At 71.1% G+C, this 92505-nt stretch carries 89 protein-coding genes, 2 tRNA genes and 1 riboswitch (1 of these 92 only partly in view); of the genes, 45 read left to right on the top strand and 46 right to left on the bottom strand.

Translation table 11 applies throughout. The features are described 5' to 3' along the window. The first annotated feature begins 280 nt into the window (after window positions 1-280). The 3 genes from ACH4VX_RS04435 to ACH4VX_RS04425 all read left to right on the top strand — a co-directional run bounded on the left by ACH4VX_RS04435 (window position 281) and on the right by ACH4VX_RS04425 (window position 2547). Window positions 281-934 carry a TetR/AcrR family transcriptional regulator gene (locus ACH4VX_RS04435; protein WP_398365824.1) on the top strand — a complete coding sequence of 218 codons (654 nt, stop codon included), beginning with the start codon at window positions 281-283 and terminating at the stop codon, window positions 932-934. Window positions 935-962: 28 nt separating this feature from the next. Next, entirely contained in the window at window positions 963-1277 is a 315-nt protein-coding gene (locus tag ACH4VX_RS04430) for a hypothetical protein (protein ID WP_398365823.1), read from the top strand. Between the two features lie 103 nt (window positions 1278-1380). Then, complete coding sequence (locus tag ACH4VX_RS04425) at window positions 1381-2547, top strand: NlpC/P60 family protein (protein ID WP_398365822.1); 1167 nt, start codon at window positions 1381-1383, stop codon at window positions 2545-2547. Here ACH4VX_RS04425 and ACH4VX_RS04420 read toward each other — a convergent pair. The 5 genes from ACH4VX_RS04420 to ACH4VX_RS04400 are packed head-to-tail and all read right to left on the bottom strand — an operon-like array spanning window position 2511 to window position 8917. Then, window positions 2511-3773: a styrene monooxygenase/indole monooxygenase family protein gene (locus ACH4VX_RS04420; protein WP_398365821.1), complete on the bottom strand. Its 1263-nt coding sequence runs from the start codon at window positions 3771-3773 to the stop codon at window positions 2511-2513. The two genes, ACH4VX_RS04425 and ACH4VX_RS04420, sit on opposite strands and share 37 nt — an antisense overlap. Window positions 3774-3785: 12 nt before the next feature. After that, the gene (locus ACH4VX_RS04415) at window positions 3786-4433 is read right to left on the bottom strand and encodes a GTP-binding protein (RefSeq protein WP_398365820.1); all 648 of its coding nucleotides are present in this window, start codon (window positions 4431-4433) and stop codon (window positions 3786-3788) included. Beyond that, window positions 4414-4833 (bottom strand): DUF742 domain-containing protein, encoded by a 420-nt coding sequence (locus ACH4VX_RS04410; protein ID WP_398365819.1) that lies wholly within the window; start codon window positions 4831-4833, stop codon window positions 4414-4416. Before ACH4VX_RS04410 ends, ACH4VX_RS04415 begins: the two co-directional genes overlap by 20 nt. Then, the gene (locus tag ACH4VX_RS04405) at window positions 4830-5333 is read right to left on the bottom strand and encodes a roadblock/LC7 domain-containing protein (protein ID WP_398365818.1); all 504 of its coding nucleotides are present in this window, start codon (window positions 5331-5333) and stop codon (window positions 4830-4832) included. Before ACH4VX_RS04405 ends, ACH4VX_RS04410 begins: the two co-directional genes overlap by 4 nt. Next, the gene (locus tag ACH4VX_RS04400) at window positions 5330-8917 is read right to left on the bottom strand and encodes a nitrate- and nitrite sensing domain-containing protein (RefSeq protein WP_398365817.1); all 3588 of its coding nucleotides are present in this window, start codon (window positions 8915-8917) and stop codon (window positions 5330-5332) included. Before ACH4VX_RS04400 ends, ACH4VX_RS04405 begins: the two co-directional genes overlap by 4 nt. A gap of 407 nt (window positions 8918-9324) precedes the next feature. Here ACH4VX_RS04400 and ACH4VX_RS04395 point away from each other — a divergent pair, with 407 nt between their 5' ends. Then, window positions 9325-10119 carry a hypothetical protein gene (locus ACH4VX_RS04395; RefSeq protein ID WP_398365816.1) on the top strand — a complete coding sequence of 265 codons (795 nt, stop codon included), beginning with the start codon at window positions 9325-9327 and terminating at the stop codon, window positions 10117-10119. Window positions 10120-10136: 17 nt separating this feature from the next. Here ACH4VX_RS04395 and ACH4VX_RS04390 read toward each other — a convergent pair whose 3' ends face one another. Continuing rightward, window positions 10137-10631 carry a MarR family winged helix-turn-helix transcriptional regulator gene (locus ACH4VX_RS04390; RefSeq protein ID WP_398365815.1) on the bottom strand — a complete coding sequence of 165 codons (495 nt, stop codon included), beginning with the start codon at window positions 10629-10631 and terminating at the stop codon, window positions 10137-10139. A gap of 262 nt (window positions 10632-10893) precedes the next feature. On the opposite strand from ACH4VX_RS04390, the gene ACH4VX_RS04385 reads away from it, so the two are divergent. After that, entirely contained in the window at window positions 10894-11718 is an 825-nt protein-coding gene (locus ACH4VX_RS04385; RefSeq protein WP_398365814.1) for a lysozyme, read from the top strand. A 72-nt stretch (window positions 11719-11790) separates the two neighbouring features. On the opposite strand, the gene lon is transcribed toward ACH4VX_RS04385, so the two are convergent. Further along, a complete protein-coding gene (gene lon / locus ACH4VX_RS04380; RefSeq protein ID WP_398365813.1) occupies window positions 11791-14205 on the bottom strand; it encodes an endopeptidase La in 2415 nt (804 codons plus the stop codon). Window positions 14206-14384: 179 nt separating this feature from the next. Between lon and ACH4VX_RS04375 the strand changes: the two genes are divergently transcribed. The 7 genes from ACH4VX_RS04375 to ACH4VX_RS04345 all read left to right on the top strand — a co-directional run bounded on the left by ACH4VX_RS04375 (window position 14385) and on the right by ACH4VX_RS04345 (window position 23805). After that, window positions 14385-15074: a spermidine synthase gene (locus tag ACH4VX_RS04375; protein WP_398365812.1), complete on the top strand. Its 690-nt coding sequence runs from the start codon at window positions 14385-14387 to the stop codon at window positions 15072-15074. 125 nt (window positions 15075-15199) lie between these two features. Further along, window positions 15200-15940, top strand: coding sequence for a response regulator transcription factor (locus ACH4VX_RS04370; RefSeq protein ID WP_030223674.1), 741 nt, complete (start codon window positions 15200-15202; stop codon window positions 15938-15940). Further along, a complete protein-coding gene (locus ACH4VX_RS04365) occupies window positions 15937-17049 on the top strand; it encodes an ATP-binding protein (RefSeq protein ID WP_398365811.1) in 1113 nt (370 codons plus the stop codon). Before ACH4VX_RS04370 ends, ACH4VX_RS04365 begins: the two co-directional genes overlap by 4 nt. 291 nt (window positions 17050-17340) lie before the next feature. Beyond that, the gene (locus tag ACH4VX_RS04360; RefSeq protein WP_398365810.1) at window positions 17341-21141 is read left to right on the top strand and encodes a multifunctional oxoglutarate decarboxylase/oxoglutarate dehydrogenase thiamine pyrophosphate-binding subunit/dihydrolipoyllysine-residue succinyltransferase subunit; all 3801 of its coding nucleotides are present in this window, start codon (window positions 17341-17343) and stop codon (window positions 21139-21141) included. Between the two features lie 284 nt (window positions 21142-21425). Continuing rightward, complete coding sequence (locus tag ACH4VX_RS04355) at window positions 21426-21605, top strand: DUF6104 family protein (protein ID WP_128557595.1); 180 nt, start codon at window positions 21426-21428, stop codon at window positions 21603-21605. A gap of 294 nt (window positions 21606-21899) precedes the next feature. Further along, window positions 21900-22772 (top strand): DUF4097 family beta strand repeat-containing protein, encoded by an 873-nt coding sequence (locus ACH4VX_RS04350; RefSeq protein ID WP_398365809.1) that lies wholly within the window; start codon window positions 21900-21902, stop codon window positions 22770-22772. A gap of 1 nt (window position 22773) precedes the next feature. Then, window positions 22774-23805: a helix-turn-helix transcriptional regulator gene (locus tag ACH4VX_RS04345; RefSeq protein ID WP_398365808.1), complete on the top strand. Its 1032-nt coding sequence runs from the start codon at window positions 22774-22776 to the stop codon at window positions 23803-23805. A gap of 133 nt (window positions 23806-23938) precedes the next feature. Here ACH4VX_RS04345 and ACH4VX_RS04340 read toward each other — a convergent pair whose 3' ends face one another. From ACH4VX_RS04340 to ACH4VX_RS04325, 4 genes are all read right to left on the bottom strand, one after another. Then, entirely contained in the window at window positions 23939-24502 is a 564-nt protein-coding gene (locus tag ACH4VX_RS04340; RefSeq protein ID WP_398365807.1) for a Clp protease N-terminal domain-containing protein, read from the bottom strand. Continuing rightward, window positions 24502-24711 carry an HTH domain-containing protein gene (locus ACH4VX_RS04335; protein WP_030860301.1) on the bottom strand — a complete coding sequence of 70 codons (210 nt, stop codon included), beginning with the start codon at window positions 24709-24711 and terminating at the stop codon, window positions 24502-24504. The genes ACH4VX_RS04340 and ACH4VX_RS04335 overlap by 1 nt, the downstream gene beginning before the upstream one ends. A gap of 100 nt (window positions 24712-24811) precedes the next feature. Next, window positions 24812-25777 (bottom strand): zinc-binding dehydrogenase, encoded by a 966-nt coding sequence (locus tag ACH4VX_RS04330; RefSeq protein WP_398365806.1) that lies wholly within the window; start codon window positions 25775-25777, stop codon window positions 24812-24814. Between the two features lie 162 nt (window positions 25778-25939). Beyond that, entirely contained in the window at window positions 25940-27178 is a 1239-nt protein-coding gene (locus ACH4VX_RS04325) for an NADP-dependent malic enzyme (protein WP_398365805.1), read from the bottom strand. A 583-nt stretch (window positions 27179-27761) separates the two neighbouring features. Between ACH4VX_RS04325 and ACH4VX_RS04320 the strand changes: the two genes are divergently transcribed. From ACH4VX_RS04320 to ACH4VX_RS04310, 3 genes are read left to right on the top strand one after another with little or no spacing between them, the layout of a single operon-like run. After that, a complete protein-coding gene (locus ACH4VX_RS04320) occupies window positions 27762-28724 on the top strand; it encodes an ABC transporter substrate-binding protein (protein WP_398365804.1) in 963 nt (320 codons plus the stop codon). A 38-nt stretch (window positions 28725-28762) separates the two neighbouring features. Continuing rightward, complete coding sequence (locus ACH4VX_RS04315) at window positions 28763-29701, top strand: amino acid ABC transporter permease (protein WP_398365803.1); 939 nt, start codon at window positions 28763-28765, stop codon at window positions 29699-29701. Next, complete coding sequence (locus ACH4VX_RS04310; protein WP_398365802.1) at window positions 29698-30471, top strand: amino acid ABC transporter ATP-binding protein; 774 nt, start codon at window positions 29698-29700, stop codon at window positions 30469-30471. The genes ACH4VX_RS04315 and ACH4VX_RS04310 overlap by 4 nt, the downstream gene beginning before the upstream one ends. A gap of 58 nt (window positions 30472-30529) precedes the next feature. On the opposite strand, the gene ACH4VX_RS04305 is transcribed toward ACH4VX_RS04310, so the two are convergent. After that, entirely contained in the window at window positions 30530-31300 is a 771-nt protein-coding gene (locus tag ACH4VX_RS04305) for a class I SAM-dependent methyltransferase (protein WP_398365801.1), read from the bottom strand. Between the two features lie 100 nt (window positions 31301-31400). Here ACH4VX_RS04305 and ACH4VX_RS04300 point away from each other — a divergent pair, with 100 nt between their 5' ends. Next, window positions 31401-32051: a CGNR zinc finger domain-containing protein gene (locus ACH4VX_RS04300; protein WP_398365800.1), complete on the top strand. Its 651-nt coding sequence runs from the start codon at window positions 31401-31403 to the stop codon at window positions 32049-32051. On the opposite strand, the gene sodX is transcribed toward ACH4VX_RS04300, so the two are convergent. Further along, entirely contained in the window at window positions 31934-32368 is a 435-nt protein-coding gene (gene sodX, locus ACH4VX_RS04295) for a nickel-type superoxide dismutase maturation protease (protein WP_398365799.1), read from the bottom strand. The genes ACH4VX_RS04300 and sodX overlap by 118 nt on opposite strands. 146 nt (window positions 32369-32514) lie before the next feature. On the opposite strand from sodX, the gene sodN reads away from it, so the two are divergent. The 3 genes from sodN (at window position 32515) to ACH4VX_RS04280 (ending at window position 34193) form a co-directional block, all read left to right on the top strand. Continuing rightward, the gene (gene sodN / locus ACH4VX_RS04290) at window positions 32515-32910 is read left to right on the top strand and encodes a superoxide dismutase, Ni (protein WP_004983535.1); all 396 of its coding nucleotides are present in this window, start codon (window positions 32515-32517) and stop codon (window positions 32908-32910) included. A 422-nt stretch (window positions 32911-33332) separates the two neighbouring features. After that, on the top strand, window positions 33333-33755 hold the full coding sequence (locus ACH4VX_RS04285) for a helix-turn-helix transcriptional regulator (RefSeq protein ID WP_398365798.1): 423 nt from the start codon (window positions 33333-33335) through the stop codon (window positions 33753-33755). Between the two features lie 9 nt (window positions 33756-33764). Next, window positions 33765-34193, top strand: a complete 429-nt coding sequence (locus ACH4VX_RS04280) for a VOC family protein (protein ID WP_398365797.1) — start codon at window positions 33765-33767, stop codon at window positions 34191-34193. An 878-nt stretch (window positions 34194-35071) separates the two neighbouring features. On the opposite strand, the gene ACH4VX_RS04275 is transcribed toward ACH4VX_RS04280, so the two are convergent. From ACH4VX_RS04275 to ACH4VX_RS04240, 8 genes are all read right to left on the bottom strand, one after another. Then, a complete protein-coding gene (locus ACH4VX_RS04275) occupies window positions 35072-35305 on the bottom strand; it encodes a hypothetical protein (RefSeq protein ID WP_398365796.1) in 234 nt (77 codons plus the stop codon). A 26-nt stretch (window positions 35306-35331) separates the two neighbouring features. Further along, entirely contained in the window at window positions 35332-35916 is a 585-nt protein-coding gene (locus ACH4VX_RS04270) for a dihydrofolate reductase family protein (RefSeq protein WP_398365795.1), read from the bottom strand. 148 nt (window positions 35917-36064) lie between these two features. After that, entirely contained in the window at window positions 36065-36559 is a 495-nt protein-coding gene (locus ACH4VX_RS04265; RefSeq protein WP_398365794.1) for a hypothetical protein, read from the bottom strand. Window positions 36560-36597: 38 nt separating this feature from the next. Further along, window positions 36598-38301 (bottom strand): cytochrome c oxidase subunit I, encoded by a 1704-nt coding sequence (gene ctaD, locus ACH4VX_RS04260; RefSeq protein ID WP_398365793.1) that lies wholly within the window; start codon window positions 38299-38301, stop codon window positions 36598-36600. A gap of 124 nt (window positions 38302-38425) precedes the next feature. Next, entirely contained in the window at window positions 38426-38962 is a 537-nt protein-coding gene (locus ACH4VX_RS04255) for a hypothetical protein (RefSeq protein WP_398365792.1), read from the bottom strand. 161 nt (window positions 38963-39123) lie between these two features. Next, entirely contained in the window at window positions 39124-39738 is a 615-nt protein-coding gene (locus ACH4VX_RS04250) for a GNAT family N-acetyltransferase (protein ID WP_398365791.1), read from the bottom strand. 193 nt (window positions 39739-39931) lie between these two features. Beyond that, complete coding sequence (locus ACH4VX_RS04245; protein ID WP_398365937.1) at window positions 39932-40987, bottom strand: family 2 encapsulin nanocompartment cargo protein polyprenyl transferase; 1056 nt, start codon at window positions 40985-40987, stop codon at window positions 39932-39934. A 190-nt stretch (window positions 40988-41177) separates the two neighbouring features. After that, window positions 41178-42584 carry a family 2B encapsulin nanocompartment shell protein gene (locus ACH4VX_RS04240; protein ID WP_398365790.1) on the bottom strand — a complete coding sequence of 469 codons (1407 nt, stop codon included), beginning with the start codon at window positions 42582-42584 and terminating at the stop codon, window positions 41178-41180. Window positions 42585-42891: 307 nt separating this feature from the next. Between ACH4VX_RS04240 and ACH4VX_RS04235 the strand changes: the two genes are divergently transcribed. From ACH4VX_RS04235 to ACH4VX_RS04225, 3 genes are all read left to right on the top strand, one after another. Next, window positions 42892-43470 (top strand): N-acetylmuramoyl-L-alanine amidase, encoded by a 579-nt coding sequence (locus tag ACH4VX_RS04235; RefSeq protein WP_398365936.1) that lies wholly within the window; start codon window positions 42892-42894, stop codon window positions 43468-43470. 133 nt (window positions 43471-43603) lie between these two features. Further along, window positions 43604-44029, top strand: coding sequence for a DUF6010 family protein (locus ACH4VX_RS04230; RefSeq protein WP_398365789.1), 426 nt, complete (start codon window positions 43604-43606; stop codon window positions 44027-44029). Next, on the top strand, window positions 44026-44946 hold the full coding sequence (locus tag ACH4VX_RS04225) for a 1-aminocyclopropane-1-carboxylate deaminase/D-cysteine desulfhydrase (protein WP_398365788.1): 921 nt from the start codon (window positions 44026-44028) through the stop codon (window positions 44944-44946). Before ACH4VX_RS04230 ends, ACH4VX_RS04225 begins: the two co-directional genes overlap by 4 nt. 195 nt (window positions 44947-45141) lie before the next feature. Here ACH4VX_RS04225 and ACH4VX_RS04220 read toward each other — a convergent pair whose 3' ends face one another. Next, complete coding sequence (locus tag ACH4VX_RS04220) at window positions 45142-46734, bottom strand: Na+/H+ antiporter (protein WP_398365787.1); 1593 nt, start codon at window positions 46732-46734, stop codon at window positions 45142-45144. 60 nt (window positions 46735-46794) lie between these two features. Between ACH4VX_RS04220 and ACH4VX_RS04215 the strand changes: the two genes are divergently transcribed. The 3 genes from ACH4VX_RS04215 (at window position 46795) to ACH4VX_RS04205 (ending at window position 48884) form a co-directional block, all read left to right on the top strand. After that, complete coding sequence (locus ACH4VX_RS04215; protein WP_398365786.1) at window positions 46795-47055, top strand: UBP-type zinc finger domain-containing protein; 261 nt, start codon at window positions 46795-46797, stop codon at window positions 47053-47055. A 258-nt stretch (window positions 47056-47313) separates the two neighbouring features. Further along, window positions 47314-47727: an anti-sigma regulatory factor gene (locus tag ACH4VX_RS04210; protein WP_004925829.1), complete on the top strand. Its 414-nt coding sequence runs from the start codon at window positions 47314-47316 to the stop codon at window positions 47725-47727. 17 nt (window positions 47728-47744) lie between these two features. Further along, window positions 47745-48884: an RNA polymerase sigma factor SigF gene (locus ACH4VX_RS04205; RefSeq protein ID WP_398365785.1), complete on the top strand. Its 1140-nt coding sequence runs from the start codon at window positions 47745-47747 to the stop codon at window positions 48882-48884. Window positions 48885-48908: 24 nt separating this feature from the next. Here the strand turns inward: ACH4VX_RS04205 and ACH4VX_RS04200 are convergent, their stop codons facing one another. Continuing rightward, the gene (locus ACH4VX_RS04200; RefSeq protein ID WP_398365784.1) at window positions 48909-49349 is read right to left on the bottom strand and encodes a hypothetical protein; all 441 of its coding nucleotides are present in this window, start codon (window positions 49347-49349) and stop codon (window positions 48909-48911) included. 115 nt (window positions 49350-49464) lie between these two features. Here ACH4VX_RS04200 and ACH4VX_RS04195 point away from each other — a divergent pair, with 115 nt between their 5' ends. Then, on the top strand, window positions 49465-50433 hold the full coding sequence (locus tag ACH4VX_RS04195; RefSeq protein ID WP_398365783.1) for a diacylglycerol/lipid kinase family protein: 969 nt from the start codon (window positions 49465-49467) through the stop codon (window positions 50431-50433). A 318-nt stretch (window positions 50434-50751) separates the two neighbouring features. Beyond that, window positions 50752-51009 carry a WhiB family transcriptional regulator gene (locus tag ACH4VX_RS04190; protein WP_030219886.1) on the top strand — a complete coding sequence of 86 codons (258 nt, stop codon included), beginning with the start codon at window positions 50752-50754 and terminating at the stop codon, window positions 51007-51009. A 138-nt stretch (window positions 51010-51147) separates the two neighbouring features. Here ACH4VX_RS04190 and ACH4VX_RS04185 read toward each other — a convergent pair whose 3' ends face one another. Next, on the bottom strand, window positions 51148-52623 hold the full coding sequence (locus ACH4VX_RS04185) for a sensor histidine kinase (RefSeq protein ID WP_398365782.1): 1476 nt from the start codon (window positions 52621-52623) through the stop codon (window positions 51148-51150). A gap of 492 nt (window positions 52624-53115) precedes the next feature. On the opposite strand from ACH4VX_RS04185, the gene nagB reads away from it, so the two are divergent. From nagB to ACH4VX_RS04150, 7 genes are all read left to right on the top strand, one after another. After that, window positions 53116-53901, top strand: a complete 786-nt coding sequence (gene nagB / locus ACH4VX_RS04180; RefSeq protein ID WP_398365781.1) for a glucosamine-6-phosphate deaminase — start codon at window positions 53116-53118, stop codon at window positions 53899-53901. A 157-nt stretch (window positions 53902-54058) separates the two neighbouring features. Beyond that, window positions 54059-54823, top strand: coding sequence for a GntR family transcriptional regulator (locus tag ACH4VX_RS04175; protein ID WP_351995173.1), 765 nt, complete (start codon window positions 54059-54061; stop codon window positions 54821-54823). Window positions 54824-55063: 240 nt separating this feature from the next. Then, window positions 55064-55285 (top strand): DUF3311 domain-containing protein, encoded by a 222-nt coding sequence (locus ACH4VX_RS04170; protein ID WP_398365780.1) that lies wholly within the window; start codon window positions 55064-55066, stop codon window positions 55283-55285. After that, complete coding sequence (mctP, locus tag ACH4VX_RS04165) at window positions 55282-56910, top strand: monocarboxylate uptake permease MctP (RefSeq protein WP_398365779.1); 1629 nt, start codon at window positions 55282-55284, stop codon at window positions 56908-56910. Before ACH4VX_RS04170 ends, mctP begins: the two co-directional genes overlap by 4 nt. Window positions 56911-56986: 76 nt before the next feature. Further along, a complete protein-coding gene (locus ACH4VX_RS04160; RefSeq protein WP_398365778.1) occupies window positions 56987-57493 on the top strand; it encodes a GNAT family N-acetyltransferase in 507 nt (168 codons plus the stop codon). Window positions 57494-57570: 77 nt separating this feature from the next. Next, a riboswitch (cobalamin riboswitch) is annotated at window positions 57571-57655 on the top strand. 145 nt (window positions 57656-57800) lie between these two features. Next, the gene (locus ACH4VX_RS04155) at window positions 57801-60158 is read left to right on the top strand and encodes a ribonucleoside-diphosphate reductase subunit alpha (protein ID WP_398365777.1); all 2358 of its coding nucleotides are present in this window, start codon (window positions 57801-57803) and stop codon (window positions 60156-60158) included. Then, window positions 60158-61165, top strand: coding sequence for a ribonucleotide-diphosphate reductase subunit beta (locus ACH4VX_RS04150; RefSeq protein ID WP_398365776.1), 1008 nt, complete (start codon window positions 60158-60160; stop codon window positions 61163-61165). The genes ACH4VX_RS04155 and ACH4VX_RS04150 overlap by 1 nt, the downstream gene beginning before the upstream one ends. 30 nt (window positions 61166-61195) lie before the next feature. Here ACH4VX_RS04150 and ACH4VX_RS04145 read toward each other — a convergent pair whose 3' ends face one another. Continuing rightward, window positions 61196-61435, bottom strand: coding sequence for a hypothetical protein (locus ACH4VX_RS04145; RefSeq protein WP_398365775.1), 240 nt, complete (start codon window positions 61433-61435; stop codon window positions 61196-61198). A gap of 78 nt (window positions 61436-61513) precedes the next feature. Between ACH4VX_RS04145 and ACH4VX_RS04140 the strand changes: the two genes are divergently transcribed. Next, window positions 61514-62476 carry a helix-turn-helix domain-containing protein gene (locus ACH4VX_RS04140; RefSeq protein WP_398365774.1) on the top strand — a complete coding sequence of 321 codons (963 nt, stop codon included), beginning with the start codon at window positions 61514-61516 and terminating at the stop codon, window positions 62474-62476. A gap of 14 nt (window positions 62477-62490) precedes the next feature. Here the strand turns inward: ACH4VX_RS04140 and ACH4VX_RS04135 are convergent, their stop codons facing one another. From ACH4VX_RS04135 to ACH4VX_RS04090, 10 genes are all read right to left on the bottom strand, one after another. Next, a complete protein-coding gene (locus ACH4VX_RS04135; RefSeq protein WP_398365773.1) occupies window positions 62491-63852 on the bottom strand; it encodes a cytochrome P450 in 1362 nt (453 codons plus the stop codon). Next, the gene (gene cyc1, locus ACH4VX_RS04130; protein WP_398365772.1) at window positions 63849-64934 is read right to left on the bottom strand and encodes an epi-isozizaene synthase; all 1086 of its coding nucleotides are present in this window, start codon (window positions 64932-64934) and stop codon (window positions 63849-63851) included. Before cyc1 ends, ACH4VX_RS04135 begins: the two co-directional genes overlap by 4 nt. Window positions 64935-65155: 221 nt before the next feature. Further along, a complete protein-coding gene (gene def, locus ACH4VX_RS04125) occupies window positions 65156-65806 on the bottom strand; it encodes a peptide deformylase (RefSeq protein ID WP_398365771.1) in 651 nt (216 codons plus the stop codon). A gap of 150 nt (window positions 65807-65956) precedes the next feature. Continuing rightward, window positions 65957-66937, bottom strand: a complete 981-nt coding sequence (locus ACH4VX_RS04120) for a hypothetical protein (RefSeq protein WP_217129553.1) — start codon at window positions 66935-66937, stop codon at window positions 65957-65959. Between the two features lie 102 nt (window positions 66938-67039). Continuing rightward, window positions 67040-68341, bottom strand: a complete 1302-nt coding sequence (locus tag ACH4VX_RS04115; RefSeq protein WP_398365770.1) for an HD-GYP domain-containing protein — start codon at window positions 68339-68341, stop codon at window positions 67040-67042. Next, on the bottom strand, window positions 68338-69738 hold the full coding sequence (locus tag ACH4VX_RS04110; RefSeq protein WP_398365769.1) for an HD-GYP domain-containing protein: 1401 nt from the start codon (window positions 69736-69738) through the stop codon (window positions 68338-68340). The genes ACH4VX_RS04115 and ACH4VX_RS04110 overlap by 4 nt, the downstream gene beginning before the upstream one ends. 145 nt (window positions 69739-69883) lie before the next feature. Next, complete coding sequence (rsrA, locus tag ACH4VX_RS04105) at window positions 69884-70195, bottom strand: mycothiol system anti-sigma-R factor (RefSeq protein WP_398365768.1); 312 nt, start codon at window positions 70193-70195, stop codon at window positions 69884-69886. Then, a complete protein-coding gene (gene sigR / locus ACH4VX_RS04100; RefSeq protein ID WP_398365767.1) occupies window positions 70192-70878 on the bottom strand; it encodes an RNA polymerase sigma factor SigR in 687 nt (228 codons plus the stop codon). The genes rsrA and sigR overlap by 4 nt, the downstream gene beginning before the upstream one ends. 307 nt (window positions 70879-71185) lie before the next feature. Then, the gene (locus tag ACH4VX_RS04095) at window positions 71186-71887 is read right to left on the bottom strand and encodes an alpha/beta family hydrolase (RefSeq protein WP_398365766.1); all 702 of its coding nucleotides are present in this window, start codon (window positions 71885-71887) and stop codon (window positions 71186-71188) included. A 40-nt stretch (window positions 71888-71927) separates the two neighbouring features. Beyond that, window positions 71928-72743 (bottom strand): SOS response-associated peptidase, encoded by an 816-nt coding sequence (locus ACH4VX_RS04090; protein ID WP_398365765.1) that lies wholly within the window; start codon window positions 72741-72743, stop codon window positions 71928-71930. 60 nt (window positions 72744-72803) lie between these two features. On the opposite strand from ACH4VX_RS04090, the gene ACH4VX_RS04085 reads away from it, so the two are divergent. The 4 genes from ACH4VX_RS04085 (at window position 72804) to ACH4VX_RS04070 (ending at window position 76456) form a co-directional block, all read left to right on the top strand. Next, on the top strand, window positions 72804-73526 hold the full coding sequence (locus tag ACH4VX_RS04085) for a M50 family metallopeptidase (protein WP_398365935.1): 723 nt from the start codon (window positions 72804-72806) through the stop codon (window positions 73524-73526). A gap of 150 nt (window positions 73527-73676) precedes the next feature. Next, window positions 73677-74993 (top strand): 3-phosphoshikimate 1-carboxyvinyltransferase, encoded by a 1317-nt coding sequence (aroA, locus tag ACH4VX_RS04080; protein WP_398365764.1) that lies wholly within the window; start codon window positions 73677-73679, stop codon window positions 74991-74993. A gap of 9 nt (window positions 74994-75002) precedes the next feature. Continuing rightward, a complete protein-coding gene (rsgA, locus tag ACH4VX_RS04075) occupies window positions 75003-76013 on the top strand; it encodes a ribosome small subunit-dependent GTPase A (RefSeq protein ID WP_398365763.1) in 1011 nt (336 codons plus the stop codon). Between the two features lie 119 nt (window positions 76014-76132). Next, window positions 76133-76456, top strand: coding sequence for a DMT family transporter (locus tag ACH4VX_RS04070; RefSeq protein WP_398365762.1), 324 nt, complete (start codon window positions 76133-76135; stop codon window positions 76454-76456). Between the two features lie 7 nt (window positions 76457-76463). On the opposite strand, the gene ACH4VX_RS04065 is transcribed toward ACH4VX_RS04070, so the two are convergent. Then, complete coding sequence (locus ACH4VX_RS04065) at window positions 76464-77075, bottom strand: TetR/AcrR family transcriptional regulator (RefSeq protein ID WP_398365761.1); 612 nt, start codon at window positions 77073-77075, stop codon at window positions 76464-76466. A gap of 127 nt (window positions 77076-77202) precedes the next feature. On the opposite strand from ACH4VX_RS04065, the gene hisN reads away from it, so the two are divergent. Both hisN and ACH4VX_RS04055 read left to right on the top strand, forming a co-directional pair. After that, a complete protein-coding gene (gene hisN, locus ACH4VX_RS04060; RefSeq protein WP_398365760.1) occupies window positions 77203-78039 on the top strand; it encodes a histidinol-phosphatase in 837 nt (278 codons plus the stop codon). A 170-nt stretch (window positions 78040-78209) separates the two neighbouring features. Further along, window positions 78210-78611, top strand: a complete 402-nt coding sequence (locus ACH4VX_RS04055; protein WP_398365759.1) for a cyclic nucleotide-binding/CBS domain-containing protein — start codon at window positions 78210-78212, stop codon at window positions 78609-78611. Window positions 78612-78682: 71 nt separating this feature from the next. Here ACH4VX_RS04055 and ACH4VX_RS04050 read toward each other — a convergent pair whose 3' ends face one another. Beyond that, entirely contained in the window at window positions 78683-80134 is a 1452-nt protein-coding gene (locus tag ACH4VX_RS04050) for a catalase (protein ID WP_398365758.1), read from the bottom strand. Between the two features lie 144 nt (window positions 80135-80278). Between ACH4VX_RS04050 and ACH4VX_RS04045 the strand changes: the two genes are divergently transcribed. Next, a complete protein-coding gene (locus tag ACH4VX_RS04045) occupies window positions 80279-80695 on the top strand; it encodes a Fur family transcriptional regulator (RefSeq protein WP_398365757.1) in 417 nt (138 codons plus the stop codon). Window positions 80696-80796: 101 nt separating this feature from the next. Here ACH4VX_RS04045 and ACH4VX_RS04040 read toward each other — a convergent pair. The 4 genes from ACH4VX_RS04040 to ACH4VX_RS04025 all read right to left on the bottom strand — a co-directional run bounded on the left by ACH4VX_RS04040 (window position 80797) and on the right by ACH4VX_RS04025 (window position 86118). Beyond that, window positions 80797-80870: transfer RNA gene (locus tag ACH4VX_RS04040), tRNA-Met, on the bottom strand. Window positions 80871-81008: 138 nt separating this feature from the next. Next, window positions 81009-82826 (bottom strand): tetratricopeptide repeat protein, encoded by a 1818-nt coding sequence (locus ACH4VX_RS04035; RefSeq protein ID WP_398365756.1) that lies wholly within the window; start codon window positions 82824-82826, stop codon window positions 81009-81011. Window positions 82827-83049: 223 nt separating this feature from the next. Further along, window positions 83050-83123 (bottom strand) — tRNA-Met (locus tag ACH4VX_RS04030). 55 nt (window positions 83124-83178) lie between these two features. Further along, window positions 83179-86118: a UPF0182 family protein gene (locus ACH4VX_RS04025; protein WP_398365934.1), complete on the bottom strand. Its 2940-nt coding sequence runs from the start codon at window positions 86116-86118 to the stop codon at window positions 83179-83181. 164 nt (window positions 86119-86282) lie between these two features. On the opposite strand from ACH4VX_RS04025, the gene ACH4VX_RS04020 reads away from it, so the two are divergent. Continuing rightward, the gene (locus ACH4VX_RS04020; protein WP_398365755.1) at window positions 86283-86825 is read left to right on the top strand and encodes a PPA1309 family protein; all 543 of its coding nucleotides are present in this window, start codon (window positions 86283-86285) and stop codon (window positions 86823-86825) included. Window positions 86826-86834: 9 nt separating this feature from the next. On the opposite strand, the gene ACH4VX_RS04015 is transcribed toward ACH4VX_RS04020, so the two are convergent. From ACH4VX_RS04015 to ACH4VX_RS04000, 4 genes are all read right to left on the bottom strand, one after another. Next, the gene (locus tag ACH4VX_RS04015) at window positions 86835-87929 is read right to left on the bottom strand and encodes a PDZ domain-containing protein (protein WP_398365754.1); all 1095 of its coding nucleotides are present in this window, start codon (window positions 87927-87929) and stop codon (window positions 86835-86837) included. Window positions 87930-88028: 99 nt separating this feature from the next. Beyond that, on the bottom strand, window positions 88029-88193 hold the full coding sequence (locus tag ACH4VX_RS04010) for a hypothetical protein (RefSeq protein WP_398365753.1): 165 nt from the start codon (window positions 88191-88193) through the stop codon (window positions 88029-88031). Window positions 88194-88416: 223 nt separating this feature from the next. Then, window positions 88417-88875 carry a molybdenum cofactor biosynthesis protein MoaE gene (locus ACH4VX_RS04005; RefSeq protein ID WP_398365752.1) on the bottom strand — a complete coding sequence of 153 codons (459 nt, stop codon included), beginning with the start codon at window positions 88873-88875 and terminating at the stop codon, window positions 88417-88419. A 93-nt stretch (window positions 88876-88968) separates the two neighbouring features. Further along, window positions 88969-90081: an SDR family oxidoreductase gene (locus ACH4VX_RS04000; RefSeq protein ID WP_398365751.1), complete on the bottom strand. Its 1113-nt coding sequence runs from the start codon at window positions 90079-90081 to the stop codon at window positions 88969-88971. 192 nt (window positions 90082-90273) lie between these two features. Between ACH4VX_RS04000 and ACH4VX_RS03995 the strand changes: the two genes are divergently transcribed. Together ACH4VX_RS03995 and ACH4VX_RS03990 are read left to right on the top strand one after the other, a co-directional pair. Further along, on the top strand, window positions 90274-91722 hold the full coding sequence (locus ACH4VX_RS03995) for a zinc-dependent metalloprotease (RefSeq protein WP_398365750.1): 1449 nt from the start codon (window positions 90274-90276) through the stop codon (window positions 91720-91722). Then, window positions 91719-92240, top strand: a complete 522-nt coding sequence (locus tag ACH4VX_RS03990) for an NUDIX hydrolase (RefSeq protein WP_398365749.1) — start codon at window positions 91719-91721, stop codon at window positions 92238-92240. Before ACH4VX_RS03995 ends, ACH4VX_RS03990 begins: the two co-directional genes overlap by 4 nt. Window positions 92241-92504: 264 nt before the next feature. Here the strand turns inward: ACH4VX_RS03990 and ACH4VX_RS03985 are convergent, their stop codons facing one another. Further along, window position 92505, bottom strand: partial view of an AIM24 family protein gene (locus ACH4VX_RS03985; protein ID WP_398365748.1) — a 1-nt sliver only. The gene runs 755 nt beyond the window's last position; just 1 of its 756 coding nucleotides falls inside the window; the start codon falls outside the window, past its right edge; only part of the stop codon is in view: it crosses the right edge, with 1 base visible at window position 92505.

The following is a 92505-nucleotide window of genomic DNA, read 5'->3' as shown; positions in this document are numbered from 1 at the left end:
AGACAACTCACCGCCACGCGGCGGAGCCGCCGATCGGACACAGCCTCGACGACATCGGCGTGCTGCGCGGCGTCGGAAGGAAGTTGTGGCAGTCGTCCGGGCTACTGGCCTAGGCAGGCACGCCAACGAAACCGATCACACCAGACAACTCACCGCCACGCGGCGGAGCCGCCGATCGGACACAGCCTCGACGACATCGGCGTGCTGCGCGGCGTCGGAAGGAAGTTGTGGCAGTCGTCGGGACTGCTCGCGTAGACGGCCGGACGGTTACCCTGCGGGCATGACCCCGCAGGCCCCCACCCCCGCCTACCGGCGGCTCGGCGTCGAGGAACGCCGCAGCCAGCTGCTCGAGGCCGCACTGTCCCTCTTCGCCCACCGCGCCCCGGAGGACGTCTCCCTGGACGACGTGGCGGAGGCGGCCGGCGTGTCACGTCCCCTGGTGTACCGGTACTTCCCGGGCGGCAAGCAGCAGCTGTACGAGGCGGCCCTGATGTCCGCCGCCGACGAGCTGCGGCACTGCTTCGACGAACCGCACGAGGGCCCGCTGCTGCCCCGGCTGTCCCGGGCCGTCGACCGCTATCTCGCCTTCGTCGACCAGCACGGCACCGGGTTCAGCGCGCTGCTCCAGGGCGGGAGCGTCGTGGAGACCTCCCGTACGACCGCCCTCGTGGACGGCGTGCGGCGGGCCGCCGCCGAGCACATCCTCAGCCATCTCGGGGTCGCCGGGCCCGGCCCCCGGCTGCGGATGACGATCCGGATGTGGATCACCGCCGTGGAGGCGGCCTCGCTGATCTGGCTCGACGAGGACAAGCAGCCGCCCCTCGACGAACTGCGGGACTGGCTCGTGGAGCAGTTCGTGGCGGTGCTGACGGTGACCGCGCGGCGCGACGCGCAGACCGATGCCCTGGTGCAGGCGCTGGCCGCGGACCTCTGACGGCCCGCGCATCACCGACACTGGGGGCGTGAAGAGCGAAGACACCCCGTTCGAGGGCGGGCCCATGGACGGGCGCGTCCTGCCCGTGCTGCTGGGCATCACCGGGCATCCGCCGAAGACGTACCGCATTCCCGTCCCGGCCCCGGACGGCGGCCCGCCCACCGTGCTGGTCTACCGGCGGGTGCCCCGGGCACAGAGCGCGCGGACCGGGCTGACCCGGGGCTGGAAGTACCTGTACGACCCCACGGGGCGGGCCGGCGACGGCCGGAAGTGGCCGTGGTCGAGGCCCGCGCCCGATCCAGACGCCACGCCGAAGGGCAAGCCGGACGACGCCGACGGGTGACCGGGTTGCGCCGAACCGCGCACACTCGGCGAGCGGACCGCGCACACCCGCCTGATGCTCGCGATGCGGAGCGGACGAGCCGCCCCGCGTCGGAGGTGATGGAGTGTCAGGAAAGCTTCTGCGTCTGGTGTGTACGGCGGCGCTGGCGGCCGGTGCCGCCCTCGCGCCCGCGCCCGCGGCGGCCGCCCCGGAACCGGGCGGCGGCACCGGCGAGCGCTCCGTCGCCGAGCTGCTGACGGAGCTTCAGACCCTGTACCGGGAGGCCGAGAAGGCCACCGAGACCCACAACGCCACCGAGGGACGGTTGAAGAGGCAGCGCGCCGAGACCGAGCGCCTGGACCGGGCCCTCGCCCGCACCCGGCTCTCCCTGCACGACAGCCGGGGCGCCGCCGGACGGCTGGCCCGGCAGCAGTACCAGAGCGTCACCGGCATCTCCCCGTACGTACGGCTGCTGCTGCTCGCGCGCGATCCGCAGCGCGCGCTCGACCAGGGGCATGTGATCGGCCGGCTGGCGCGGGAGCGGGCTCAGACGGTGGGCCGGCTGACCGGCGACGAGAAGGAGGCGGACGCGCTGGCCCGCCGGGCGCGCAAGGCCCTCGACGCCCGGCTCGCCCTCACCGAGCGGCGCAGGAAGGAGCGGGACGAGGTCCGCGAACGGCTCCACGCGGTCGAGGAACTGCTCGCCTCGCTCACCGCCGAGCAGCTCACCGCGCTGGCCGAGCTGGAGCGGAACACGGTGGCCGAGGCGCAGGAGGAGCTGGTGGCCTCCGGCGCGCTGGGCCGTGGCGGCACCCCTCCCTCGGCGGCGGGCGAACGGGCCGTGCGCTACGCCGTGGAGCAGCTCGGGAAGCCGTACGAGTGGGGCGCGGAGGGGCCCGCCGCGTACGACTGCTCGGGGCTGACGTCGAAGGCGTGGGGCGCCGCCGGGACGCCGGTCCCCCGGACCAGCCAGGAGCAGTGGGCACGGCTGGAGCGGGTACCGCTGGCGGAGCTGCGGCCGGGGGACCTCGTCGTGTACTTCCCGGAGGCCACGCATGTCGCCCTGTACCTCGGCGACGGCATGGTGGTGCAGGCGCCCCGCCCCGGCGCGCGGATCAAGGTCTCCCCGATCGCGGCCAACCCGGTGCTGGGCGCCGTACGCCCCGACCCGGCCGGGGAGCCCGTACGGCGGTACGTGCCGCCGGAGCTCCCCGAAGGGGCGGCGGAGGGGTCCGACGAGGGGTACGCCCCCGCTCACGCGCCGGACGCGCCCGAGACCTCCATCAGGTAGCCCTCGGTCTTCTTCGGGTCGTAGAAGTAGTTCTCGAAGTCGGCCGGGTCGTTGAAGCCGTTGGCGAACCGGTCCGCGACGGGCTGGAGCTGCCCGGCGGCGCCGAGGAGGTCGAGGATGTGCTCCGGCGGCGGGGCGAGCATGGCGTTCGTCCACTTGGTGACGTGCCGGGCCGTCTCCCAGTAGCGGTCGAAGGTCCCCCGCATCCATGCCTCGTCGAACTCCTTCTCCCCGTGCTCCACGATCGAGGCGAGGTAGGAGGCGGCGCACTTGGACGCCGAGTTGGAGCCCTGGCCGGTGATCGGGTCGTTGGCGACGACCACGTCGGCCACGCCGAGGACCAGTCCGCCGCCGGGCAGCCGGCCGATCGGGTTGCGGACGGTGGGGGCGTAGCGGCCGGCGAGGGTGCCGCCGGCGTCGGTCAGTTCGACCTCGGTGGCCCGCGCGTACTCCCAGGGGAGGAACCTCTCCATGAGTTCCAGGGTCAGGGAGAGGTGCTCCGCCGGGTCCTTGACGTCCTTGAAGGCGTCCAGCGGGCCGCCGGGTACGCCCTCCCAGAACAGGATGTCGGCGCGGCCCGAGGTGGTGAACGTCGGCATGACGAACATCTCGCCGACACCGGGGACCAGGTTGCAGCGGACCGCCTCCATGTCCGGGTGCTCCGGACGCGGGCCGAGGCCGTGGACGTAGGCGACGGCGAGGGCGCGCTGCGGCTCGCTGTACGGGGACCTCTCCGGGTCGCGGGCGAACATCTGCACCAGCTCGCCCTTGCCCGCCGAGACGAGCACGAGGTCGTACGTGCGGGAGAAGTAGTCGAGGTCGCCGACCGCCGCGCCGTGGATGACCAGCTGGCCGCCGCGCTGGGCGAAGGTCTCCATCCAGCCGGCCATCTTCACGCGCTGGTCGACCGACTGCGCGAACCCGTCGAGCCGGCCCACCCAGTCGATGGCGCGCTGCGACGGGCCCGGGTCGAAGGAGCCGGGGGCCGCGACCGAGACGCCGAGTCCTTCGATCCTCGGGGCCTGGGACTCCCAGAAGTTCAGCTGGAGATCGCGCTCGTGCTGCAGGGCGGTGTGGAACATGCACTGCGTCGACATCACCCGTCCGGTGCGGATCTCGTCCGCGGTCCGGTTGGACATCAGGGTGACCTCGTACCCGTGCGACTGGAGGCCGAGGGCGAGCTGGAGACCGGACTGGCCGGCTCCGACGACGAGTATCTTCCGCATACGGGGACGCTCCTAAGAGGGCTGCTCGGGGGTTTCGTCGAGCGCGTGGCCCACGAGGGACAAGAGGGTCTCGATGACCGAGATCCGGCGGCGCGCATCCATGATCATTACAGGTATGTGCGCGGGGATCGTCAACGCCTCCCGCACGTCCTCGGCGTCGAACCGCTCACTGTCGTCGAAGTGGTTGACCGCGACGACGTACGGCAGTCCGCAGCTCTCGAAGTAGTCCAGCGCCGGCCAGCAGTCCTTCAGGCGGCGGGTGTCGGCCATGACGACGGCGCCGATCGCGCCGCGCACCAGGTCGTCCCACATGAACCAGAACCGCTGCTGGCCCGGCGTGCCGAACAGGTAGAGCACCAGGTCGTCGTCGAGCGTGATCCGGCCGAAGTCCATGGCCACGGTGGTGGTCATCTTGCCGGGCGTGGCGGTGAGGTCGTCGGTGCCCTCGCTCGCCTCGGTCATCAGCGCCTCGGTCTGCAGGGGCGTGATCTCCGAGACGGAGGTGACCAGCGTGGTCTTGCCCACGGCGAAACCGCCCGCCACCACTATCTTCGTGGCGACGGGTGCGCGGGTGCGGTCCGTCTGCCAGGGCAGCAGGGGCTCGTCGCCCTCGACGAGCGGGGAGACGCCGTGAGCGGCGTCAGAGACGACGGAGTCCACTCAGCACCCTTTCCAGCAACGCGCGGTCCGGGCGGCCCGTGCCGTGGCCGGTTCCCGTTCCGTGGACACGGATCCTTCCCTGGTCCGCGAGGTCGCTCAGGAGGACGCGGACCACGCCGAGCGGCATCTTCAGCAGCGCGGCGATCTCGGCCACCGTTCGCATACGGCGGCACAGTTCGACGATGGCCCGCATCTCCGGCATCACGCGGGAGGTGAGGTTGCCGTTCGTCAGTTCCCTGCGCTCCTCGGCGGCTTCGAGCGCGGCGGTGGCGCCGACGAACGTCTCGACGAGCAGGACGTGGCCGAAACGGGTACGGCCGCCGGTGAGCGAGTAGGGGCGGACCCGGGCGGGTTTGCGGTCGCCGCCGCGGACCGGGAGCTGTTTCCTGGACCTGCTCATCGGGGACTCCCGGTGGACTCGTTCTCCAGGGACTGGCGCAGCTCGCTGCGGAGCTCCGGGGTCAGGACATGGCCGGCGCGGCCGACGAACAGGGCCATGTGGTACGCCACCACGCTCATGTCGCAGTCCGCGGAGCCGTGCACACCGAGCAGGGAGCCGTCGCTGATGGCCATCACGAACAGGCTGCCCTCGTCCATCGCCACCATCGTGTGCTTGACCGGACCGAAGTCCATCAGCTTCGAGGCGCCGACGGTGAGGCTGCCGATGCCGGAGACGACGGTGGCCAGGTCGGCGGCGGAGCCGCGGGGGCCGGTGCGCTTCGCGCTCCGCGCGTCGCGGGCCCCGTCGTTGTGGGAGTCGTCGGAGGACAGCAGGAGCAGGCCGTCGGAGGAGACGACCGCGACGGAGCGGATGCCGGGCACCTCCTCGACGAGGTTGCTCAACAGCCAGTGCAGGTTGCGGGCCTCACTGCTCAGTCCGACAGTACTGGGCGCGGTCAACTGCTTGCCTCCTCGACTGTGCCCCCCGTGGTCTCTTCGGATGTGGCGGCCGGGTCGGACGGTGCCTGGTGGCCACCGGTCCGTTCGGCGAGTTCCGCCTCGACGTCCCGGCGCCCGGCGTCCGCCCCCCGACGGAAACCACCGAGCCGGCGGCGCAGGACCTCGGCGTCCACGGACCCGGTACGCGGGCGCGGGGCCGCGGCGGGCGCGGTGATCCTCGGCGTGCGCTTGGGCAACCCCTTGGCCGTCACCGGCTCCTCGCCCCCGTCCCCGTCGGCAACACGCGCGTGCTCCGCGCCGATGCCGCCCTCGGCCCCGGCGCCCGGCCGCCGCGCCGGTCCCCCGGCATCGGCTGCGGGGTCGGCCCCGGACACCGTGTCCACTGCGGGCCGGTCCTCGGACCCGGCGTCCGCTCCGGCGTAACCCCCGGATCCTGCGTCCGTACCGGGGCGGGCCCCGGGCACCGTGTCCACTGCGGGCCGGCCCTCGGACCCGGCGTCCGCTGCGGCATACCCCTCGGACCCGGCGTCCGCCGCGGGTACGTCCTTGTGGGCCGCGGCCGGGTGGGCGGCGTCGTCCGTGTCCTCGCCGGCCGGCCGGCTCGCGGCACCGGAAGGGGCCTCCTCGTCTCCGGCCGCGTGGCCGGCGCCCGGGCGGACGGCGTCGTCCGTGCCCACGCCGAACGGCTGCGGAGCAGCGCCCGCGGCCCCGGACGAGGCATCGTTTCCGCCCGCGTGACCCGCCCCCGGGCGAACGCTCCCGCCCTCCGGCCGACCAACGGCACCGGCACCGGCACCGGTCTCGGCTGCCTCTCCGGCACCGGCCTCGGCACGGGTGGTGGCGTCGGTCCCGGCTCCTCGGGCTCCGGGGACGACCATGCGTTCGGTGTGGTCGGCGCCGGTCCCGTGGTCCCGGACGGCTTCCGGCTCGTCGGCCGCCTCCGGCTGGGCCGGGATCAGCAGCTCCATCGTGACCTCGGCGGGCCGCTCGGCGGGCGCGTCGGTGCCCACCGCGTCCGCGGACCCGGCCTCACGGCCCGGCGCGGCATCGCCCGCGCGCTCCTCCGCGGGCGCGCCCCCATTCGGCACCGGCTCCGTCGGCCCGCCCGGCGCGGCACCCTCCGCAGCGGCCTCCGCCGACTCGCCCGCGTGACCCGGCGCGTCATCCTCCGCACGGCTGCCCCCGCCGGCCTCGGACTCGTCCCCGACGTCCGGCGCCGTCCCCCGCGGACCGCCCGGCGCGGCATCCTCCGCGGGCTGCCCGGCAGGGCCCGTCGACTCGTTCCCGGGGTCCGGCGCGGAGGCGTCCGCGCCACCCGGTGCCGGCGTCTCCCCGCCGGACGAGCCCTGGTGGCGTACCGCCTTCTCCGCCAGGGCGACCAGCGGGTCGTCCGACTGCGTGCGGCCGTGGAGGACGTTGGAGTTGGCCTCGGCGCCGGCGCCCGGGAGGGAGTACGCGGGGGTGCCGCCGGCGACGGACGCGGGGACCGCGTCAGGGGTGGCGGGCGCCAGAAGGGGGTCGGGGAGAACGACGACCGCGGCGATGCCGCCCTGCTTCTGCTCGCGCAGCCGGACCCGCACCCCGTGCCGGTGGGCGAGCCGGGCCACGACGTACAGGCCGAGGCCGAGACCGTCCTCGGCCTCCGCGTCGTACGTGACCTCCGGGTCGAAGTGGGACAGCCGGGAGTTGAGCCGCTCCAGCCGCTCCCCGGTCATGCCGATGCCCTCGTCCTGGACCGAGAGCATGACCTCGCCGTTCTCCAGCAACCAGCCGGAGACCTCGACGGGCAGGTCGGGCGGGGAGAACGAGGTGGCGTTCTCCATGAGTTCGGCCAGCAGGTGGGACAGGTCGTCCGCGGCGAACCCGGCGATGTGCGCGTGCGGCGGCAGCGCGGCGATACGGACCCGCTCGTACCGCTCGATCTCGCTGACCGCGGCCCGTACGACGTCCACCAGCGGCACCGGACCCGCCGTGTGCTGCACGTGCTCGGTGCCGGCGAGGACGAGGAGGTTCTCACTGTGCCGGCGCATGACCGTGGCGAAGTGGTCGAGCTTGAACAGGGTGGCCAGCCGGTCCGGGTCGTCCTCCCGCTCCTCCAGTCCCTCGATGATGCCGAGCTGACGCTCGACCAGTCCGAGGGTGCGCAGGGCGAGGCTGACGAACGTACCGCCGATGCCGGTGCGCAGCCGCTCCAGGTGGGCCGCGGACTCGGCCAGCTCGGTGCGCAGTTCCTCGCGGGCGTCGGCCATCTTCTGCCGCTGGCCGACGAGGTGCTTGCGGTCGGCCTCCAGTGTGGCGATCCGCTCGGCGAGGGCGGCGGCGTGCGCGTGGAGGGCGTTGACGGAACGGACGACCTGGGCGAACTCGTCGTTGCGGCCGGTGAAGGCGACCGGCTCCTGGCCGGCGGGGTCCTCCGCCTCGGCGAGGCGGGCGGAGCCCCGGCGCAGCACCGACAGCGGACGCGTCAGGGTGCGGGCCATCGCGGTGGCGACGCCGATCGCGAGCAGCATCAGGGCGCCGAGGGCGGCGATCCGGATCTCCAGCGCGGTGACGTCGTCGTCGCGCAGCTGGGCGAGGTCCTTGGTGCGCTTGTCGAAGAGGGCCGACTCCACCCCGCGCATCGTCTCGATCCGCGCGGTGAGCGCGGCCCCCAGCTTCTTGACGCTGGTGTCGAGGTCGTCGTCGGAGAGCGTCGGCTCGTCGGTGAGGCGTGCCAGGTACTTCTCGGCGGTCTCGACCTCGGGGCCGGTGACCGTGGAGTCGTAGGAGCCGCGGGCGGTCTCGGGCGCGGTCTCGCGGAAGTCGGCGAGGGCCGCGTCGGAGCGCAGCCGGGCCTGGAGCGCGGCGGTGGTCAGCGCGTCGCGCCGCTCGGTGTCGGCGTCCGAGGAGCTGGTGGTGGTGGACGGCAGGCCGGTGATCGGGTCGATCACGGTCTGGGTGGTGCTCGGCACGTTCAGCGCGGCGAGCAGCAGTCCGCGGGTGGCGGCGGCCTGCTGGACGGCGGAGTCCAGCTCGGTGAGCGCATAGGCGCCCGAGCTCGCGCGGGGCGGGGTCCGCTCCGCCAGCTGTTCGGCGAGCCGGTGCAGTCGCGTGATGGCGGTGGAGTACGCCTGATGCGCTTCGAGAGCACTGCTCTTGCCCGTGAGCGCCGCTCTGCGTACGGTCGCGACGGCGTCGAGGCCGTCGCGCAGCTCCTGCGCGATGTCGGTGTCGGCGCGCAGTTCCTCGACCTGCCGGTCGACGCGGGCGCTGTGCTCCTCGGAGGGCGCCTTGGACTTGGGGCGGCCGGCCGCGATGTAGGGGACGACCTCGTCGCGCTCGTCGGCGAGGGAGTGCGCCAGGGTGAGGGCGTCCTGGGTCTGCTCGGCGAGCGTCACCAGGTCCTGCGAGTCCTTGAGCTGCCCGGAGGCCGCGAGAACGGTGGGTGCCCCGGCCGCGGCGATCGTGGCGGCCACCACGGCCACGGCGACGATGAGCCGGTTGCGTACGTGCGTGGGGCGGCCCCTGCCGACGCCTGTCGTCCGCTCCGCGTCCCCCGTGGGGGCCGTCTGCTTGCCTTTGCGACGAGGCCGCGACTTCTGCACCGGTGCTCGCATTCCTGACTCGTGTACCCGTGGGTCCGGGTGACGCTCCGTCAACGGGTGCGGGCGTTCACCCCGAGCTCTTGACCGCGCTCGGACAGCGAGGCGCCCCCATCGCTCCCCGACCCTCCCAGTGACGGTGGACAGTGGATGCGCATCACCTGACCCGCCACTCGAAGGAGTGAACCCCGGAGGTGAGTTGAGGGGCAAGTTCCGCCGCCTCCCGCAGCGGCCCTGTGCGGCACGCCGGTTGGACGTCTGCGGCGGGCGGTGGCAATATTCGCCGCCACGTCTTCCCGGAGCGCTGCATTCCCTCCCAAACCAGGCGCCTGACCTGCGCGGCCGCACGGATCCGACGACCGGCGAGGGTCTTTCGCGGCCCTTGTGGAGGGCTCGTGCAGACTGGCGGGATGCGTACGGAGCTTGTCTCGGAGCCCGGTGATCCCGGCCGCTCCAACGAGGACTTCGCGGGCGTCGGGCTTCCGGCCTCCGGACAGGGCGGTTCGCTCGTGGTGCTGGACGGGGTCACGCCGCCGGCGGACGGCGGCGGATGCCTGCATTCCGTGCCCTGGTTCACCGCGCGGCTGGGCGGGGCGCTGACCGAACTGACCGTTTCCCTCCCGGATGTCCCCCTGGCCGAGCTGCTGTCCCGGGCCCTCGCGCGTACCGCCGGGAGCCACGCGGCGACCTGTGACCTTTCTCACCCCCGTACGCCACAGGCGACGGTGGTGCTGGCCCGCTGGTCACCGGCCTCGGTGGACTACCTGGTGCTGTCCGACTCGGTCCTGCTCGTCGAGTCCCCCGGCGGCCCGGTCACCCCGCTGCTGGACGACCGGCTGGACCGGCTGCCCCGCTCGGCCCTGGCCTCCCACACCCTGGTGGACACCACGCTGCGCAACAAGGAGGGCGGCTTCTTCACGGCGGCGGCGGACCCCTCGGTGGCCTCCCGCGCGGTCACCGGTTCGCTGCCGCGCGAGGAGGTGCGCGCCCTGGCCGCGCTGACGGACGGCGCGGCGCGCTGGGTGGAGCGGTTCCACGAGGGCGGCTGGGCGGACTGTCTCACCCTGGTCCGCAAGGAGGGCGCCCGGTCCCTGGTGGACCGCGTACGGACCCTGGAACGGGCGGACGCGGACCGGACACCGCCGCGCCGCGGCAAGAGGCACGACGACGCGACGGTGGTGTACGCCGAGCTGTCACCCCGTTAGCGGTATCCCCTACGGGGTCACTTCTCCATGCCGCGGTTCAGCTGGTTCAGCAGCCGGGCGAGTTCCGTGACCTCGGCGGGGTTCCAGTCGGCGAGCCGGCCGGCGTAGCGCGCGCGGCGGGCCTCGCGGACCCTGCGGACCCGTTCGTGGCCCTCCCGCGTGAGGGCGATCAGCCAGGCGCGGCCGTCGGCGGGGTCCGGCTCGCGGGCGACGAGGCCGAGCTCCTCCAGCGCGCGCAGCTGGCGCGACATCGTCGCCTTGCCGACGCCGATGTAGGCGGCGAGCTCGGTGGCCCGCTGCCGGCCGCACTCATCCAGACGGACCAGCAGCCCGTACGCGGACGGCTCCAGGTCGGGGTGGACCGCGCGGGCCATCTCCCCCTGGCTGGCCCGTGCGCGCCGCAGCAGCACCGTCAACTCGCGTTCCAGTGCGAGGAATCCGGGCTGGTCCACGCCCGGCACGGGCTCCGGGGAGGCGGCACCCTCCTCGTCGCGGTGTCCCTGTTCGTGCACGTCTGCCCCTGCTTCGGTTTTCCGGTTCTGAAAGTTTCCCGCCGAGTGGCGACGTCGCCGCAGCTCCACCAGTATTTCGCAGGCGTGGACCAACGGCAGCGGGGGGCACCTCCCACGTCTTTCAGGCAGTGGGGAGGACGCCCCGCCCTCGTCGTGGTCCACGTGCGCAGTTTCCTTACCAGGCGATTGCGCGGCATGCCCGCCACATGGGACATGGGTCACATTCCGGGTTCGCCCCACACCGACCTTTCGGAGATGCGTCATGCCTGTGCACAGATCCGGCCTTCCCCGCATACGCGCGCTCGCGACCGCCGGCGCGGTCCTGCTCGCGGTGCTCTCCCTCCCCCGCACGGCCGTCTCGGCCGAGTCCGCTCCCAGTGCCCCTCCGCGCGGCTCCGCCCACATGGGCATGGGCGTGCTCGCCCACGACGGCCGCGCCGGTCTCCCCACCGCCCGCTCCGCCCAGACGGAGGGGGTGGACGTCTCCAGCCACCAGGGCGACGTCGCCTGGACGACCCTGTGGAACAGCGGGGTCCGCTGGGCCTACGCCAAGGCCACGGAGGGGACGTACTACACCAACCCGTACCACTCCCAGCAGTACGACGGCTCCTACGACGTCGGCATGATCCGCGGCGCCTATCACTTCGGCACGCCCGACACGGCGAGCGGCGCCGCCCAGGCCGACTACTTCGTCAGCCGCGGCGGCGGCTGGTCCGCCGACGGACGGACCCTGCCGGGCGTGCTCGACATCGAGTGGAACCCGTACGGCGACGCCTGCTACGGCAAGTCGCAGAGCGCGATGGTGAGCTGGATCCGCGACTTCCTGGACCAGTACCGGTACCGCACCGGCCGGGCCGCCGTCCTCTACACGGCCACCAGCTGGTGGAAGCAGTGCACCGGCGACTACGCCGGCTTCGCCGCAACCACTCCGCTGTGGATCGCCCGGTACGCCTCCACCGCGGGCGAACTGCCCGCCGGCTGGAGCGCGTACACGATGTGGCAGTACACCTCGACCGGCCCGACCGTCGGGGACCACGACCGCTTCAACGGCACCCTCGACCGGGTACGGGCCCTTGCGCTGGGCTGATCCGCGCCGGCCATGGTGAAGGCCCGGACCTTCCTGCACGGGGCCCGGGCCTCCCTCATCCGGCCGCGTCCGTCACGCCGCGACCGGAACCTCGGGCGCCGCGCCGTTGGTGGCCGGCGACAGCGCCAGTTCCAGGACCTGGCGGACGTCGGTGACGGCGTGGACGTCGAGCTTGTCCAGCACCTCCGCCGGGACGTCGTCCAGGTCGGGCTCGTTGCGCTTGGGGATGACGACGGTGGTGATCCCCGCGCGGTGCGCGGCGAGCAGCTTCTGCTTCACCCCGCCGATCGGCAGCACCCGTCCGGTCAGCGAGACCTCACCGGTCATCGCCACGTCCGTACGGACCGGCCGTCCGGAGAGCAGCGAGGCCAGGGCGGTGGTCATCGTGACGCCCGCGCTCGGGCCGTCCTTGGGCACCGCGCCCGCCGGGAAGTGGATGTGCACGCCCCGGTCCTTCAGGTCGCCCACCGGGAGCTCCAGTTCGGCGCCGTGACTGCGCAGGAAGCTCAGCGCGATCTGCGCGGACTCCTTCATCACGTCACCCAGCTGGCCGGTCAGGGTCAGCCCCGCCGCGCCCGTCTCCGGGTCGGCCAGGGACGCCTCCACGTAGAGGACGTCTCCGCCGGCGCCGGTCACCGCGAGCCCGGTGGCGACGCCGGGGACGGCGGTGCGGCGCTCGGCCGGGTCCTGGGCGGACTCGGGCACGTGGTGCGGCCGACCGATCAGTCCCCGCAGGTCGTCCCCGGTCACGGTGAAGGGCAGCTTCCGCTCACCCAGTTCGTGCTGGGCCGCGACCTTGCGCAGCAGCCGTGCGATGGACCGCTCCAGGGTGCGCACGCCCGCCTCGCGCGTGTACTCGCCGGCCAGCTTGCGCAGCGCGCCCTCGTCGATCGTGACCTCTTCCCCGTCCAGCCCGGCCCGCTCCAGCTGGCGCGGGAGCAGGTGGTCGCGGGCGATGACGACCTTCTCGTCCTCGGTGTAACCGTCGAGGCGGACCAGCTCCATACGGTCGAGCAGGGCCTCCGGGATGGCTTCCAGGACGTTGGCCGTCGCGAGGAACACGACGTCGGACAGGTCGAGCTCGACCTCCAGGTAGTGGTCCCGGAAGGTGTGGTTCTGCGCCGGGTCGAGGACCTCGAGGAGCGCGGCGGCCGGGTCGCCCCGGAAGTCCGACCCCACCTTGTCGATCTCGTCGAGGAGCACGACCGGGTTCATCGACCCGGCCTCCTTGATCGCCCGCACGATCCGGCCGGGCAGGGCACCGACGTACGTACGGCGGTGGCCGCGGATCTCGGCCTCGTCGCGGACGCCACCGAGGGCGACGCGGACGAATTTGCGGCCCATCGCGTGGGCGACGGACTCGCCGAGGCTGGTCTTGCCGACGCCGGGCGGGCCGACGAGGGCGAGCACGGCGCCGCCGCGCCGTCCGCCGACGACGCCCAGGCCCCGGTCGCCGCGCCGTTTGCGCACCGCCAGGTACTCGGTGATCCGCTCCTTCACGTCCGCCAGGCCCGCGTGCTCGGCGTCCAGGACCGCCTGGGCGCCCCGGATGTCGTAGGCGTCCTCGGTGCGCTCGTTCCACGGCAGCTCCAGGACCGTGTCGAGCCAGGTGCGGATCCAGGAGCCCTCGGGCGACTGGTCGGAGGACCGCTCCAGCTTGTCGACCTCCTTGAGCGCGGCCTCGCGGACCTTCTCCGGCAGGTCGGCGGCCTCGACGCGGGCGCGGTAGTCGTCGGACTCCTCACCCTCCTGCTCACCGTTGAGTTCCCGCAGTTCCTTGCGTACGGCTTCGAGCTGGCGGCGCAGCAGGAACTCGCGCTGCTGCTTGTCGACGCCCTCCTGGACGTCCTTGGCGATGGTCTCGGCGACGTCCTGCTCGGCGAGGTGGTCGCGCAGTTGCTGGGTGGCGAGCTTCAGCCGGGCCACCGGGTCGGTGGTCTCCAGCAGGGCGACCTTCTGCTCGGTGGTCAGGAACGGCGAGTAGCCGGAGTTGTCGGCGAGCGCGGAGACGTCGTCGATGGCCTGGACCCGGTCGACGACCTGCCAGGCACCTCGCTTGCGCAGCCAGGCGGTGGCGAGCGCCTTGTACTCCTTGACGAGTTCGGTCACGTGACCGGGCAACGGGTCCGGCACGCTCTCGTCGATGCGGGTGCCCTCCACCCACAGCGCCGCGCCCGGCCCGGTCGTCCCGGCGCCGATGCGCACGCGGCCCCGGCCGCGGATCAGGGCGCCCGGATCGCCGTCGGCCAGCCTGCCGACCTGCTCGACCGTGCCCAGCACGCCGGTACCGGCGTAGGTCCCGTCGACGCGTGGTACCAGCAGCACCCTGGGCTTCCCCGCCTCGGTCCGGGCGGCGGCCTGGGCGGCCTCCACCGCGGCGCGCACCTCGGAATCGCTCAGGTCCAGCGGAACCACCATCCCGGGCAGCACGACCTCGTCATCGAGCGGCAGCACTGGCAGGGCGAGCGGTGTGGACTCAGCAGCCATGATCTCCCCTTCGGCAGTCAAGTTGAGCTATGCCGACTCAATGCACGTGAGCCGCCGAATGTTCCCACAGTCGCGTTCGCTCTGAGCGATCACCTTTCCGGGCGCGGAAGACCGTGGTCGCCGCCATGGGGCACCTCCCGGGCCTTCGGCACCGGGGAGGAAGCTGCCAGGATGAACGCATGTCCACCCCGTACGACATTCCCGAACCTCCCGAAGTCCTGGACCGCCGCGAGGGCCCGTACGGCGAGGTCGTGCTGCGCAGGCACGGTGACCTGCTGCAGATCATCGCCAACGGCTGCTTCCTGATGGACACCTCCGACGGCCGTTCGGAACGGCGGCTCGTCGACGCCGCCCTGGCCGCCCTCGACGCGCGCGCGGCGAACCCGCACGTCCTGATCGGCGGCCTCGGGGTCGGCTTCTCGCTCGCACACGCCGCCGGGCAGCCCCGCTGGGGGCGGATCGCCGTGGTGGAACGCGAACCGGCCGTCATCGGATGGCACCGCGGGGGACCGCTGGCCGGGCTCTCCGCGCGGGCCCTCGCCGACCCGCGTACGGAGATCATCGAGACGGATCTCGTCCGTTACCTCGATGAGACGTCGGACACGTTCGACGCGCTCTGCCTCGACATCGACAACGGGCCCGGCTGGACCGTCACCGAGGACAACGACGGGCTCTACTCGGTGGTCGGACTGGCCGCCTGCACAAGGGTGTTGAGGCCGGGCGGGGTACTCGCCGTGTGGTCGGCGAAGCCGTCACCGGAATTCGAGGGAACCTTGCGGAATGCCGGGTTCCAACAGGTGCGTACCGAAGAGATCCCCGTTGCCCGGGGCGTTCCGGACGTCGTGCACATCGGCGTCCGCCCTGGATAGCAAAGGCGCGGTGACTCCCCGTACGCTGCTGCCCTGACGCGGATCATTCAAGCGTCAATCGCAGTGATGCGCAGACGACGGATCACCCCACGGATTCCGGAAAAAGCACACCTCAGGGGCGGGCGATGGAGCAGACACACACCTCCCACAACGGCACGGCCACGACCACCCCCGGCGCCCAGCGCCGGGTCCTGGTGGTCGAGGACGACGCGACGATCGTGGACGCCATCGCGACTCGCCTCCGTGCCGAGGGATTCCTGGTGCAAACGGCGGGCGACGGCCCGTCCGCGGTGGACACGGCGGAGGCCTGGCAGCCCGACCTGCTGATCCTCGACATCATGCTGCCGGGCTTCGACGGTCTGGAGGTCTGCCGGCGCGTGCAGGCCCAGCGGCCGGTGCCGGTGATGATGCTCACCGCGCGCGACGACGAGACCGACATGCTGGTCGGGCTGGGCGTCGGCGCCGACGACTACATGACGAAGCCTTTCTCCATGCGGGAGCTGGCGGCACGCGTGCATGTGCTGCTGCGCCGCATGGAGCGGGCGGCCCTCGCGGCGACGACCCCGCGCAGCGGCATCCTGCGCCTGGGCGAACTGGAGATCGACCACGCGCAGCGCAGGGTGCGGGTGCGCAGCGAGGACGTCCATCTGACGCCCACCGAGTTCGACCTCCTGGTGTGCCTGGCGAACACCCCCCGCGCGGTGCTCTCCCGTGAGCAGCTGCTGGCCGAGGTGTGGGACTGGGCGGACGCCTCCGGCACCCGCACGGTCGACAGCCACATCAAGGCGCTGCGCCGGAAGATCGGCGCCGAGCGCATCCGCACCGTGCACGGCGTGGGCTACGCCCTGGAGACGCCGACGCCATGAGCGACGGTCCGGCCGGACGCGGAGGCCCCGGGGCACGCCGGTCCTGGGGCGGTGTACGTCCGTTCTCGATCAAGACCAAACTGGGTGCGCTGGTCGTCGTCTCGGTCCTGATCACCACGGGGCTGTCGGTGATCGCCGTGCACACCAAGACGGAACTGCGCTTCATCACGATCTTCTCGATGATCGCCACGCTGCTGATCACCCAGTTCGTGGCGCACTCGCTCACCGCGCCGCTGGACGACATGAACGCCGTGGCCCGTTCCATCTCGCACGGCGACTACACCCGCCGGGTGCGCGAGAACCGCTGGGACGAGCTCGGCGACCTGGCCCGGACGATCAACGTCATGGCCGACGAGCTGGAGGCCCAGGACCACCGACGCAAGGAGCTGGTCGCCAACGTCTCGCACGAGCTGCGCACGCCCATCGCGGGCCTGCGCGCGGTGCTGGAGAACATCGTCGACGGCGTCACGCAGGCCGATCCGGAGACGATGCGCACGGCCCTGAAGCAGACCGAGCGGCTGGGACGCCTCGTGGAGACGCTCCTCGACCTGTCCCGCCTGGACAACGGCGTGGTGCCGCTGAAGAAGCGGCGGTTCGAGGTGTGGCCGTATCTGTCCGGCGTGCTGAAGGAGGCCAACATGGTCTCCTCGGCCCGGGCGGGCATGGCCTCCGGATCGGGCAGCCACACCCGTACGGACGTCCATCTGCACCTCGACGTGTCGCCGCCGGAGCTCGTCGCGCACGCCGATCCCGAGCGCATCCACCAGGTCGTCGCCAACCTGATCGACAACGCGGTCAAGCACAGCCCGCCGCACGGCCGGGTGACGGTCCGGGCGCGGCGCGGGGACCGGCCGGAGTCGCTGGAGCTGGAGGTGCTGGACGAGGGTCCCGGCATTCCGCGGGCCGAGTGGCACCGCGTCTTCGAGCGGTTCAACCGGGGCAACGTCAACCGCCCGCACGGTCCGGGCAGCGACGGCGGCACCGGTCTCGGCCTGGCGATCGCCCGCTGGGCCGTCGATCTGCACGGCGGCCGGATCGGAGTGGCCGAATCCGAGCGGGGCTGCCGGATCCTCATCACTCTTCCGGGAGCGTCATCCGTACCAAGTTGACGTAAAGTTCGAAGCGGAGCCGCAAGATCCATCCGTGTTCGCGCTGACGGACACGTGTGATCAGGCACAGGCCCGCGCGAGCTGCGCGTCGGGGCCCGGCTGAGCGATCCCTGATGCGGCCCGAAGAATCGAAACCACGGTTGTTTCCCGCCATTTCCCGCGCCGAAACACGCTCCGCGATGTGACTTACACGACGATGAACGGGCCCGGCCTGACCTTCTCCCTCTTGGGGGCGTAGCCTTTATTTCCGCTGTCCATCATCTTGCGAAGCGGAAGAGGGCGGTTGACGCCGTGTCGCCACAGTCCCCCAGTAACTCGAGCATCTCGACCGACACCGACCAAGCGGGTAAGAACCCCGCTGCGGCCTTCGGTGCCAACGAATGGCTCGTCGACGAGATCTACCAGCAGTACCTCCAGGACCCGAACTCGGTGGACCGAGCCTGGTGGGACTTCTTCGCCGACTACAAGCCGGGCGCGCCTGCGACCTCGGCTCCGGCGGGTACCGCGGCCGCGGGGGCCGCGGGAACCACCACCCCGGCCCAGCCCACCACCCCGGCCCAACCCGCCGCGCCCGCTCCTGCGGCTGCGCAGCCGGCCGCCGAGGCGCCTGCCGCCCCGGCCCAGGCTCCCGCTCCGGCGAAGGCCGCCGCGCCCGCCGCCAAGCCGGCCGCCGCCAAGCCCAAGGCCGAGCCCGCGAGCGAGGCCGGGACCGGTCCCGAGCAGGTCACCCTGCGCGGCCCGTCCGCCGCCGTGGCGAAGAACATGGACGCCTCGCTGGAGCTGCCCACGGCCACGTCCGTGCGCGCGGTCCCGGTGAAGCTGCTGTTCGACAACCGCATCGTCATCAACAACCACCTCAAGCGGGCCCGGGGCGGGAAGATCTCCTTCACGCACCTCATCGGCTACGCGATGGTGCAGGCCATCAAGGCCATGCCGGCGATGAACAACTCGTTCGCGCGGGTGGACGGCAAGCCGACCCTGGTGAAGCCGGAGCACATCAACCTCGGTCTGGCCATCGACCTGGTGAAGCCCAACGGCGACCGCCAGCTGGTCGTCGCGGCCATCAAGAAGGCCGAGACGCTGAACTTCTTCGAGTTCTGGCAGGCCTACGAGGACATCGTCCGTCGCGCCCGCGACAACAAGCTGACGATGGACGACTTCACCGGCGTCACGGTCTCCCTGACCAACCCCGGCGGCCTCGGCACCGTCCACTCCGTGCCGCGCCTGATGCCCGGCCAGTCGGTGATCATGGGCGTCGGCTCCATGGACTACCCGGCGGAGTTCCAGGGCACCTCCCAGGACACCCTGAACAAGCTCGGCATCTCCAAGGTCATGACGCTCACGTCGACCTACGACCACCGGGTGATCCAGGGCGCCGCCTCCGGCGAGTTCCTCCGCGCGGTGGCGAACCTCCTCCTCGGCGAGAAGAACTTCTACGACGAGATCTTCGAGGCGCTGCGCATCCCCTACGAGCCGGTCCGCTGGCTCAAGGACATCGACGCCTCCCACGACGACGACGTCACCAAGGCCGCCCGTGTCTTCGAGCTGATCCACTCCTACCGGGTCCGCGGCCACGTCATGGCCGACACCGACCCGCTGGAGTACCGCCAGCGCAAGCACCCCGACCTGGACATCGTCGAGCACGGCCTCACCCTGTGGGACCTGGAGCGCGAGTTCGCCGTCGGCGGCTTCGCCGGCAAGTCCCTGATGAAGCTGCGCGACATCCTCGGCGTGCTGCGCGACTCGTACTGCCGCACCACCGGTGTCGAGTTCATGCACATCCAGGACCCCAAGCAGCGCAAGTGGATCCAGGACCGCATCGAGCGCTCGCACACCAAGCCGGAGCGCGAGGAGCAGCTGCGCATCCTGCGCCGGCTGAACGCGGCGGAGGCCTTCGAGACCTTCCTGCAGACGAAGTACGTCGGCCAGAAGCGCTTCTCCCTGGAGGGCGGCGAGTCCGTCATCCCGCTGCTGGACGCGGTGCTGGACTCGGCCGCCGAGTCCCGCCTGGACGAGGTCGTCATCGGCATGGCCCACCGCGGCCGGCTGAACGTGCTGGCCAACATCGTCGGCAAGTCGTACGCGCAGATCTTCCGCGAGTTCGAGGGCAACCTCGACCCGAAGTCGATGCACGGCTCCGGCGACGTGAAGTACCACCTGGGCGCCGAGGGCACCTTCACCGGCCTGGACGGCGAGCAGATCAAGGTCTCCCTGGTCGCGAACCCCTCGCACCTGGAGGCGGTGGACCCGGTCCTGGAGGGCGTCTCCCGCGCCAAGCAGGACATCATCGGCAAGGGCGGCACGGACTTCACCGTCCTGCCGGTGGCGATCCACGGCGACGCGGCCTTCGCGGGCCAGGGCGTGGTGGCCGAGACCCTGAACATGTCGCAGCTGCGCGGCTACCGCACCGGCGGCACGGTCCACGTCGTCATCAACAACCAGGTCGGCTTCACGGCCGCGCCCGAGTCGTCGCGCTCGTCGATGTACGCGACGGACGTGGCCCGCATGATCGAGGCCCCGATCTTCCACGTGAACGGCGACGACCCGGAGGCGGTCGTGCGCGTCGCGCGCCTGGCCTTCGAGTTCCGCCAGGCGTTCAACAAGGACGTGGTGATCGACCTCATCTGCTACCGCCGCCGCGGTCACAACGAGTCGGACAACCCGGCCTTCACCCAGCCGCTGATGTACGACCTGATCGACAAGAAGCGCTCGGTGCGCAAGCTGTACACCGAGTCCCTCATCGGTCGCGGCGACATCACCCTGGAAGAGGCCGAGCAGGCGCTGCAGGACTACCAGGGCCAGCTGGAGAAGGTCTTCACGGAGGTCCGCGAGGCCACCTCGCAGCCGGCGTCGGTCGAGTCCCCGGACCCGCAGGCCGAGTTCCCGGTCGCCGTGAACACCGCGGTGACCACGGAGGTCGTCAAGCGGATCGCCGAGTCCCAGGTGAACATCCCCGACCACATCACCGTCCACCCGCGTCTGCTGCCGCAGCTGCAGCGCCGGGCGGCGATGGTCGAGGACGGCACCATCGACTGGGGCATGGGCGAGACCCTCGCCCTCGGCTCGCTGCTCCTGGAAGGCGTCCCGGTCCGGCTCGCCGGCCAGGACTCCCAGCGCGGCACCTTCGGCCAGCGCCACGCGGTCATCATCGACCGCAGCACGGGCGAGGAGTACACGCCGCTGCAGTACCTCTCCGAGGACCAGTCGCGGCTGAACGTCTACAACTCCCTGCTGTCCGAGTACGCGGCGATGGGCTTCGAGTACGGCTACTCGCTGGCCCGCCCCGACGCGCTCGTGCTCTGGGAGGCGCAGTTCGGCGACTTCGTCAACGGCGCGCAGACGGTCGTGGACGAGTTCATCTCGTCGGCCGAGCAGAAGTGGGCCCAGACCTCCGGTGTGGTCCTGCTCCTCCCGCACGGCTACGAGGGCCAGGGCCCGGACCACTCCTCGGCCCGCCCGGAGCGGTTCCTGCAGCTCTGCGCCCAGAACAACATGACGGTCGCGATGCCGACCTCGCCGTCGAACTACTTCCACCTCCTGCGGTGGCAGGCGCACAACCCGCACCACAAGCCGCTGGTCGTCTTCACCCCGAAGTCGATGCTGCGCCTGAAGGCCGCGGCGGCGAAGGCGGAGGAGTTCACCACCGGTCAGTTCCGCCCGGTCATCGGCGACGCCTCGGTCGACCCGGCCGCGGTCAAGAAGGTCGTCTTCACCGCCGGCAAGGTCTACTACGACCTCGAGGCCGAGCGGCAGAAGCGCGGCGCGACGGACGCCGATGCTGCCAATACGGCGATCATCCGCATCGAGCGCCTGTACCCGCTGCCGGGTGCGGAGCTCCAGGCGGAGATCAAGAAGTACCCGAACGCCGAGAAGTACCTGTGGGCCCAGGAGGAGCCGGCGAACCAGGGTGCCTGGCCGTTCATCGCGCTCAACCTGATCGACCACCTCGACCTGGCGGTCGGCGCCGACGTCCCGCACGACGAGCGTCTGCGCCGCATCTCGCGGCCGCACGGCTCGTCGCCGGCGGTCGGCTCCGCGAAGCGCCACCAGGCCGAGCAGGAGCAGCTGGTGCGCGAGGTCTTCGAGGCGTAACCGGAGGCCGTACGCGGGCGGGGGGGGCCCCCCCCCCCCGGGGGGGGGCCCCCCCCCCCCGCCCCCGGAAAACAGGGGAAATCGGATTAACCCCCCCCGGGGGCGGGGGCGCGGCGCAGCGGGCGGCGGGCGCGGGGGGCGGGCCCCGCGCCGCCCCCCCCGCCGGTGCTGGCGCTGGTGGGGGGGGGGTTCTTGGGGGGGGCCCGGGGGGGGGCCGGGGGGGGGCCCCCCCCCCGCCCCGGGGGGGGCGCCCCGCCCGTTTTCCCGCACATATCCTTGTCCTCATGTACTTCACGGACCGTGGCATCGAGGAACTGGAGAAGCGGCGCGGGGAGGAGGAGGTCACCTTCGAGTGGCTGGCCGAGCAATTGCGCACCTTCGTCGACCTCAACCCCGACTTCGAGGTCCCGGTGGAACGCCTCGCCACCTGGCTGGCCCGCCTGGACGACGAGGACGAGGACTAGAACACCCCCTCGCCGACCACGGACAGCCACACACCACCGCCCCGTCCCCGCGGGCAGTCGTGCCGCTGGGGCGGCGCGGGTGGGCGCGACGGCACCCCGCAAACGCCGGGCAGCGCGAACACCCCCGCCCGACACCGACACCGGTGCACACCACCATCACCATCGGCACGGCCACAGGCCGGCGGATCACCAGAACGAGTGTCTTGACTTTCCCCTGCCGCGATATATCGTGAATCACGTAAGACGCGATATGCCGCGTCGTCGTCGACGCTTCGTTCCCAGGAGGTCCCCACCATGTCCGAGTGGTCCGTCGCGGAACCCACGAAGCTCACCTTCGACGCACCCGTGAGCGAGCTGCACGTACGCATCGTCAACGGAACGGTGAACGTCGTGGGCACCGACGAAGGTTCCGCCCGCCTCCAGGTCTCCGACATCGAGGGCCCACCCCTCGTGGTCACCCAGAAGGACGGCACCCTCACGGTGGCCTACGACGACCTGCCCTGGAGGGGCTTCCTCAAGTGGCTCGACCGCAAGGGCCGGTGCCGCAGCGCGACGGTCTCCCTGGCCGTCCCGGCCCGCACCCGGGTAGAGGTGGGCGTGGTCGGCGCCGGCGCCGTGGTCTCCGGCATCAGCGGCCCCGCCGCGGTGAAGGGCGTCGCCGGCGACACCACGCTGGTCGCCCTCTCCGGCCCGGTCCGCGCGGACACCGTGTCCGGGAGCGTGGAGGCGCAGTCCGTCACCGGCGACCTCCGCTTCGCCTCCGTCTCCGGCGATCTCACCGTCGTCGAGGGCTCCGGCCCCTCCGTGCGGGCGGACACGGTCAGCGGCTCCATGATCGTGGACCTCGACCCCGAGGGCCCCACCGACGTCCGGCTGACCAGCGTCTCGGGTGAGATAGCCATCCGGCTGCCCGATCCGGCGGACGCCGAGGTCGAGGCCAACACCGCGAGCGGCGCCATCTCCAACGCCTTCGACGACCTGCGGGTACAGGGCCACTGGGGCGCCCACAACCTCACCGGCCGGCTGGGCGCGGGCAGCGGCAAGCTGCGCGCCACCACCGTCTCCGGCTCCATCGCCCTGCTGCGCCGCCCGACCGGGGAGGACGAGCCCGAACCGCGGGACGGCTCGGGGGACAATGCCGGTACGACCGACAAGAAGGTGCTCTGACATGCCTCCCGTCTTCGCTCACGGACGCCTCCGCCTCTACCTGCTGAAGCTGCTGGACGAGGCCCCGCGTCACGGCTACGAGGTGATCCGCCTCCTCGAGGAACGCTTCCAGGGGCTGTACGCACCGTCGGCGGGCACGGTCTACCCGCGCCTGGCCAAGCTGGAGGCGGAGGGCCTGGTCACCCACACCACCGAGGGCGGCCGCAAGGTGTACTCCATCACGGACGCCGGCCGCGCCGAACTGGCCGACCGCAGTGGCGAGCTGGCCGATCTGGAGCTGGAGATCCGGGAGTCGGTCGCCGAGCTGGCCGCCGAGATCCGGGCCGACGTCAGCGGCGCGGCGGGCGATCTGCGCCGCGAGATGCGGGCCGCGGCGGGCAAGGCCCGCCAGAGCCGTACCGGCGGGGCGTCCCCCGAGGATGAGGGCGTCTTCGGCGACTTCGGGGTCTTCGGCAACAAGGACGCCTGGCACGCCGCCAAGGAGGAGATGCGCCGCGCCAAGCAGGAGTGGAAGGAACAGGCCCGCCGCGCCAAGGACGAGAGCCGCCGCTCCCGCGAGGAGGCCCAGCGTGCCCGCCGCCAGGCCAAGGAGGCCCAGGACAGGGCGCAGGAGGAGGTGCAGCGCATCGCGCGCCAGGTCCAGGAACAGGTGCAGGACCACTTCGCCCGGGGTGACTGGCCGACGGGTCTGCGTGAGGGCCTCGGCGAACTGGCCAAGGAGATGAGCGAGTTCGGCAAGGACTTCGCCTTCGGCCGCACGGGGTCCCCCGGCAGGACCCCGGAGCCGTCGTACTCCCGGCCCCCCGAGGACTTCCCCGCCGACTACACCCCGGCCTGGGCGCACGAGGACGCCTCGGACTCCACCGGTGACCCGGCCCGCGACCTGGACCGCCTGCTGGACCGCTTCCGGGACGACATCCGCGACGCGGCCCGCGACCACGGAGTCACCGCGGACCAGCTCCGCGACGCCCGCCGCCACCTGTCCACGGCGGCGGCACAGATCGGGGCCGTACTGCGCACGCCGAAGCGGTGAGTCTCCTGGCCCGACCGGACACGACCGGGCCCGCACCGGCCCACTCGAACCGGGCCGGTGCCCCTGGGCTCACCCACTCCGACGAGCCCCGGTCCGACAGGACACCCCAGGCCCGACCGGACCTGCGCCGGCGTCAGCCCGCCTTGGCTTCGCCGCCCCCGTAGAGGACCCGGGTCACGGACTCGTGCGTCACGCCGTGGTCGGCGAGGACCTCGGCGGGGACGCCGGGGCGGACGGTCAGGGAGAGCAGAAGGTGCTCGTCGCCGATATGGCGGTCGCGCAGGGCGGTGGCGGCGCGCAGGGCACCCGTGAGGACGTCCTTGGCCGCGCGGTCGAAGGGCCGGTGTCCCGACCACCGGCCCCCGGCCTTCCGGTCGCCGGACATCGCCCCGGCCCCGTGCACCTCCTCCACCCGGGCCACGATCTCCGACACGTCGATGCCGAGCCCGGCGAGGGCGTCGGTCTCGGCCTGCGTCAGCCCGGCCCGCCGCCGGGCCTCCCCCAGCGCCGCCCGCACCGACTCCCGTCGCTCACCGGCACCGAGGGCGGCCAGTACGAACGAGGCCCGGCTCCCTTCCCGGTCGAGCAGGGCCAGCAGCAGATGCTCGGCACCGACCCGCTCGGCCCCCGTCTCCTCCGCGTGCCCGACCGCCCCCTTCACCACGTCACGGGCGTCCTTCGTGAACCGCTCGAACATCAATGCCTCCCGTACTTCTTGTGCACGGCCTGCCTGCTGACCCCGAGCTCGGTGGCGATCTCCTGCCACGACCAGCCCTGATTGCGCGCGTTGCGCACCTGCACGGTCTCCAGTTGCTCCAGCAGCCGGCGCAGGGCGGCGACGGCCCGCAGGCCGACCCGTGGGTCGCGATCGCCCGCACGCTCGGCGAGGTCGGTTGCCTCAGTCATGACGTCAACGTACGTTGACACCTCCTCGATGTCAATCCCGGTTGACATGCCGACGGCCGGCCCGGAGAACCGGACCGGCCGTCGGGGCGAGCCCCGACCCTCAGGGATTCGTGAGCACGATCTTGCCGAACTGCCCGCCGGACTCCATCCGTTCGAAGCCCTCCCGTGCCCGGTCCATCGGCAGCGCCTCGTCGATGACGGGCCGTACACCGGTGGCGGCGCAGAAGGAGAGCAGATCCTCCAGCTCGTCCTTGGTGCCCATGGTCGACCCGACGACCTTGAGCTCCAGGAAGAAGATCCGGGTCAGCTCGGCATGCGAGGGCCGGTCACCACTGGTGGCGCCGGAGATCACCAACGTGCCGCCGGGGCGCAGCGACTTCACCGAGTGGGACCAGGTGGCCGCCCCCACGGTCTCGATCACCGCGTCGACCCGCTGCGGCAGCCGCGCCCCCGGCTCCACGGCGTCCACGGCCCCGAGCTCCAGCGCCCGCTTCCGCTTGGCCTCGTCCCGGCTGGTGGCGAAGACCCGCAGCCCCGCGGCCTTGCCGAGCACGATCGCGGCGGTGGCGACACCGCCCCCGGCCCCCTGCACCAGTACGGAATCCCCGGGCCGCACCCCGGCGTTGGTGAACAGCATCCGGTACGCGGTCAGCCAGGCGGTCGGCAGACAGGCGGCCTCCTCGAAGGAGAGCTCCTTCGGCTTGGGCAGGACGTTCCAGGTGGGCACGGCGACCTGCTCCGCGAACGTGCCCTGGTAGCGCTCGGTCAGGATGGACCGGGGCTCCTCGGGGCCGACCCCGTGCCCGCTCTGGCCGATCACGGAGTGCAGGACGACCTCGTTGCCGTCCTCGTCGACGCCGGCGGCGTCGCAGCCGAGGATCATCGGCAGTTTGTCCTCCGCGAGGCCGACGCCCCGCAGGGACCAGAGGTCATGATGGTTGAGGGAGGCGGCCTTGACCGTGACGGTGCTCCAGCCGGGCCGGGTCTCGGGAGCGGGGCGCTCTCCCGACTCCAGACCCGCGAGCGGCTGGTCGCGGTCGATTCGGGCGGCGTAGACGGCGAACATGACCTTGACGATAGGTTCCCCGCCCCGCCGAAGGAACCAGGCCCCGCTGTGAGACACGCCCTCTTGCCACACCGCGGGATCCGCCACCCGGGCGGCCCAAGCGCCCGACAGAGAAAACCGGCCCCGTCCACCAGGGGACGGGGCCGGCCGGCGATCCGCGCGTCAGCGACGGGCGACACCCTCCGCCCGGGCGGCCGCGGCCACCGCCGCCGTCACCGCGGGGGCGACCCGCTCGTCGAACGGGGACGGGATGACGTAGTCGGCGGCGAGATCGTCACCCACCACCGAGGCCAGCGCCTCGGCCGCCGCCAGCTTCATCCCCTCGGTGATCCGGGAGGCCCGCACCTGCAGCGCCCCCGCGAAGATCCCGGGGAACGCCAGCACGTTGTTGATCTGGTTCGGGAAGTCCGACCGTCCGGTGGCCACGACCGCCGCGTACTTGTGCGCGATTTCCGGGTGCACCTCCGGGTCGGGGTTGGCCATGGCGAAGACGAACGCGCCCTCGGCCATCGACGCCACCGCCGGCTCCGGCACCGTGCCGCCGGAGACCCCGATGAAGACATCGGCACCGGCCAGCGCGGTCTCCAGCGAGCCGGAGATCCCGCCCTTGTTCGTGAACGACGCCAGCTCCGCCTTGATCGGCGTGAGGTCCTCGCGGTCCCGCGACACGACGCCCTTGCGGTCGGCCACGGCGACATCGCCGATACCGGCCTCGATCAGCATCTTGGCGATCGCGACACCCGCGGCGCCCGCCCCCGAGATCACGGCGCGCAGCTCACCGAGGGGCCGTCCGCTCAGCCGCGCGGCGTTCCGCAGCGCGGCCAGCGTCACGACCGCCGTGCCGTGCTGGTCGTCGTGGAAGACCGGGATGTCCAGCCGCTCCTGCAGCCGCTTCTCGATCTCGAAGCAGCGGGGCGCGGAGATGTCCTCCAGGTTCACCCCGCCGAAGGAGGGGGCGAGCCGGACCACGGTCTCGACGATCTCGTCCACGTCGGTGCAGTTCAGGGCGATCGGGACCGCGTCCACGCCGCCGAACTGCTTGAAGAGGATGGCCTTGCCCTCCATCACCGGGAGGGAGGCCTCGGGCCCGATGTCACCGAGCCCCAGCACTGCCGTACCGTCCGTCACGACGGCGACGACCTGCGACTTCCACGTGTAGTCGTGGACGAGGTCCGGCTGCTCGGCGATCGCGCTGCACACCTTCGCGACGCCGGGTGTGTAAGCCAGGGACAGATCGTCCTTGTCGCGGATCGGCACGGTGGCCTGCACAGCCATCTTGCCGCCGCGGTGCAGCGCGAACGCCGGGTCGAAGGAGTCGAGGGGCTCGGCCCCGTCGCCCTGCTCCGTACGACCGTTCCGGCTTTCGCTGTCGCTGCGAGGATTGACAATCTCCGCTGCCACTTGGTTTTACCCCTTAAGTGTTCATGGTTTGAGGGTTGCCACTCCTGGTGAGGGGTGGGCGGGACCGCGCAAGGCCCGGAGGGTTGATGCGTACGGGCCGAACGCGACGGGCGCGCCGCACACGCGCCCTGAGCCCCGGATGAGGGGTGTAAAGAACCTTCTTACCGGACGGACGCTGTCGGCGACGAGTCCATAACGCGAAGGTCACATGCCGCCGACCTGAATTGTCATCCGATACAAGGACAAGGCCTGTACGAACAACCAGCAAGTCCGCAATCACGACAAAACCCACGGCGGACGGGTCCATATCCTGGGATGCACCGAAAATCTTCCGGCCGGAACGGCCGATTCCCGCAGACTGTCCGGCCAGATGTCCCGGAGTGATGCGGTTCGGGGAGCACCCGTTATCCGATTTTGACATCGCGGGCCCCCTGAATGGCTCAGACCGAATGGCAAGATGCCGTAATCGCACGAGGTCGCGACACTCGAAGACGTGTGTTCTCGTCGACCTGCGGCACTGTCGATACCCGTCGGCAGTGGCCCACCCATCGGCATCTCCACCCATCCGCCGGAGGAACCCACCATGACCGCAAGCACCACCCGTCGTACCACCGCCGCGAAGTCCCGGCTAGCAGCGGTCGGCGCGATCGCGGTCGCAGGCGCACTGCTTCTCACCGGCTGCGGTGACCAGACCAAGGACAAGGGCTCCAGCGAGAGCCAGTCCGAGAGCAAGGCCCCGCTGGCCGACAAGCTCCCCCAGGCGATCCGCGACAAGGGCGTCGTCAAGGTCGGTTCGGACATCGCCTACGCACCGGTCGAGTTCAAGGACGACGCCGGCAAGGTGGTCGGTATCGACCCGGACCTCGCGGCGGCGATGGGCAAGCAGCTCGGCGTGACCTTCGAGTTCGAGAACGCCACCTTCGACACGCTCGTCGGCGGTCTCGCCTCCAAGCGCTACGACGTGGCCATGTCGGCCATGACCGACACCAAGGACCGCCAGGAGGGCGTCGACGCCGACACCGGCAAGAAGGTCGGCGCGGGCGTCGACTTCGTCGACTACTTCACCGCGGGCGTCTCGCTGTACACCAACAAGGGCGACAGCCAGGGGATCAAGACCTGGGACGACCTCTGCGGCAAGACCATGGCCGTGCAGCGCAACACCTTCTCCCACGACCTGGCCAAGGACCAGGCGAAGAAGTGCGAGAAGGACGGCAAGGAGACCCTGAAGGTCGAGGAGTTCGACACCAACCCCGAGGCCGAGACCCGGATGCGCTCCAAGGGCGCGGACGTCGTCTCCGCCGACTTCCCGATCGCCGCCTACTCCGTGAAGAACTCCGGCGGCGGCGAGTACTTCGAGATCGTCGGCGACCAGGTCGAGGCGGGCCCGTACGGCATCGCCGTCGCCAAGGGCAACACCGAACTGCGCGACGCGCTCCAGGCCGCGGTCCAGGCGCTCATCGACAACGGCGAGTACAAGAAGATCATCGAAAAGTGGGGTGTCGCGGACGGCGCCATCACCGAAGCCAAGATCAACGGCGGTTCCTGAACCAACCCCGTTCGATTCGGCTCTGAAAGGCTCCACCCGTGACTGTTGACGTCAACAAGACGGACGGTCCCGGCGCGACGCCCCCCGCCGGGCCGGAGGCCATCAAGGCCATTCCGGTCCGGCACCCGGGGCGGTACGTGTCCGCGGTCGTCGCGCTGGCCCTCTTGGGCGCGGTCGTCTACGCCTTCGCACAAGGCAAGATCAACTGGGGCGCGATCCCCCAGTACTTCTTCGACGGCCGCATCCTCGACGGCGTATGGAACACCCTGCTGCTCACGGTGCTGTCGATGGTGATCGGCATCGCCGGCGGCATCCTGCTCGCCGTGATGCGCCTGTCGAAGAACCCGGTGACCTCGTCGATCGCCTGGTTCTACATCTGGTTCTTCCGCGGCACCCCGGTCCTGGTCCAGCTCTTCGTCTGGTTCAACCTCGGCCTGGTGTTCGAGTACATCAACCTGGGGCCGGTCTACAAGGACTATTGGTCGTCCTTCATGACGCCGCTGCTGACGGCGCTGCTCGGCCTGGGCCTCAACGAGGCCGCGTACATGGCCGAAATCTGCCGCGCCGGCCTGCTCTCGGTCGACGAGGGACAGACCGAGGCGTCGCACGCCCTGGGCATGAGCCACACGAAGACGCTCCGCCGGATCGTCGTTCCGCAGGCGATGCGGGTGATCGTGCCGCCCACCGGCAACGAAGTCATCAACATGCTGAAGACGACCTCGCTCGTCTCCGCGGTGCAGTTCGCCGAGCTCTTCCAGGAGGCCAAGGACATCGGTCAGAACTCGGGCTCCCCGGTGGAGATGTACTTCCTCGCCGCCGCCTGGTACCTGATCATGACCTCGATCCTGAGCGTCGGCCAGTACTACGTCGAGCGCCACTACGCCCGCGGCGCCCTGCGCGCCCTGCCGCCGACACCGCTGCAGCGCTTCAAGGCGGCCGTCCTGCCCACGCGCCGCGCGAAGGGAGTCACGGCATGACGCAGTCCTCCCCCGCCATGGTCAAGGCCGAGGGGGTCCACAAGTCCTTCGGCCAGGTCGAGGTCCTCAAGGGCATCGACCTGGAGGTGAAGTCCGGCGAGGTGTTCTGCCTCATCGGCCCCTCCGGCTCCGGCAAGTCCACCTTCCTCAGGTGTATCAACCACCTCGAGAAGATCAACGCCGGACGTCTGTACGTCGACGGCGAGCTGGTCGGCTACCGCCAGAAGGGCGACAAGCTCTACGAGCTGCGGGACAGCGAGGTCGCCCTCAAGCGCCGGGACATCGGCATGGTCTTCCAGCGCTTCAACCTGTTCCCGCACATGACGGCCGTGGAGAACGTCATGGAGGCTCCGGTCCAGGTCAAGGGCATGAGCAAGAACCAGGCCAGGGAGCGCGCCACGCAGCTCCTGGACCGCGTGGGCCTGGGCGACAAGGCCGGCAACTACCCCTCGCAGCTCTCCGGCGGTCAGCAGCAGCGGGTCGCGATCGCGCGGGCCCTCGCGATGGACCCGAAGCTGATGCTCTTCGACGAGCCGACCTCGGCGCTCGACCCGGAGCTGGTCGGTGACGTCCTCGACGTCATGCGCGACCTCGCCGAGTCCGGTATGACGATGGTCGTCGTCACCCACGAGATGGGCTTCGCCCGCGAGGTGGGCGACAGCCTGGTCTTCATGGACGGCGGTGTGGTGGTCGAGTCGGGCAACCCGCGCGACGTCCTGACCGACCCGCAGCACGAGCGCACGAAGGCGTTCCTGTCCAAGGTGCTCTGAAGCGGACACGCGAAGGGGCGGTACGGAGTCCGTACCGCCCCTTCGCGTTCCCCTCCGGTTACCTCAGCGCCAGCAGCAACGTGTCCGACGGCGAGCACCACACCGCCCGCGCCTCGCCGAACCCCTTCTCGCGCAGCACGCGCGCGTGCCAGGCGGCCGGCGGCATGTCACCGTCGGCGTGCTCTCCGTAGATCTCGAACCGGCGGGCCGTCGGTCCGGCGAGGACCGGGTCCTTCGCGGCGAGCTGCCACCACTCGGCCCAGTCGAGGGCGCCGTCCCGCTTGGCCTGATCCATGCGGGCGTGGCGCAGGACGCGCTCGGCGGCGTTGATCCGGGGCGTCGCATCGTCGATCATGTGGTCCGCGTTCATGAAGACACCGCCGTCGCGGACGAGCCCCGCGATGTGCCCGTAGAGGTCCGCGAGGGGTTCCCGGTGCAACCAGTGGAGGGCCGTCGCGGTCAGCACGGCGTCGTAGGAGTCGTACGGCAGCTTCGCCGGCCACTCGGGGTCCTTGAGGTCGGCCGTCACGAAGGAGACCCGTTCGTCCCCCGCGAAGGTGCCCTCCGCGATGGCGAGCAGCGCCGGGTCCAGGTCGACACCGGTGCTGGTGGCGTCCGGGAACCGGTCGAACAGCCGGGCGGTGATGCTGCCCGTGCCGCAGGCGAGGTCGAGCACGCGCGGCGAGGTGCCGACGAGGGCCTCCACCATGTCGAGCATGACCCGGAAGCGTTCCTCGCGGTCCGGCATGTACCACTCCTGCTGCCGGTCCCAGCTCTCCTGCCAGGCCCGCCAGTCGGCGGCGGCCGTGGTGGTCTCCGCGTCCGTCATCGAGCGTCTCCCTCACGTACGTCTCGTAATACCCTGGATATGCGATCGCCTGTTACAAGACCGCGCTCCCGACGATAGAGCCCCTGCGTAAGGACTACAAGTGGAACTGGCCTATTACTCGGACTACGCCGTACGCCTCGTCAACACCGAGGAACCGGCCCGGGGGAAGGACACACTGACCTCGGTCGAGGCCGTCCGCGATCTGTTCGGCGCCAACCAGTCGGCCGCCCGGCGCACCACCGACGCCGATGTGACGCGGTTCCGCTCGGTCCGGGCCAGGCTCCGCTCGGTCTTCGAGGCGGCGGACGGCGGCGACGAGACCCTCGCCGTCGACCTGCTGAACTCACTGCTGCTGGAGTTCCCGGTCAGCCCGCAGATCTCCGGGCACGACTTCCGCGACGACGACGGCCGCCCGCTGTGGCACATGCACCTGGCCGACCACCCGTCCAACGCCACCGCCGGCTATGCCGCCACCGCCGCGATGGGCCTGGCCTTCCACCTCACCGAGTACGGCGTGGACCGCCTCGGCCTGTGTGAGGCGTCGCCCTGCCGCAACGCCTACCTGGACACCTCCACCAACCGCTCCCGCCGCTACTGCTCCGACCGCTGCGCCACCCGCGCCAACGTGGCCGCCTACCGCGCCCGCAAACGCCTGGAGGCCGACCGGCCGGAGAACACGGGCCGGGCCGACGACAGCGCCCAGCCCACCACGGCCAGCGGCGAACGCCGCTCGGAACCACGCGGCCGGTAACGGAACCGGACCCGGCCGAGCACCAGTTCGTCGGGCACCACCCCGTAGTCGGTGCTGTCACCGCCCGCGAACGCGTTGTCCCCGAGCACCCACCAGCCGCCCTCCCGCCGCTCGGCGGCCCGCTTGACGACGAGCAGGTCCTGCTGGAACGGATGCCGCAGCACGATCACGTCTCCGCGTTTGACCCGGGCGCCGTAGTGCACCAGGAGCCGGTCCCCGTGGTGCAGCGTGGGCACCATGGAGGGCCCGGTCACCTCGGCCACCCCGAAGGGCAGTGGCGCCCTCGCCCGCTCGGCGTCCTGCGACAGCTCCGGCATCACCCGGCACCTCCCCGGTTCGTCCTCCGCCAGTCCCAGTGTGACCCCGGACTTTTGTCCTAAGCCCGTGGGGGCACCCGCGAAAAGCCGTCCGTCACGGAGTAATGTCCAGTGTGAGAAGACGATCACGAGGAAGGAAACGCTCCATGCTTTCCCGCCTGTTTGCCCCCAAGGTCAAGGTCAGCGCCCACTGCGACCTGCCCTGCGGCGTGTACGACCCGGCCCAGGCCCGCATCGAGGCGGAGTCGGTGAAGGCCGTCCAGGAGAAGATGGCCGGCAACGACGACCCGCACTTCCAGGCCCGTGCCACGGTCATCAAGGAGCAGCGCGCCGAGTTGGCGAAGCACCACGTCTCCGTGCTGTGGAGCGACTACTTCAAGCCCCCGCACTTCGAGAAGTACCCGGAGCTGCACCAGCTGGTCAACGACACCCTGAAGGCCCTCTCGGCCGCCAAGGCGTCGACGGACCCGGCGACCGGCCAGAAGGCCCTGGACTACATCGCCCAGATCGACAAGATCTTCTGGGAGACCAAGAAGGCCTGACCTTCGTGCCTTCCGACCTGCGATTCACCTCGTTTTGCAGCGTCACCCACCCGCACCCGGCCCGCAGACCGCCGACCACGGCACCTCTGACGGTCCGGGTGCGGTCTGCTTCACCCCGGCAGTGGTGAACGTGCGACCGCGGGCGATCGGACGCCGATCCTGCCGGAAGCGGCGCGGACCCGGCTTGCCGGACAGGTCCTCGGCCAACCACGCGCGCGCTACATCGGGTTGCTCCTCGGCGTCGCCGACGGCGTCCGGCTCCGCGGCAGCCGGGGCGGGCACCGGAGTCCGTGCCGCCGAACACCCTCTTCCCGGTCCGCCGCCCGGGCGGCGACGCCGGCCCGGAGGTCGTACGCGTCCGTGACCTCCTCCGTCTCCCGGGACGGCTGCCCCGGTCACGCGGGGCGTGAAATGCTGGGCGGATGGAGCTGGAGGATCTGGTACGGCTGCGGCGGACCCGGGACCGGATGGACCGGGAGTACGCCGAACCGCTCGATGTCACGGAGCTGGCGCGGACCGCGCTGATGTCGCCCGGTCACTTCCAGCGCAGCTTCCGCGCGGCGTACGGGCAGACGCCGTACGCCTATCTCATGACCCGGCGCATCGAGCGCGCCAAGGCGTTGTTGCGGCGGGGCGATCTCACGGTGACGGAGGTGTGCCTCGCGGTCGGCTGCACCTCGCTCGGTTCGTTCAGCTCCCGGTTCACCGAGCTGGTCGGGGAGACGCCGAGCGCGTACCGTGCCCGGTCGCACGAGGAGAGCGCGGTCATTCCGCCGTGCGTGGCCCGGATGTACACCCGGCCGGTCCGGGGCCGGGCCCGGGTCGATCCGAGCGAAACCTTTTAGCGTGGGCGCATGAACACAGAACCGGACGTGAAACTCGCCCAGTGCTTCATCGCCGTCGACGACCACGACAAGGCGCTGGCCTTCTACTGTGACGTGCTGGGCCTCGAGGTCCGCAACGACGTGGGGTTCGAGGGGATGCGCTGGGTGACGGTCGCCTCTCCGGAGCAGCCGGACGTGGAGATCGTGCTGGAACCGCCCGCCGCGAACCCGGACGCCTCCCCCGGTGACAAGCAGGCGATGGCCGAGCTGTTGGCCAAGGGCATGCTGCGCGGGGTCAACTTCACCACCACCGACTGCGACGCCCTCTTCGAACGCGTCCGCACCGCCGGTGTGGACGTGCTCCAGGAACCGTTGGACCAGCCGTACGGAGTGCGTGACTGCGCGTTCCGTGACCCGGCGGGGAACATGCTGCGCTTCATGGAGCGCCCCCGGCGGTGAGCGTCCGCCGGACGTAGGCCCTCATCGGCCGGCCCGCCTCCGGGGCCGGCCGGGCCGGTGGGTTCCGGACGGCCGCCACCGGGACACGGCTGTCCGAACCGGGCGGCGAGGGCGGAGAGTTCGCGACCCTGCCGGCGGACGGTGCCGATGCCTGTGTGGGGGTGCGGAGGATCGTTTCGGGCCGGGGCGGCGCTCATCCCGACTTCTCCGTGGACGACATGCCCGGGTTCGTCGCGAACGCGCTGCGGCCGGGCACGGAGAGGGTCGGCGAGCACGAGGGACGGGGCAGTCGTTCTGCGCGGCGCCCCGGCCCGGGGAGTCGGTACGGTTGCCCGTCGTGCACGGCAGCCGTCCCGACCAGGTGTGTCCCGATCTCCCGTCGTCCGGTCGCGACGTCGAAGTCGCCTTCCGGAGGGGGCTGTTGCCGGGCCGGGATTCCGCGCCCGGTTCGCTCCCGGAGTTCCGTGGGGTCAGGCCGCCGGCCGGGCCGCCCGTGCGCATCCTGCTCCAGCCGCTGGAGGAGGAACGGCCGGTTGCCGCCCGTCCGGACCTCGCCTGCGCCGACATCGGTGCGACCCGGTGGGCGGTGCGTACGGTCCGACCGGCCGTGATCCGGAAACGGGCGGACTCACCCGCCGATCGGCTCAGTGGGTGATGAGGCAGGCGGTGGCCACCACGCCGTCCTCGACCTCCGGCGGCAGCTCGGGAGCCGGGCACTCCGGAAGGTGGAGGGCCGGGCTCGGATCTCTTCTTTCCCAGCCGGCCGGAGGCGAGGGTTCGGCTTCGTCCTGCAATCACAGGGTCAGTCCGCCCCCGACGATCACGACGGCCGTCCGGGTGCCCACGCCGCACCGCCCCACCGCGCCCGTGCCGCGACGCTAGCGCTCGGTGGGGGCCTGACTCACGGCGTCCTGCCGTGCCGGTGCCGACTCGGCGTCACCGGGTTCCTCGGCCGGCCCGGTCTCCCCGGCCTCGTGGGATTCCCGGCATTGCGGGTTGTGGCACGGGCCGTGCACCCACACCGGAACCCACGCGCCCAGCGTCTTGTGGCGCCGGACCACCCTCTCCACCGGCTGTCCGCAGGCGGGGCAGACGGGCTGTTCGCTGTCCATGTCCCCAGGGTAGGCCCGGAGCGGGTTCAGCGCTTCCTGCTGTACGTCCGCACCAGCACACCGTTGCCGAACGAGCGCACCGACTCCAGCGCGAACTGCGTGATCGCGAAGCCGGAGCCGAACATCGGCATGCCGGAGCCCTGCACGATGGGGTACGTCTTGATGATCAGCTCGTCGATCTCGTCGACCAGTTCGCCGGCGATCCCGGCCCCGCCGCACAGGTAGATGTCGTACGCGCTGTCCTCCGCCTTCAGCGCGCGCACCCGGCCGACCAGGTCGTCCGCGATGATCTCGACGTTGGGGTCGGGTGACTCCCCCAGCGTGCGGGAGGCGACGTATTCGCGCAGGTGGGCGTAGGGGCTGGTGATGCCCTCCTTCAGGGCCAGGTCGTAGCTGGCCCTGCCCTGGACGATCGTGTCGAACCGCTTGTTCGGCAGGTCGTCGATGTTCATCTGCCTGCGGCCGGGGGTCGGAATGGTCTCCGGGTACTCCGCCGCGAGGAATCCGAAGAACTCCTCGTCGACGAGGGCGATCATCGCCGACGCGTCGCCCTCCGGGTCCCCGATGAAGCCGTCGATGGAGCAGGCGATGTAGTACGTGAGCTTTCGCAATGCGGTCTCTTTCCGTGGACTGCCCTCATCTGAATAACTCCAGTTGTAGTACTTCAATTGTAGTGGTGCAAGCGGATTGGCGGGATCGGGGACAAGTGGGAGAAGGAGGTTCCGGATGTTGCCGGACCTGGGGGCGCGGGCGGCCCGGTCACCGGCCCCGGTGGTGTCCGTGGCTCGCTGTCGCCCGGCGGACCATACGGGTGTGCCGTACGGCGATCACCAGGAAGAGGCCCACGACCAGCGCGGGGACCGTGACGATCACGGCGGGGGCGACGGCGGCCGCCGCTCCCGCTGCCGGCCCGGCGACGGCCAGGGCGGCGACCGCTCCGCGGGGGCGGTGGGCGTCGGCGGACAGCGGGGCGTGCGACAACTGCGCCCACTGCCGGGCCGCCTCCCGCTGCTCACCGGCGTGCCGCACGGCGGCACCGATCCGCAGGGCGGCGGCGGCCGGACCGCCCACGGCCGCCACGGCCGCCGGCATCCACCACGCCGTGGCCACGAGCAGCACCAGGGCGACCGTCCCGAGGGTGCCCCAGCCGGTCAGGCAGGCGATCGCCGCCGTACGACGGGACAGCGGCCGGTCGGCTCCGGCCCGCAGGTCGGCGAGGGCCGGCAGGTACCAGACGCTGCCGGCGGCCGTCACCACCGCGCACCCAGGGCCAGAACGGGCTGCGGCACGGCTCACCTCGCCGTCTCGGTCGCGGCGATCTCGGGGTGGTGCAGGTCGAACGCCGGGGACTCGCTGCGGATCTTCGGCAGGGTGAGGAAGTTGTGCCGCGGGGGCGGGCAGGAGGTCGCCCACTCCAGCGAGCGGCCGTAGCCCCACGGGTCGTCGACGCCGACCGGCTCGCCGTACCTGGCCGTCTTCCAGATGTTGTAGAAGAACGGCAGGACCGACAGGCCGAGCAGGAAGGACCCGATGGAGGACAGGGTGTTCAGGGCGGTGAAGCCGTCGGCGGCGAGGTAGTCGGCGTAGCGGCGGGGCATGCCCTCGACACCCACCCAGTGCTGGACCAGGAAGGTCAGGTGGAAACCGGCCGTGAGGGTCCAGAAGGTGATCTTCCCGAGGCGTTCGTCGAGCATCTTGCCGGTGAACTTCGGCCACCAGAAGTGGAATCCCGCGAACATCGCGTACACGACCGTGCCGAAGACGGTGTAGTGGAAGTGCGCTACGACGAAGTAGGTGTCGGAGACGTGGAAGTCCAGCGGGGGCGAGGCCAGGATGACGCCGGTCAGGCCGCCGAAGACGAAGGTGATCAGGAAGCCGGTCGTCCACAGCATCGGGGTCTCGAAGCTGAGCGAGCCCTTCCACATGGTGCCGATCCAGTTGAAGAACTTCACACCGGTCGGGACCGCGATCAGGAAGGTCATGAAGGAGAAGAACGGCAGGAGGACACCGCCGGTGACGTACATGTGGTGCGCCCACACGGTCACCGAGAGGCCGGCGATGGCGATCGTCGCGCCGATCAGGCCCATGTAGCCGAACATCGGCTTGCGGGAGAAGACCGGGATCACCTCGGAGACGATGCCGAAGAACGGCAACGCCAGGATGTACACCTCGGGATGGCCGAAGAACCAGAAGAGGTGCTGCCACAGCAGCGCCCCGCCGTTGGCCGAGTCGAAGATGTGGCTGCCGAACTTCCGGTCGCACTCCAGCGCGAACAGCGCCGCCGCCAGCACCGGGAAGACGATCAGCACCAGCAGCGCCGTCAGCAGCACGTTCCAGGTGAAGATCGGCATGCGGAACATGGTCATGCCGGGCGCGCGCATGCAGATGATCGTGGTGATGAAGTTGACCGCGCCCAGGATCGAGCCGAAACTGGACAGGGCCACGCCCATGATCCACAGGTCGGCGCCGATGCCCGGCGAGTAGACCGCGTTCGACAGCGGGGCGTACAGGAACCAGCCGAAGTCGGCGGCTCCTCCCGGGGTGAGGAAACCGGCGGCGGCGATCGAGGAGCCGAACAGGAACAGCCAGAAAGCCAGCATGTTCAGCCGTGGGAACGCCACGTCGGGGGCGCCGATCTGCAGCGGCATGATCCAGTTCGCGAAGCCGGTGAACAGCGGCATCGCGAACATCAGCAGCATGATCGAGCCGTGCATCGTGAACGCCTGGTTGAACTGCTCGTTCGACATGATCTGCAGGCCCGGCCGGGCGAGCTCCGCGCGCATCAGCAGCGCCATGACCCCGCCGACGACGAAGAACACGAACGCGCTGACCAGGTACAGCGTGCCGATCTTCTTGTGGTCGGTGGTGGTCGGCCAGTCCACCCATGCGGCCCGGCGCACCACGGGTGCCCCTGCGACGGTCCCTTCGGACGGCGGCACCGGACGGGGCCGCCCGTCCTCCGCGGTTCTGACCTTCTCCATGCGTATCTCGTCCACCGGACGTCTTCCTCCCCAGGCTGTTTCGCGCGCCCATGATCGGCGGCGGGGAGAGGGGTCCACATGGGTCGAAGGGCCCCTGCGAGGGTCTCCGGGCAGGGGCCGATGGTCCCTGGTCCCGCCGTCAGCCCTCCGCGCGGAGGACGGGCAGCGCTTCCCTGGCGGCCCCCGCGGGCCACACGATCTCCACGGGGACGCCCCGAGCGCGGGCGTAGGTCACCAGGTGGGCGGTGGCGTCGCGGCCGCCGGACGGGGAACCGTCCCAGACGGCCAGGAGGAGGCCGCTGGAGGCGACGAGCCGTTCGTCCGCGCCGACGCAGGAGTCGCGGTCCACCGGGTCGTAGGCCAGCAGGCGCACCTCGTCGGCGAGGGTCAGCAGTTCGCCGGCCGCCATCCGGTCCCGCTGGGGCGGCATGGCGGGCACCCCGATACGCGTGGGGATCACCACGGCCAGCGGGCACCCCGACGCCCGCGCCGCCCGACCGGACGCCAGTGGCGTTCCCGCGCCGGTGCGCACCATGGCCACGGCCGGGGCGGGCCGCCGCGCCAGTCGTGTCCGCAACACGGTCTCCACCAACAGGAGCGTGTCCGGGGTCAGGTCGGCGTGCCCCACCACCGCGATGTTCCCGCCCGTCGTGCCGTCATCGCCCGCCGTTGTCATCGTCCCGCCCCGCCGGCCTCGTCGCCCGACGCCCGCTGGATCCCTCGGTACGGCCGGCGGGCACTGTCCGCGAGCCAGTGAAGTCCGGACGCGCGCCGGCGGCCAGGGCCGAACGTCCCTTTCGAGGGCCCGGACCCGACGGCAGGCCGCCGGCCGGTCCGTCAGCCGGTGGTGCGGGGCTCGCGCCACATGGGCCACATGCGCGGGCCGTCCGGGAGGGCCAGGGGCTCACCGGACGCCTCGAAGCCGAGGCGCCGGTACAGCAGGGCGCTGCGCTCGCTGCTCGCCTCCAGATACGCCGCCAGCCCCTCCCGGTCGCACCGGTCGAGGACGGAGCCGATCAGCGCGGTGCCGAGCCCCTCGCCCTGACGGCCGGGTGTCACGCCGATCATCCACAGGTACTCGTGGGCCCGCCCCGAGGGGTGGATCTCCGCGGTGAGCCGGCCGATCAGCTCCACGCGCTCGTTGTCCGGGTCGACGGCCTGGCGCATCTGCGCGAAACCGTCGTCGTCGGACTGCTCCTCGCCATGCCCGGGACCGTCCGCCGGTACGGACATCCAGAGCGCGCACGCCGATCCGTCCTCGGCGAGGTCGACCCGCCCCTCGGTGAGCACGACGTCGGTGAAGGCGGCCATGAGCCTGTGGTGCGTCGTACGGCGGTACTCGTCGCCGGGGAAGACCCAGCCACTGACCGGGTCGTCCTGGAACGCCTCGTCCAGGAGCCGGACGATCAGCTCCCGGTCTCCGTCCCCAGCCGTCCGGATCGCCACACCCATGTCCGCCCCTTCGCCTCAACCAACTCTGCGCGTACGGACGTTGAGCGTAGTGGGACTACCGGTGCGGTGAGGGCGGGCCCCGCACATCGTGGGGAAGTGCGGGACCCGCCGGACCGGAGCCGCGGTGCCGTGCGGGGTCAGGAGCCGCGCGGCACCCTGTGGCTCCGGGGCCGGGGAGACGGCCGGCGGGCCGTCAGGTGGTGCGCCGTGTCACGAACTCGGCCAGGGCCAGCAGCCCTCCCGCCGCCTCCGGGTCGGGCACCGCGCGGGCCACTTCCTGCATCGCCCGGGCCATCCGGTCGGCCGCCTGGGCCTGCGCCCAGTCCCGGCCGCCCGCCCGTTCCACGGCCAGCGCGATCTCCTCCAGGTCGTCCTCCTCGTGGTGCGGGATCGCGTACACGGCGGCGAGTTCCGCGGCCTCCGGGGTGCCGGCGGTGAGCGCGGCGACCACCGGCAGTGACTTCTTGCGGGCGGCCAGGTCCGCGCCGGCCGGCTTGCCGGTGCGGCGCGGATCGCCCCATATGCCGATCACGTCGTCGATGAGCTGGAAGGCCAGTCCCGCCTCCCGGCCGAACGCGTCCAGTGCCGCCACGTCCGCGTCCCCGGCGTCCGCGTACAGCGCCCCGATCGCGCAGGCGCAGCCGAGCAGCGCGCCGGTCTTGGCCTCGGCCATGGCGAGCGTCTCGGCGAGGGTGACCTCGTCGGGGCGCCGCTGCTCCATGGCCGTGTCCGCATGTTGCCCCGCGCACAGTTCGACCACGCAGTCCGCGAGCCGGGCCGCCGCTGCCGAGGCCGCCGGATGAGGGTCCTCGGCGAGCAGCCGCAGGGCGAGCGCCTGGAGGGCGTCCCCGGCGAGGATCGCGTCGGCGTCCCCGAACACCGTCCAGGCGGTGGGCCGGTGGCGGCGGGTGGTGTCCCGGTCCATCACGTCGTCGTGCAACAGCGTGAAGTTGTGGACCAGTTCCACGGCGGCCGCCGCCCGTACGGCAGCCGCCCGGGCCACGGGCCCGCCCAGGGCGGAGGCCGCGGCGAGCACCAGGGCGGGCCGGATCGCCTTGCCCGAACCGCCCCCGGCCGGGGTGCCGTCCGCCTGCTCCCAGCCGAAGTGGTAGAGCGCGACGCGGCGCATCGGGCCGGGCAGCGAGCCGATGGCGGCCCGCAGCACCGGGTCGACCGCGGCCCGCGCCCGCTCCAGCAGCATCGTCGCCTCGTGCCCGTCACCGGGCCGCTGCTCCGGCACCGCCGGCATCTCGGTCGTGCTCTCCGTCGTAAGCCCCGTCTTCGGCTCCGTGATGGACTCCGTCATCGACTTCCCCCTGGGACCGACTCGGTGCGGGAGCGGAGGGATGGCGCTTCCGCACCCGTCGAGCGCGTACCTCCGAGGTGTACCCGCCCGGACGGGCGGGGACACGGTGTGCGGGACGGGAGCCGGTGGCAGGTCATCGCCAACGGCCGATCTCGACGTTCTCCAGGACGCCGAGCGCGTCCGGTACCAGGACCGCGGCCGAGTAGTAGGCCGTGACCAGGTACTTGATGATGGCCTGTTCGTTGATGCCCATGAACCGCACGGACAGACTCGGCTCGATCTCGTCGGGGATGCCGGCGGCCCGCAGTCCGATGACGCCCTGGTCCTCCTCACCGGTACGCAGGGCGATGATGGAGGTCGTCCGGGCCTCGGTCACCGGGATCTTGTTGCAGGGGTAGATGGGCACCCCCCGCCAGGTGGGGATGCGGTTGCCGCCCATGTCGATGGTCTCGGGGACGAGCCCCCGCCTGTTGAGCTCACGGCCGAACGCGGCGATCGCGCGCGGGTGGGCGAGGAGCAGCCTGGTCCCGCGCCGCCTGCTGAGCAGTTCGTCCATGTCGTCGGGGCTCGGCACGCCGTTGTGCGGCTGGATCCGCTGGTCGTACTCGCAGTTGTGGAGCAGGCCGAAGTCGCGGTTGTTGACGAGTTCGTGCTCCTGGCGCTCCTTCAGCGCTTCGACGGTCAGCCGGATCTGCTGCTCCGTCTGGTTCATGGGCTGGTTGTAGAGGTCGGCCACGCGGGTGTGGATGCGCAGCACGGTCTGGGCGACGCTGAGTTCGTACTCGCGCGGCCTGGCCTCGTAGTCGACGAAGGTGTGCGGGATGTCCGGCTCTCCGCTGTGACCGGCCGCGAGGTCGATCTCCTTCTCGCCGTATTTGTTGGTGCGCTGCCCGGGGACCGTGAGCCGCCGGCGGAGGTGCTCGCGCAGGGTGTCCGACCGCTCGGCGACCTGTTCGACGGCCTCGCGCGGCAGCACGAGCACGGTGCAGGCGGTGAGGGTGCGGGCGGTGTACTCCCAGATGGCGTCCTCGCCCAGCAGCGCCTGTTCGCCGAAGTAGGCGCCGTCGGCGAGGACCCCGAGGGACTCGTCCTCGCCGTAGGGGCCGGTGCCGACCCGTTCCACCCTGCCGTGCGCCAGCAGGTACACCTCGTCGGCCGGGCTGCCGAAGGAGGCGATGACCTGGCCGGCCTCGATCTCCCGCTGCCGGCAGCGGGCGGCCAGCTCGGTCAGCACCTCCTCGTCCTCGTACGACCGCAGCACCGGAAGCTCGCCCAGCTCCGCGGGGATGATCTCGACGCGGTCGCCGGTCTTCACGAACGTCATCCGGCCATCACCCACGGCGTACGTCAGCCGCCGGTTGACACGGTATGTACCACCCTGCACATCGACCCAGGGCAGCATGCGCAGCAGCCAGCGTGAGCTGATCTCCTGCATCTGCGGCACGGACTTGGTCGTGGTGGCCAGGTTCCGTGCGGCCGCCGTACCGAGGCTCTGCTGCTGCCCGGCCTGCTCCGGACGGACCTCTTCGCCTACCGACATAGAGAATTGCCCTCCCCAATGGTGATCCCGCACCCGGCCGCGCCGGGCGTGGCATTGCGCGATCAAGCCTTCCTCACGCAGCGTGCGCACGCCATTACCCGATCGAGCGGGATTGGATCTTGGGAGGGCTGGGCACACATGGAGCGCCCGTTCGGTGGCGCCGTACCGGAAGGAAATTGTCCGGATCGACTCGCACAGGGGACGAAGGAGTAGTTGAACTCGCTCCTTTTAGGTATAGGCCCGGTAGCGAGCGGTTGCGAAGGGCGGCCGCCGCCCGGCACGAAGGAGGGCGGTCATGGCCCCACCCATGTCCGCGGGCGCGTTCCTGCGCGCTCTGAAGGCGGAAGGACTCACGGTCGTCGAGGTCGGCGACTGGCGCGACCACAACCGCAACCACAAGGGCCCGTGGGGCCCGGTCCACGGCGTGATGATCCACCACACCGTGACCAAGGGCAGCGCCCGCACGGTCGACATCTGCCGCAAGGGCTACGCGGGCCTTCCCGGACCCCTGTGCCACGGCGTCATCACCAAGGACGGGAAGGTCCACCTCGTCGGCTACGGCAGGGCCAACCACGCGGGGCTCGGCGACGACGACGTGCTCCGCGCGGTGATCGCCGAGAGGGGGCTGCCGAAGGACAACGAGGCGAACACCGACGGCAACCGGCACTTCTACGGCTTCGAGTGCGAGAACCTGGGTGACGGCGAGGACCCCTGGCCGGCGGCCCAGTTGGAGGCCGTCGAGAGAGCCGCGGCCGCCGTGTGCCGCCACCACGGCTGGAACGAGCGGTCGGTGATCGGGCACAAGGAGTGGCAGCCGGGGAAGGTGGACCCGCGCGGGTTCACGATGGGCTCGATGAGGAAACGGATCGGCGACCGGCTGGAGTGACGCGCGGGCGCGACGGCGCGCGGCCCACCTGGCGACAACCCGTCGGAACGTGTCGCTCGCTCCCCTGGGGCCCGCGGCGGCCCGCTCCTAGCGTGGTGAACCGTCCCTGACGGTCCCAGGAAAAGGCCTCGCCATGCAGTACGTCGCCCCGGTCGGCATCGGTGTCCTCTACGCCCTGCTGATGTCCCTCGTCCGCGAACCACACCGGCGGCACCTGAACGCCCTCATGGTCGCCGGTGCGGGCGCCGCCTACCTCAGCGGCGGCGGACTGGGCGGCTGGGAGTTCGCCTTCACGGCGCTGCTCACCTGTGTCGCGTTCCGCGGCCTGGACTCCTGGACGTTCATCGGCATCGGCTGGCTGCTGCACACCGTGTGGGACATCGTCCACCACATCAAGGGCAACCCCATCGTCCCGTTCGCCCACGCGTCCTCCCTGGGCTGTGCCGTCTGCGACCCGGTGATCGCGCTGTGGTGCCTGCGGGGCGGTCCCTCCCTGATCGACATGTTCCGCGACCGCGGCCGAAGCCGCGAGGAGCCGCGGGCGACAATGGCCCTGTGACCGGCTCCGACACCCCTGATCCCCGTGACGCCCTCGCGGGCCTGCGCCCACGGCTGCCCTCCCCGCTGCGGGAGGTCGCGGACGGGCGGTTCGAGCGGCGCGGGGTGCGGCTGCTGTTGAAGCGGGACGATCTGATCCACCCCGAGCTGGTCGGCAACAAGTGGCGCAAGCTCGCGCCGAACCTCGACGAGGCGGCCGGGCGGACCGTGCTCACCTTCGGCGGCGCGTACTCCAACCATCTGCGGGCCACGGCCGCCGCCGGCCGGCTGCTCGGCCTGCGCACGGTCGGTGTGGTGCGCGGGCAGGAACTCGCCGACCGACCGCTCAACCCCTCGCTGGTCCGGTGCGCGGCCGACGGGATGCGGCTGCACTTCGTCGACCGGTCGACGTACCGCCGCAAGACCGAGCCGCGAACCCTGACGGCCGTGCTCCGCGCGGCGGACGCCGAGGACGCGTACGTCGTGCCCGAGGGCGGCAGCAACCCCGCCGCCGTGCGCGGCTGCCGGGCGCTCGGGGAGGAGCTGGCCGGCCGGACGGACGTGGCGGCGGTGGCCTGCGGCACCGGCGGCACGCTGGCCGGACTGGCCGCCGGGCTCGGCGGCGGGACGCGCGCGCTGGGCATACCCGTGCTCAAGGGCGGCTTCCTGACCGATGGCATACGGGCCCTGCAGAGCGAGGCGTTCGGCGGCCCGCGCGGCGACTGGAGCCTCGACGACCGCTTCCACTTCGGCGGCTACGCCCGCACCACCCCGGAACTCGACGCGTTCGCCGAGGACTTCGAGCACCGCCACGGCATTCCGGTCGAACGTCTCTATGTCGCCAAGTTGCTTTACGCCCTTGTCGCCCTGGCGGACGACAACGCGTTCCCGCGCGGAAGCACGGTCGCCGCGGTGATCACCGGGCGGCCCTTCCCGTGAACGGCACCCCTGGGAGATGTCGTTTGGATCTTGCCGGGGTCGTGGGGTCCGGCACGCACCTCCGCGGCGTCGTCGTCGGTCCTCGACGCCCCGCGTCGACTCCCTCCTCCGCCTTGCATCCACACGCACCGGACCCCGCCCGGCTCGGCTCTGAGGCGCCGTCGCCTGAAGCCGGCCTGCTCCAAACGACACCCCCTAGGTCGTCTCCCGGTAGGCCGCCGCCTCCTCCAGGTCCAGCCGGCGCAGCAGCGTACGCAGCATCTCGTCGTCGATGTAGCGGCCGTCGCGCAGTCGGACGAACACCTCGCGTTCCGCGCTGATCATCTCCCGTGACAGCCGCCGGTAGGTGTCGTCCACCGACTCCCCGGTGACCGGGTTGACCTGCCCGAGCCGTTCCCAGACGGCGTTGCGGCGACGCTCCAGGACGGTGCGCAGGCGTTCGGCGAGCGGTGCGGGCAGGGCGTTGCGCCCGTCGGCCAGCAGCTCGTCCAAACGCTGCTCGGCGACCCGGGAGGCCTGTGCCTGGGCGTTGGCCTCGGCCAGGGTCTCGGCCTGCACGTCGCGTCCGGGGAGCTTGAGCACCCGGATCAGCGGGGGCAGCGTCAGCCCCTGCACGACCAGGGTGCCGATGACGGTGGTGAAGGTCAGGAAGAGCAGCAGGTTGCGCTGCGGGAAGTCCTCGTTCTCGGCGGTGACCGGGATCGAGAAGGCGATGGCCAGCGAGACCACGCCTCGCATTCCGGCCCACGCGATGACGAACGGCGCCTTCCAGCCGGGTCTCCCCTCGCGTTCCCTGATCTTCGCCGACAGCATCGGCGGCAGCCAGGTCGCCGGGTACACCCAGAGGAACCGCATGACGACGACCACCGCGAAGACGGCGACCGCGTACCAGGCGGCCTCGATGCCCTCGTACTCGCCGAGTCCTCTCAGGACGACGGGCAGTTGCAGTCCGATCAGCGCGAACACCGCGGACTCCAGGACGAACGCGACCATCTTCCACACCGCGTCCTCCTGGAGGCGGGTGGCGAAATCGACCTCCCACGCGCGGTGCCCCAGGTAGAGGGCGACGACCACCACGGCGATGACGCCGGAGGCGTGCACCTGCTCGGCGGCGGCGTACGCGACGAAGGGGATCAGCAGGGAGAGCGTGTTCTGCGGCAGCGCCTCCTTCACGTGGGTGCGCAGCCAGTGCAGCGGCGCCATCAGCACCAGGCCGACCACCAGTCCGCCGACCGCCGCGAGCAGGAACTCGCCGACTCCCCCGGCCCAGGTCGCGCCCTCGCCGACCGCGGCCGCCACGGCCACCCGGAACGCGGTGATGGCGGTGGCGTCGTTCAGCAGGGACTCGCCCTGGAGGATGGTGGTGATCCGGGACGGCAGGCCCACCCGGCGTGCCACCGCCGTCGCGGCGACCGCGTCCGGCGGGGCCACCACGGCGCCGAACACCAGCGCCGCGGTCAGTGGCAGGCCCGGCACGATCAGGTACAGGACCCAGCCGACGGCGAACGTCGCGAACAGCACGTACCCCACCGACAGCAGCGCCACCGGCCGTAGCTGCGCCCGCAGATCGAGGTAGGAGCTGTCGGTGGCCGCCGTGTACAGCAGCGGGGGCAGGATGAGCGGCAGGACGATGTGCGGGTCGAGTGTGTACTCGGGTACGCCGGGGACGTAGCTGACCACCAGCCCGGCGGCGACCAGCAGCAGCGGCGGCGGCACCGGGGTGCGCCGGGCGGCCGCGGCGATCGCGGCACTGCCCGCCACCAGCAACAGCAGCGGCATCACATCCATGTCCGGCCCACCCTCGTTTTTCCGCGCGCTCGTCCGCGCGGGCGTCGTAATCTGGCAATCATGAAACAGTGCACGCACGCCGACGCGCTGCCGCACCCGGAACCCGTCCCGCTCGGTGAGACGTGTCCGGAGTGCCTGCGGGACGGCACCGATCCGGTGCAGCTGCGCCTCTGCCTCACCTGCGGTCACGTCGGGTGCTGCGATTCCTCGCCGAACCGGCACGCCACGGGGCACCACGAGGAAACCGGCCACCCCGTGATGCGGACCCATGAGCCCGGCGAGGACTGGCGCTGGTGCTTCGTCGACCACGTACTCGTGTGACCCGGCGTGACCCCGGTGCCGGACGGTTCGACCGTCTGACGTCTGGGTACGTCAATGCGGCGCGCGCTCTTCCCATTTGGGAGCCGCAGACCCCTAGCCACGGAGCGTATTCATAGTTTTACTATGAGTAACGGCATGCGGGTCGGGGTCCCGGGGACAGGACCGTCGAGAGCGCGATAGCGTCACCGCTGAACCACGTAGTGCGTTACCCGGGGGCGAACCAGGCCCTGAAACGCTTGTACCACCTTGGAGGTGAGGGTGTCCCAGATCGCAGGCGAGCCCGCGACCCAGGACTTCGTGGAAGTCCGGCTGCCGGCCGCGGGGGCCTACCTGTCGGTGCTGCGTACGGCCACGGCCGGTCTCGCGGCCCGTTTGGACTTCACCCTCGACGAGATCGAGGACCTGCGCATCGCGGTCGACGAGGCCTGCGCGATCCTGCTTCAGCAGGCCGTGCCGGGTTCGGTGCTCAGCTGTGTCTTCCGGCTCGTCGACGACTCGCTCGAGGTGACCGTCTCGGCGCCGACCACGGACGGTCACGCCCCTTCGCGGGACACCTTCGCCTGGACCGTCCTGTCCGCGCTCGCGGGCAAGGTCTCCTCCGCCGTGGACGAGGACAAGACCGTGTCGATCAGCCTCTACAAACAGCGCGGCGCGGGACCCGGGCCGGCGTGAGGAACGAGGACGGGCCGGTGCGGGACGAAGAACGCGGCACACGGGAGCTGCCGGCCGAGCGCATGCCGGCCGGCATCGACGGCATCCCCGAGCAGGCCCGGCCGCATCCGGAGGACGACTCCACGGAGGCCGTCGCCCCGGGCGGCGGGCAGTCCGGCGGTGCCGCGCGGAGCACGCCCGCGGCCGGGCCGGCCGGGGCCGCTCCGGGCCAGGGGGGCGCCCCCGCCGGGGCCAAGCCGGCGGCGGGGGACGAGGCGAGCGCTCGGGGAAGGGCGACGGGCGGGACGATGAGCGAGCACGAGCGACACGCCGAGGACGAGGCGCCGCGGGCGCCCGCCGCCCGGGTCACGCGGAGCACCCCCGGCGCTTCGGGCCCCCAGGGCGGGCACGCGCACCACAACCCGCAGGACCGCAGCGGGGCGCGCGCCATGTTCCTCGAACTGCGCACGCTGCAGGACGGCACTCCCGAGTACGCGGAGCTGCGCAACCGCCTGGTGCGCATGCATCTGCCGCTCGTCGAGCACCTCGCACGCCGCTTCCGCAACCGCGGTGAGCCGCTGGACGACCTCACGCAGGTCGCCACCATCGGGCTGATCAAGTCGGTCGACCGCTTCGACCCCGACCGGGGCGTGGAGTTCTCGACCTACGCGACGCCGACGGTCGTCGGCGAGATCAAGCGGCACTTCCGCGACAAGGGCTGGGCGGTGCGCGTGCCGCGCCGGCTGCAGGAGCTGCGGCTGGCGCTCACCACGGCCACGGCGGAGCTGTCCCAGCTGCACGGCCGCTCCCCCACGGTGCACGAGCTGGCCGAGAAGCTGGCCATCTCCGAGGAGGAGGTCCTGGAGGGCCTGGAGTCCGCGAACGCGTACTCCACGCTGTCCCTGGACGTCCCCGACACCGACGACGAGTCCCCGGCGGTCGCCGACACCCTCGGCGCCGAGGACGAGGCGCTGGAGGGCGTGGAGTACCGGGAGTCGCTCAAGCCGCTGCTGGAGGACCTCCCGCCGCGCGAGAAGCGGATCCTGCTGCTGCGCTTCTTCGGCAACATGACCCAGTCGCAGATCGCCCAGGAGGTCGGCATCTCGCAGATGCACGTCTCCCGGCTGCTGGCCCGCACCCTGGCCCAGCTGCGGGAGAAACTCCTCGTGGAGGAGTGATCCGGCACGGCTTCCGGGGCGCTGCTACTCGGCGTTCCCGGGCCCCCGGATGCCGAGGGCCCGGGTCGTCTCGGGGTTGATCAGCAGGACGAGGGCGGTGACGGCGACGACGGCGAGCACGATTCCGGCGGGGATGGCCACGCTGTCGGAGCGCAGCAGGTTGTAGGCCACCGGCAGCGCGATGATCTGTGTGATGACGGCGGGGCCGCGGCTCCAGCTCCGCCGGGCTGACAGTCCCCGCGCGGCGAGCAGTGGAAGCAGCGCGAGCACGATCAGCGTCACCCCGCCGGTGACGGCCTGCCGGCGGTCGTCCGGTTCGCCGGTGAGGGCGAGGACCGACATCCACACGCCGACGGCCACCAGCGCGAGCCCTTCCAGGGCGGCCAGCGCCGCGGCGTACGTCAGACGGCGCGGGCGGGGGCCGGTGGCATCCGGGGCGGTGGTGGGGGTCTGCTCACTGCTCACCCCTGAAGGGTAGCCCTCGCCGCGCACGTCCCCGTGTCGAGGTTCACGCCCCGTCTCCCCCTCCGCCCCCGCCTCGGTCTGGGCCCGGTACCACTCAGTAGGTACCCTGCACGTCATGCGTGCACTTCTCGTGGTCAACCCGGCGGCAACCACCACCAGTGCGCGCACGCGCGATGTGCTGATCCACGCGCTCGCCAGCGAGATGAAGCTGGAGGCGGTCACCACCGAGTACCGCGGGCACGCGCGCGACCTGGGCCGGCAGGCCGCGGAGAGCGACGACATCGACCTGGTGGTGGCCCTCGGCGGGGACGGCACGGTCAACGAGGTCGTCAACGGCCTGCTGCACGCGGGGCCCGACCCGGAGCACCTGCCCGGTCTCGCCGTGGTCCCCGGCGGCTCCACCAATGTCTTCGCCCGCGCCCTGGGTCTGCCCAACCAGCCCGTGGAGGCCACCGGCGCCCTGCTGGACGCACTGCGCGAGGGCCGCGAGCGCACCGTCGGCCTGGGTCTGACCTCGGGCACGCCGGGCTCGGAGGACGAGGCCGTACCGGCCCGCTGGTTCACCTTCAACGCGGGGCTGGGCTTCGACGCCGGCGTGGTCGGCCGGGTGGAGCAGCAGCGGGAGCGTGGCAGGAAGTCGACCCACGCCCTGTACATGCGCCAGGTGGTCCGTCAGCTGCTCGGCGAGCCGCACCGGCGCCGCGGGGTGATCACCCTGGAGCATCCGGGTGAGGAGCCGGTCACCGATCTGGTGCTCTCCATAGTCTCGAACACCTCGCCGTGGACGTTTCTCGGCAATCGCCCGATCTACGCGTCACCTAAGGCCTCGTTCGATACGGGCCTCGATCTCTTCGGCCTGAGTCGGCTGTCCACCGCCGCGGTTGCCCGGTATGGCACCCAGTTGCTCACTTCGTCCCCGGAGCGCGGACCCCGCGGCAGACATGCGGTCTCCCGACACGATCTGACGCGCTTCACCTTGCATTCGAAGGTGCCGCTGCCCCTCCAGATGGACGGTGACCACCTGGGACTGCGAACCAGCGTGACGTTCACAGGCGTACGCCGTGCACTGCGTGTGATTGTGTGAGCAGAAAGGGCCAAAGTCCTTTCACTCGAACGTTTAGGCCAGGGTCCACCCCATGGAAGTACGGCTGTGACCTAGCCGACACCGAAGAATCAAAAAAAACTTTTCGGAAAGGGTTGTATCCGCCGCCGAGGTTTGCGAGTCTCTTCTTGGCGATCGGGACGGCCCGCAACACCGGCCTCCACAGATCACCGGAACCCCTCTTCAAATCCAAGGACCACGCCAGCGAACCTGGCGGTCGGCCCTTCCCTTGTTGGGGGATTCGTGAAAGCGTTCACATTCACAAGCAATCGCATTTACATACCAGGAGAGGTAGCAGCCATGGACTGGCGTCACAACGCCGTTTGCCGCGAGGAAGACCCCGAGCTCTTCTTCCCCATCGGCAACACCGGTCCTGCGCTGCTGCAGATCGAGGAAGCCAAGGCCGTCTGCCGTCGCTGCCCGGTGATCGAGAGCTGCCTGCAGTGGGCGCTCGAGTCCGGTCAGGACAGCGGCGTCTGGGGTGGTCTCAGCGAGGACGAGCGTCGCGCGATGAAGCGCCGTGCCGCCCGCAACCGGGCCCGTCAGGCCTCCGCCTGACAACCCACCCCTGCTGACAGCCTGAGCTTGGCGGCGCGTACGGCGCGTACGCATCTCCCGCCCCCGAGCCGCAGCGCGCAGTTGAGCATGAGCCCCGGCCGCTTTCCGCGGTCCGGGGCTTTTTGCCGTCCGCGCCCGCTACTTGTCCGACTGCACCGGGATGTCCAGGATCACCCTGGTCCCCCGCTCCGGGGCCGGCACCATGTCGAAGGTGCCGCCCAACTCGCCCTCCACCAGGGTCCGTACGATCTGCAGACCGAGGTTGCCCGCGGTGTGCGGGTCGAAGCCCTCGGGCAGCCCCACGCCGTCGTCCTGCACGGTGACCAGCAGGCGGGTCTCCTTCGTGGTGCCGCCGCGGACCGCCGACACCTCGACGGTGCCGGTCTCGCCCTCGCGGAAACCGTGCTCCAGGGCGTTCTGCAGAACCTCGGTCAGCACCATCGACAGCGGAGTGGCGACCTCGGCGTCGAGTATGCCGAAGCGGCCCGTGCGCCGGCCGGTGACCTTGCCCGGGGAGATCTCGGCGACCATCGCGAGGACGCGGTCGGCGATCTCGTCGAACTCCACGCGCTCGTCCAGGTTCTGGGACAGCGTCTCGTGCACGATCGCGATGGACCCCACCCGGCGCACCGCCTCCTCCAGCGCCGCACGGCCGCGCTCGGACCCGATGCGCCGCGCCTGCAGACGGAGCAGCGCCGCCACCGTCTGGAGGTTGTTCTTCACCCGGTGGTGGATCTCCCGGATGGTCGCGTCCTTGGTGATCAACTCGCGTTCGCGGCGGCGAAGTTCCGTGACGTCACGGAGCAGCACCAGCGAACCGATGCGCGTCCCCTTCGGTTTCAGGGGGATCGCCCGGAACTGGATCACCCCGTCGTGCGCCTCGATCTCGAACTCGCGCGGGGCCCAGCCGCTGGCGACCTTGGCCAGCGCCTCGTCCACCGGCCCGCGGGAAGGGGCCAGTTCGGCGGTGGTCCGGCCGAGGTGATGACCCACCAGGTCGGCGGCGAGACCCATGCGGTGGTACGCGGACAGGGCGTTCGGGGAGGCGTACTGGACGACGCCGTCGGCGTCGAGCCGGATCAGCCCGTCGCCGACACGGGGCGAGGCGTCCATCTCGAGCTGCTGGTTCGCGAACGGGAAGGAGCCGGCCGCGATCATCTGCGCGAGGTCCGAGGCGCTCTGGAGGTAGGTGAGCTCCAGCCGGCTCGGGGTGCGCACGGTGAGCAGGTTGGTGTTGCGCGCGATGACCCCGAGGACGCGCCCCTCACGCCGTACGGGGATGGACTCGACCCGTACGGGAACCTCCTCGCGCCACTCCGGGTCCCCCTCGCGCACGATCCGGCCCTCGTCCAGGGCCGCGTCCAGCATGGGTCGGCGTCCGCGCGGGACGAGATGGCCGACCATGTCGTCCTGGTACGAGGTCGGGCCGGTGTTGGGCCGCATCTGGGCGACGGAGACATAGCGGGTGCCGTCGCGGGTGGGGACCCACATGACCAGATCGGCGAAGGAGAGGTCGGAGAGCAGCTGCCACTCCGAGACCAGCAGATGCAGCCACTCGAGATCGGTGTCGTCGAGGGCGGTGTGCTGGCGTACGAGTTCGTTCATGGAGGGCACGTCAGCGAGCGTACCCGGCGGGCCGCGGAACACCCGCGGGCCGCGGCGCCTGGGAGGGACCCTCAACCCTCCCGGCACCGCAGCCCGGAGCAACATCGGCCGTGGGGTGTGCGGTCCCGGTCGGCCGAGGGACGAGGAGCCGGGGCAGTCAGGGCAGAGAGCTCCGGTTCCTCGGTTCCGCCTTCCTGTGCGGGGAAGGCAGGCTTGTCGTGTCCTGCTACGCATTGTGGACTAGACCACTGTCCCTGTAAATGCGTCGGACGTTGTTCTTCGGTGTCACGTCGCCGTCGGCCCGGACCTGCGGGCGTCCGTCACGCAGCCTAACCCGTGGGGTTCCCGCGCGGGGCCGGTCGGCCATGTCAATTTCGGCGCGCGACCCCCGTACCCGCTCTGTTAGATTGAGATTGGTCTAAACCACATTGCACCACCGTACGGATCCGTGCCGACGGGTCCGGTCCCAGTCGACTCCTCCTCAAGATCGGCAGGCCCACCGTGGAAGTTGTCATCGTTGCGGACGCCAAGGCGGGCGGCGAGCTCATCGCCGAGGCCATGGCACAGCTCCTGCGGCGCAGGCCCGACGCCCTGCTGGGCGTGGCCACCGGCTCGACGCCGCTGCCCGTCTACGAGGCGCTGGCGGCCAAGGTGCGCTCCGGTGCCGCGGACGCCGCGCGGGCACGGATCGCCCAGCTCGACGAGTACGTGGGACTGCCCGCCGATCATCCCGAGTCCTACCGCTCGGTGCTGCGGCGCGAGGTGCTGGAGCCGCTCGGGATCGGGATGGAGGCCTTCATGGGTCCCGACGGCACCGCCGAGGACGTGCAGGGCGCGTGCGAGGCGTACGACAGGGAGCTGGCCGGGGCCGGCGGCGTGGACCTCCAGCTGCTCGGGATCGGCACGGACGGGCACATCGGGTTCAACGAACCGTGCTCCTCGCTCGCCTCGCGCACCCGGATCAAGACGCTGACCGAGCAGACCCGGGTGGACAACGCCCGCTTCTTCGACGGCGACATCGACCAGGTCCCGCACCACGTCATCACCCAGGGCATCGGCACCATCCTGGAGGCCCGCCACCTGGTCCTGCTGGCCACCGGCGAGGGCAAGGCGGACGCGGTCGCCGCGACCGTCGAGGGACCGGTGGCGGCGGTGTGCCCGGCGTCCGCGCTGCAGCTGCACCCCCACGCCACGGTGGTCGTCGACGAAGCCGCCGCCTCCAAGCTGAAGCTCGCCGACTACTTCCGGCACACCTACGCGAACAAGCCGGACTGGCAGGGCATCTGAGCGGCCGTCCGTGGTCTGGACCAACCCTTGCCCCGGGGGTATACAAAGGGGATCGTGGAGCGTGCGGGGCACACCCCGCCCCGAGCCGTGCCACGATGTCAGCCGTGGCCGACGGTGATGTCGGTCGTTTCGGCACTCGGAGCCGGGAAGGCAGAGCATGAGCACCGACGTCAGCAGTGCGGAGAACGAGGGTGGGACCACGGTCCGTACGGCGCGTGTGCCCAAGTACTACCGGCTGAAGAAGCACCTGCTCGACATGACCGAGACGGCGCCGCCCGGCACGCCGGTCCCGCCCGAACGCACCCTGGCGGCGGAGTTCGACACCTCGCGCACCACCGTGCGCCAGGCGCTCCAGGAGCTGGTGGTCGAAGGGCGCCTCGAGCGCATCCAGGGCAAGGGCACCTTCGTCGCCAAGCCCAAGGTCTCCCAGGCGCTCCAGCTCACCTCGTACACCGAGGACATGCGTGCCCAGGGCCTGGAGCCCACCTCACAGCTGCTGGACCTCGGCTACGTCACCGCCGACGACCGGCTCGCCGGGCTGCTCGACATCACGGCCGGCGGGCGGGTGCTGCGCATCGAGCGGCTGCGCATGGCCAACGGTGAACCGATGGCCATCGAGACCACCCATCTGAGCGCCAAGCGCTTCCCCGCACTGCGCCGCAGCCTGACGAAGTACACCTCCCTCTACACCGCCCTCGCCGAGGTGTACGACGTCCGTCTCGCGGAGGCGGAGGAGACCATCGAGACGTCGCTGGCCACCCCACGCGAGGCCGGTCTGCTCGGCACCGACGTCGGCCTGCCGATGCTGATGCTGTCCCGGCACTCGCGGGACCGGGACGGACAGCCGGTGGAGTGGGTCCGGTCGGTGTACCGGGGCGACCGGTACAAGTTCGTCGCGCGTCTGAAGCGCCCCCAGGACTGAGCCCGGGGCGACCCCGCGGCGGACCCGCAAGACCCGACGAAGCGGGCGGTTGACAGGGTTTTCGTTGCTGTTGCCTCTCGGTTCGGCGGCGCCTGGGTACCGCTGTGCGGACGAGGGGTTACGACTGAGCCGCACCCTGACCTACATTTCCTGCGCATTACCGCCGGTGATCAGTGAGGGGACGGAAACCGTCTGATGTCGCAAACCCCAGAAACCAGCGGAGGGCCGGTGGTGACGCCCATGCGCGTCGTCATCGCCCTCTGTCTCGTCGCACCGTTCGTGGCCATGTTGTGGGTCGGGTCCTACGCGAAGACCGATCCGCTGTTCATCGGCATCCCGTTCTTCTACTGGTACCAGATGCTGTGGGTGCTGATCTCCACCGCCCTGACGATGACCGCGTACAAGCTCTGGCAGCGTGACCAGCGCGCCCGCTCGGCCGCGAAGGGCGGTGCGTCGCAGTGAACGACGGCGTGAACGGCGTGGCACTCGCCGTCTTCATCTTCTTCTTCCTGCTGGTCACGGCGATGGGTTTCCTGGCCGCGCGCTGGCGCAAGGCCGAGAACGAACACAGCCTGGACGAGTGGGGTCTGGGCGGGCGCTCCTTCGGGACCTGGGTCACCTGGTTCCTGCTCGGCGGCGACCTGTACACCGCGTACACCTTCGTGGCCGTACCAGCGGCGATCTACGCGGCGGGCGCGGCCGGCTTCTTCGCGGTGCCGTACACGATCCTGGTGTACCCGCTGATCTTCACCTTCCTGCCCCGGCTGTGGTCGGTGTCGCACAAGCACGGCTATGTGACGACGTCCGACTTCGTGCGCGGCCGGTTCGGCTCGAAGGGCCTGTCGCTGGCCGTCGCGGTCACCGGCATCCTGGCGACGATGCCGTACATCGCGCTCCAGCTGGTCGGCATCCAGGCCGTGCTGGACGTGATGGGCGTCGGCGGCGGCGAGGACACCAACTGGTTCGTCAAGGACCTGCCGCTGCTGATCGCCTTCGGTGTGCTGGCGGCGTACACGTACTCGTCGGGGCTGCGGGCCCCCGCGCTGATCGCGTTCGTGAAGGACACGCTGATCTACATCGTGATCGTGGTGGCGATCATCTACATCCCGGTCAAGCTGGGCGGCTTCGACGAGATCTTCGCCTCGGCGAGGGAGGCGTACAGCGAGACCAACCCGGCCACCGGAGCGCCGCGCGGTGCGCTGGTACCGGGTGAGGCGGGCCAGTGGACGTACGCCACGCTGGCGCTGGGCTCGGCGCTCGCGCTGTTCATGTACCCGCACTCGATCACGGCGACGCTCTCCTCGCGCAGCCGTGAGGTGATCCGCCGCAACACCACGATCCTGCCGCTGTACTCCCTGATGCTGGGCCTGCTGGCGCTGCTCGGCTTCATGGCGATCGCGGCCGGGGTCAAGGTCAGCAACGGCCAGCTGGCGATCCCGCAGCTGTTCGAGAACATGTTCCCGGACTGGTTCGCGGGCGTGGCCTTCGCGGCGATCGGCATCGGCGCGCTGGTACCGGCGGCGATCATGTCGATCGCGGCGGCGAACCTGTTCACCCGCAACATCTACAAGGACTTCATCAAGCCGGACGCGACGCCGAAGCAGGAGACCCAGGTCTCCAAGATCGTGTCCCTGCTGGTGAAGGTGGGTGCGCTGGCCTTCGTCCTGACGATGGACAAGACGGTCGCGATCAACTTCCAGCTGCTCGGCGGCATCTGGATCCTGCAGACCTTCCCGGCCCTGGTGGGCGGCCTGTTCACCCGCTGGTTCCACCGCTGGGCGCTGATCGGCGGCTGGGCGGTCGGCATGGTCTACGGCACGGTCGCCGCGTACGGGGTGGCCTCGCCGACACAGAAGCACTTCGGCGGGTCGTCGAAGGAGATCCCGGGCATCGGCGAGATCGGCTACATCGGCCTCACCGCGTTCGTGCTCAACGTCCTGGTCACGGTCGTCCTGACCTTCGTCTTCCGGGCCGTGAAGGCGCCCGAGGGCGTCGACGAGACCACGCCGCAGGACTACACGGCGGACGCGGGTGACCCCGGTGTCCGGGTGGAGCTTCCGCCGGCCACGGCGGGCAGCAGCCACTGACGCCGGTGACGTGGGGCGACGGGCCGTCGGAGAAATCCGGCGGCCCGTTGTCGTACCCGTCCTGCAGACTCCCCCCATGGACATCGTCATCCGGCCGGTGGAGCCCGGCGAGCACGAGGAACTCGGTGAGATCACCGCGCGGGCCTATCTGCTGGACGGGCTGCTCGACTTCGGGGAGAGCGACGCGTACCTCGGTGAGCTCAGGGACGTGGCGAAGCGGGCCGCCGCCGCCGAGGTGCTGGTCGCCGTGGAGAACGGGGCGGTGCTGGGCGGGGTGACCTTCGTGCCGGGTCCCGGCCCGATGGCCGACATAGCGGGGCCGGGCGAGGCGGAGATCCGGATGCTGGCGGTGGCCCGCGCGGGCCGGGGCCGCGGGGCCGGGGAGGCACTGGTGCGCGCCTGCGTCGAGCGGGCACGGGCGGTCGAGGGGTGCGCACGGATCGTGCTGTCGACCCAGCGCACCATGCACTCCGCCCACCGCATCTACGCGCGGCTGGGTTTCACCCGCAGCCCGGAGCGCGACTGGAATCCCCTGCCGGACCTGGACGACATCACTCTGCTCACCTACGAGTTGACGCTCTGACACCTCCGCGACACAACATATGGGGTCGTCAGCAGCACCCGGCACAAGATGTATGCTCATGCTCGCTGTCGCCGCAGGGGAATCCGGTGTGAATCCGGAACTGTCCCGCAACGGTGTACCCATGCCCGCGTGCGCGTGTGCGTGGGCCTCAGTCCGAGGACCTGCCGACAGTGCGCCCGGCCGTCCGGTCCGGGTGCGTGGACGTCCGGGCCTCGCGGAATGGGCCGGTGGACGCGACGCCGCGTGCGTTCGTGTGCTGCCCCCTGCCCTCTTCGAGGCCTCCGTGCCGAGCGAGGGAGAGCCCCACGTGACCATCGCGCCAGCCGATCCGGCCCCAGCGATCGACGTGACCGAGGAGAGCGGCGGCCCCGGTGCCGCGCTGCTGCGGACCCTGACCGAGCTGACCGCCGACCTGCCGGACGCCGACCCCGGCCGGGTCGCCGCCGCAGCGCTGCGCGGCCGGTCCGCTTCCGCCGACACGGCGGAGCTGCGGGAGCTGGCCACCGAGGCGGCGGCCGGGCTCATCTCCGAGGACCCGGCCTACTCCCGGCTCGCCGCCCGGCTGCTGACCATCGGCATCCGCGCCGAGGCCGCCTCACAGGGCGTCACCTCGTTCACCGGGTCCGTAGCGACCGGGCACCGCGAGGGTCTGATCGCCGACCGGACCGCCGCGTTCGTCCGGCTGCACGCCGCCCGCCTGGACGCCCTGATCGACACCCGGGCCGACGACCGCTTCGGCTACTTCGGCCTGCGCACCCTGCACAGCCGCTACCTGCTGCGGCACCCGGTCACCCGCAAGGTCGTCGAGACGCCCCAGCACTTCCTGCTGCGGGTCGCCACCGGTCTCGCCGAGGACGACAGTGCGCGCTCCATGGACGAGGTCACCGCGCTGTACGGGCTGATGAGCCGCCTGGACTACCTGCCCTCCTCCCCCACGCTGTTCAACTCCGGCACGCGGCACCCGCAGATGTCCTCCTGTTACCTCCTCGACTCCCCCAAGGACGAGCTGGACTCGATCTACGACCGTTACCACCAGGTCGCCCGCCTCTCGAAGCACGCCGGCGGCATCGGCCTGTCCTACTCCCGCGTCCGCGCCCGGGGTTCGCTGATCCGCGGCACCAACGGGCACTCCAACGGCATCGTCCCGTTCCTGAAGACGCTCGACGCCTCGGTCGCCGCCGTGAACCAGGGCGGCCGGCGCAAGGGCGCGGCGGCGGTCTACCTGGAGACCTGGCACTCCGACATCGAGGAGTTCCTGGAGCTGCGCGACAACACCGGCGAGGACGCCCGCCGTACGCACAACCTGAACCTCGCGCACTGGGTGCCGGACGAGTTCATGCGCCGGGTGGACGCCGACGCGCCCTGGTCGCTGTTCTCCCCGGCGGACGTGCCCGGACTGGTCGACCTGTGGGGCGAGGAGTTCGACGCGGCGTACCGGGCCGCCGAGGCGGAGGGCCTGGCGAAGAAGACCCTCCCGGCCCGCGAGCTGTACGGCCGCATGATGCGCACGCTCGCGCAGACCGGCAACGGCTGGATGACCTTCAAGGACTCGGCCAACCGCACGGCGAACCAGACCGCCGAGCCGGGCCACGTCATTCACTCCTCGAACCTCTGCACGGAGATCCTGGAGGTCACCGACGACGGGGAGACGGCGGTCTGCAACCTGGGATCGGTCAACCTCGGTGCCTTCGTGGACCAGGGGGACATCGACTGGGAGCGCCTCGACGAGACGGTGCGCACGGCCGTGACGTTCCTCGACCGGGTCGTCGACATCAACTTCTACCCGACCGAGCAGGCGGGCCGCTCCAACGCCAAGTGGCGCCCCGTCGGTCTCGGCGCCATGGGCCTGCAGGACGTCTTCTTCAAGCTGCGGCTGCCCTTCGACTCCCCGGAGGCGAAGGCGCTGTCCACCAGGATCGCCGAGCGGATCATGCTCGCCGCGTACGAGACCTCCGCCGACCTCGCCGAGCGGGACGGCCCGCTCCCGGCCTGGGAGAAGACCCGTACCGCCCGGGGCGTGCTGCACCCCGACCACTACGACACGGAGCTCACCTGGCCGGAGCGCTGGGCGGCACTGCGGACGCGGATCGCCTCCGTCGGGATGCGCAACTCTCTGCTCCTCGCGATCGCGCCCACCGCCACCATCGCGTCGATCGCGGGCGTGTACGAGTGCATCGAGCCGCAGGTGTCCAACCTGTTCAAGCGCGAGACGCTGTCCGGGGAGTTCCTCCAGGTCAACTCGTACCTGGTGGACGACCTGAAGCGGCTCGGCGTGTGGGACGCGCGCACCCGTGAGGCACTGCGCGAGGCGGGCGGCTCGGTGCAGGACTTCGTCTGGATCCCCGAGGACGTGCGGCGGCTGTACCGCACCGCCTGGGAGATCCCGCAGCGCGGTCTGATCGACATGGCCGCCGCCCGCACCCCGTTCCTGGACCAGGCGCAGTCGCTCAACCTGTTCCTGGAGACGCCGACCATCGGGAAGCTCTCCTCGATGTACGCCTACGCCTGGAAGCAGGGCCTGAAGACCACGTACTACCTGCGCTCCCGCCCGGCGACCCGGATCGCCCGCGCGGCGCGCGCCACCGTCCCCGTCCCGCAGGCGGCCGACCCCGAGGCGGTCGCCTGCTCCCTGGAAAACCCCGAGTCCTGCGAGGCCTGCCAGTAATGACGACGAAGAACCTGCTCGACCCCGGTTTCGAGCTGACTCTCCGCCCCATGCGCTACCCCGACTTCTACGAGCGCTACCGGGACGCCATCAAGAACACCTGGCACGTGGAGGAGGTCGACCTCCACTCGGACGTGGCCGACCTCGCCAAGCTCAGCCCCGAGGAACAGCACCTGATCGGACGGCTGGTCGCGTTCTTCGCGACGGGCGACTCGATCGTGGCCAACAACCTGGTGCTGACCCTGTACAAGCACATCAACTCCCCGGAGGCGCGGCTGTATCTGTCGCGGCAGCTCTTCGAGGAGGCGGTGCACGTCCAGTTCTATCTGACGCTGCTCGACACCTACCTGCCCGACCCGGACGACCGGACGGCGGCCTTCGCGGCGGTGGAGAACATCCCGTCCATCCGGGAGAAGGCCGAGTTCTGCTTCAGGTGGATGGACTCGGTGGAGAAGATCGACCGCCTGGAGACGCGGGCCGACCGCCGCCGCTTCCTGCTGAACCTCATCTGCTTCGCCGCGTGCATCGAGGGCCTGTTCTTCTACGGGGCGTTCGCCTACGTCTACTGGTTCCGCGGCCGGGGCCTGCTGCACGGGCTGGCGACCGGCACCAACTGGGTGTTCCGCGACGAGACGATGCACATGTCCTTCGCCTTCGACGTGGTCGACACCGTCCGCAAGGAGGAGCCGGAGCTCTTCGACGAGGAACTCGGTCAGCAGGTCACCGACATGCTGCGCGAGGCGGTCGAGGCCGAGCTGCAGTTCGCGCGTGACCTGTGCGGGGACGGGCTGCCGGGCATGAACACCGAGTCGATGCGGCAGTACCTGGAGTGCGTCGCCGACCAGCGGCTGGTGCGGCTGGGCTTCGCGCCGGTGTACGGCTCGGAGAACCCGTTCTCCTTCATGGAGCTCCAGGGCGTCCAGGAGCTGACGAACTTCTTCGAGCGGCGCCCGTCCGCGTACCAGGTCGCCGTGGAGGGCACGGTCGACCTGGACGAGGACTTCTAGACAGCCGTGTGCCCGGGTGCCGCCCCGCCGTCACGCCGCTCGCGCGGTGCGGTGGGGGGCGGCAGCCGTCGCGGGGCGTGAGGCCGTCGGCCCCGCGCGGCGCTCGGCGGCGGCGCGGGCGGCCTCGGCCCGCTCGATCTGCCGGTCGATCCGCCGCTCGCGCGCAATGCCGAGCAGGGCGGGCCAGGTCATGAAGGCGAACAGCCCGAGAACGGCCACCATCGCGGTCAGTGCTTCCATCTGCGTCGTATCCATGGACACCACTGTCATGCCCGATGCTCCTTACCGGCAGTGGCAGGACTGCCGTACACCCTCGATTTACTGCCAAGGACGCGGCACACTGGAGCCATGCTCCAGAATGTGGTCGCTGTCCTCCTCGACGGCGTGAATCCCTTCGAACTCGGCGTCGTCTGCGAGGTCTTCGGCGTCGACCGCAGCGACGACGGACTGCCGGTCCACGACTTCGCCGTCGCCTCGGCCGACGGCCCGGTGGTGCGCACCAACACGGGCTTCTCCCTCCAGGTCGAGCACGGTCTGGAGCGTCTGGAGACGGCGGACCTCATCACCGTGCCCGCCGGTTCCTCCTACACGTCCCGGGAGTTCCCGCCCGAGCTGCTGGACGCCCTGCGCCGGGGCGTGGACCGGGGCGCGCGGGTGCTCAGCGTCTGCTCCGGGGTGTTCGTGCTCGCCGCCGCCGGGCTCCTCGACGGCCGGCGTGCCGCCGCGCACTGGAAGCACGCGGATGCGCTGACCAGGCAGTACCCCCATCTGACGGTCGAGCCGGATGTGCTCTACGTCGACGAGGACCCGGTGATCACCTCCGCGGGCACCGCCGCCGGCATCGACGCCTGTCTGCATCTGGTGCGCAAGGAGCAGGGGCCGGAGGTCGCAAACAAGATCGCCCGGCGCATGGTGGTGCCCCCGCACCGCGACGGCGGGCAGGCCCAGTACATCGAGCGCCCGCTGCCGCAGTCCGGGGGCGACACCGTCTCCGAGGTGCTGGTGTGGATGGAGCGGCATCTCGACGAGGAGACCACCGTCGAGCAACTGGCCGTCCGCGCCCACATGTCGCCGCGTACCTTCGCCCGCCGCTTCCAGCAGGAGACCGGCACCACGCCCTACCGCTGGATCCTGCGCCAGCGGGTGCTGCTGGCCCAGCATCTGCTGGAGGCGACGGACGAGACGGTGGACGCGATCGCGGGCCGCACCGGCTTCGGCAACGCGGCGGCGCTGCGCCACCACTTCGTCCGCGCCGTCGGTACCACCCCGCACGCCTACCGGCGCGCGTTCAGGGGCCCTCAGGCCGCCTGAACGCGCGCGGCCGGTCAGCGGGGCAGCGCCCGCAGCATCAGACCGCGCGGCCGGAGCGTGATGCCGATGCGGGGCCGGGTGTCGGAGTCGGGCGCGTGGTCGAAGCGGTAGGCGGAGGCGACCACCGCGGTGATGAGCGTGAGCTCGGCCATCGAGAAGTGGTCGCTGGGGCACTTGCGGTTGCCCACGCTGAACGGACTCATCGCGTACTTGGGCACGTCCCCCGCCCGTTCCGGGAGCCAGCGGTCGGGGTCGAACTCCTCGTTCCGCTCGTACGACCGCCGGTCACGCTGGACGGCGTACGGACTGTAGATGAGGTCCGCCCCCTTGGGAATGCGGTATCCGCCGAGTTCCGTATCGGTCACCGCACGGCGCGTCAATATCCAGACGGCCGGATACAGCCGCAGGGCCTCGGTGACGACATTCGCTGTGTACGTCAGCTTTCGGACGTCGTCGAATGCGACCGGGCGGTCACCCACAACGGTTTTCACTTCGTCGCGGATCTTGTCGCCGAGTTCCGGGTGCTCGGTGAGAACCAGGAGGAGCGACATGATCGTGGATCCGACGGTTTCGGCGCCGGGGGTGAGTATGGCGATGACCTGGTCGTGGATCTCCTGTTCCCCGATGGGCTCGCCATTCTCGTCCTTCGCCTCCAGCAAAGCCGTCAGCAAATCGTTCGGCTTTTGACCGCTTGCCCGTCGGTCGGCAACGATCTCGTCGACCAGGACATGCAAATCGGCCAGCGCGCGGTTGAATTCCCGGTTGGCCGGAAGCGGAACCTTGTAAAGCGGTCCGAGCGGTACCACCATGCGCTGGTACATGCCGCTGAACAACGTCGTGAGGTCGGCGCAGATGCGCTCCGCCCGGGCGTCCATGTAGCTGCCGCGCATCAGGCAGCGGGCGGCGACCCGGACGGCCGCGCGGAAGGACTCCGTCGTGACGTCCAGCACCTCGCCGGAACGCCAGCGCTCCACGAGCGCGTACGCCTCCTCCGCCATGATCGGCCCGTACGCGGGAATGGCGTCGAGCTTGAACGCGGGCTGGATGGTGCGGCGCTGGCGCCGGTGCAGCGGGCCGTTGGCGGTGGCGACACCCTCCTTGCCGAGCAGGTCCTCCAGGGACTCCCACAGCGGTCCGGCGATGATGTAGTCGGGGCTCAGCGCCACCGCCCCGGTGAGGGCGGGGGTGGTGACGGCGTACACCGTCTTCGGTCCGAGTTTGAGGCGCACGACGTCGCCGTGGTCGCGCAGCCGGGACATGAAGGACAGCGGATCACGCGCCAGTTTCCAGCCGTGGCCGAGGACGGGAAGTCCTCCGCCGGCCACGGGAGGCTCGCGCAGCGGGGTCGTTTCGGGGTTCGCGGATTCGACGGTCATGACTCACCTGCCGTTTCGTTGTTGACGTACGGGGGTGTGGACCGGTCGTCCCAGCTGTCGACCCGGTACCGGCCGGACTCGTGGTGGAACCAGTAGACGGAGCTGAACCAGTTCCGCATATTGCCGACGCAGGCACGTACGGCGGCACTCGTTTCCTTTCCTCCCACCGTGCCGTCGTCGAGGGTGTCCGCGAGGCGCAAGGCATCCCGTTCGGCCTCCTGAAATTCACTGATGCATTCCTCCACACGACGCCTCATGTCCGCGATTGCTTCTTCGAGTGTGAATTCCTCGTGGGTGATGAGACTGATGCCGAGATTGTGCACCTCACTGCCCGCTATTTCCTTCGGCAGCGAGCACAGGTCGTTGTACCAGGCGGCGAATTCCTGACTGAGCAGTGCCGCCTTCCGGTAGGCGGGGTCCCGCCGCACCTCGTCCGGTAGTTCACTGCCCGCGCTCGGCTCCAGGAGATCGGTCCAGATCCAGTGCGCGAAGGTGAGCCGGCGCAGTTCCAGGTACTCCTCGACGGTGGGGACGATCCCCTCCGTACGGTTGTGGAATTCCCGGTCGTACGCCTCGATCACCTCGTGGAAGTGCCGGGCGAACCGGTCGTTCCAGCCGCCCGGCAGGAACGCGTACAGCCGCTCCACGCTGTCCGCGAGCCCCGCCACCACCGGGTCCTCGTGGCCCAGGTGGTCACCGGGGCTGTCGAGGGCCCTGTGCAGCCGGTCCTTCAGCCGCAGCCAGGCGGCGGAACGGCCGTGCACGATGTCACGGTCGTGCCGGTCGTCCCAGACGAAGAACCACGCGCTGTAGTCCGCTATCGCCTGCAGGACGTCGTCGGGGGCGCCTATGTAGTAGCCCGCCATAAGGTCGGTGTAGCACAGGCCATCGGCATATTCCTCCACCTTGTCCGCAGGCATGAGCCGCTTTTCGAGCAGCCACGCCCTGGTCGTCTCCTGAAGTCGCGGCCAATACGGGTGGAGTCGCCGGGGAAACGCCGCCTCGATCACCGGAAGAGACAGCGCCGGTGGAACTGCGATGGTGGCCGGTGTCGATGTGGTGCCGTGTGACAAAGCATGCACGAACAATCCCCTCTCTGCCGCCAGTCGGCGGGCGCCCGCCCCCCGAGCCGGGCGCACGCCGTGCGTATCCCCGCACCTCCATTCAGCACCACAACTGACCGTTCTGGGAACGGATTTGCTTCTTTCGCTACTACAGAGGCCGCACAGACGAACGGCGTCCGATCGAAAAAGTGCTCGATCGGACGCCGTCGGTGAGGAGACGGAGGGGCTCCGGAGGCCGGTCAGTCGTTGGCCACCACGGGGTAACGCGGCTCGTTCTCGGCCATCTGCCGCAGCGCGTCCTTGCGTTCGCGCTTGGACAGCCGGTCGATGTAGAGGTAGCCGTAGAGGTGGTCGGTCTCGTGCTGCAAACACCGGGCGAAGTAGCCGGTACCGCGTACCCGGACGGGGTTGCCCTTCTCGTCCTGGCCGGTCACTTCGGCGTAGTCGGGGCGGGCCAGCGGCATGTACGCCGTGGGCACCGACAGGCAGCCCTCGTTGCTGTCGTCCAGCCGGCGCTTCTCGGCGGGCAGTTCGACCGGCTTGGGGTTGCAGAGCACACCGACGTGCCGCACACCCTCGTCGTCCGGGCAGTCGTAGACGAAGACCTTCTTGTCCACACCGATCTGGTTGGCGGCCAGGCCCACGCCCTCGGCGGTGCGCTGGCTGGCGAACATGTCGGCGACCAGCTGCTGCAACTCGTCGCCGAAGTCCGTGACGTCCTTGCACTCCTGGTGCAGCACCGGGTTGCCGACCACGGTGATCGGGCGCGAGGTGCCGCGCTCCCGCCAGGCCGCCTCGCGCTCCTCGCAGTCCTCCGTGTCGATGACGTACCCCTCGTCGTCGACGGGGAGCACGCCCACGTGCTGCTGATCGGTGTCCTGCTGAGCCATGACCGACGTGTGCCTTCCTGAGTAAAACCGGGGTCGTGATCTGACAAGGGTACGGTGGAGCGCCCCTTCAGGGGTGCGGGACGGTATCGATGTGCGGCTCCGCCGCGTGGTCGCGACCAGCCACAACGGACCCGCACCCGGTCAACGGCCTCAGCAGACCTCTTCAAGGTCCCGCCAGTCCCGGGAGTCCGGACTGTCCGCGACCCACCCGTCCAACAGCCCCCGTACGAGAGAGGCAGGGGCGGCGACGCCGCACTCCCGCTCCGGCACCCACAGCTGCCCGTCCGTACGATGCCCGAGCGGCCCGGGATGCCCCGGCTCGCTGTGATCGTGCGGATCCAGGTGCTCGCCCTCCCCCTCGTCGGACGGCATCCGGGACTCCGAGCACATCCGGCACAGCAGCCGTACGGAGGACGACCAGTCCTCGGCCGCGAACCCGGCGTCGGAGGCCAGCTGCTCCAGCGCGTCCCGGTCGGCCTCGGTCGCGGCCTCCAGCAGCACCACCCAGGTCGGCACCGGCGAGGGCGCCCACAACTCGATCTCGTCGAACACCGGGTAGGTGTGCCCGGCGGCGGTGCTCCGCTCCCCGTGCGGCACGCCGTCGTGCAGGACGACCTCGCCCCAGCGGCGCCCGGAGGACGGCAGCGGAATGGACAGCACCTCGATCCGGGCGGGGTCCAGCCTCCTCCCCCACACCACCTCCGCCTCCCCCTCCGGGGACAGCCGTACGGCCGCGCTGCCCAGGTCCATGCCGAGAGGCTCGCCGGAGTCGGTGGCCGGGCCGGGCACCTTGAGTCCATAGGCCTGCCAGGCCCGCCGGGCCAGCGGCCAGTCCTGCAGGGCGGTGGCGGCGATGCCGACGTTCCACCAGTCGGGAGCGCCGGTGTCGCGGTCGAGCAGCGCCACGGCCCGCAGTCCGGCGGCCCGCGCCTGCTCCCAGTCGTGCCGGAACTTGTGCAGCAGCGCGAGGTTGAACCAGGACTCCGACAACCAGGGCTCCAGATCGGCGGCACGGGTCAGCAGCGCGCCCGCGTCCTCGTACCGGCCGTCGCCGATGAGCGTGAACGCACGGTCCGTGGCCTGCCGCCAGGAGGCGGAGGGCCGGTGCCGTCCCTTGCCGAAGATCCTCACGATTCCCGCCTGCCGGTTCCGTCGGTGGGCTGGCTGTACCTGTCCGCGCCCCCGGACACCCTCTCCTTCGCATCCAACCACGTACGGCCACAAGGGCGCTCATTACCCATGGGTTACCCAGCCTCGGCCGGGGTCAGACAGTCCCGTCCGTGGTCCTCGCCACGATCGGCCTCCGTGTTCACGCGCCCCCTCCGTGTTCCGTGACAGCACCCGGGCCAGTGCTTCGACCACCGCCGGCGCGTACTCCCCGGCGGTTCCCAGGCGCAGTTCCTCCAGCGCGGTCAGCGGCCCGCCGGGCCCTCCTTCCCGGGACTTCTCCTCGTACGCATTGACCACCCGGACGATACGCGCGGCGAGCGGCTGCTCCCGGTGCGGGTCGGCCTGACGTTCGACGATCGCGGCCACGCGCGGGTCCACCCCGGTCTGGCGCACCACGGCGCCACCGAGCAGCGCGATCCGCCGCTGTTCGGCGGCCGGCAGGCCGATGGTGGCACCGTCGGGGACCGGGTCGACGAGGCTGAGCTGGCCGATGTCGTGCATCAGGGCGGCGTACTCCAGCACGGTCAGTTCGGGTTCGGTCAGCCCGAGGTCCCGGCCCACCGCCCGGCTGAGCGCGGCGACCCGGCGGGCGTGCCCGGCCGGGGTGCATCCGGCGATCTCGGTGGCCCGCGCGAGGGAGGTGATGGTCTGCCGGTAGGTGGCGCGCACGGCGGCGTACCGCCGGTAGGACAGCTGTGCGAGCAGCAGGGGTACGGAGAAGACGGGCAGCGCCCACAGCCCCACGACCGCGACCCCGAGCGCCATCACCGCGCCCGTGGCGATGACGGCGGTCCCGATGCCGGGCACGGCCCGCAGTTCGTCGCGCAGCGTCGGCAGGAAGGGCCATCCGGTGCGGGAGTGGGCCAGCGCGGCGGCGAGCACGGCGTCGCACAGCGCGGTGAGGGACAGCAGGGCGAGCAGGAGCAGCGCGTGGGCGGGGCCTCCCCAGCCGTCGAAGGTGCCCCGGTTGTACAGCGGCTGGAAGCACACGGCGACGAACCCGACGGTCAGCACCCTGCGGGCCGGCGGGTCGAGGGCGGGGCCTTCACCGCGCCCGACGTGCGGCACGCTGCCGAGCAGGGACGCGGCGAGCACCACGGTGACGACCTGGGCGGTGCCGTGGTGGGTGGGCCGCCCCGCGGTCTCGCCGAGCAGCGCGTACGACAGTGAACCCGCGGCGGCGAGCGGCGCGGCCTCCCTGATCCGTGTCCCGTTGCGCCGGGTGAGTTCGCCGACGGCGATGAACACCCCGAAGGCGAGGGCGGCACCGCGTTCCTCGACGCCGTTGTAGAGGGTGGCGCCGAGGGAACCGACGGCGAGGACGGCGGCGCACAGGTGTACGACGGTGTGGAGCCGGGGCCTCATCGGCGCGCCCCGGGCCGGCCGGCGGCCGGTGCCGCGGGCCCGGGCACGGCGGTGGACCGTATGTCGCCGGTGGCCGGCCGGGGCTCGTCGGCGGTCACCGCCGGATGCCAGCCGGACCGGCCGATCGCCCGTACCAGCGCGGCCACCATCCGCGGGTCGAAGTGGGCACCCGCGCACCGCCGGAGCTCCTCCAGCGCCACGGGCACGGGCCGCGCCCTGCTGTAGGAGCGGGTGGAGGTCATCGCGTCGAAGGCGTCGGCGACGGCGACCACCCGCGCGGACTCCGGGATCTGACTGCCCGCCAGCCCGTAGGGGTAGCCGGTGCCGTCCAGTCGTTCGTGGTGGTGCAGCACCGCCGCGCGGGCCTCGCCGAGGAAGGAGATCCCCCGCACCATCTCGTGCCCGTACTCGGGGTGCAGTTCGATCACCCGGCGTTCCTCGGGGGTCAGCGGGCCGTTCTTGGTGAGCAGCCGGGTGGGCACGCCGAGCTTGCCGACGTCGTGCAGGATGCCCGCGAAGCGGAGCACCTCGACGCGCTCGTCGTCCAGACCGAGTTCCCGCGCGATCATCATGGACGCCCGTCCGACGCGTTCGCTGTGCCCGCGCGTGTAGCCGTCCTTGATGTCGACGGCCTGGACGAGGGCGCGGATCGTCGCCTGATGGGCGGCCCGCTCCCGGTGGTACTGGGCGAACGCCCACCAGGAGACGCCCATCGGCAACAGCACGAGCAGCGCGGCCACCGGACCGTAGGGGCTGCGCCACAGCAGCGCCATCATGAGTCCGGCGAGGCCGTGCACGGTGATCGGTGCCAGCGACCCGAGGAACAGCCGCCACCAGGCGGCCGGCGCCGGGATCCGCCTCCCGCGCGGAAGCACGCCGGGCGCCGGGGCCGGGATGCCGCCGTCCAGCAGGGTGAGCACCAGACAGAACACCAGCACCGCGGCCCCGGCCGTGCCGAGCGCGCCCGGGACGTCGCAGTCCGCCACCGCCTCCCGGCCGCCGACCGCCAGATGGGCCCGGCTCGCGGCCCATACGGCGAGCACCAGCCGGCCGGTCCGCCAGAGTCTGCGCGCCAGGTACGGGCGTTGTTCCACGGGGAGCAGCAGCGCCCCGGGGAGCGCGACCAGCGCCGCGGCGGACGGTGGCAGCAGGAAGGCCCCGGCGAGCAGGACGGGGTGGAAGGTTCCGCCCGGGTGCGGGGCGGCGGCCGGACGTGACCGGGCGAGGCGCTCGCAGCCCGCGTACAGCGCGGCGAGCAGGGCGACCGCCCACCAGGAGACGTGGACACCGCCCGGCGGGGACACCGGGACGGAGGGAACCAGGGACAGCGGGCAGAGCAGGCCCAGCACGGTGACACAGGCGACATACGCGCGGGCCCGTGCCGGTAACGCCTCCATGAGCCCCTCCCCGACCGTGCCCGCCGGCACTCGACCTGCCACCTGCCAGGCTCTGGAGCCTAGGACGGCGGGGTGTGCCTCCACGGGCCGATAACCCGCGGATTAGCACGTTCGAGTGACACAGGGGTGGGGGAACCGCGGAGTGTCAGGACTCCTGCGGTGCGGCCGGTGAGGCCGTGACGTCCTGGTCGGGGACGGCCTGGCCGGAGCGGATCAGATCGATCCGGCCCATGACCTTGGAGCGCAGGTCGCCCGGCACGTCGTCCTGCCCGCAGCAGCGCTTGACCAGCTTCTTCACCGCCTGCTCGAGCCCGTACTTCTCCAGGCAGGGCGAGCATTCCTCGAAGTGGTGCTCGAACTTCACGCAGTCGGAATCCGGCATCTCACGGTCGAGGAACTCGTAGAGATGATCGAGGATTTCGCTGCAATCCGTCTCGTGCGGCTCTCCGCAGCTCATGACCCCGAGCCTTTCGCTTCGTTCGACTCTCCGGCGCCGGCCGGAACCAGTCCGCGCTCACGCGCGTAGTCCTCCAGCATGCCGCGCAGCTGACGGCGGCCACGGTGCAGCCGGGACATCACCGTACCGATGGGTGTCCCCATGATGTCCGCGATCTCCTTGTAGGCAAAGCCCTCTACATCGGCGAGGTACACCGCGATGCGGAACTCCTCGGGGATCGCCTGGAGCGCTTCCTTGACGTCCGAGTCGGGCAGGTGGTCCAGCGCCTGCGACTCCGCGGAGCGCAGACCTGTGGACATGTGCGACTCGGCGCGCGCGAGCTGCCAGTCCTCGATCTCCTCGGCCGCGCTGCGCTGGGGCTCGCGCTGCTTCTTGCGGTACGAGTTGATGAAGGTGTTGGTGAGGATCCGGTACAGCCACGCCTTGAGGTTGGTGCCTTCACGGAACTGGTGGAAGGACGCGTACGCCTTGGCGTACGTCTCCTGGACCAGGTCCTCCGCGTCGGCCGGGTTGCGCGTCATGCGCAGGCCGGCCGAGTACATCTGGTCGAGGAACTCGAGCGCGTCCCGCTCGAAGCGCGCGCTGCGCTCCGTGGTCGACTCCGCACCCGTGCTGCCCTGGCCCTCGGGCTGCTCCGCCTGGCCGTGTTCGGTCCCTGCGTCGGTACCGGGAACCTGACCCACCTCCTCCAGAGTTGTCGTGAGACCGAAGGCGGTCTCACCCGAATCGGAGGATAGACGACGATCCGGTCCGCCCGCCGCCCGAATAGGGGCGGTCCTGGCCGCGTGCAGCACCGTCCAGTCCAGGTCGGCGCGGGCACTGCGGCTCGAATCAGACTCTGCCGGGCGCAGCCCGTCCACAGGGTGGCGGGAGGCGGGCGGGCAGAAGGTCGAACCCATGCGGCGGACTTCCTCTCCTACGACGGTGATGCCGTTGACCGGCACATACGTCCGTCCCAACAGCGGACGCCGCCCGGGCATTCCCGGCGCCTCACCCGAGTGAGGCGGTCCACCGCACGACCGCGTCCGTGACCACCGCCACGGCCTCCTCCTGCGTGAGGTCCGCCCGTCGGGGCACGGCGAAACCGTGATCCCCGTGGTCCACCTCGACCAGTTCGTACGCCCACCCGTCTCCCACCACCGCCCTTGCCCCGACGCGCTGCGCGCGGCCCCTCCTGTACTCCGGGAACTCCCCGGGCCTGCCGAACGGGTCGTTGCCGCCCTGGACGACGAGTGTGGGCACCCCCGCGCCGAGCAGCTCGTCGGCACGGGACTTCTCGGGCCTGCCCGGCGGATGCAGGGGGAAGCTCAGGGCGAGCACCGCGTGGGCGCCGAGTTCCGTGGCGGTACGGCAGGCGACGCGGGCGCCGGCGCTGCGCCCGCCCGAGATCACCGGCAGGCCCGGCTTCGCCAGCGCGGGCCAGATGCCGCGCCAGCCGGTGTCGAGGGTCTTCGGCGCGGGGGCCACCTTCTTGCCGGCCACCCGCCAGGGCTGTTCGACCAGGGCGACGGTCACGCCGTGTGCGGGCAGCTCGGCGGCGAGCGCCTCCAGGTCCCGGGCCCCGATGCCGCCGCCGGCGCCGTGGCCCACCGCGAGAACGAGGCGGGCGCGGTCACGTGCGCGATGCCAGGTGATGCGGGCGGGGCCCGCGTCCGTCTCCACGGTCTCGGTCGTATCCGTCGCGTCGGTCATGTCTGTTGTATCGGTCATGTCTGTCGTGTCGGAGGTCACGTCAGAAAAGTGTGCCCTCCTCCGGCGCGGCCAGCTCTTCCAGCAGCTCCGGTCCGTTGTTGCGGACGTTGCTGACCGTCGTGGCGACCGGGTAGGCGCGCATCAGGCCGGAGGGCGGCGGGGCGAGCAGCTCGCGCAGTTCTCCGACGTCGGCGCGGGCGGGGTCGAGCCAGGCGTCCCAGCGGTCCGGCGTGAGCATCAGCGGCATCCGCGGATGGATCTCGGCGAGGGTGTGCGGGCCGTCCGCCGGCGCCACGGCGAGCGGGCTCGTCTCCGCCTCGGTGGTAATGACGGAGCACGTCGCCCACCAGGCCTGGGGATGGTCGTCCGGCAGCGTCTTGTCCCGCCAGAACTCGTACAGCCCGGCCATGGCGAACACCGAACCGTCGGCCGGGGTCACGAAGTAGGGCTGCTTGCGGGGCCGCTTCTTCTTCCCCTCGACCTCCAGGTCCCGCTCCTGCTTGCCGGTGACCCACTCGTAGTAGCCGTCGGCGGGCAGGATGCAGCGCCGGGAGGAGAAGGCGCGGCGGTAGGACGGCTTCTCGTGGACGGTCTCCGCGCGGGCGTTGATCATCCGGGCCCCGCCCTCGGGCGTCTTGGACCAGGAGGGCACCAGGCCCCACTTCAGCTTCCGCAGCTGCCGAACCGGGCGCGGGTCCGACACGTCTTTCAGGGCACGGTCGAGGACGGCGTAGACCTCCTTGGTCGGCGCCACGTTGAAGTCGGGCTCCAGGGTCTCCTCCGGCTCCCACTTCTCGATCTCAAAGATTCCTGCGAGATCCTCGGGCCTGCGACTCGCTGCATACCGTCCGCACATACATGCAACACTGCCAGACTCCGTACGCGCAGAGGGAGCAATCGGGAACACATGGAAAGCATGGTCAGCACCGCGTCCGCGTCGCTCGGCTCCCTCTGGGACGAGGTATCCGGCACCCAGCCCGACCCCGATGTGTGGGTGGTCGTCGCCACACTGGTCGCCGCGGCCGTCGTCGTCGTACCGCAGGGGTTGTGGCGGCTGTCCCGGAACGCCATCACTATCGCCCACGAGGGCGGGCACGGTCTGGTGGCGCTGCTCACCGGCCGCACGCTGACGGGGATACGGCTGCACTCGGACACCAGCGGCCTGACCGTCAGCCGCGGAAAACCGCACGGCATCGGCATGATCCTCACGGCAGCCGCCGGCTACACCGCTCCTCCGCTGCTGGGCCTGGGCGGCGCCGCGCTGCTCGGCGCCGGGCGCATCACGCTGCTGCTGTGGCTGGCCACGGCGCTGCTGGTGGCGATGCTGGTGATGATCCGCAACGCGTACGGGGCGGTGACGGTGCTCGTCACGGGCGGCACGTTCGTCCTGGTGTCCTGGCTGGCCGGGCCCCAGGTGCAGGCGGCGTTCGCGTACGCCGTGGTCTGGTTCCTGCTCCTGGGCGGCGTACGCCCGGCCTTCGAGCTCCAGGCCAAGCGGTCACGCGGCGGTGCGGGAGACTCGGACGCGGACCAGCTCTCCCGTCTGACCCACGTACCGGCGGGCCTGTGGCTGTTCCTGTTCCACGCGGTGTCGCTCTGCGCGGTGCTGGGCGGGGGCAGGTGGCTGCTGGGCCTGTAGGTCACGGCGCCTGCCGGCCAGGCCGCGGGCAGCCGGCCGAAGGGGCGCGGGCCGTGGCGGTATGCGGCTCCGCCACGCGGGCGCGACAAGCCACAACGCGGCCGCACCCGAAGCGCAGCCTGCCCCCCGGCCTCCTTATAAAGTGGGGCCATGGCCCCGAACCCCACGCACACCGCCCTCTGGCCCGCCCCGCACGCGAGCGGAGCCGTCGACGCGACGGTCCACGTGCCCGGGTCCAAGTCGGTCACCAACCGTGCCCTCGTGCTCGCCGCCCTCGCCTCCGAGCCGGGCTGGCTGCGCCGCCCGCTGCGTTCCCGCGACACCCTGCTGATGGCCGGCGCCCTGCGCGCCATGGGCGTCGAGATCGAGGAAGGGGTGGGCCCGGACGGCACCGGCGAGGCATGGCGGGTGCTCCCCACGGGCCTGCACGGCCCGGCCACCGTCGACGTCGGCAACGCCGGCACGGTGATGCGGTTCCTGCCCCCGGTCGCCACGCTGGCCGACGGCCCCGTCCGCTTCGACGGCGACCCGCGTTCCTACGAGCGTCCCCTGAACGGCGTCATCGACGCGCTGCGTCAACTGGGCGCCCGGATCGACGACGAGGAGCGCGGCGCGCTGCCGATGACCGTGCACGGCGGCGGCGCCCTGGACGGCGGCACCGTGGAGGTCGACGCGTCGTCCTCCTCCCAGTTCGTCAGCGCCCTGCTGTTGTCCGCGCCGCGCTTCAACCAGGGCGTCGAGGTCCGTCACACCGGCGCGACGCTGCCGTCCCTGCCGCACATCCGGATGACCGTCGACATGCTCCGCGCGGTGGGCGCCCAGGTGGACACCCCCGAGTCGGGCGGCGAACCCAACGTCTGGCGGGTCACGCCGGGCGCCCTGCTGGGCCGGGACCTGACCATCGAGCCGGACCTGTCCAACGCCCAGCCGTTCCTGGCGGCGGCGCTGGTGACCGGCGGCAAGGTGGTCGTCCCGGACTGGCCGGCCCGTACCACCCAGCCCGGTGACCGGCTGCGGGAGATCTTCACCGAGATGGGCGGTTCCTGCGAGCTGACCGAGTTCGGGCTCGTGTTCACCGGTTCCGGGTCGGTCCACGGTGTCGACGTGGACCTCGGCGAGGTCGGCGAGCTGACGCCCGGCATCGCGGCCGTGGCGGCGCTCGCGGACTCCCCGTCGACCCTGCGGGGCGTGGCCCACCTCCGGCTGCACGAGACGGACCGGCTGGCCGCGCTGACCAAGGAGATCAACGAGCTCGGCGGCGACGTCACCGAGACCGCCGACGGTCTGCACATCCGCCCGCGCCGGCTGCACGGCGGGATCTTCCACACCTACGAGGACCACCGCATGGCCACCGCCGGCGCGATCATCGGCCTCGCGGTCGAGGGCGTGCAGATCGAGAACGTGGCGACCACGGCGAAGACCCTGCCGGACTTCCCCGAACTGTGGACCGGGATGCTCGGGGCGTAGGGGTTCATCATGCGTCGCTACGGCAAGCACACCGACGAGGACGACATCCGCTCCCGCCCCAACCGCAAGGGCAACCGGCCGCGCACCCACATCCGGCCCAAGCACGAGGACGCGGCCTCGGGCATGGTCCTCACCGTCGACCGGGGCCGGCTGACCTGCCTCGTCGACGACCGGACCGTACTGGCGATGAAGGCCCGTGAGCTGGGCCGCAAGGCGGCGGTGGTCGGCGACCGGGTGGCGATCGTGGGCGACCTGTCCGGCGACAAGGACACGCTCGCGCGGATCGTGCGGATCGAGGCGCGCGCGTCGGTGCTGCGCCGTACCGCGGACGACGACGACCCCTACGAGCGGGTCGTCGTCGCCAATGCCGACCAGCTCGCCGTCGTCACCGCCCTCGCCGACCCCGAACCCCGCCCGCGGCTGATCGACCGCTGCCTGGTCGCGGCGTACGACGGCGGTCTGACGCCGCTGCTGGTGCTGACCAAGTCGGACCTCGCGCCGCCGGACAAGCTGCTGGAGCTGTACGGCGACCTCGACATCCCGTACGTCGTGACCAGCCGCGCGGAACTGGAGAGCGGCGAGGCCGTGGACCGGGTACGGGAGCAGCTGGACGGCCGGATCACCGCGTTCGTGGGGCACTCCGGGGTCGGCAAGACGACGCTGGTCAACGCGCTGGTACCGGAGGAACGACGGCGTACGACCGGACATGTCAACGCGGTGACCGGGCGGGGGCGGCACACGACGACGTCCGCGCTGGCGCTGCCGCTGTCGGGTACGGAGGGCTGGGTGATCGACACCCCGGGCCTGCGGTCCTTCGGGCTCCACCACGTCGACCCGTCCCGGGTGATCCACGCCTTCCCCGATCTGCAGCCGGGCACGGAGGGCTGTCCGCGCGCGTGCAGTCACGACGAGCCGGACTGCGCGCTGGACGCGTGGGTGGCCGAGGGGCACTCGGATCCGGCACGGCTGTACTCGCTGCGGCGGCTGCTGGCGACACGGGAGCGCACGGAGGGCGACTGACCTCCGCGTTGTTTGTCGTGGCCTCCGGACGGTAAGTGCATAATCGCACCGAGCCGGACCCGAACCCGTCGAACCTGACGAAGCGGTCACTGTGCGTGGGGAATGCGGGAGGACGACACATGGTGTGGCTGCTGGTCATAGTGGCCGGGTTGCTCGAGACCGGCTTCGCCGTGTGCCTGAAGCTGTCGCACGGCTTCACCCGGCTGTGGCCGACCATCGCGTTCTGCGCGTTCGCGCTGGGCAGCTTCGGGCTGCTGACCCTGGCGCTGAAGAAGCTGGACGTGGGACCCGCGTACGCGGTGTGGACGGGCATCGGCGCGGCGGGGACGGCCATCTACGGGATGGTGTTCCTCGGGGACCTGGTGTCGACGCTGAAGATCGTGTCGATCACGTTCGTGATCATCGGCGTGATCGGGCTGCAGTTGTCGGGGTCCGCGCACTGAGTACCCGCTACGGCACCACCGGAGGCCGGTGCAGGGCGCCGCGCACCAGGTCGGCGATGTCGTTGTCGGCCGGGGGTGCGACGACGCAGGACAGGGCGAGGCGGACCACCAGCTCGCAGGACCGGGCCAGGTCGGCGGTGTCGGACCTTCCGGCGCCGGGGCCGGCCAGGACGGTGACGGCACGGTCGCGGACGAGGGCGACGAAGTCGGCGGGTGAGGGCAGCGGGCCGTCGGCGCGGCGCTGCGCGGACACGGCGGAGCCGGACGCCACCGCCGCGAGACCCGGGGCGGGCAGGCGTTCGCCCCAGCAGCCGGTGAGCATGGCGCGGACCAGGGCGTTCTCCCGGGCGCTGGCGGTGGTCCACTCGGCGGTCGCGGTCAGCCGGTCGCGCGGGTCGGAGTGGCCGGTGAGGGCGCGGTCCACACCGGCGAGGTAGCCGTCCGCCTCCCTGCGGACGAGGGCCCGGGCGAGGCCGTCCTTGCTGCCGAACTCGTTGTACAGCGTCTGGCGGGAGACCCCGGCCGCGGCGGCCACGTCCACCATCCGCACCGCGGACCACGGGCGACGCGCCAGTGCCGTGCAAGCGGCGTCCAGCAGAGATTCCCGCGCTGCAGGCATCTTCGCCTCCCTCGGGGCGAGCGGCCGACCCTGCGGTTAGATTTGACGCGCCGTCGGGCACTGTCAAGGGTTCGCGGGACCCGCCCCCGGTAGCCCCGCACCGATCTCGGCAGATACCGTTCGTCGCATGCCCGACTACCTTGACGACCTGCGTCTCGCCCATGTCCTGGCGGACGCCGCCGACGCCGCGACGATGGAACGGTTCAAGGCTCTCGACCTCAAGGTGGAGACCAAACCGGACATGACGCCGGTGAGTGAGGCGGACAAGGCCGCCGAGGAACTCATCCGCAATCACCTCAGGCGCGCCCGCCCGAGGGACGCGGTCCTGGGCGAGGAGTACGGGGTGGAGGGCACGGGGCCGCGGCGCTGGGTGATCGACCCGATCGACGGCACCAAGAACTACGTGCGCGGGGTCCCCGTGTGGGCGACGCTGATCTCCCTGATGGAGGCCGGCGGTGGGGGTACCTCCCGCTCGAGCGCGGCCGAGAGCGGGGGAGGCTTCCAGCCGGTCGTCGGCGTGGTCTCCGCCCCCGCCCTCGGCCGCCGCTGGTGGGCCGCGCAGGGGCACGGCGCCTTCGCCGGCCGCAGCCTGTCGTCGGCCTCCCGGCTGCACGTCTCCCGCGTCTCCAAGCTCTCCGACGCCTCCTTCGCGTACTCCTCGCTCAGCGGCTGGGAGGAGCAGGGGCGGTTGGACGGCTTCCTCGACCTCACCCGCGAGGTGTGGCGCACACGCGCGTACGGCGACTTCTGGCCGTACATGATGGTCGCCGAGGGATCGGTGGACCTGTGCGCCGAGCCGGAGTTGTCGCTGTGGGACATGGCGGCCACCGCGATCGTGGTCACGGAGGCGGGCGGTGGCTTCACCGGGCTCGACGGCCGCCCCGGACCGCACAGCGGCAACGCGGCCGCGTCGAACGGGCTGCTGCACGACGAGTTGCTGGGGTATCTCAACCAGCGCTACTGAGCGGCACGGGGTGAGCGTGCGCGCCCCCGATCGGCCGCACGCGCCCTCTTGTTGACCCCCGCTTTACCTGCCACTCTGAGAGCTCCCCCACTTGTGAACTTGTGAAATCGCGAACGAGCGGGCTTCCGCGCCCATGACCTCGCGTTTTCCGGTAGGAGGTGGCTCCATCCATGCTCGTCCGTGACGCCATGAGCACCGTGGTCCTCACCATCGGCCCCGCCCACACCCTCCGCCAGGCCGCCGCCCTGATGTCCGCCCGCCGGGTGGGCGCGGCCGTGGTCCTCGATCCCGACGGCACCGGCATCGGCATCCTCACCGAACGGGACGTGCTCAACTCCGTCGGGCTCGGCCAGGACCCCGACACCGAGCGCGCCCACGCCCACACCACCACCGACGTCGTGTTCGCCGCCCCGTCCTGGACCCTGGAGGAGGCCGCTGCCACCATGACCCACGGCGGTTTCCGCCACCTGATCGTCCTCGACCGCGGCGGGCCCGCCGGCATCGTCTCGGTCCGCGACATCATCCGCTGCTGGGCACTGGAGCGACGGCGGACCCAGCAGGTGCCGGCGTAGTGACATGCGAAGCGGGCCGGCCCCCGAGAGGGGGTCCGGCCCGTGTTTCGACAAGCGGTCCAGCGCTGGTATCAGCCGCGCAGGGCCTGGACCGCGGCCTCCAGCCGCTTGCCGAAGTCCTCGTCCGCCTGACGGAAGTTGTTGATCGCGCGCTCGGCGATGTCGTCGCGCGTGACCCCGGAGATGGCGTTCGCCAGGTTGCTCACCAGGCGCTCCTTCTCCTCCTCCGTCATCAGCCGGTACAGGTTGCCCGCCTGCACGAAGTCGTTGTCCTCGGCGTGGACGGGTGTGACCGTCTCACCGGTGACACCGGTCACCGCGACGGGCTGCCACAGCGGACGGCCGGTCTGGGCCGGGCCGCCGAAGCTGTTCGGCTCGTAGTTCTTCGCACCGTTGTGGCGGCCGTCGTACAGGTAGCCGTCACGGGAGTTGGTGCGCGCCTCGGTGGCGTGCGGGCGGTTCACCGGCAGCTGGTCGGCGTTGATGCCGATGCGGTAGCGCTGGGCGTCGCTGTAGCCGAAGAGACGGCCCTGGAGCATCTTGTCCGGGGAGGGACCGATGCCCGGCACGAAGTGGGCGGGGCTGAACGCGGACTGCTCGACCTCGGCGAAGATGTTCTCCGGGTTGCGGTTGAGCTCCAGCTTGCCGAACTCGATCAGCGGGTAGTCCGCGTGCGGCCAGACCTTGGTCAGGTCGAACGGGTTGAAGCGGTACGTGGCCGCCTCGGCCGCCGGCATCACCTGGACGGAGACGGTCCAGGACGGGAAGTCGCCGCGCTCGATGGCCTCGCGCAGGTCCCGCTGGTGGGAGTCGGGGTCCTTGCCCGCGAGGACCTCGGCCTCCTCGGCGGTCAGGTTCTTGATGCCCTGGTCCGTCTTGAAGTGGTACTTGACCCAGAAGGCCTCGCCGGCCTCGTTGTTCCACTGGTAGGTGTGCGAGCCGAAGCCGTCCATGTGGCGGTACGACGCCGGGATGCCGCGGTCACCGAACAGCCAGGTCACCTGGTGCGTGGACTCCGGCGACAGACCCCAGAAGTCGAAGACGTTGTCCGCCTCCGTCGAGCCCGTGTACGGGTCGCGCTTCTGCGTGTGGATGAAGTCCGGGAACTTGATCGCGTCCCGGATGAAGAACACCGGGGTGTTGTTGCCGACGAGGTCGTAGTTGCCCTCCTCGGTGTAGAACTTCAGCGCGAAACCGCGCGGGTCGCGCACGGCGTCCGGGGCGCCCAGGTTGCCGGCCACCGTCGAGAAGCGCAGGAAGGTCTCCGTCTGCTTGCCGACCTCGGAGAGGAACGCGGCACGCGTGTACCGCGTGACATCGGCGGTCACCGTGAAGGTGCCGTAGGCACCGGCACCGCGGGCGTGCACCACACGCTCCGGGATGCGCTCACGGTTGAAGTGGGCCAGCTTCTCCAGAAGGAGCTGGTCCTGAACGAGGACCGGGCCACCGACGCCCGCGGTCTCGCTGTTCTGGTTGTCGGCTACCGGGGCACCGGCCTCCGTAGTGAGCGGTCCCTGCGTCACGTGCGCCTCCTGCGTCATTGCTGACCAACCCTGTGCCTTGGCCAAAACCGATCTCGATCCTACAATGGACAATGTCTAAGTCAAGTAAAGCTCCAAAGTCACACCCGTTCGGGATTCCTGTCCCCCTGCTGTTAGGCTGGTGCTATGAGTGACCTTCTGGAACGGCTTCGCGGACGTGGATGGCGGATGACCGCGCAGCGCCGTGTCGTGGCCGAGGTCCTCGACGGCGAACACGTTCACCTGACGGCCGACGAGGTGCACGCCAGGGCTGTCACCAGGCTGCCCGAGATCTCCCGGGCGACCGTCTACAACACCCTGGGCGAGCTGGTCTCGCTCGGTGAGGTGCTGGAGGTCGCCACGGACAAGCGGGCCAAGCGGTACGACCCCAACGCGCACCGTCCGCACCACCACCTGGTGTGCGCGCAGTGCGGCGCGATCCGCGACGTCCACCCGATCGGCAATCCGCTGGCCGACCTCCCCGACACGGAGCGCTTCGGTTTCACGGTCTCCGGCGTAGAGGTGACGTACCGCGGAGTCTGCCCGAACTGCGCGGCGGCGTAGGCGCCGCGCACACCCACAAGCGAAAGCCCCGGCATCCGATGGATGCCGGGGCTAAAGGCCGAGGGCCGGAACCCTTTCGGATTCCGGCCCTCGGCCTTCAGTAGCGGGGACAGGATTTGAACCTGCGACCTCTGGGTTATGAGCCCAGCGAGCTACCGAGCTGCTCCACCCCGCGTCGATGAATGAAACACTACGTCAAGACGTCCGACGGAAGCAAATCCGTTCCGCAGCCGCGGGCAGCCGTGCCGCAGGGCGGCACGGGCGGCACCCCGCAAACGCCGGGCCGCGCAATCCGCCCCCGCCCTGCGCGGCCTCACGCAGACAGTTCCTCACGCAACGCGTCCCGCAGCCGAGTGGCCCGCTCCGCGACCGCCGCCGGCCCCAACGCCACCGCCCGCTCCGCCCACCGCTGCCCCTCCGCGAGCTCACCTCGCCGCGCGTAGACCAGCGCAAGCCGCAGCGCCGCCCGCCCGTGCCCCGCATCGGCCGCCCGGGTCCACCACGCGGCCGCCTCCGGCTCGCTGCCCTCACGAGCCAGCAGCAACCCCAGATTGAAGGCACCGTTACGGGACCCGGCCTCCGCCGCCTCCCGGTACCACCGTGCCGCCTCGACCACGTCCCCCCGCGCCGCCGCGAGCATCCCGACCCGCACCTGCGCCCGCCGGTGCCCCTGGGAGGCCGCCCGCTCGTACCACTCCTCGCACTCGCTGCGCCGGTTCACCGGCTCCCCCAGCTCGTGCGCGGGCTCCGGCGGTCTACGGGCATCCAGCACCGTCGCCAGCCGGTACGCGGCCTCCGCGCTCCCCCCGCCCGCCGCACACCGCAGGAACCGTTCCGCCTCGCTCTCCTCGCCCTCCCGCAGCCGCGCCATCCCGACCTGGAGCGCCGCCTCCATGTGTCCGGCGGCCGCCGCCCGCTCGTACCAGCGCAGCGCGGACCGCTCCTCGCCCCGGCCCGCGTGCAGGATGCCGAGGTTGAAGGCGGCGTCCACGCTGCCGGTCTCCGCGGCCTTGGAGAACCACGGCTCCGCACCGGTCTCGTCCCCGGCCCGCAGCAACAGGATCGCCAGCGCGTTCGCCGCCTCGCGGTGACCGGCGTACGCGGCCCGGCGGTACCACTGCTCGGCCTGGGCGGTCCGGCCCTGGTCGGCGCAGAGCAGCCCGAGGTTGTACGCGCCGTTGATGTCACCGGCGTCCATCGCGGCCCGGTACCAGCGCTCGGCGGTCTGGGTCTCGCCCCGCTCGGCGTGCAGCGCGCCCAGCGCGTTGGCGGCGTTGCCGTCGCCGTCCTGCGCGGCCCGCAGCCACCACACGGCGGCGTTCTCGGTGTCCCCGGCGTCGCGCAGCAGGAAGCCGAGTGCGCAGGCGGCCCGGGCCTCGCCGTCCTTGGCGGAGGTCAGGTACCAGCGGCCGGCCTCCTTGAGCTCGCCGCGCCGCTCCAGGATCGCCCCGAGGTGGAGCGCGGCCCGGCGGTGTCCACGCGCGGCGGCCTGGCGGTACCACTGCTCGGCCTCCCGCACCAGCGAAGCACCGTCGTCGTCGCTCTCCCGTGCGGCCCTGCGGTCCAGCGCGCGGGCCAGCCGGTACGCCCCTTCCCGGTGCCCCCGCTCGGCGGCGGCCCGCATCCAGCGCTCGGCCCCGGCCGTGTCCCCGCGATGTTCCAGCAGGTCGGCGAGGGCGTACGCGCCGAGGGTGTGGCCCTGCTCGGCGGACTGGCGCAGCCAGTACTCGGCGGCGGGTTCGTCCCCGCGCTCCCGGTGGTGGCGGCCGAGCGCGTGGGCCGCCGCGGTGGAACCGGCCACGGCGGCGATCCGCCACCAGCCCGCCGCCTCGTCGGCGTAGCCCCGCTGGTGCAGCAGGACACCCAGGTTGTTGGCGGCGGCGCGGTCGCCCGCCGCGATGGCGGCACGCAGATGGGGTTCGGCTCCGTCGAGGTCACCGCGGCGCAGCAGCATGGCGCCGAGGACACTCATCGCCTCGACGTCACCGGCCTCGGCGGCAAGCCTCTGACGCAATTCCTCGGCCGCCTCGTCGGCGGCCTCCCCCGTCTCGTCGCGGGGGTCCTCCCGAGGGGAGGACTGCACAAAACGCCCTGTCCCGAACAGAGTTGCCTTGTCCCCCATAACATCCATCGTCGCACCACCTGCAACCTGGGTACACCTGGTATACCGCAGTCAGTGAGGTCACTACAGCGTTTTGTCGACATGCCCACAGAGAGACAAGTCAAACACAGATCCGCCAACTCCCGTCGGCGGCACGACCGTCACCTGCCCAAGCACATGCGTTCGCCCATCACAAAGGCCCGGATTCCTTGAGGAATCCGGGCCTTTGGTGTCGCCTACTTCGCGACTTCAGTAGCGGGGACAGGATTTGAACCTGCGACCTCTGGGTTATGAGCCCAGCGAGCTACCGAGCTGCTCCACCCCGCGCCGTTGTGTTCCAACCGTAGCACGGCGCGGGAGGGGTGTTTGACCAGCCTGCTCGCTAACTGCTCGGGCTCGCGTCGGGACTGGGACTGCTGCCCCCGCCGCCGGCGCCGCCACTCCCTTCGGCCGACTGGGCCTCCTCGGCCCTGCGCAACGCGTCCTCCAGGTCCTTCTGCGCCTTGCCGTAGGCCTCCCAGTCGTTCTTCTTCAGGGCTTCCTGGCCGGCCTCGAATGCCTTCTGGGCGTCGTTCAGCGCCTCCTGGACCGTTGGGCTGTCGGACGTCGGCGGTGGCGTCGTGCCTTCCTCCTCACCGGTTCCCTCGTCCTCGCCCGGTGGTGGCTCGGTGGTCGTGCCCTCACCCCCGAAGACCTTGTTGAGGGCCTGGTCGAGAGTGTCCTCGAAGGCGGTCTGGCCTCCGTAGGTCACCAGCACCTTCCGCAGCAGCGGGTACTTCAGTCCACCACCACGTACGTAGACCGGCTCCACATAGAGCAGTCCTCCGTCGAGCGGGACGGCCAGCAGGTTGCCGTACTCGACCTCGGAGTCGCCGCCTCTCAGCAGCCTGATGGACTCGGCGATGTTCTGTTCGGAGTTGAACTGGCTCTGGACCTGTTTGGGTCCGGCGGCCGTGGTGCTGGTCGGCAGTTTCAGCACTCTGATCTTGCCGTAGTCCTTCGTGCCCGGATCGGCGTTCACCGCCATGAAGGCACTGAGGTTGTCCCGGCCGTTCGGTGTCAACGTCGTGGTGAGCGAGAAGGTCTGCTCCTGCTGGTCGGGCATCTTCATGCTCAGGTAGTACGGAGGCACCGCGTCGCCCGTCTTGTTGGTCGGGTCGTCCGGCACCTGCCACACCTCGCTGCCCGAGAGGAACGTCGTGGCGTCCTTCACGTGGTAGCGGGTCAGCAGTTCGCGCTGCACCTTGAACAGGTCCTGCGGGTACCGCAGATGGGCCATCAGCGCGCCGGAGATCTCGGTCTTCGGCTGCACCGTGTCCGGGAAGGCCTTCATCCAGGTCTTCAGGACGGGGTCCTCGGTGTCCCACTGGTAGAGCTTGACCTCGCCGCTGTACGCGTCGACGGTCGCCTTCACCGAGTTGCGGATGTAGTTGACCTGGTTCTGCTGGGCCACCACCGCACGCTGGTCGTTGGTGGCGGTCAGCGAGTCGGCCGTGGTGTCACCGAGGGTCGTCCGCGACGCGTACGGATAACCGTTGGTGGTCGTGTAGGCGTCGACGATCCACTGGATACGGCCGTCCACGACCGCCGGGTAGGCGTCGCCGTCGATGGTCAGCCACGGGGCGATCGCCTCGACGCGCTCCTTGGGCGTGCGGTTGTACAGGATCCGCGAACCCTCGCCGATCGCACCCGAGTACAGGATCTGCGGCTCGCTGAACGCGACCGCGTAGGCGGCCCGGTTGATCGGGTCGGCGAGGTTGACGCCGCTGTCGCCCTTGTAGCTGTACGTCTTCTCGCCGTTGTCGTCGGAGTAGTCGATCTCCTTCTGGGGACCGCCGACGATCGAGTACGTCGTCGTCCGCTCGCCGTAGTAGACGCGCTGCTCGTACGACCCGAGGTCGCCCTGGGAGGGCAGGTCGGACTCGGTGAACTCGGGACGGCCGCCGGCGTCGGCGCTGGTGCCCTCGGCGGCGACGACTCCGTATCCGTGCGTGTACCGGAAGTGGTCGTTGATCCAGTTCCGCTTCGGGATGCCGTTGAGGTTCAGCTCGCGCAGACCGATGACCGTGTCCTGGTCCTTGCCGTCCTTGTTGTACCGGTCCACGTCCAGGTTGGTCGGGAACGCGTAGTAGTTCCTGATCTGCTGAAGCTGCTGGAACGTCGGCGAGACGATGTTCGGGTCCATGATCCGGATGCTCGCCGTGTCGCCGACGTCGTCCCGCAGCTGGGTCTTGTCCTCGGTCTGGCTGATGCCCGGGTACTCGGTGACCTGCGAGTCGTCGATGCCGTAGGCCTCACGCGTGGCCTTGAGGTTCTTCTCGACGTACGGCGCTTCCTTGGCCTGCTCGTTCGGCTGGACCTGGAACTTCTGCACGATCGCCGGGTACAGGCCGCCGATGAGGATCGCCGACAGCACCATCAGGCCGAAACCGATCACGGGCAGCTGCCAGGTGCGCCGCCACAGGGTGGCGAAGAACAGCAGCGCGCAGATCACGGCGATGCAGAACAGGATCGTCTTGGCCGGCAGATAGGCGTTGGCGTCGACGTACCGCAGGCCCGTCCAGCTGTCGGTGGCCTTGAAGTCGCTCGACTTCACCGCCAGTCCGTACCGGTCGAGCCAGTAGGCGACCGCCTTCAGGGCGACGAAGACACCGAGGAGCACCGACAGGTGTCCGGTGGCCGCGGCCGTGGCGCGCGCGCCCGGGCTGGTGATGCGCAGCCCGCCGTACAGGTAGTGGGTGAGCGCGGCGGCGATCAGCGCCAGGATCGTGGTGGCGAAGCCGAAGCCGAGCAGGAACCGGTACCAGGGCAGGTCGAAGGCGTAGAAGGAGACGTCGAGCTTGAACTGCGGGTCCTTCTGGCCGAAGGACACGCCGTTGACCCACATCAGCCAGGTCCGCCACTGGCTCGACGCCGAGGCGCCGGCGATCAGGCCCACCAGCGCGGTGATGCCGAGCAGCAGCCACTTCTTGTACGGGGCGATGCCCATCCGGTACCGGTCGAGGTTCTGCTGCTCCATCGACATGGCGCTCAGCGGCGGCCGCATCCGGTGTGCCAGCCAGATGTTGAAGCCGACCGCGAGGGCCATCAGCAGACCGAAGACGAAGAAGAGCCCGATCTTGGTCCACAGGGTCGTCGTGAACACGGACGAGTAGTTGACCGAGCGGTACCACAGCCAGTCGGTCCAGAAGCCCGCGAACATGGTGAACACCATGCCGAGGACGGCCAGGACGCCCAGTGTCATGAGCAGGGTCCGGACCCGCCGGGACGGGCGGCCCACTCTGATCCGTGGCCCCGTCGGGCCTCCGCCGCGGTCCGGCATCTGGAAAGCCAAGGTAGGCACCTCGAAGTTCGCTGTTGATTCGTCAGGCCCGCGTCTTCACGGACCGTGCGTGGTCCCCCGTGATCGTGGGCCCACACCTATGCAACTTACTCACGCTTTACTCGGTTCCCGATTCCGGCCAGGAACGAGAGAGGATTGTGACCATGTCCAACACACCCATGGCGGCCAACCCGCTCACCCGCGCCGTGCTCGAGATCGACGAGTACGTCTCCGGCCTCGGCTGGGACCAGCCCGCCCGCCTGTTCGCCCTCGTCGACACCGCCCGGCTGCGGGCCGAACAGCCCTCGCTCGCGGACCGGCTCGATCTGGGCCGCGAACAGGAGACAACCGCTCTCACCCCGATCGAGCAGGACGAGATTCCAACGGGCAAGCCGCTCGACGAGTTCCTGGGCACCATCGCCTGGCCCGACGCGGTGGCCGGCTGCGCCCTGACCGTGGAGCGGCTGATGCTGCCGCCGTCGGCCGAGGCCCAGGTCCCGAAGGGGCTGGGCGAAGCCGCCCTGACGAAGTGGGTGGCGGAGCACCCGGAGCGTCAGGAGGTGCGGATGACGGTCGCGGTGCTGCGCGACGGTACCCGCGAGTCGGCTCTCCGGCTGCGCGAGAAGGACTCCCCCACGGAGGTCCTCACCGGTTCCGAGCTGGTTCCCGGCCTGGCGGAGGCGTTGACGGCGACCTTCGAGGAGTAGCCGGCCCGGTCAGGAGGCCGTGCACTTCGGCAGGTCGGCGGTGTCGCCGGAGCGGATGTCCTTCAGCGCGCCCAGGGCGTCGTCGATGGTGTCCACCTTCACCAGGGTGAGGCCCTCCGGGGTTTCCTCGGCGGCGGACGCGCAGTTGTCGGCGGGCGTGAGGAAGTACCGGGCGCCCTTGCTGCGCGCGCCGACCGTCTTCATCTCGATCCCGCCGATCGGCCCGACCTTGCCGTCGTCGTCGATCGTTCCGGTGCCGGCGACGAACTCGCCGCCGGTCAGGCTGCCCGGGGTGAGCTTGTCGTAGATGCCGAGGGCGAACATCAGGCCCGCGCTCGGCCCGCCGACATCGGCGAGCTTGATGTCGATGGTGAACGGGAAGGTGTGGTCGGTCCCGGCGGAGATCCCGACGATGGCGCGCTTCTCGCCGCCGTCCTCGGAGGCCGTGGTGGTGATCGTCACCTTCTCGGTCTTCGTCGCCGTCCGGTTCTCCTTCTCGGCGGCGGCCTGCTCCTTGGCGGGCACGATCGTGAAGACGACATCCTCGCCCGGCTTGTGCTCGGTCACCAGCTCGGCGACGTCGGCCGGCTCCTTCACCGCCTCACCGTCGACGGTCTTGATCACGTCGCCCGCGTGCAGACTGCCCTCGGACGGGGACCCCTTGACCACCGTGGAGACGATCACCCAGGACTTCACCGGGACGTCGAGTTCCTTCAGGGCCGCGACCTTGGCGCTCTCCTGGGACTGGCTGAACTCCTCGGCGTTCTCCTGGGTGGACTCCTCCTCCGTCTTGCCGTCGGGGTAGAGGGTCTCGTGCGGGACCACCTTGTTGTCGTGTGCGAGCCATCCGTAGACGGCCTCGACGAGGTTCATCCGGTAGTCGGCGCTGGTCACCCGCACCGTGGTCATGTTGAGGTGACCGTCCGTCGGGTAGGTTTTGTGCCCGTCGATCTGCAGCACCGGCTCGCCGTCGTGCTCGCCCAGCGTGTTCACCGTCGGCCCCGGGGACATCTCCGAGTAGGGCACGGGGATGAACACTCCCGCGCACAGGAGCGCGATCAGTATCAGGGTGGAGGCGAGCATCGTCGCGGTGCGGCGTGGCATGCCTCGACAGTACGGGACATGCCTGTCAGCGCACCGTCAGGGCCGCCCGGACGGGCGGCCCTGCTCGCGTCGTACACCGTGACCTGTTGTTTTCGGCCTTCAGCTACCCGAGCTCGGCTTTTCCATGGCCTCGCGGAACCGGGCGTAACCGATGAGTTCGGGACCATCACTCCGCACCTTGCGGGTGCGATTGGCCCAACTGCCCCACAGTCCCGCTCCGATCGCGGCCACAAGCGGAATCAGCAACCAGGCAAGCGCCGCCATGCCGACCTCCCAACCCCATGAGCGTCCGCAACACTGACTGATCAGCAGATTAACCATCCGCAGTGACAACGCTCACGCCAGGGGTGGGGTTACGCAACCGGAGGTCCGGGCCGCTCAGCGGTCACCCACCCGCCCTCCCGTCACCCGACCACCACCCCCCAACGACGGCACTACACGCCGACCCGCCCTCCCGTCACCCGACCACCACCCCCCAACGACGGCACTACGCGCCGACCCATTCCTCTGTCCCGTCCGAGAACCGCTGGTGCTTCCAGATGGGCACCTCGTGCTTGAGGTCGTCGATCAGCTTCCGGCAGGCCTCGAACGCCTCCCCCCGGTGCGGGCACGACACGCCGACGACCACGGCGAGGTCCCCGACCCGGAGGCCCCCCACACGGTGCACGGCGGCCAGCGCCCGAACGGGGTACTCGGCGGCCACCTTCTCGGCGATCCGCCGCATCTCGTCCTCGGCGCTGGGGTGACACGAATAGCCGAGCTCGTCGACGTCGGCACCCCCGTCGTGATTGCGTACGGTCCCCACGAACAGCGCCGTCCCGCCGGCCGCGTCGTCCCCGACCGCGCGGAGGATCTCGTCCACGGACAGCGGCGTGTCGCGTATCGAGATCAGCTTGATCGGGTCCTGTGCGGCCTGCTCACCGGGGTGATCGTGCATGGATGCCATGTCCCCATCGTGCCCCACCCCTACGACAACACGGAACAGCGTCATCGCCCGGCACGCGCGCGTGCCGGTTCAGGTCCTCCCGCAGGAGGCACGTCAGATCCGGCGCCGGGCCTTGCGTGCCCGTCGTACCACCGCGGCCGCACCCAGCAGGGCCACCGTCGCTCCCGCGGCGCCCGCCGCCGTCGCGTCCTTGCGCCCCAGTCGCCGGCCGGCGACCGTGTGCCTGCCGGACACCTCCTCCAGCAGCTCCGCGAGCACCTCCTCGTTGGTGTGCGCGGGCCGCCACCCGGCGTCGTGCAGCCGGCTCCCGCTCACCACCCAGGGGTGCATCGTGTACGCCAGGTCACCGGCCGGGGACGGGGTGAGCCCGATCCGGTGCAGCCGGGCCGCCGCGCCGAGCGCGACCGCCGACGGCAGCTCCATCCGCCGGATCCCGCTGAGCTCCTCGACCTCCTCCTGCTCCAGCCATCCGTCGCAGCCGACGGCCAGCTCACCGTCGACCTTCTCCAGGACGGCGTACTCCAGGGCGCTGCACAGATCCTCGACGTGGCAGAACTGCCACGCGGGACGCGACCCGGCCACCACGAGCAGCCTGGGCGACTCGAAGTACCTGGTCAGTGCGGTGTCGGTGCCTCCCACCAGCACGGCGGGGCGCACGACCGTGACATTGAGTCCCGGGTGCGCCCTGGGCGCCCGGCGAGCGAGCCGCTCGACCTCCAGGAGGTCGCCGACGCCCGTTGCCTCCGCCGTGGCCCGCAGCTCCGCGTCCTCGGACAGCGGCAGCTCGTTGTCCGGCAGCGCCCCGTAGACCATCGTCGACGTGCACAGCACCACGCGGTGCACCCCGGCGGCCGCGGCGGCCGTCAGCACCGTCTGCGTGCCCCGCACGTTGTAGGCCGTCCGGGCGGCGCCATCGGTCTCCAGATCGAGGTCGAGCGCCAGATGGACCACCACGTCGGCCCCGCGCAGCTTCTCCGCGATGGCCGGATCCCGTACGTCCAGGATGTGCCAGCGTGCCTCGTCGCATTCGCCGCGCCGCTCGTCGATGGCGATGACCTGCTTGATCTCCTCCGAGGCTGCGAGCCGCGCGGTGAGCAGCGCGCCGACACCGGACGCGGCACCGGTGACCGCGACGACGGGCCCGCGCGCCGCGGGGCCGGTTGACTTGTTTCGCGCTGCGCGAACCTGTGGATCTGGGGAACTCACCGGGCGTCTCCAGCGGTTGTCTTCAGTACGAGCGCAAGCGACGCGTACGTACCAGGTGGCATCCATCCTGCCGCAGGCCTGCTGTCGGCGAAGCACCGAGGCCCGAACCGCTTCAGGTGTCTACGCTGGGTGGTGTTGTCGGGCAACCGCGCCGCCGGAAAGAACCGGCGGCCCTACCAGCCGAGGAAACCCGTGAGTGACACCCCATTCGGATTCGGCCTTCCGCCGGAGGAGCCGGACGACGGCGACGAGGGCAAGAAGAAGGACCCGCAGAGCGGTGGTGGTCAGGGCCCGGCCAACCCGTTCGGCTTCGGCACGCCCGGAGCCGGAGGCTTTGGCGGCCCGGGCGCGGACAATCCGTTCGCCGCGATGTTCGGGTCGCTGAACCCCACCGACCTGGGCGCAGCGTTCCAGCAGCTCGGCCAGATGCTCTCCTACGAGGGCGGGCCGGTGAACTGGGACATGGCCAAGCAGATCGCCCGGCAGACCGTCTCGCAGGGCACCGCCGAGGGCTCGAAGGACGCGAGCGTCGGCCCCGCCGACCGCAGAGCCGTGGAGGAAGCGGTCCGTCTGGCCGACCTGTGGCTGGACGACGCGACCTCTCTGCCGTCGGGCGCCCACTCCGCCGTGGCCTGGAGCCGCGCGGAGTGGGTCGAGGCCACCCTCCCGGCGTGGCGGGAGCTGGTCGACCCGGTCGCCGAGCGCGTCGGGAACGCGATGGGCGACGTCCTGCCGGAGGAGATGCAGGCCATGGCCGGCCCGCTGATCGGCATGATGCGCTCCATGGGCGGCGCCATGTTCGGCACCCAGATCGGGCAGGCCGTCGGCGTGCTCGCCGGTGAGGTCGTCGGCTCGTCCGACATCGGCCTGCCGCTGGGCCCGGCCAGCCGGGCCGCGCTGCTGCCGCTGAACATCGAGACGTTCGGCAAGGACCTGGGCGTCTCCCAGGAGGAGGTGCGGCTGTATCTCGCCCTGCGCGAGGCCGCCCACCAGCGCCTGTTCGCACACGTCCCGTGGCTGCGTTCGCACCTGTTCGGCGCCGTCGACGGCTACGCGCGCGGGATCAAGGTCGACACCGGCAAGCTCGAGGACGTCGTGGGCCAGTTCGACCCGCAGAACCCCGAGCAGTTGCAGGAGGCCCTCCAGCAGGGCATGTTCCAGCCGGAGGACACGCCGGAGCAGAAGGCCGCCCTGGCCCGTCTGGAGACGGCGCTGGCGCTCGTCGAGGGCTGGGTGGACGCCGTGGTGCACGCCGCGGCCAAGCCGCGGCTGTCGTCGGCCGACGCGCTGCGCGAGACGCTGCGCCGCCGCCGCGCCTCGGGTGGCCCGGCGGAGCAGACGTTCGCCACGCTGATCGGTCTGGAGCTGCGACCGCGCCGGCTGCGCGACGCCTCGCGCCTGTGGGCCTCGCTCACCGACGCGCGCGGAGTCGACGGCCGGGACGCCCTGTGGGCGCACCCGGACATGCTGCCGACGGCGACCGACCTGGACGACCCGGACGGCTTCGTGCACCGCGAGCAGATCGACTTCTCCGAGCTGGACAAGATGCTCGGCGAGGCCGCCGGCAAGCCCGACCTCAAGAAGAAGGACGACGGCGAGGGCCGGAACGAGGACGAGAGCAAGGGCGACGACACCGAGTGAGCCTCCGCGACGACGCGGTCCTCGTGCTCAAGGGGTACGAGGACCAGTCCGAGCTGCGCCGGACCTACCTGGACCATCTCGCGGCGCATCCGGACGGCATGTGGAAGGCCTGTACGGACGGTCACATCACGGCGAGCGGTCTGGTGATCGATCCCGAGCGGGGCCGGGTACTGCTGACCCTGCACCGGAAGCTGCGAATGTGGCTCCAGATGGGCGGGCACTGCGAGCCGGGTGACGTCTCGCTCGCGGCGGCGGCCCTGCGGGAGGCGACGGAGGAGTCGGGTATCGCGGGACTTTCCCTGGCCCCCGGCGGGCCCGTCCGTCTGGACCGTCATCACACACCGTGTGCCTGGCACCTGGACGTCCAGTACGCGGCGCTGGCTCCGTCCGGAGCCGTGGAGGCGATCAGCGACGAGTCCCTCGACCTGCGCTGGTTCCCGTACGACGAGGTGGCGGACGTGGCCGACACCTCGGTCACCCGTTTGGTGGAAGCGACCCGGACGAGACTGGGTGTCTGACACAGGGGTGAGGGGCGGCCCCCCCGGCGGGGGCCCCCCCCCCCCGGGGGGGGCCCCCGCCCCCCCCCACCCCCCCCCGGGGGGGGGGGCGGCGGCCCCCCCGCCCCCCGGGGGCCGTGCGGGGGGCGCCCCCCCCCCGCCCGGCTGGCCCCGGGGGGGGCCCGGGGCCCCCCCCCGGCCCGCGGCGGGGGGGGGGGGGGGCCCCCCCGGGGGGGGGGGGGCCCCCCCCGGGGGGGCCCCCCCCCACCCCTGTGTCGTCCCCCGT

Source organism: Streptomyces sp. NPDC020731, assembly GCF_044334705.1.
GTDB lineage: Bacteria > Actinomycetota > Actinomycetes > Streptomycetales > Streptomycetaceae > Streptomyces.
This window is presented reverse-complemented; position numbering and strand designations above follow the sequence as displayed.

Coding starts and splice junctions, on each gene's coding strand:
- ACH4VX_RS04365 (WP_398365811.1), top strand. CDS start 15,937: ATGAGCGACGGTCCGGCCGGACGCGGAGGCCCCGGGGCACGCCGGTCC.
- ACH4VX_RS04220 (WP_398365787.1), bottom strand. CDS start 46,734: ATGGATGTGATGCCGCTGCTGTTGCTGGTGGCGGGCAGTGCCGCGATC.
- ACH4VX_RS04215 (WP_398365786.1), top strand. CDS start 46,795: ATGAAACAGTGCACGCACGCCGACGCGCTGCCGCACCCGGAACCCGTC.
- ACH4VX_RS04045 (WP_398365757.1), top strand. CDS start 80,279: ATGAGTGACCTTCTGGAACGGCTTCGCGGACGTGGATGGCGGATGACC.
- ACH4VX_RS04245 (WP_398365937.1), bottom strand. CDS start 40,987: ATGCCGGCGGTGCCGGAGCAGCGGCCCGGTGACGGGCACGAGGCGACG.
- rsrA (WP_398365768.1), bottom strand. CDS start 70,195: ATGAGCTGCGGAGAGCCGCACGAGACGGATTGCAGCGAAATCCTCGAT.
- ACH4VX_RS04025 (WP_398365934.1), bottom strand. CDS start 86,118: ATGCCGGACCGCGGCGGAGGCCCGACGGGGCCACGGATCAGAGTGGGC.
- sodX (WP_398365799.1), bottom strand. CDS start 32,368: ATGCCGGAGCTGTCGCAGGACGCCGAGCGGGCGAGGGCGCCACTGCCC.
- ACH4VX_RS04175 (WP_351995173.1), top strand. CDS start 54,059: ATGAGCACCGACGTCAGCAGTGCGGAGAACGAGGGTGGGACCACGGTC.
- ACH4VX_RS04055 (WP_398365759.1), top strand. CDS start 78,210: ATGCTCGTCCGTGACGCCATGAGCACCGTGGTCCTCACCATCGGCCCC.
- ACH4VX_RS04090 (WP_398365765.1), bottom strand. CDS start 72,743: ATGTGCGGACGGTATGCAGCGAGTCGCAGGCCCGAGGATCTCGCAGGA.
- ACH4VX_RS04320 (WP_398365804.1), top strand. CDS start 27,762: ATGACCGCAAGCACCACCCGTCGTACCACCGCCGCGAAGTCCCGGCTA.
- ACH4VX_RS04065 (WP_398365761.1), bottom strand. CDS start 77,075: ATGCCTGCAGCGCGGGAATCTCTGCTGGACGCCGCTTGCACGGCACTG.
- ACH4VX_RS04335 (WP_030860301.1), bottom strand. CDS start 24,711: ATGACTGAGGCAACCGACCTCGCCGAGCGTGCGGGCGATCGCGACCCA.
- ACH4VX_RS04240 (WP_398365790.1), bottom strand. CDS start 42,584: ATGTCGGTAGGCGAAGAGGTCCGTCCGGAGCAGGCCGGGCAGCAGCAG.
- ACH4VX_RS04385 (WP_398365814.1), top strand. CDS start 10,894: ATGCCTGTGCACAGATCCGGCCTTCCCCGCATACGCGCGCTCGCGACC.
- ACH4VX_RS04375 (WP_398365812.1), top strand. CDS start 14,385: ATGTCCACCCCGTACGACATTCCCGAACCTCCCGAAGTCCTGGACCGC.
- rsgA (WP_398365763.1), top strand. CDS start 75,003: ATGCGTCGCTACGGCAAGCACACCGACGAGGACGACATCCGCTCCCGC.
- ACH4VX_RS04085 (WP_398365935.1), top strand. CDS start 72,804: ATGGTCAGCACCGCGTCCGCGTCGCTCGGCTCCCTCTGGGACGAGGTA.
- ACH4VX_RS04095 (WP_398365766.1), bottom strand. CDS start 71,887: ATGACCGACGCGACGGATACGACCGAGACCGTGGAGACGGACGCGGGC.
- ACH4VX_RS04110 (WP_398365769.1), bottom strand. CDS start 69,738: ATGGAGGCGTTACCGGCACGGGCCCGCGCGTATGTCGCCTGTGTCACC.
- ACH4VX_RS04395 (WP_398365816.1), top strand. CDS start 9,325: ATGCGTACGGAGCTTGTCTCGGAGCCCGGTGATCCCGGCCGCTCCAAC.
- ACH4VX_RS04410 (WP_398365819.1), bottom strand. CDS start 4,833: ATGAGCAGGTCCAGGAAACAGCTCCCGGTCCGCGGCGGCGACCGCAAA.
- ACH4VX_RS04160 (WP_398365778.1), top strand. CDS start 56,987: ATGGACATCGTCATCCGGCCGGTGGAGCCCGGCGAGCACGAGGAACTC.
- ACH4VX_RS04250 (WP_398365791.1), bottom strand. CDS start 39,738: ATGGGTGTGGCGATCCGGACGGCTGGGGACGGAGACCGGGAGCTGATC.
- ACH4VX_RS04140 (WP_398365774.1), top strand. CDS start 61,514: ATGCTCCAGAATGTGGTCGCTGTCCTCCTCGACGGCGTGAATCCCTTC.
- ACH4VX_RS04145 (WP_398365775.1), bottom strand. CDS start 61,435: ATGACAGTGGTGTCCATGGATACGACGCAGATGGAAGCACTGACCGCG.
- ACH4VX_RS04035 (WP_398365756.1), bottom strand. CDS start 82,826: ATGGATGTTATGGGGGACAAGGCAACTCTGTTCGGGACAGGGCGTTTT.
- ACH4VX_RS04020 (WP_398365755.1), top strand. CDS start 86,283: ATGTCCAACACACCCATGGCGGCCAACCCGCTCACCCGCGCCGTGCTC.
- ACH4VX_RS04005 (WP_398365752.1), bottom strand. CDS start 88,875: ATGGCATCCATGCACGATCACCCCGGTGAGCAGGCCGCACAGGACCCG.
- sodN (WP_004983535.1), top strand. CDS start 32,515: ATGCTTTCCCGCCTGTTTGCCCCCAAGGTCAAGGTCAGCGCCCACTGC.
- ACH4VX_RS04010 (WP_398365753.1), bottom strand. CDS start 88,193: ATGGCGGCGCTTGCCTGGTTGCTGATTCCGCTTGTGGCCGCGATCGGA.
- def (WP_398365771.1), bottom strand. CDS start 65,806: ATGGCTCAGCAGGACACCGATCAGCAGCACGTGGGCGTGCTCCCCGTC.
- ACH4VX_RS04340 (WP_398365807.1), bottom strand. CDS start 24,502: ATGTTCGAGCGGTTCACGAAGGACGCCCGTGACGTGGTGAAGGGGGCG.
- ACH4VX_RS04195 (WP_398365783.1), top strand. CDS start 49,465: ATGCGTGCACTTCTCGTGGTCAACCCGGCGGCAACCACCACCAGTGCG.
- ACH4VX_RS04350 (WP_398365809.1), top strand. CDS start 21,900: ATGTCCGAGTGGTCCGTCGCGGAACCCACGAAGCTCACCTTCGACGCA.
- ACH4VX_RS04070 (WP_398365762.1), top strand. CDS start 76,133: ATGGTGTGGCTGCTGGTCATAGTGGCCGGGTTGCTCGAGACCGGCTTC.
- ACH4VX_RS04135 (WP_398365773.1), bottom strand. CDS start 63,852: ATGACCGTCGAATCCGCGAACCCCGAAACGACCCCGCTGCGCGAGCCT.
- ACH4VX_RS04370 (WP_030223674.1), top strand. CDS start 15,200: ATGGAGCAGACACACACCTCCCACAACGGCACGGCCACGACCACCCCC.
- ACH4VX_RS04170 (WP_398365780.1), top strand. CDS start 55,064: ATGCGCGTCGTCATCGCCCTCTGTCTCGTCGCACCGTTCGTGGCCATG.
- ACH4VX_RS04280 (WP_398365797.1), top strand. CDS start 33,765: ATGAACACAGAACCGGACGTGAAACTCGCCCAGTGCTTCATCGCCGTC.
- ACH4VX_RS04285 (WP_398365798.1), top strand. CDS start 33,333: ATGGAGCTGGAGGATCTGGTACGGCTGCGGCGGACCCGGGACCGGATG.
- ACH4VX_RS04310 (WP_398365802.1), top strand. CDS start 29,698: ATGACGCAGTCCTCCCCCGCCATGGTCAAGGCCGAGGGGGTCCACAAG.
- ACH4VX_RS04355 (WP_128557595.1), top strand. CDS start 21,426: ATGTACTTCACGGACCGTGGCATCGAGGAACTGGAGAAGCGGCGCGGG.
- hisN (WP_398365760.1), top strand. CDS start 77,203: ATGCCCGACTACCTTGACGACCTGCGTCTCGCCCATGTCCTGGCGGAC.
- ACH4VX_RS04015 (WP_398365754.1), bottom strand. CDS start 87,929: ATGCCACGCCGCACCGCGACGATGCTCGCCTCCACCCTGATACTGATC.
- aroA (WP_398365764.1), top strand. CDS start 73,677: ATGGCCCCGAACCCCACGCACACCGCCCTCTGGCCCGCCCCGCACGCG.
- ACH4VX_RS04115 (WP_398365770.1), bottom strand. CDS start 68,341: ATGAGGCCCCGGCTCCACACCGTCGTACACCTGTGCGCCGCCGTCCTC.
- ACH4VX_RS04255 (WP_398365792.1), bottom strand. CDS start 38,962: ATGACAACGGCGGGCGATGACGGCACGACGGGCGGGAACATCGCGGTG.
- ACH4VX_RS04190 (WP_030219886.1), top strand. CDS start 50,752: ATGGACTGGCGTCACAACGCCGTTTGCCGCGAGGAAGACCCCGAGCTC.
- lon (WP_398365813.1), bottom strand. CDS start 14,205: ATGGCTGCTGAGTCCACACCGCTCGCCCTGCCAGTGCTGCCGCTCGAT.
- ACH4VX_RS04150 (WP_398365776.1), top strand. CDS start 60,158: ATGACGACGAAGAACCTGCTCGACCCCGGTTTCGAGCTGACTCTCCGC.
- ACH4VX_RS04330 (WP_398365806.1), bottom strand. CDS start 25,777: ATGTTCGCCGTCTACGCCGCCCGAATCGACCGCGACCAGCCGCTCGCG.
- ACH4VX_RS04275 (WP_398365796.1), bottom strand. CDS start 35,305: ATGGACAGCGAACAGCCCGTCTGCCCCGCCTGCGGACAGCCGGTGGAG.
- ACH4VX_RS04305 (WP_398365801.1), bottom strand. CDS start 31,300: ATGACGGACGCGGAGACCACCACGGCCGCCGCCGACTGGCGGGCCTGG.
- ACH4VX_RS04420 (WP_398365821.1), bottom strand. CDS start 3,773: ATGCGGAAGATACTCGTCGTCGGAGCCGGCCAGTCCGGTCTCCAGCTC.
- ACH4VX_RS04435 (WP_398365824.1), top strand. CDS start 281: ATGACCCCGCAGGCCCCCACCCCCGCCTACCGGCGGCTCGGCGTCGAG.
- ACH4VX_RS04235 (WP_398365936.1), top strand. CDS start 42,892: ATGTCCGCGGGCGCGTTCCTGCGCGCTCTGAAGGCGGAAGGACTCACG.
- ACH4VX_RS04345 (WP_398365808.1), top strand. CDS start 22,774: ATGCCTCCCGTCTTCGCTCACGGACGCCTCCGCCTCTACCTGCTGAAG.
- ACH4VX_RS04230 (WP_398365789.1), top strand. CDS start 43,604: ATGCAGTACGTCGCCCCGGTCGGCATCGGTGTCCTCTACGCCCTGCTG.